Annotated in this window: 102 protein-coding genes and 1 pseudogene (1 of these 103 cut by a window edge); 58 read left to right on the plus strand and 45 right to left on the minus strand. The window is 64.2% G+C overall.

What is annotated here, in order from left to right:
* Window positions 1-757 (plus strand): glycosyltransferase family 9 protein (locus IVB29_RS34865; protein WP_276576878.1); only part of this gene is annotated, 757 nt, incomplete at its 5' end.
* Here the strand turns inward: IVB29_RS34865 and IVB29_RS34870 are convergent.
* Both IVB29_RS34870 and IVB29_RS34875 read right to left on the minus strand, forming a co-directional pair.
* Window positions 754-1986 carry an FAD-binding oxidoreductase gene (locus IVB29_RS34870; protein ID WP_247507952.1) on the minus strand — a complete coding sequence of 411 codons (1233 nt, stop codon included), beginning with the start codon at window positions 1984-1986 and terminating at the stop codon, window positions 754-756. The genes IVB29_RS34865 and IVB29_RS34870 overlap by 4 nt on opposite strands.
* 54 nt (window positions 1987-2040) lie before the next feature.
* Window positions 2041-3537 carry an amidase family protein gene (locus IVB29_RS34875; RefSeq protein WP_247507953.1) on the minus strand — a complete coding sequence of 499 codons (1497 nt, stop codon included), beginning with the start codon at window positions 3535-3537 and terminating at the stop codon, window positions 2041-2043.
* A 206-nt stretch (window positions 3538-3743) separates the two neighbouring features.
* Here IVB29_RS34875 and IVB29_RS34880 point away from each other — a divergent pair, with 206 nt between their 5' ends.
* A complete protein-coding gene (locus IVB29_RS34880) occupies window positions 3744-4424 on the plus strand; it encodes an XRE family transcriptional regulator (protein ID WP_247507954.1) in 681 nt (226 codons plus the stop codon).
* A gap of 67 nt (window positions 4425-4491) precedes the next feature.
* Here the strand turns inward: IVB29_RS34880 and IVB29_RS34885 are convergent, their stop codons facing one another.
* Window positions 4492-7557, minus strand: a complete 3066-nt coding sequence (locus IVB29_RS34885) for a ribonuclease E/G (protein WP_247507955.1) — start codon at window positions 7555-7557, stop codon at window positions 4492-4494.
* 701 nt (window positions 7558-8258) lie between these two features.
* Between IVB29_RS34885 and IVB29_RS34890 the strand changes: the two genes are divergently transcribed.
* From IVB29_RS34890 to IVB29_RS34920, 7 genes are all read left to right on the plus strand, one after another.
* Entirely contained in the window at window positions 8259-9554 is a 1296-nt protein-coding gene (locus IVB29_RS34890) for an N-acetylmuramoyl-L-alanine amidase (RefSeq protein ID WP_247507956.1), read from the plus strand.
* Window positions 9555-9800: 246 nt separating this feature from the next.
* On the plus strand, window positions 9801-12311 hold the full coding sequence (locus IVB29_RS34895; RefSeq protein ID WP_247507957.1) for a penicillin-binding protein 1A: 2511 nt from the start codon (window positions 9801-9803) through the stop codon (window positions 12309-12311).
* A gap of 109 nt (window positions 12312-12420) precedes the next feature.
* Window positions 12421-13552 (plus strand): peptide chain release factor 2 gene (prfB, locus tag IVB29_RS34900; protein ID WP_247507958.1). Its coding sequence is split into 2 segments (ribosomal slippage): window positions 12421-12489 and window positions 12491-13552, totalling 1131 coding nucleotides; the frame shifts between segments, so codons are not numbered across the junction.
* Window positions 13552-14433, plus strand: a complete 882-nt coding sequence (locus IVB29_RS34905) for an NAD(P)-dependent oxidoreductase (protein WP_247507959.1) — start codon at window positions 13552-13554, stop codon at window positions 14431-14433. Before prfB ends, IVB29_RS34905 begins: the two co-directional genes overlap by 1 nt.
* A 15-nt stretch (window positions 14434-14448) precedes the next feature.
* The gene (locus IVB29_RS34910) at window positions 14449-15324 is read left to right on the plus strand and encodes a DMT family transporter (RefSeq protein ID WP_247507960.1); all 876 of its coding nucleotides are present in this window, start codon (window positions 14449-14451) and stop codon (window positions 15322-15324) included.
* 79 nt (window positions 15325-15403) lie between these two features.
* Window positions 15404-16315, plus strand: a complete 912-nt coding sequence (locus IVB29_RS34915) for a DMT family transporter (RefSeq protein WP_247507961.1) — start codon at window positions 15404-15406, stop codon at window positions 16313-16315.
* A 107-nt stretch (window positions 16316-16422) separates the two neighbouring features.
* Complete coding sequence (locus tag IVB29_RS34920; RefSeq protein WP_247507962.1) at window positions 16423-17658, plus strand: ABC transporter substrate-binding protein; 1236 nt, start codon at window positions 16423-16425, stop codon at window positions 17656-17658.
* A gap of 77 nt (window positions 17659-17735) precedes the next feature.
* Here the strand turns inward: IVB29_RS34920 and IVB29_RS34925 are convergent, their stop codons facing one another.
* From IVB29_RS34925 to IVB29_RS34945, 5 genes are read right to left on the minus strand one after another with little or no spacing between them, the layout of a single operon-like run.
* On the minus strand, window positions 17736-19040 hold the full coding sequence (locus IVB29_RS34925; RefSeq protein WP_247507963.1) for an O-antigen ligase family protein: 1305 nt from the start codon (window positions 19038-19040) through the stop codon (window positions 17736-17738).
* Window positions 19041-19050: 10 nt separating this feature from the next.
* The gene (locus IVB29_RS34930; RefSeq protein ID WP_247507964.1) at window positions 19051-20430 is read right to left on the minus strand and encodes a glycosyltransferase family 1 protein; all 1380 of its coding nucleotides are present in this window, start codon (window positions 20428-20430) and stop codon (window positions 19051-19053) included.
* A complete protein-coding gene (locus IVB29_RS34935; protein ID WP_247507965.1) occupies window positions 20427-21167 on the minus strand; it encodes an ABC transporter ATP-binding protein in 741 nt (246 codons plus the stop codon). The genes IVB29_RS34930 and IVB29_RS34935 overlap by 4 nt, the downstream gene beginning before the upstream one ends.
* 3 nt (window positions 21168-21170) lie before the next feature.
* The gene (locus IVB29_RS34940) at window positions 21171-23099 is read right to left on the minus strand and encodes a glycosyltransferase (protein WP_346731327.1); all 1929 of its coding nucleotides are present in this window, start codon (window positions 23097-23099) and stop codon (window positions 21171-21173) included.
* 8 nt (window positions 23100-23107) lie between these two features.
* Window positions 23108-23269 (minus strand): hypothetical protein, encoded by a 162-nt coding sequence (locus tag IVB29_RS34945; RefSeq protein WP_247507967.1) that lies wholly within the window; start codon window positions 23267-23269, stop codon window positions 23108-23110.
* A gap of 126 nt (window positions 23270-23395) precedes the next feature.
* On the opposite strand from IVB29_RS34945, the gene IVB29_RS34950 reads away from it, so the two are divergent.
* A complete protein-coding gene (locus IVB29_RS34950) occupies window positions 23396-24298 on the plus strand; it encodes a DUF6502 family protein (RefSeq protein WP_247507968.1) in 903 nt (300 codons plus the stop codon).
* Window positions 24295-25491 carry a DUF5666 domain-containing protein gene (locus IVB29_RS34955; RefSeq protein ID WP_247507969.1) on the plus strand — a complete coding sequence of 399 codons (1197 nt, stop codon included), beginning with the start codon at window positions 24295-24297 and terminating at the stop codon, window positions 25489-25491. Before IVB29_RS34950 ends, IVB29_RS34955 begins: the two co-directional genes overlap by 4 nt.
* 45 nt (window positions 25492-25536) lie before the next feature.
* Here the strand turns inward: IVB29_RS34955 and IVB29_RS34960 are convergent, their stop codons facing one another.
* Genes IVB29_RS34960 through IVB29_RS34970 form a run of 3 tightly spaced genes read right to left on the minus strand, consistent with a single transcriptional unit; the run spans window position 25537 to window position 31407 of the window.
* Entirely contained in the window at window positions 25537-28647 is a 3111-nt protein-coding gene (locus IVB29_RS34960; protein ID WP_247507970.1) for an efflux RND transporter permease subunit, read from the minus strand.
* A gap of 10 nt (window positions 28648-28657) precedes the next feature.
* Entirely contained in the window at window positions 28658-29782 is a 1125-nt protein-coding gene (locus tag IVB29_RS34965) for an efflux RND transporter periplasmic adaptor subunit (RefSeq protein WP_247507971.1), read from the minus strand.
* 17 nt (window positions 29783-29799) lie between these two features.
* Complete coding sequence (locus IVB29_RS34970; protein ID WP_346731324.1) at window positions 29800-31407, minus strand: efflux transporter outer membrane subunit; 1608 nt, start codon at window positions 31405-31407, stop codon at window positions 29800-29802.
* A 156-nt stretch (window positions 31408-31563) separates the two neighbouring features.
* Between IVB29_RS34970 and IVB29_RS34975 the strand changes: the two genes are divergently transcribed.
* The gene (locus tag IVB29_RS34975) at window positions 31564-32208 is read left to right on the plus strand and encodes a TetR/AcrR family transcriptional regulator (protein ID WP_247507973.1); all 645 of its coding nucleotides are present in this window, start codon (window positions 31564-31566) and stop codon (window positions 32206-32208) included.
* Here IVB29_RS34975 and IVB29_RS34980 read toward each other — a convergent pair.
* Together IVB29_RS34980 and IVB29_RS34985 are read right to left on the minus strand one after the other, a co-directional pair.
* A complete protein-coding gene (locus tag IVB29_RS34980; RefSeq protein ID WP_247507974.1) occupies window positions 32205-33569 on the minus strand; it encodes a M23 family metallopeptidase in 1365 nt (454 codons plus the stop codon). The two genes, IVB29_RS34975 and IVB29_RS34980, sit on opposite strands and share 4 nt — an antisense overlap.
* A 111-nt stretch (window positions 33570-33680) precedes the next feature.
* On the minus strand, window positions 33681-34361 hold the full coding sequence (locus tag IVB29_RS34985) for a peroxiredoxin (RefSeq protein WP_247507975.1): 681 nt from the start codon (window positions 34359-34361) through the stop codon (window positions 33681-33683).
* Between the two features lie 195 nt (window positions 34362-34556).
* On the opposite strand from IVB29_RS34985, the gene IVB29_RS34990 reads away from it, so the two are divergent.
* Window positions 34557-38366, plus strand: a complete 3810-nt coding sequence (locus IVB29_RS34990; RefSeq protein ID WP_247507976.1) for a DUF3971 domain-containing protein — start codon at window positions 34557-34559, stop codon at window positions 38364-38366.
* Between the two features lie 77 nt (window positions 38367-38443).
* Here IVB29_RS34990 and IVB29_RS34995 read toward each other — a convergent pair whose 3' ends face one another.
* From IVB29_RS34995 to tyrS, 4 genes are all read right to left on the minus strand, one after another.
* Complete coding sequence (locus IVB29_RS34995) at window positions 38444-40135, minus strand: methyl-accepting chemotaxis protein (protein ID WP_247507977.1); 1692 nt, start codon at window positions 40133-40135, stop codon at window positions 38444-38446.
* A gap of 381 nt (window positions 40136-40516) precedes the next feature.
* Complete coding sequence (locus tag IVB29_RS35000; RefSeq protein WP_247507978.1) at window positions 40517-40921, minus strand: DoxX family protein; 405 nt, start codon at window positions 40919-40921, stop codon at window positions 40517-40519.
* Window positions 40922-41140: 219 nt separating this feature from the next.
* On the minus strand, window positions 41141-42400 hold the full coding sequence (locus IVB29_RS35005; RefSeq protein ID WP_247507979.1) for an MFS transporter: 1260 nt from the start codon (window positions 42398-42400) through the stop codon (window positions 41141-41143).
* Window positions 42401-42456: 56 nt separating this feature from the next.
* Window positions 42457-43710, minus strand: coding sequence for a tyrosine--tRNA ligase (gene tyrS, locus IVB29_RS35010; RefSeq protein ID WP_247507980.1), 1254 nt, complete (start codon window positions 43708-43710; stop codon window positions 42457-42459).
* A gap of 163 nt (window positions 43711-43873) precedes the next feature.
* Between tyrS and IVB29_RS35015 the strand changes: the two genes are divergently transcribed.
* The 3 genes from IVB29_RS35015 to IVB29_RS35025 all read left to right on the plus strand — a co-directional run bounded on the left by IVB29_RS35015 (window position 43874) and on the right by IVB29_RS35025 (window position 46097).
* The gene (locus IVB29_RS35015; protein WP_247507981.1) at window positions 43874-44977 is read left to right on the plus strand and encodes an anhydro-N-acetylmuramic acid kinase; all 1104 of its coding nucleotides are present in this window, start codon (window positions 43874-43876) and stop codon (window positions 44975-44977) included.
* Between the two features lie 110 nt (window positions 44978-45087).
* Window positions 45088-45765: a glutathione S-transferase family protein gene (locus IVB29_RS35020; protein ID WP_247507982.1), complete on the plus strand. Its 678-nt coding sequence runs from the start codon at window positions 45088-45090 to the stop codon at window positions 45763-45765.
* A gap of 8 nt (window positions 45766-45773) precedes the next feature.
* Entirely contained in the window at window positions 45774-46097 is a 324-nt protein-coding gene (locus IVB29_RS35025) for a multidrug efflux SMR transporter (RefSeq protein ID WP_247507983.1), read from the plus strand.
* Between the two features lie 11 nt (window positions 46098-46108).
* Here IVB29_RS35025 and IVB29_RS35030 read toward each other — a convergent pair whose 3' ends face one another.
* Window positions 46109-46756 carry an alpha/beta hydrolase gene (locus tag IVB29_RS35030; protein WP_007591562.1) on the minus strand — a complete coding sequence of 216 codons (648 nt, stop codon included), beginning with the start codon at window positions 46754-46756 and terminating at the stop codon, window positions 46109-46111.
* A gap of 348 nt (window positions 46757-47104) precedes the next feature.
* On the opposite strand from IVB29_RS35030, the gene IVB29_RS35035 reads away from it, so the two are divergent.
* The 8 genes from IVB29_RS35035 (at window position 47105) to IVB29_RS35070 (ending at window position 54719) form a co-directional block, all read left to right on the plus strand.
* Window positions 47105-48244: a cysteine desulfurase family protein gene (locus tag IVB29_RS35035; protein ID WP_247507984.1), complete on the plus strand. Its 1140-nt coding sequence runs from the start codon at window positions 47105-47107 to the stop codon at window positions 48242-48244.
* 113 nt (window positions 48245-48357) lie between these two features.
* Window positions 48358-49854 carry a Fe-S cluster assembly protein SufB gene (gene sufB / locus IVB29_RS35040; protein ID WP_247507985.1) on the plus strand — a complete coding sequence of 499 codons (1497 nt, stop codon included), beginning with the start codon at window positions 48358-48360 and terminating at the stop codon, window positions 49852-49854.
* Between the two features lie 132 nt (window positions 49855-49986).
* Window positions 49987-50739, plus strand: coding sequence for a Fe-S cluster assembly ATPase SufC (sufC, locus tag IVB29_RS35045; RefSeq protein ID WP_247507986.1), 753 nt, complete (start codon window positions 49987-49989; stop codon window positions 50737-50739).
* A 12-nt stretch (window positions 50740-50751) separates the two neighbouring features.
* Entirely contained in the window at window positions 50752-52056 is a 1305-nt protein-coding gene (gene sufD / locus IVB29_RS35050) for a Fe-S cluster assembly protein SufD (protein ID WP_247507987.1), read from the plus strand.
* Window positions 52053-53300 carry a cysteine desulfurase gene (locus IVB29_RS35055; RefSeq protein ID WP_247507988.1) on the plus strand — a complete coding sequence of 416 codons (1248 nt, stop codon included), beginning with the start codon at window positions 52053-52055 and terminating at the stop codon, window positions 53298-53300. Before sufD ends, IVB29_RS35055 begins: the two co-directional genes overlap by 4 nt.
* Window positions 53297-53668: an SUF system Fe-S cluster assembly protein gene (locus IVB29_RS35060; RefSeq protein ID WP_092034420.1), complete on the plus strand. Its 372-nt coding sequence runs from the start codon at window positions 53297-53299 to the stop codon at window positions 53666-53668. The genes IVB29_RS35055 and IVB29_RS35060 overlap by 4 nt, the downstream gene beginning before the upstream one ends.
* A 48-nt stretch (window positions 53669-53716) precedes the next feature.
* The gene (locus IVB29_RS35065) at window positions 53717-54127 is read left to right on the plus strand and encodes an iron-sulfur cluster assembly accessory protein (RefSeq protein ID WP_247507989.1); all 411 of its coding nucleotides are present in this window, start codon (window positions 53717-53719) and stop codon (window positions 54125-54127) included.
* A gap of 136 nt (window positions 54128-54263) precedes the next feature.
* Window positions 54264-54719: a TfoX/Sxy family protein gene (locus tag IVB29_RS35070; RefSeq protein WP_247507990.1), complete on the plus strand. Its 456-nt coding sequence runs from the start codon at window positions 54264-54266 to the stop codon at window positions 54717-54719.
* A gap of 63 nt (window positions 54720-54782) precedes the next feature.
* Here the strand turns inward: IVB29_RS35070 and fabA are convergent, their stop codons facing one another.
* The 3 genes from fabA to IVB29_RS35085 all read right to left on the minus strand — a co-directional run bounded on the left by fabA (window position 54783) and on the right by IVB29_RS35085 (window position 57201).
* Window positions 54783-55313, minus strand: coding sequence for a bifunctional 3-hydroxydecanoyl-ACP dehydratase/trans-2-decenoyl-ACP isomerase (gene fabA / locus IVB29_RS35075; RefSeq protein WP_247507991.1), 531 nt, complete (start codon window positions 55311-55313; stop codon window positions 54783-54785).
* 118 nt (window positions 55314-55431) lie between these two features.
* Window positions 55432-56640 (minus strand): hypothetical protein, encoded by a 1209-nt coding sequence (locus IVB29_RS35080; protein ID WP_247507992.1) that lies wholly within the window; start codon window positions 56638-56640, stop codon window positions 55432-55434.
* Between the two features lie 36 nt (window positions 56641-56676).
* A complete protein-coding gene (locus IVB29_RS35085; protein ID WP_247507993.1) occupies window positions 56677-57201 on the minus strand; it encodes a helix-turn-helix domain-containing protein in 525 nt (174 codons plus the stop codon).
* Window positions 57202-57328: 127 nt separating this feature from the next.
* Between IVB29_RS35085 and IVB29_RS35090 the strand changes: the two genes are divergently transcribed.
* Entirely contained in the window at window positions 57329-58249 is a 921-nt protein-coding gene (locus IVB29_RS35090; protein WP_247507994.1) for an alpha/beta fold hydrolase, read from the plus strand.
* 91 nt (window positions 58250-58340) lie between these two features.
* On the opposite strand, the gene IVB29_RS35095 is transcribed toward IVB29_RS35090, so the two are convergent.
* The 3 genes from IVB29_RS35095 to IVB29_RS35105 form a co-directional block, all read right to left on the minus strand.
* Complete coding sequence (locus IVB29_RS35095; protein WP_247507995.1) at window positions 58341-59408, minus strand: GGDEF domain-containing protein; 1068 nt, start codon at window positions 59406-59408, stop codon at window positions 58341-58343.
* 177 nt (window positions 59409-59585) lie between these two features.
* Window positions 59586-61139, minus strand: coding sequence for a DEAD/DEAH box helicase (locus IVB29_RS35100; RefSeq protein WP_247507996.1), 1554 nt, complete (start codon window positions 61137-61139; stop codon window positions 59586-59588).
* A 300-nt stretch (window positions 61140-61439) separates the two neighbouring features.
* The gene (locus IVB29_RS35105; protein WP_247507997.1) at window positions 61440-62405 is read right to left on the minus strand and encodes an AraC family transcriptional regulator; all 966 of its coding nucleotides are present in this window, start codon (window positions 62403-62405) and stop codon (window positions 61440-61442) included.
* A 201-nt stretch (window positions 62406-62606) separates the two neighbouring features.
* Between IVB29_RS35105 and IVB29_RS35110 the strand changes: the two genes are divergently transcribed.
* The 4 genes from IVB29_RS35110 to IVB29_RS35125 all read left to right on the plus strand — a co-directional run bounded on the left by IVB29_RS35110 (window position 62607) and on the right by IVB29_RS35125 (window position 67040).
* Complete coding sequence (locus tag IVB29_RS35110; RefSeq protein ID WP_247507998.1) at window positions 62607-64130, plus strand: caspase family protein; 1524 nt, start codon at window positions 62607-62609, stop codon at window positions 64128-64130.
* Window positions 64131-64243: 113 nt separating this feature from the next.
* The gene (locus tag IVB29_RS35115) at window positions 64244-64438 is read left to right on the plus strand and encodes a hypothetical protein (protein ID WP_247507999.1); all 195 of its coding nucleotides are present in this window, start codon (window positions 64244-64246) and stop codon (window positions 64436-64438) included.
* Window positions 64439-64845: 407 nt separating this feature from the next.
* On the plus strand, window positions 64846-66093 hold the full coding sequence (locus IVB29_RS35120) for an FAD-dependent oxidoreductase (protein ID WP_247508000.1): 1248 nt from the start codon (window positions 64846-64848) through the stop codon (window positions 66091-66093).
* A gap of 179 nt (window positions 66094-66272) precedes the next feature.
* Complete coding sequence (locus tag IVB29_RS35125; protein WP_247508001.1) at window positions 66273-67040, plus strand: outer membrane beta-barrel protein; 768 nt, start codon at window positions 66273-66275, stop codon at window positions 67038-67040.
* Window positions 67041-67217: 177 nt separating this feature from the next.
* Here IVB29_RS35125 and IVB29_RS35130 read toward each other — a convergent pair whose 3' ends face one another.
* The 5 genes from IVB29_RS35130 to parE form a co-directional block, all read right to left on the minus strand.
* On the minus strand, window positions 67218-68066 hold the full coding sequence (locus IVB29_RS35130) for an outer membrane beta-barrel protein (protein ID WP_247508002.1): 849 nt from the start codon (window positions 68064-68066) through the stop codon (window positions 67218-67220).
* A 182-nt stretch (window positions 68067-68248) separates the two neighbouring features.
* Window positions 68249-69019, minus strand: coding sequence for a glucose 1-dehydrogenase (locus tag IVB29_RS35135; RefSeq protein ID WP_247508003.1), 771 nt, complete (start codon window positions 69017-69019; stop codon window positions 68249-68251).
* A gap of 21 nt (window positions 69020-69040) precedes the next feature.
* Window positions 69041-69226 (minus strand): hypothetical protein, encoded by a 186-nt coding sequence (locus IVB29_RS35140; protein WP_247508004.1) that lies wholly within the window; start codon window positions 69224-69226, stop codon window positions 69041-69043.
* 377 nt (window positions 69227-69603) lie between these two features.
* Window positions 69604-70386, minus strand: a complete 783-nt coding sequence (locus IVB29_RS35145; RefSeq protein ID WP_247508005.1) for a porin family protein — start codon at window positions 70384-70386, stop codon at window positions 69604-69606.
* A 385-nt stretch (window positions 70387-70771) separates the two neighbouring features.
* On the minus strand, window positions 70772-72811 hold the full coding sequence (gene parE / locus IVB29_RS35150) for a DNA topoisomerase IV subunit B (RefSeq protein ID WP_247508006.1): 2040 nt from the start codon (window positions 72809-72811) through the stop codon (window positions 70772-70774).
* A gap of 273 nt (window positions 72812-73084) precedes the next feature.
* On the opposite strand from parE, the gene IVB29_RS35155 reads away from it, so the two are divergent.
* From IVB29_RS35155 to argC (IVB29_RS35170), 4 genes are all read left to right on the plus strand, one after another.
* The gene (locus tag IVB29_RS35155) at window positions 73085-73615 is read left to right on the plus strand and encodes a DedA family protein (protein ID WP_247508007.1); all 531 of its coding nucleotides are present in this window, start codon (window positions 73085-73087) and stop codon (window positions 73613-73615) included.
* 225 nt (window positions 73616-73840) lie between these two features.
* Window positions 73841-74524, plus strand: a complete 684-nt coding sequence (locus tag IVB29_RS35160) for an FMN-binding negative transcriptional regulator (RefSeq protein ID WP_247508008.1) — start codon at window positions 73841-73843, stop codon at window positions 74522-74524.
* Window positions 74524-75573, plus strand: a complete 1050-nt coding sequence (gene argC, locus IVB29_RS35165) for an N-acetyl-gamma-glutamyl-phosphate reductase (RefSeq protein WP_247508009.1) — start codon at window positions 74524-74526, stop codon at window positions 75571-75573. Before IVB29_RS35160 ends, argC (IVB29_RS35165) begins: the two co-directional genes overlap by 1 nt.
* A 46-nt stretch (window positions 75574-75619) precedes the next feature.
* Window positions 75620-76618, plus strand: a complete 999-nt coding sequence (argC, locus tag IVB29_RS35170) for an N-acetyl-gamma-glutamyl-phosphate reductase (protein WP_247508010.1) — start codon at window positions 75620-75622, stop codon at window positions 76616-76618.
* Window positions 76619-76716: 98 nt separating this feature from the next.
* Here the strand turns inward: argC (IVB29_RS35170) and IVB29_RS35175 are convergent, their stop codons facing one another.
* Window positions 76717-77484: an outer membrane beta-barrel protein gene (locus IVB29_RS35175; RefSeq protein WP_247508011.1), complete on the minus strand. Its 768-nt coding sequence runs from the start codon at window positions 77482-77484 to the stop codon at window positions 76717-76719.
* A 185-nt stretch (window positions 77485-77669) separates the two neighbouring features.
* Here IVB29_RS35175 and IVB29_RS35180 point away from each other — a divergent pair, with 185 nt between their 5' ends.
* Window positions 77670-78257: a class I SAM-dependent methyltransferase gene (locus IVB29_RS35180; protein WP_247508012.1), complete on the plus strand. Its 588-nt coding sequence runs from the start codon at window positions 77670-77672 to the stop codon at window positions 78255-78257.
* Window positions 78258-78269: 12 nt separating this feature from the next.
* On the opposite strand, the gene IVB29_RS35185 is transcribed toward IVB29_RS35180, so the two are convergent.
* From IVB29_RS35185 to phaC, 3 genes are read right to left on the minus strand one after another with little or no spacing between them, the layout of a single operon-like run.
* Window positions 78270-79136 carry an ornithine carbamoyltransferase gene (locus IVB29_RS35185; protein ID WP_247508013.1) on the minus strand — a complete coding sequence of 289 codons (867 nt, stop codon included), beginning with the start codon at window positions 79134-79136 and terminating at the stop codon, window positions 78270-78272.
* 23 nt (window positions 79137-79159) lie between these two features.
* On the minus strand, window positions 79160-79558 hold the full coding sequence (locus tag IVB29_RS35190; protein ID WP_247508014.1) for an MAPEG family protein: 399 nt from the start codon (window positions 79556-79558) through the stop codon (window positions 79160-79162).
* A gap of 58 nt (window positions 79559-79616) precedes the next feature.
* A complete protein-coding gene (gene phaC, locus IVB29_RS35195) occupies window positions 79617-81425 on the minus strand; it encodes a class I poly(R)-hydroxyalkanoic acid synthase (RefSeq protein WP_247508015.1) in 1809 nt (602 codons plus the stop codon).
* A 252-nt stretch (window positions 81426-81677) separates the two neighbouring features.
* On the opposite strand from phaC, the gene IVB29_RS35200 reads away from it, so the two are divergent.
* The 5 genes from IVB29_RS35200 to IVB29_RS35220 all read left to right on the plus strand — a co-directional run bounded on the left by IVB29_RS35200 (window position 81678) and on the right by IVB29_RS35220 (window position 86634).
* Entirely contained in the window at window positions 81678-81953 is a 276-nt protein-coding gene (locus IVB29_RS35200; RefSeq protein WP_247508016.1) for a hypothetical protein, read from the plus strand.
* Between the two features lie 215 nt (window positions 81954-82168).
* Window positions 82169-83389 (plus strand): LL-diaminopimelate aminotransferase, encoded by a 1221-nt coding sequence (locus tag IVB29_RS35205; protein WP_247508017.1) that lies wholly within the window; start codon window positions 82169-82171, stop codon window positions 83387-83389.
* Between the two features lie 28 nt (window positions 83390-83417).
* Entirely contained in the window at window positions 83418-84734 is a 1317-nt protein-coding gene (locus tag IVB29_RS35210; RefSeq protein ID WP_247508018.1) for a homoserine dehydrogenase, read from the plus strand.
* Window positions 84735-84826: 92 nt separating this feature from the next.
* Window positions 84827-85828 carry a class II fructose-bisphosphatase gene (gene glpX / locus IVB29_RS35215; protein WP_247508019.1) on the plus strand — a complete coding sequence of 334 codons (1002 nt, stop codon included), beginning with the start codon at window positions 84827-84829 and terminating at the stop codon, window positions 85826-85828.
* A gap of 86 nt (window positions 85829-85914) precedes the next feature.
* A complete protein-coding gene (locus tag IVB29_RS35220) occupies window positions 85915-86634 on the plus strand; it encodes a haloacid dehalogenase type II (protein ID WP_247508020.1) in 720 nt (239 codons plus the stop codon).
* A gap of 21 nt (window positions 86635-86655) precedes the next feature.
* On the opposite strand, the gene IVB29_RS35225 is transcribed toward IVB29_RS35220, so the two are convergent.
* Complete coding sequence (locus tag IVB29_RS35225; protein ID WP_247508021.1) at window positions 86656-87531, minus strand: ABC transporter substrate-binding protein; 876 nt, start codon at window positions 87529-87531, stop codon at window positions 86656-86658.
* Window positions 87532-87627: 96 nt separating this feature from the next.
* Here IVB29_RS35225 and IVB29_RS35230 point away from each other — a divergent pair, with 96 nt between their 5' ends.
* Complete coding sequence (locus IVB29_RS35230) at window positions 87628-88554, plus strand: LysR family transcriptional regulator (protein ID WP_247508022.1); 927 nt, start codon at window positions 87628-87630, stop codon at window positions 88552-88554.
* A gap of 311 nt (window positions 88555-88865) precedes the next feature.
* Window positions 88866-89135 (plus strand): annotated as a pseudogene (locus IVB29_RS35235) (sulfite exporter TauE/SafE family protein); the annotation flags it as partial.
* A gap of 50 nt (window positions 89136-89185) precedes the next feature.
* Here the strand turns inward: IVB29_RS35235 and IVB29_RS35240 are convergent.
* The 3 genes from IVB29_RS35240 to IVB29_RS35250 all read right to left on the minus strand — a co-directional run bounded on the left by IVB29_RS35240 (window position 89186) and on the right by IVB29_RS35250 (window position 91610).
* Window positions 89186-90169, minus strand: a complete 984-nt coding sequence (locus tag IVB29_RS35240; protein ID WP_247508023.1) for an MBL fold metallo-hydrolase — start codon at window positions 90167-90169, stop codon at window positions 89186-89188.
* Window positions 90170-90464: 295 nt separating this feature from the next.
* Window positions 90465-90944: a VOC family protein gene (locus IVB29_RS35245; protein ID WP_247508024.1), complete on the minus strand. Its 480-nt coding sequence runs from the start codon at window positions 90942-90944 to the stop codon at window positions 90465-90467.
* A complete protein-coding gene (locus tag IVB29_RS35250; RefSeq protein WP_247508025.1) occupies window positions 90945-91610 on the minus strand; it encodes a GntR family transcriptional regulator in 666 nt (221 codons plus the stop codon).
* A gap of 117 nt (window positions 91611-91727) precedes the next feature.
* Between IVB29_RS35250 and IVB29_RS35255 the strand changes: the two genes are divergently transcribed.
* The 7 genes from IVB29_RS35255 (at window position 91728) to IVB29_RS35285 (ending at window position 99326) form a co-directional block, all read left to right on the plus strand.
* The gene (locus IVB29_RS35255; protein ID WP_247508026.1) at window positions 91728-92522 is read left to right on the plus strand and encodes an enoyl-CoA hydratase/isomerase family protein; all 795 of its coding nucleotides are present in this window, start codon (window positions 91728-91730) and stop codon (window positions 92520-92522) included.
* A gap of 10 nt (window positions 92523-92532) precedes the next feature.
* Complete coding sequence (locus tag IVB29_RS35260; RefSeq protein WP_247508027.1) at window positions 92533-93792, plus strand: CoA transferase; 1260 nt, start codon at window positions 92533-92535, stop codon at window positions 93790-93792.
* A 50-nt stretch (window positions 93793-93842) separates the two neighbouring features.
* Window positions 93843-94835, plus strand: coding sequence for a tripartite tricarboxylate transporter substrate-binding protein (locus IVB29_RS35265; RefSeq protein ID WP_247508028.1), 993 nt, complete (start codon window positions 93843-93845; stop codon window positions 94833-94835).
* 280 nt (window positions 94836-95115) lie between these two features.
* Complete coding sequence (locus tag IVB29_RS35270; RefSeq protein ID WP_247508029.1) at window positions 95116-95598, plus strand: tripartite tricarboxylate transporter TctB family protein; 483 nt, start codon at window positions 95116-95118, stop codon at window positions 95596-95598.
* A gap of 11 nt (window positions 95599-95609) precedes the next feature.
* The gene (locus IVB29_RS35275; RefSeq protein WP_247508030.1) at window positions 95610-97148 is read left to right on the plus strand and encodes a tripartite tricarboxylate transporter permease; all 1539 of its coding nucleotides are present in this window, start codon (window positions 95610-95612) and stop codon (window positions 97146-97148) included.
* Window positions 97145-98149 (plus strand): 4-hydroxythreonine-4-phosphate dehydrogenase PdxA, encoded by a 1005-nt coding sequence (locus IVB29_RS35280; protein WP_247508031.1) that lies wholly within the window; start codon window positions 97145-97147, stop codon window positions 98147-98149. The genes IVB29_RS35275 and IVB29_RS35280 overlap by 4 nt, the downstream gene beginning before the upstream one ends.
* Before the next feature lie 115 nt (window positions 98150-98264).
* Window positions 98265-99326 (plus strand): L,D-transpeptidase family protein, encoded by a 1062-nt coding sequence (locus IVB29_RS35285; RefSeq protein ID WP_247508032.1) that lies wholly within the window; start codon window positions 98265-98267, stop codon window positions 99324-99326.
* A 17-nt stretch (window positions 99327-99343) separates the two neighbouring features.
* Here IVB29_RS35285 and IVB29_RS35290 read toward each other — a convergent pair whose 3' ends face one another.
* From IVB29_RS35290 to IVB29_RS35300, 3 genes are all read right to left on the minus strand, one after another.
* A complete protein-coding gene (locus tag IVB29_RS35290; RefSeq protein ID WP_247508033.1) occupies window positions 99344-99757 on the minus strand; it encodes a cupin domain-containing protein in 414 nt (137 codons plus the stop codon).
* A gap of 12 nt (window positions 99758-99769) precedes the next feature.
* The gene (locus IVB29_RS35295) at window positions 99770-100513 is read right to left on the minus strand and encodes an SDR family oxidoreductase (RefSeq protein WP_247508034.1); all 744 of its coding nucleotides are present in this window, start codon (window positions 100511-100513) and stop codon (window positions 99770-99772) included.
* Window positions 100514-100934: 421 nt separating this feature from the next.
* The gene (locus tag IVB29_RS35300) at window positions 100935-102011 is read right to left on the minus strand and encodes a methyl-accepting chemotaxis protein (protein WP_247508035.1); all 1077 of its coding nucleotides are present in this window, start codon (window positions 102009-102011) and stop codon (window positions 100935-100937) included.
* Between the two features lie 281 nt (window positions 102012-102292).
* On the opposite strand from IVB29_RS35300, the gene recJ reads away from it, so the two are divergent.
* The 3 genes from recJ to IVB29_RS35315 all read left to right on the plus strand — a co-directional run bounded on the left by recJ (window position 102293) and on the right by IVB29_RS35315 (window position 105892).
* A complete protein-coding gene (gene recJ / locus IVB29_RS35305) occupies window positions 102293-104134 on the plus strand; it encodes a single-stranded-DNA-specific exonuclease RecJ (RefSeq protein ID WP_247508036.1) in 1842 nt (613 codons plus the stop codon).
* A 49-nt stretch (window positions 104135-104183) separates the two neighbouring features.
* Complete coding sequence (locus IVB29_RS35310; RefSeq protein WP_247508037.1) at window positions 104184-104993, plus strand: glucose 1-dehydrogenase; 810 nt, start codon at window positions 104184-104186, stop codon at window positions 104991-104993.
* A 92-nt stretch (window positions 104994-105085) separates the two neighbouring features.
* Window positions 105086-105892 carry an aldolase gene (locus tag IVB29_RS35315; protein ID WP_247508038.1) on the plus strand — a complete coding sequence of 269 codons (807 nt, stop codon included), beginning with the start codon at window positions 105086-105088 and terminating at the stop codon, window positions 105890-105892.
* Window positions 105893-105945: 53 nt separating this feature from the next.
* On the opposite strand, the gene IVB29_RS35320 is transcribed toward IVB29_RS35315, so the two are convergent.
* Window positions 105946-107175, minus strand: a complete 1230-nt coding sequence (locus tag IVB29_RS35320; protein ID WP_247508039.1) for a lytic murein transglycosylase — start codon at window positions 107173-107175, stop codon at window positions 105946-105948.
* A gap of 122 nt (window positions 107176-107297) precedes the next feature.
* Here IVB29_RS35320 and IVB29_RS35325 point away from each other — a divergent pair, with 122 nt between their 5' ends.
* The 3 genes from IVB29_RS35325 (at window position 107298) to IVB29_RS35335 (ending at window position 108172) form a co-directional block, all read left to right on the plus strand.
* Entirely contained in the window at window positions 107298-107558 is a 261-nt protein-coding gene (locus IVB29_RS35325) for a hypothetical protein (RefSeq protein ID WP_247508040.1), read from the plus strand.
* Window positions 107559-107631: 73 nt separating this feature from the next.
* Window positions 107632-107883, plus strand: a complete 252-nt coding sequence (locus tag IVB29_RS35330; RefSeq protein WP_247508041.1) for a hypothetical protein — start codon at window positions 107632-107634, stop codon at window positions 107881-107883.
* 97 nt (window positions 107884-107980) lie between these two features.
* The gene (locus IVB29_RS35335; protein ID WP_247508042.1) at window positions 107981-108172 is read left to right on the plus strand and encodes a hypothetical protein; all 192 of its coding nucleotides are present in this window, start codon (window positions 107981-107983) and stop codon (window positions 108170-108172) included.
* On the opposite strand, the gene IVB29_RS35340 is transcribed toward IVB29_RS35335, so the two are convergent.
* Entirely contained in the window at window positions 108169-108699 is a 531-nt protein-coding gene (locus IVB29_RS35340) for a MarR family winged helix-turn-helix transcriptional regulator (protein ID WP_247508043.1), read from the minus strand. The genes IVB29_RS35335 and IVB29_RS35340 overlap by 4 nt on opposite strands.
* A gap of 54 nt (window positions 108700-108753) precedes the next feature.
* On the opposite strand from IVB29_RS35340, the gene IVB29_RS35345 reads away from it, so the two are divergent.
* Window positions 108754-109233, plus strand: coding sequence for a carboxymuconolactone decarboxylase family protein (locus tag IVB29_RS35345; RefSeq protein WP_247508044.1), 480 nt, complete (start codon window positions 108754-108756; stop codon window positions 109231-109233).
* Between the two features lie 21 nt (window positions 109234-109254).
* Window positions 109255-109758 carry a cupin domain-containing protein gene (locus IVB29_RS35350; protein ID WP_247508045.1) on the plus strand — a complete coding sequence of 168 codons (504 nt, stop codon included), beginning with the start codon at window positions 109255-109257 and terminating at the stop codon, window positions 109756-109758.
* 52 nt (window positions 109759-109810) lie between these two features.
* On the opposite strand, the gene IVB29_RS35355 is transcribed toward IVB29_RS35350, so the two are convergent.
* The 3 genes from IVB29_RS35355 to efp form a co-directional block, all read right to left on the minus strand.
* Entirely contained in the window at window positions 109811-110719 is a 909-nt protein-coding gene (locus IVB29_RS35355; RefSeq protein ID WP_247508046.1) for an amino acid ABC transporter substrate-binding protein, read from the minus strand.
* A gap of 160 nt (window positions 110720-110879) precedes the next feature.
* Entirely contained in the window at window positions 110880-112502 is a 1623-nt protein-coding gene (locus IVB29_RS35360) for a M23 family peptidase (RefSeq protein WP_247508047.1), read from the minus strand.
* A gap of 17 nt (window positions 112503-112519) precedes the next feature.
* On the minus strand, window positions 112520-113086 hold the full coding sequence (gene efp, locus IVB29_RS35365; protein WP_247508048.1) for an elongation factor P: 567 nt from the start codon (window positions 113084-113086) through the stop codon (window positions 112520-112522).
* A gap of 162 nt (window positions 113087-113248) precedes the next feature.
* Here efp and epmA point away from each other — a divergent pair, with 162 nt between their 5' ends.
* Together epmA and IVB29_RS35375 are read left to right on the plus strand one after the other, a co-directional pair.
* Window positions 113249-114313, plus strand: coding sequence for an EF-P lysine aminoacylase EpmA (gene epmA, locus IVB29_RS35370; protein ID WP_247508049.1), 1065 nt, complete (start codon window positions 113249-113251; stop codon window positions 114311-114313).
* A protein-coding gene (locus IVB29_RS35375) for a lysine-2,3-aminomutase-like protein (RefSeq protein ID WP_247508050.1) crosses the window boundary here: on the plus strand, window positions 114310-115343 show its 5' portion. Its footprint extends 61 nt past the window's final position; the window shows 1034 of its 1095 coding nt (coding positions 1-1034); it begins with the start codon at window positions 114310-114312; its stop codon lies off the right edge, out of view. Before epmA ends, IVB29_RS35375 begins: the two co-directional genes overlap by 4 nt.

Genomic DNA, 115343 nt, shown 5'->3' on the forward strand with positions numbered 1-115343 from the left:
CGATGCCCTGCATTTCGTGCGCTATCTGCCGATGGTGACCGCGAAGGGCGGCAGGATCATCTTGCAGGTTCAGCCCGCGCTCGCTGCACTGCTGCGGCAGCTCCCCGACGTCACCGTGATTCCCCGCGGCGAACCGTTGCCGCCGTTCGATCTGCAACTGCCGCTGATGAGCCTGCCGCGTGTGTTCGGCACCACGCTCGATACCATTCCGGCCGATATCCCTTATCTGCATCCCGTTCCTGCAAAGCTAGCCCGATGGCGCGCGGCGCTAGCGGATGTGACGGCGCTGAAGGTCGGCGTGGTCTGGGCCGGCAATGCCCGACACAAGGGCGACCGGCAGCGCTCGCTGTCGGCCGCTTCAGTGCTGCCGCGTCTCGCGATGCCCGGCGTGCAGCTCTACTCCTTGCAAAAGGAGCCGCGCTCCGAAGATGACGAGGTGCTGGCGTCGCTTGGCAACGACATCATCGATCTGGCACCAGCGCTCGGTGATTTCGGCGACACGGCCGCAGCGGTCGCGGCGCTCGATCTCGTCATCGCCGTCGACACGTCAGTTGCGCATCTTGCCGGCGCGCTCGGCCGTCCGGTGTGGATGCTGACGCCTTACGCGCTCGACTGGCGCTGGCTGCGCGATCGCGAGGACAGCCCCTGGTATCCGACCATGCGGCTGTTCCGCCAGCGCGCCCCGCGTGAATGGGACGATCCGTTGCTGCGGATTTCGGCTGCGCTCGCGGTGCTTGCCGCAAACGCGGAGGGTTAGAACCGCTCAGGCCGATAAGGCGTCGGATCGATCGACGGCGTCTCGCCGTTCATCATTTCCGCGAGCAACCGTCCCGTCGCGGGGCCGAGCGTAAATCCCTGGTGGCCGTGGCCGAAGTTCATCCAAAGACCAGGGTGGCGCGGGGCGCGGCCGAGCACCGGCAGCATATCGGGCGTGCAGGGCCTCGTGCCGAACCACGGGTCGGGCTCGGCGCGCTTGCCGAGATCGATCAGCTCGCGTGCGGAGGCCTCCGCGCTGGCGAGCTGCAGGGGCGTTGCGAGCGCGTCCGGCCCGGTCAGCTCGGCGCCGGTGGTGATGCGGATGCCCTTGGCCATCGGACCCATGGCGTAGCCGCCGCCCTTGTCGACGAGCGGCAGATCGAGCGATGCACCGCCGCTGTAATGCATGTGATAGCCGCGCTTGCGCACCAGCGGGATGCGATAGCCGAATTTGTACAGCAGATCAGGCGACCATGGCCCGAGCGTGACGACGGCGTGCGCGGCGTCGATGCGACCCTGGTCGGTGTTAGCAGACCAGCCGGTTGCGGTCTGTTGCAGCGACTGTGCATCGCCGAGCACAATGGTGCCGCCGAGGCGCTGGAACAGCTCGGCATAGGCGGTCACCAGCGCGCCCGGATCGGACACGGTCCAGGTGTCGAGCCAATGGATCGCGCCGGGAAGATCGTCGCGCAGGATCGGCTCGGCCTTGGTGAGCTCGCTGCCCGACAGCACACGAAATTTCACGCCGAATTCGCGCTGGTCTTCCTCCGCGGCCTTGATCGAGGCATCCAGTGAAGCGGCGTCGCGATACAGCGCCCGATAGCCGGCGCGGCGGATCAGATTGTCGGCGTGGGCTTCGCGAATGAGGATGTCGTGCTCCGGCGTGGCGTAGGCGATCAGCCGCGCCCAGCCGACGATCGCTTCACGATGCCGCTTCGGCGCCGAATGCCACCAGTAGCGGAGCAGCGGCTCGATATGGCGATGAAGCGACGACAGGCTGTAGCGCACGTCATTGGTGCGGCCGGCCGCGATCTTCAGGAGCGAGGCGAGGTCGCGCGGCATCGGATAGGGGCGCACCGCTTCGGCCTGGATCATCCCGGCATTGCCGTAGCTGGTCTCGCGGCCGGGCTCCCTGCGGTCCACGAGCGTGACCGACCAGCCGCGTTGCTGCAAATGCAGCGCCGCACCCACACCGACCATGCCACCGCCGAGGATGATTGCGCTTTGCATCGGTAGAAATCTCCTGTCAGGCGGCCTTCGGCGCGAGCCTTGGCTGGTGTCGGTTCATTCCCAGGTGAGGAAGCCGGGTGTGGCCGACAGTGGCGACGCAGCCGCAAGCCGTGCCATGTCAGGCACCGGCCGGCACAATTGCGCATCGTTCGCGAACGCAGCCTCGATGCTCGCTGCGACCGAGAGCACGATGGCGTCGCCGCCGCGCGGGCCGACGATCTGGAGGCCGAACGGCAGACCGGCTTCATCGCGGCCGAGCGGAATGCTGATCGCGGGATGGCCGGGAAGCGTCACGGCGTAAGCGAGCGCGAGCCAGTGGAAATAGGATCTGGTCGGCACGCCGTCGATCTCGGCGGGATAGGCTTCCGACCAGGGGCGCGGGCTGAGCGTGATGGTCGGACTGATCAGCACGTCGCAGTTTGCGAAGAAGGTCTGCCAGGCGCGATAGATCCGCGTCTGGATCGTGGTCGCGCGCGCGTGGTCTTGAAGCGAATAACCGAGGCCTTCCTCGACATTGGCGCGAACGTTGGGACCGAGCATCTCGGGACGTTCTTTGAAGTTCTTGCCATGCGTCGCCAGGAACATGCCCGCGCGCAACACGGCGAAGGCATCGTCGGCGCCGGAGCAGTCAGGCGTCGCCTCGCGGCAATCGGCGAACAGCGGCGCGAGCCTGTTCACGCGCGCGCGGAACACGCGGCGGATCGCCTGCTCGGTCGGTGCGAAGCCGAAATCTTCGGTGAAAGCGAGACGCAGTTTGCCAAGGTCCGCAGGATGCGGCGCGGCCCAGCGGTCGGCGCGCGCACGTACGGGCTCGCCGGGCAGGGTGTAGGCGAGCGGATCGCGGGCGTCGTCGCTCGCCATCACCGACAGCATCAGCGCGGCATCCGTGACATTGCGCGCCATCGGCCCGTCGGTCGACAGATTGGACCAACCGAACACGCGCTTTTCGCTTGGCACGAGGCCGTAGGAGGGACGCATGCCGACGATGCCGGAGAAGCCGGCGGGATTGCGCAGGGAGCCGCCGGTGTCGGAGCCCGAGGCGAGCGGGGCCATGCCGCAGGCGAGCGCGACCGCCGAGCCGCCGGAGGAACCTGCTGCCGAGCGCGAGGGATCGAAGGGATTGCCGGTGGCGCCGAAGACGGGATTGCGGGTGTTGGCGCCGGCCGCCCATTCCGGCGTGTTGGTCTTGCCGAAGATGATGGCGCCGGCGGCGCGTAAGCGCGCAACCGAGCCCTGGTCGGCAGCCGGGACGTTGTCGCGCAGCAGCGGGCTGCCATAGGTGGAGCGCATCCCCGCGGTGTCCTGGGTATCCTTGATCAGGACGGGAAGCCCGTGCAGCGCGCCGCGATCCTCGCCGCGCAGGATGGCCGTTTCGGCCTCCTTCGCAGCGGCGCGTGCGCCCGGCTCATCCAGCGTCACGACGGCGTTGACGGCAGGATTGACGGTGGCGATGCGCGACAGGCAGGCGTCGAGCAGCTCGACAGGCGAGATCGCCTTGGTGGACAGCAGGCGGCGCAGCTCAACGGCGCTGGAATCGCACAGTTCGGACAACACCAATCCCTTTCAGATTATGAAAACGATTTAGCATATCGGAAAGTAGGGATGGCGCACCAATAATCGTCAAACCGGGGCATTTCATGCGCAATGCTGGTATGGCTGCCCAGCGGGTGGCCAAGTCGGTTCCACCGAACGGTTTCAGTCGAAAAGATTAGACGGACAGGTCAACAATTTTTCAGACGCCGTGGTAGCATTTCTGCATGAGCGAAATCACGACGCCCGAAGCGGCCAGTTCGCAGCTCGGCCAATGCCTCAAGGCCGCCCGCCAGGCCCGCGGCCTGACGCTCAAGCAGGTGGCGGAGCGGACCGGCATGGCGCTCTCGACCCTGTCCAAGGTCGAGAACGGCCTGATGTCGCTGACCTACGACAAGCTGCTCCAGCTCACCTCGGGCCTGAAGATGGAGATTGCCGAACTGTTCAATCCGGTGGTCGCAGCGCCTGCGCCGGGCCGGCCGGTCACCGCGCGGCGGAGCATCAGCCGGGCCGGGCTGGGCCAGGTCATCACCACGAAATTCTACACTTACACCTATCAATGCACCGACCTGATCGGCAAACGCATGGTGCCGATCGTGGCCGAAGTCCGCGCGCGGTCGCTGGAGGAATTTGGCCCGCTGCTGCGCCATGGCGGCGAAGAGTATTTTCTGGTGACGAGCGGACGCGTTGCCGTGCACACCGAGTTCTATGCGCCGGAGATCCTGGGGGAGGGCGACGGCATCTATCTCGACAGCACCATGGGCCACGCCTACCTCAACGCCGGCGAGGCGCCGTCCGCAACGGGCGTTTGCCTCTGTACCAGCGAGGCGCCGGATCTCTACGACCAGCTTCGCCAGATTGCCTCGCGCGAGGTGGCGCCGCTCGGCGATGACGAATTGCCGCCGTAGCGCTTTGGCGAGTCTTGAAACGAAAAACGCCCGGCTTGGCCGGGCGTTTTTTTATGGGGTGTCCGGCTTACTCGCCGCCGCCGAAGCGGCGCGACCACCAGCCGGCGCGACGCGGAGCGCCCGGAGTCTCGCTTGCTTCTTCCGGCGCGGGCTCAGGTGCCGGTGCGGGCGGAGCGACCGGTTCGGCCGCCTGCGCAACCGGCGCTGCCGGCTCGCTCGCGCTGCTCGACAGGAAACTCACCTTTTCGCGGACCGTGGAGCGACGTCGCGAGGCCTTGTCGTCGGCGGGCTCTTCTTCCGCAGCAACGGCAGCGGGAGCCGGCTCCGGCCGGGCCGGCGCCTCGGTCCGCACTTCGGCGCGCGGTTCAGGCTGAGTGAACTGCGGCACGGCGGTGGGTTCGGCCTGCGCGATCGAGGGCGCAGCCTCGTCGCCGGCGCCATCGAAATCGGCAACCGCGTCGGTTGCTTCCGGCGGTGCATTGGCCGCGAGCTCGTCACTGATGGAACCGGCAAGACCTTCCTCGCCGCTACCACGCCGACGACGTCCGCCCCTGCGACCACGCCGGCGCCTGCGATCGCCAGCGCCTTCCTGTTCGCCGCGACCCGGACCTGCCTGGTCGTTGGCTTCTTCTCCATCCTGCTCGGACTCGGCTTCCTCTTCGGCTTCGCCGGCGGCCACGGCCGCTTCGGAAGACGCGGGAGCGCCATCCTCGCGAGGCTCACCGTCGCGCTGGCCACCACGGCCGCGGCGGCGACGACGACGCTTACCGCGGCGCGCGCCGTCCTGCTCGGAAGCGGCATCGCCTGAAGCCTGCTCCTCGGCGAGACCTTCGGTTTCCTCGGTTTCGACTTCGGATTCGGTTTCCGGATCGAACTCCTCGTCGTCATAGGCTTCTTCAGCCAGCGGCGGCGGGCTCGCGGCGGCCTGGGCCACCAGCAGCGCCTTGGCAGCTTCGAGCGTGTGCACCTGTTCGCCGCGGTCGATGAGATAGGCCTGCGGTCCGCTGACGCTGGGGTCGGCGATGACCGACAGCGTGACCTTGAAGCCGTTTTCGAGGTCGCGCAGATGTCCGCGCTTGTGGTTCAGCACATAGAGCGCGACGTCGGTGCGGGTGCGGACCACGAGATTGTGGGTCGCGCCCTTCATCAGGATCTCTTCAAGCCCGCGCAGCAGCTGGAGCGCCACCGAGGCCACCGAGCGCAGATGGCCGGTGCCACCGCAATGCGGGCAGGGATCGGTCGAGGATTCCAGCACGCTGGCGCGGATACGCTGGCGCGACATCTCGAGCAGGCCGAAATGCGAGATGCGTCCAACCTGGATGCGGGCGCGGTCCTGCCGGAGGCAATCGGACAGCTTGCGTTCGACCGCGCGATTGTTGCGCTTCTCGTCCATATCGATGAAGTCGATGACGATCAGGCCGGCGAGATCGCGCAGCCGAAGCTGACGCGCGACCTCTTCGGAGGCCTCGAGATTGGTCTTGAGCGCGGTGTCCTCGATATGATGCTCGCGCGTCGAGCGTCCGGAGTTGACGTCGATCGAGACCAGCGCCTCGGTCTGGTTGATCACGATGTAGCCGCCCGAGCGTAGCTGCACGGTCGGCGAGAACATCGCGTCGAGCTGGCTCTCGACGCCCATGCGCGAGAACAGCGGCTGGCCGTCGCGATACTGCTTCACCGCGCTGACATTGGCGGGCATCAGCATCTTCATGAAGTCGCGCGCTTCGCGATAGCCGGATTCGCCGGCGACCTGGATCTCGTCGATCTCCTTGTTGTAGAGGTCGCGCAGCGAGCGCTTGATCAGCGAGCCTTCCTCGTAGACGAGGGTCGGAGCCTGCGACTGCAGCGTCAGGTCGCGCACCGTCTCCCACATCCGGATCAGATATTCGAAGTCGCGCTTGATCTCGGGCTTGGTGCGGGCAGCGCCCGCGGTGCGCAGGATGATGCCCATGCCCTCGGGCACGTCGAGATCCTGCACCACTTCCTTCAGGCGCGAACGGTCCTGGGCCGAGGTGATCTTGCGGCTGATGCCGCCGCCACGCGCGGTGTTCGGCATCAACACGGCATAGCGGCCGGCGAGCGAGAGATAGGTCGTCAGCGCCGCGCCCTTGTTGCCGCGCTCTTCCTTGACGACCTGCACCAGCATGACCTGGCGGCGCTTGATGACTTCCTGGATCTTGTACTGGCGGCGCGGGCGGAAGGTGCGCTCCGGCACTTCTTCCAGAACGTCGTCACCTCCGACGGATTCGACGATTTCCTCTTCGGCTTCCTCGTCGTCCTCGTCCTCATCCTCGTCGTCTTCATCGGCGGCTTCCGCATGCGGCGCCTCGGCGCTCTCGCCGTACACGGCGTCGGCCGGTTCAGCGGCTGCGATCACGGCTTCAGAGAGAGCCTCGGCGTGAGTTTCGAAAGCGGCAGATTCCTGCGGTTCGGCAACGGTCGCGGCTACGGGCTCGGCGCCAAAGGCTGCGACAGGTGAGGGCGTCTCGGCGTGCTCATGATGATCGTGCTCGCCGTCATGATGATGATCATCATCGTGATGGTGATCGTCATCATGGGCATGATGATGGTCGTCGTGACCGTGATCATGGTCGCCATGACCGTGGTCGTGATGATCGTGGCCTTCGTGCTCGCCGTGATGCTCGGCATCGGCGTGCAGATGCTCGCCCTCGTGCGAAGCGCCCTCGGCGTGAAGGGCCTCGCCCTCGATGGGCTGGGCGGCGGAATCGGCACCTTCGACGACGTCGCTACGGACGCGCTCGCCCTGACTGCGGCGGCGGGAATTGCGGTGGCGCGAGCGGCGGCGGCCGTGGGAGCGGTTCTCGCTCTCCTCCTCGGCTTCGCGGTGGGCCTGTTCCTCGGCCTCGATCAGGGCCTGCCGGTCGGCGACCGGGATCTGGTAGTAGTCGGGATGGATTTCGCTGAAGGCGAGGAAGCCGTGGCGGTTGCCGCCATATTCAACGAAGGCGGCCTGGAGCGAGGGTTCGACCCGCGTGACCTTGGCGAGGTAGATATTCCCGCGCAGTTGCTTGCGTTGCGCGGTCTCGAAATCAAACTCTTCGACGCGATTGCCGCGGACCACGACGACCCGGGTCTCTTCCGGGTGGGTGGCATCGATCAACATCTTGTTGGGCATGTCTTAACTCTTGGCGGCGGCGGGCGCGATCGACCGTGGGCGCGAAAAGCGCTGCCGGGTGACGCGACGGTCCACCTGATTCGGGGGTGAGGGGAAGGCCGAAACGCCGTCTCTCGCGCCACGCCGAATCGAAAGCTTCAGGACCGAAGCGGCGCGCGGGATTATCACTCCGCAGCGTCGCGAATGGTCCTTCAGAATTCGTCGGCACAGTCTGGCGCATCAAGCGTCGGCCCGTATGAAACATTGGGCGGCGGGGCCGCCCCTCAATCAGTTGCTGCCGGCCAGGCATGGCGCGAGCGCGCTCGCCTTGGGGATCACGAACCGCCCCCTTGGGATCAAGGGACCGGGTAATGGGTTATGCCGCTGTCTGAACCGTCCCGGACACGTGGTACCCGGGAACCGTCCGCCGCCGGGGCTTAACCCGTCCCACCTCGCTGCCGCGCACCGCGCTGGTCTTTGAGGGAAACGGAAAACGCTGGAATCCCCAAATCTTGGGAGTTCCGGCGCTGCACCGGGAGGCTGAATGCGACACAACCGGAAATATCGGCCGTCAGCATTCCGTACATACGTGGAATGAGCCAACCGTGCAAGGGAGCGTCGCACGGCGGTCACAGTCAGCGAGTTTCGCGCGTCTGTCATTAAGCATCGATTAACCCTGTGGTTCTATTGCGTTAAAGAGGCTGCTCGGAGGCACGGAATCGGTGGCGAGCCGCACAAATCAAAGGGTTTTGCTGGGATGCGCACTGCTGTGCGCCGCAGTCCTGCCGTGTGCTGATTCCTCGCGCCTCAGCGCGGCCGAAAGCCAGCCGCAACCCTCTGTTGCGGTAGCGAATTTTCCGATCGCCTCGGCCGCCCGGCTGGCCGGCGATGGCAAGCAGACCCGCTTCATTCTCGACATCGACCAGACCGTCAGCTTCCGCGCCGTGACGCTCGCCGACCCCTATCGGGTCGTGGTGGACGTCCCCCAGATCAATTTTCAGCTGCCCAATGGCGCCGGGTCCGGCGGGCGGGGGCTGGTCAAGGCCTTCCGCTACGGGCTCGTCATGCCCGGCGGCTCGCGAATCGTGTTCGACCTGACGGGCCCGGCCAAGATCGCCAATTCCTACGTGCTGGAGGCGGCCAACGGCCAGCCGGCCCGGCTGGTGCTCGAGCTGGAGGAGGTCGACCGCACCGCCTTCGTGCAATCGCTCGCCCCGGAAAATCGCCCCGAATTGCGGCCCGCGATCGCGGACGCACCGCCGGCAACGGTTCCCGCGGCGGCGGGCCGTGAGGTACCACAGCAGAGGGTTGATGGACGCCCGGTGGTCGTGATCGATCCCGGTCACGGCGGCATCGACAATGGCACGCAGTCCAGCGGCGAGAGCGAGAAGAACCTTGTGCTGGCCTTTGGCCTGGCATTGCGCGACCGGCTGGAAAAGTCTGGCAAATACCGGGTGGTGATGACGCGGGATGACGACACCTTCGTTCCGCTCAACGACCGGACCAAGATCGCGCGCAACCTGAAGGCCGCGCTGTTCGTCTCTATTCATGCCGATGCGCTGCCGCGTGCCGAGGGGGATGCGCAGGGCGCCACCATTTACACGCTGTCCGACAAGGCGTCCGACGCCGAGGCCCAGCGCCTGGCGGACGCCGAAAACCGCGCGGACGCGATCGCCGGCTTCAATCTGGCGGAAGAGCCGACCGACGTCGCCGACATCCTGATCGATCTGACGCAGCGGGAAACCCGCACGTTTTCAAACCGTTTTGCGCATTTGCTGATGGGCGAAATGAAGTCGAACGTGCGGATGCACAAGCACCCCCTGAAATCGGCCGGTTTCCGGGTGCTGAAGGCCCCCGACGTGCCCTCGGTGCTGGTCGAAATCGGCTATGTCTCCAACAAGGGCGATCTCGAGCACCTGGTCTCGGAGGGCTGGCGATCCAAGGCCGTCGGCTCGATGGCCCAGGCCGTTGACGCGTTCCTGGCCAAACGGCTGGCGACGGCGGGGGCGGGGAATTGAAGAAGGGTTTTTCCGTCCCGCCGCAAAGGCCCTAGTTTGGCCACAGCGGGCGCTTTATAAAAATGCCGCAGGGGGTTCCGGAATCGGAGAGAATCCCGCTCGGCAAGCGTCTTTAGGCCGGCCTTGATGTGATTGCGTAGGCCGGTGAATTCGCGACGTGAGGTTGGCACCAGTTTTGGGTGCCAGTTTTTAGGTCCCATGGGGCTGATACTGGGCTGATCCAGAGTTTGAACGGATAGACACATAATGCGCTTGCTTGTGCGGTTCATGGGCTTCCTGTTCGCCGCGGGAACAGTGTTGTTCCTGGTCGGTGTCGGGGCCGTGGCAGGCCTGATCTGGCATTTCTCCAAGGACTTGCCGGACTACTCTCAGCTTCAGGATTACGAGCCGCCGGTGATGACCCGCGTCCACGCGGTCGACGGTTCGCTGCTGGGCGAATACGCCAAGGAGCGGCGGCTGTACCTGCCGATCCAGGCCGTACCGAAGCTCGTGATCAACGCCTTCCTCGCAGCCGAGGACAAGAATTTCTACGAGCATGGCGGCATCGACTACACCGGCATGGCGCGCGCGGGCGTGCTGTATCTCCAGAACTTCGGCTCCAACCGCCGCCCGCAGGGTGCCTCCACGATCACCCAGCAGGTCGCCAAGAATTTCCTTCTGACCAACGAGGTCTCCTTCGCTCGCAAGATCAAGGAAGCCTTGCTGGCGATGCGGATCGAGAAGACCTATTCGAAGGACAAGATCCTCGAGCTGTATCTGAACGAGATCTATCTCGGCCTCGGCGCCTACGGCATCGCGGCCGCCTCGCTGGTGTATTTCGACAAATCGGTGAACGAGCTGACGGTGGCGGAAGCTTCCTATCTGGCGGCGCTGCCGAAGATGCCCGCGACCCTGCATCCGGTGCGTAACCGCGACCGCGCCATCGAGCGCCGCAACTACGTGATCGATCGTCTGGTCGAGAACGGCTGGATCAAGCAGGCCGACGCCGAGAAGGCCCGCAAGGAGACGCTGGCCGTCACCAACCGTTCCAACGGTGCCCACACCTTCGCCGGCGAATATTTTGCCGAGGAAGTCCGCCGCGACATCTTCGAGCGCTATGGCGAGAAGAAGCTGTACGAGGGCGGTCTCTCCGTGCGCACCACGCTCGATCCGAAGATCCAGGTCATGGCACGCAAGACCATGGTCTCGGGCCTCGTGAACTATGACGAGCAGCAGGGCTATCGCGGCGCCATGAGCAAGCTCGATATCTCCGGTGACTGGGGCGTGAAGCTCGCCGAGATCAAGTCGCTATCCGACATCTCGCCGTGGCGCATGGCGGTGGTGCTGGAGACCAGCGACCAGTCCGCGCGCATCGGCTTCCAGCCGAGCCGCGAACTCGGCGGTGCCCTCAGCAAGCAGCGCGAGACAGGCCTGATCACGCTCGATGGCATCAAATGGGCAAGGGCGGCCTCGGGAGCTGCCAAGGGCAGGGCGGCGACCGCGGTGTCGCAGGTGCTGCAGCCCGGCGACGTGATCTACGCCGATCCGCTCTACAGCAAGGAAGGACAGCCGGTCGAAGGCCAGTACCGGCTGCGCCAGATTCCCGAAGTGTCGGGCGCGATGGTGGTGATGGATCCCTGGACCGGCCGCGTGCTCGCGATGGTCGGCGGCTTCTCGTTCGACCAGAGCCAGTTCAACCGTGCCACGCAGGCCTACCGGCAGCCGGGTTCGTCGTTCAAGCCGATCGTCTATTCGGCCGCGCTCGACAACGGCTATACGCCGTCGACCGTCGTGCTCGACGCGCCCATCGAAATCGACCAGGGCCAGGGCGCCGGCGTGTGGCGGCCGGAAAATTTCTCCTCGGGCAAGTTCCAGGGGCCGGTGACGCTGCGCAATGCGCTGCGCCAATCGCTCAACACGGTGACCGTGCGCCTCGCGCAGGACATCGGCATGCCCTTGATCGGCGAATATGCGCGCCGCTTCGGCGTCTATGACGAGCTGCCCAACTATCTGTCCTACGCGCTCGGCGCCGGCGAGACCACGGCGATGCGCATGGTCACGGCCTATTCGATGCTCGCCAATGGCGGGCGGCGGGTGAAGCCGACCTTGATCGACCGCATCCAGGACCGCTACGGCCACACCATCTTCAAACACGACCAGCGCGAATGCCGCGGCTGCGACGCACCCGGCGGCTGGAAGAACCAGAACGAGCCGCAGCTGATCGATCGCCGCGAGCAGGTGCTGGATTCCATGACCGCCTATCAGATCACCGAACTGATGGAAGGCGTGGTTCAGGCCGGTACCGCGACCGTGGTCAGGGAGGTCGGCAAGCCGATCGCCGGCAAGACCGGTACCACCAACGAGGCCAAGGACGCCTGGTTCGTCGGCTTCTCGCCCGATGTCGCCGTCGCGATCTATATGGGCTACGACAAGCCCCGTGCGCTCGGTAAGGGCAATGCCGCGACCGGTGGCCATCTGGCTGCTCCCATCGCGCGCGACTTCCTGAAGCTCGCGCTCGCCGACAAGCCCGCCGTTCCGTTCAAGGTGCCGGCCGGCATCAAGCTCGTCCGCGTCGTCGCCAAGACCGGCATGCGCGCCGGCCCCGGCGAGACCGGCGGAACGATTTTGGAAGCCTTCAAGCCGGGCACGGCGCCGCCGGATAACTACTCCGTCATCGGTGTTGCCGATGCCGACGGCCGCGGCGGCGTGCCGGCCTCGCAACAGCAGCAGCCGGATTCCGGCTTCTTCATGCGGCCGGGCACCGGCGGGCTGTACTAAGGCTTAGGACAAGACAGACGATCGCGGTTCCGGCGGTTGCGCTTTGCAGCCGCCGCCGCTACATCCCAATCTCAATTGCACGCGGGATTCCGCGAGACCAGAGAACGACATGCGCGCCGAAATCGAACGGTTGGTAGAAGAGATCAAGCAGTCAGTCGGGCTGCTGAGGAGGCATCTTTGACGTCGATAAATCGACGGCGCGCCTCGCTGAGCTGAACAAGCTCGCAGAAGATCCCAATCTCTGGAACGATTCCCAGAAGGCCCAGAAGCTGATGCAGGAGCGGACCTCGCTGGAGGATTCGCTCTCGGGTATCGGCAAGGTCGAGCAGCAGCTTGAAGACGACATCGGCATGATCGAGCTCGGCGAGGCCGAGGGTGATGCGGGTGTCGTCGCTGAAGCCGAAGCCGCACTGAAGACCCTCAAGAAGGAAGTCGCGCGGCGCGAGCTCGAGGCGCTGCTGTCGGGCGAAGCCGACGGCTTCGATTCCTATCTCGAAGTCCATGCCGGCGCCGGCGGCACCGAGAGCCAGGACTGGGCGCAGATGCTGCTGCGCATGTACACGCGCTGGGCCGAGACGCACGGCTTCAAGGTCGAATTCCTCGAAGAGTCCGAGGGCGAAGAGGCCGGCATCAAGTCCGCGACGATCCAGGTCTCCGGTCACAACGCCTATGGCTGGTTGAAGACGGAGGCCGGCGTGCACCGGTTGGTGCGCATCTCGCCGTTCGATTCCAACGCACGGCGGCATACGTCTTTCTCGAGTGTGCAGGTGTTTCCGGTCATCGACGACAGCATCAAGATCGACATCAAGGAATCCGATGTCCGCGTCGACACCATGCGTTCGGGCGGCGCCGGCGGCCAGCACGTCAACAAGACCGAATCCGCGGTGCGCCTGACGCATATCCCGACCGGCGTCGCGGTGGTCTGTCAGGCCGGCCGCTCCCAGCACAAGAACAAGGCGCAAGCCTGGGACATGCTGCGCGCGCGGCTCTACCAGATGGAGCTGAAGAGGCGCGAGGAGAAAGCCGCCGCCGACCAGGCCGCCAAGACCGATATCGGCTGGGGCCACCAGATCCGCTCCTACGTGCTGCAGCCCTACCAGATGGTGAAGGATCTGCGCACGGGCGTGCAGACCTCCGACACCTCGGGCGTGCTCAACGGCGAGCTCGACGACTTCATGGCCGCGACCTTGGCGCAGCGCGCCTTCGGCACCACCGGCGCTGACATCGAGGACGTCGACTGATGACCCGCGTCGCCTTCATCGGGCTTGGACGGATGGGCCATGGCATGGCCGGCCGCTATCTCGATGCCGGTTTTACGGTGACGCTGTGGAATCGCAGCAAATCAAAAGCGGAAGACCTGATCGCGCGCGGCGCGCTTTGGGCGACTTCGCCCGAGGATGCCGCGATCGACGCCGACGCTGTCGTGACTATGGTTGCCGATGACGAAGCCTCGCGCGCGGTCTGGCTCGGGCCTGAAGGCGCGGCCAAGACGGCGAAATCAGGCACCATCGGGATCGAATGCTCCACCGTCTCCTATGACCACGCCTGCGAGATGGGCCGCGAGCTCAACGCGCGCGGGCTGATCTATATCGACTGCCCCGTGACGGGATTGCCGGATGCAGCCGCGAGCGGAAAGCTGACGCTTTTGGCCGGTGCCGATGCCGCCGACCTCGAACGCGCCCGCCCGTTCCTCGAACCGATCGGCTCGACCATCCGCCATTTCGGCGCGGTCGGCTCCGGCACGGTCTACAAGCTCATCAACAATCTGATGGGCGCGATCCAGATCGCCGGCCTCGCTGAAGGTCTCGCGATCGCCGAGCAGGCCGGGCTCGACATGAATCTCGTGCTGGAATCGATCCAGGCAGGCGTTGCCGCCAGCCCCCAGGTGCAGCGCCATTCCAAACGCATGGTCGCCCGCGATTTCAGCGGCGCGACGTTCACGGCAGCGCTCCGGCACAAGGACGCCGCCTATGCCGTCAAGCTTGCGGAGAGCCTGCTGGCCGACAAGCCGCTGGTCTCGCGCGCCGCCGTCGAGTCCTACGCGCAGGCGAAGGCCGCGATGCCGGACGACGACGAAGGCAAGATGATCGAGCTGGTGTCGCGCCCGAAGAAGCCGTCTTAAGCCGGACACATCGACATGGGGCAGCCTCGTTCTGAACGCGGTCTCGGCATTGCCCTCGTCATCGCCGCCGCGGTCGCATGGAGCACCGCGCCGTTCTTCACCCGGCTGCTGCCGTTCGATCCCTGGACGATTTTGTTCTGGCGCGGTCTGTTCGCGGGCGGCCTGATCAGCGTGTTTCTCGTGGTGATGCAGGGCCGCGGCGCGCTGCGGCAATTGGTTGTGCCCGGACGCGGCGGCTTGCTCGTCGCCTCGTTGTCCACCATCGGCATGGTCTCGTTCATCCCCGCGCTTCAGATGACCAACGTCATGAACGTGGCAGTGCTGATCGCCACGCAGCCCTTCGTCGCCGCTGCGCTGGCGTGGTTATGGCTCGGCGAGACCGCAACGTGGCGCACGCTGATCGCAAGCCTGATGGCCTTTGCCGGCGTGGTGATCACGGTTGGCGGCGTCGCGGCCGGCGCCGATCTCGGCGGCGTGGCCCTGAGCTGCCTGATGGTATCAGCCATCTCTGCCATGACGGTGGTGGTCCGGCGCCACCGCGAGACGTCGATGGTGGCGGCGGCTGCGCTGTCGAACTTCCTGGGAAGTCTCATCAGCCTTCCGTTTGCGCACGACATCGCCCATGTCGGCGGCAACGGCCTCGCGATCCTCGCGATGTTCGGCTGCCTCCAGGTCGCGCTCGGCCTGACCTTCTACATGCTCGGCTCGCGCTTGCTGCCGTCAGGGCAGGCTTCGCTGATCGCGACGCTGGAAACCCCGCTGATGCCGTTCTGGATCTGGGTCGCCTTCCGGGAATTGCCCGCCGTCCACGCGCTCATTGGCGGAGCCCTGGTGATCGGAGCAGTCGTTGCCGACATCGCGGGGGATGCGCGGTCACGCCGATCCTCTTGATCGGCGTCTTGTCGGAAATCGGGTGGCCTTGTTCCTCGCCGTGTCCTAGGCGGCAGGCTCGGCCGCCGAGGTGAGACCCATGCCCCCGAACGACAACCGGATCGACGCGCGAGACTGGTCGCGGCTCGCTGTGCTCTCGATCCTCTGGGGTGGCTCGTTCTTCTTCAATGGCGCGGCGTTGCGGGAATTGCCGCCGCTGACGCTGGTGTTTTTGCGCGTCGCGCTTGGTGCGGCCATTCTCCTGCCGCTGCTTCGTATGCAGGGCATCAGTCTTCCCAAGGGCATGACGGGCTGGAAGCCGTTCGTCGCGATCGGACTGCTCAACAACGTCATCCCGTTCTCGCTGATCGTGATCGGCCAGACCTTCATTCCGAGCGGACTGGCGTCGATCCTGAACGCGACCACGCCGCTGTTTGCGGTGATGGTGATGGCGGCCGCGCGAGAAGAAGCCTTGCAGATGCGCCGCGTGGCCGGCGTGGCGCTGGGGCTTCTCGGCGTGATCATTCTGCGCGGATGGGGCATCGAGACGAGAGCGGAGCAGGGGTTAGGCATCCTGCTCTGCCTCGGCGGCGCCCTCAGTTATGGCTTTGCCGCGCTCGCCGCGCGCCGGCTGTTGAAGGACTCGCCCCCGCTTGGGACGGCGACGTTTCAGTTGATGGCGTCGACCGTGATGATGGCGATCGTCGCCGGCGCGGTGGAGCAGCCCTGGCATCTGCCGATGCCGGGCCTGACGACATGGCTCGCGGTGCTGGGCCTTGCCGCCCTGTCGACTGCGCTCGCCTATATCGTCTTCTTTCAGATCTTGCGGCGTTCGGGCGCGACCAATGTGATGCTGGTGACGCTGCTCATTCCCGTCACCGCCATCCTGCTGGGATGGCTGGTGCTGGGTGAACCGATCTCCGTGCGCGAGATTGCGGGCGCCGTCGTCATCGGCAGCGCGTTGCTCGTGATCGACGGGCGCATTCTGAAGCTGTTGTGGCGCACCATGTAAGTTCCGCATCCGCCGTTTCACGTCGCGGAAAATCCTGGCGCTTGCCAGCTGCACGCTGCCTTGCGACACTCTCCACAAAACAAGACTACGAAATAGGGGAGAGAACGATGCCGGGTCGTCGCAACAGGCTTGCTGCCCTCGCCATGCTTGCTGCCGGAGTGCTCGTCGCAGCACCGGCCATGGCGCAGAAGAAATACGATCCCGGAGCCACCGATACCGAAGTCAAGATCGGCAACATCATGCCCTATAGCGGGCCGGCGTCGTCCTATGGCGTGATCGGCAAGACCGAGGCCGCCTTTTTCAAGATGATCAACGACCAGGGCGGAATCAACGGGCGCAAGATCGACTTCATCAGTTACGACGATGCCTATTCGCCGCCAAAGGCGATCGAGCAGGCGCGCAAGCTGGTCGAGAGTGACGAGGTGTTGCTGATCTTCCAGCCGCTCGGCACGCCCTCGAACTCCGCGATCATGAAATACATGAACGCCAAGAAAGTGCCGCAGCTCTTCGTCGCCTCCGGTGGCACCAAGTTCGGTGATCCCAAGAACTTCCCCTGGACCATGGGATTTCAGCCGAACTACCAGAGCGAGGGGCGAATCTACGCAAGATACATCCGCGACAAATTTCCGAACAGCAAGATCGCGGTGTTCTGGCAGAACGACGACGCCGGCAAAGACCAGTTCAAGGGCCTGAAAGATGGGCTCGGCGACAAGGCCAGCATGGTCATCGCCGACAAATCCTACGAGGTGAGCGATCCCTCGATCGACTCCCAGATCGTGGCACTTCACGATTCCGGTGCGGATATCTTCTTCTCGTGGGCCGCGCCGAAGGGTTCGGCGCAGGCGATCCGGAAAGTCGGCGAACTCGGCTGGAAGCCAAAATTCTTCCTCGCCAACACCGCGACTTCGGTCGCCTCGGTGCTCAAGCCCGCCGGGCTCGACTATTCCAAGGACATCATCTCGACCGTCTATCTGAAGGACCCGACCGATCCGACCTGGGACAAGGACCCGGCCGTGGTGAAATGGCGGGAATTCATGGACAAATATTACCCTGATGGCGACAAGGCCAATGCCAACAACGTCTATGGCTACGTGCAGGCCGAGGCGATGGCCCAGGTCCTGAAGCAGTGCGGCGACAATCTCACGCGCGACAACGTCATGAAGCAGGCCGCGAACCTGAAGGACTTCCACACCGACCTGATGCTGCCAGGCATTATGGTCAACACGTCAGCGGACGATTATTTCCCGATCGAGCAGATGCAGCTGATGCGCTTCAACGGCCAGGCCTGGGAGCTGTTCGGCGACGTCATCACCGGGGAGGTCGGCCACGAGCGCGGCCAGTAGGTCAGGACCGGCTGGCAGAGCGTTTTCGAGCGAAGTGGACACCGGTTCGCGTCAAGAAAGCGCGCTAAAATAAAAGACTAGAGCTTCCTTTCCGATTCTATCGGAACGGAAGCTCTAGCTTGCGCCTTCAGCGCCATGCCGCCGGCGACCCCGACACCGAGCACATACATCCAGCCCTCGTGGAAATCGAACAAATGCGAGTTCAGCAGCGAGCTCGCGATGTTCTGCACGACGACCACGAGGCCGATCCAGGCGGCAAGGCCTTCGCCGGGGAACAGGCGAAGCTGCGCGATCCACATCGCGTAGAGCAGGATGACGCCCAGCACGCCCCACTGCACCGCGACGTTGAGGGTCTGGTTGTGCGGATTGCTGACGATTTCCGCATCGAGGCTGCTCTTGCCAGTGGCGGCGCGCTCGAATTGCCGTTTGATCGCGCCGGTGCCGTGGCCGATCAGAGGGGCCTCGGCAAAGGCATGCAGCGCCTTGCGCCAATAGGTCAGCCGCTGCGCGGTCGATGCGCGGCTGATGTCCTCATGGCCATGGCGGTATTCGATGGCGACGTCGGTGACGCGCTGGCGCAGATAGGGCGATGTCGTCCAGGCGAGCGCGCTTGCGGCGACCGTGCCTGCGAGCAGGACCACCGTCGCCCGCCGGCCGAGATGTTTCCAGGCAAGCAAGGCCAGCAGCACCGGGATGCAGAGCAGGGCCGTGCGGCTTGACGCCACGAACACCATGTTGGTGGCGAACAGCAGCATCAGCGCCAGGCAAGCGGCTGTTGCGGCCATGCTTCCACCGCGCCAGAAAGTCAGCGCGGGCAGCGCAAGCGCAAAGGCGCACAGCGTGAACTCCTGGCTCTGGTCGATGTAGTTTTTGACGGGAACGCCTGATGATGCCGTCGCGGTGATCTTCCAGGCGGGATCGAACAGCACGATCCAGGAGTAGAGCGCAAGCAGCGCACATGAGGCGAGAAAGGCGAGACACACCTGGAAGCCGCGCTCGGATCGGTCAAAATGATAGAGCAGCGGTGGAATCAGCACGAGCTTTGCAACCGGCTTGATCGCGTGCAGCCGGTCCGGCCAGTCGCCGTCCGACCACAGCGTGCCCACGAGCGCGAGCAGCAGGAAAGCAAAGGGCAGGGCCAACGCCGGCCGTGTCAGCTCGCGCGCATAGTCGCGCCAGTCGATGCTCGGCGTCACCGCGAGCAGCCAGAGCCCGACGAAGATCGAAGGCGCCGTGGTCGACCAGGGCAGCGATGCCGCGATCAGCATGACCAGCACATCAGCCGCCCGGACCAGCGCGGCCGAATGGCCCAAAGCCTGCCATCGGCGACGCAGGTCGCCCGGACCGGCCGGACCGGACAATACGGCAGGTTCAGCGATCATCTGGATGCGCTTACCGTGCCGCGACCAGCCGTTCCCTCGGCCTCTCATGGCCGAGGAAATCGCGGGCCTGGGTCTCGAAGCCGAACCGCTCGGCAAGCTCGTGGCGCCTCGCACGGATCTTGCCGCGGTATTCCTCCTGCCGCGTCAGCACGCGGGTGATCGAGGCCGCAATGGAGTCGGTCGAGAACGGGTCGAAATAGTCGGCGAGCTCGCCCGCGACCTCGCGGAACACCGCGATATCCGAGCACAGCACCGGCGTGTTCGCGGCCAGCGCCTCGATGATCGGCACGCCAAAGCCTTCGGCAAAGCTCGGCATGATGAGGCCGTGCGCCTCCGCGATCAGGGCAGCCTTCTCATGCTCGTCGACATAGCCCGCAAAACGGACGTTCGGCGGGAGATTGCGCATCCGGCTGATCTCGCCGGCATAGCCGATCACGACGAGATCGGCCTGCGGCACGCCACGGAAGGCGCGGATGACGGTGGCGACGTTCTTGCGCGGCTCGTTCGAGACAATCACGACAAAGCTCGGCCGCCCCGGACGCCCCGACGGGGCTGGCAGGTGCAGGACATCCGGGGCGTCGAACCGGGTGCGGGGATACACGACCCGCGCCGGCAGGTGCGCAAATTGCGGCAACAGTTCCCTGAACCGCATCATGCTATAGTTTGAAACGAAGGCGAGCTCGTCGGCCTGCCGCAGGCTGGTGAGGAGCCGCGGCAGGAACAGCCGCGTGGCGACGTCGCTGAGTTTGAGGTCGGTGAGCGGCAGCAAGTCGTGGACCACGCAGATCACCTTGGCATCCGGCTTGCGCCGGATCGCCACCCGCGTCGGGGTGTCGACAACGATGACGTCGTAGTCGCGCGCATCGACCTGCGGCGGCGGCAGCAGGAAGAAGGCCGAGGAATCCTGATAGCTGTAGAAGCCGGGCTCGAGCTGGAACTCGCGAAACAATTCGAGATGGCGCAGGTCCGGCGGGACGTATTCGAGAGCGGCGGTTTTGTTCTCGATCACCCGGGCGTGCAGGCCACGCAGGCCGATGGCGCGCAGGAAGCACAGCACATAGTCCCACGACACCGACATGGTGGCCTTGTGGCGGAGCCAGTCGAGCGTACGCCGCAAGCCGTTGCGCGTCACCGGCTCGCTCATGTTGATCTCGTCGAGGAAACGATACAGCGCGAGCAGCTCGATGTTGCGCGATTGCGCCGGAAACAGTTTTGTGCGCCGCTCACGCTGGCGCAGCTTGCGATAACGCCTGTTGGTCTCCACCAGTAGCGTCAGCTCGTGACCCTCAGCCGCGAGCGAGCGCATCAATTCGCGCGTGAAGTGAAAGATTCCGCGCTTGTGGTTAGGCTCGCCCAGCGCTTCTGAGACGACGAGGATGTTCTGTTTCATGCGCGTTTCTCGTGGAGCTCAAAGGCGTGAGGGGCGGGCGGCTCGACCGCGACGGTCGAAGCGATGCGGCCGTGATCGAGATTGATGATGCTGGAGCAGGTGCGGCGCAGCAGCGGCTGGTCGTGCGAGGCGATGATCACGATCGCGGCCTGCGACACCAGGTTCAACAGCCGCCCCTCGGCCTTCTCGGCAAAGTGCTCGTCGACCACGCTGAGCCATTCGTCGAGCAGGAGGATGTCGGCCGGAAAGGCGGTGGCGGTCGCGAACAGCACCCGCATCAGCATTCCCGAGGAGAACATCCGCAGCGGCAGCCGCTGCATGCGCGTTTCGAGCTCGGTGAAGGCCCAGATCTCGTCGATGACGCTGCGGGTCGGCTTGCGCCCGCTGATCCGCAGCAGCAGCGCGATGTTGTCCTCGGCGACGAAATCCAGGTTGACGCCGGCGTTCAGGCCGAGCAGGGGCATGACGTTGCCCTGCACCGCGATGCTGCCGCTGCTTGGCGGGTAGACGCCGGCGATCAGCCGCAACAGTGTCGATTTGCCGGAGCCGTTGGGACCGGCAAGCCCGATGCGGGCGCCGGCTTCGGCCTCGATCGTGACGTTGTCGACGGCGCGGATGATTCGCATCTCGCCCGGCTCACGGATGAGATGACCGAGCAGCCGCCGCTTCAGCGAGAAGTCGTAGGCGCCGTAGAGCGGGTAGTCGAGACAGATGTTGCGGAGGCTGATCGAGACCATGCGTCAGATCCAGAATGCGGCTTTGCGCAGGTTGACCAGCGTCAGGACGCTCGCACAGATCAGGAGCGCGAGTGCGACCAGCACATAGATGATGCTGACGGGATCGACATGGCCGCCCGCCAGCGGCTCGCGCCACACCGCGAACAGATGCGTCAGCGGGTTGAGCCGCATCACCGTCGAACGGTGGTTGATCATGTCGGACGACCAGATCACGGGCGAGGCGAGAAAGGCCAGCATCAGCGTGGATTCGATGATCGGCTTGAGGTCGCGATAGCGTGTCGCCAAGGCGCCGAGGACGAGGCTCAGGGCAAAGGTGCAGGCGATGAAGAGAAGCAGGCCGGGCAGTGCCGCCAGCGCATGAGAGAGGTCGTGTGGCGAGATGACGAGCCAGAGCAGCAGCGGCACGCAGGCGTTATGCAGCGCGAACAGCGCCTGGCGGAACGTGCATTGCAGGAGGAAGATGACCGGCGGCAGCGCACGGTCGCGGATCAGGCTTGCCGAGTTTTGCAACGCTGTGGTCGCATCGAGCACCACGCTGTTGAGGAAGGTCCAGGCCGTCATCGACAGCGCCAGCATCGGCAGACGCACCAGCATGCTGGCGTTCGACATTTGGCCGATCACCGAGCCCAGCACCGCGACCACGATCGCCATCTGGAGCGACATCCAGAACGGGCCGAGCAGCGAGCGGACGTAGCGGTGCCGCATGTCGGACCAAGCCAGCGCTGCTGCGATCCGCACCGTGTCCAGCCAGCCGGTCGCCGGCACCGGCGCACAAGTCGCCGATCGCTCCTCGCAGGATGCAGTGACGGCGTTGCGGTAGACGGTCTCCATGCCCTCCCTGAAGGCCGTGGCCGAATAACGGGTGAAGGCGCGCGTGCGTGCCGAAAGTCCCATCCGGCGGCGCCGCTCGGGATCGCGGATCAGGGTGTCGATGGCCTCACCCAGCTTCTCCGCGTCGCCGGGCGGCACGGTAATCGCCTCCATGCCATGGCGGGCGACGTGCGGCACCGCCGTGTCGAGCGCCGTGTTGACGACCGGTCGGCCGGCGGCCATGGCTTCGAGCTGGACCAGCCCGAAGGTCTCGGCATTGGTCACCGACGGCATCACGAAGACGTCGGACAGGCACATCAGCTTGATGCGCTCGCTGTCGCTCACCGAGCCGAGCAGGCGGACGCGCTCACCGAGGCCGAGTTCCTGGATCAGTTGCTCGAGCCGCGGCCGCTCGGCGCCCTCGCCGATGATCCAGGTCTCGAAATTGTGCGCAGCCGCCGCGCGGATCAGGACGTCAAAACCCTTGTAGGGCACGAGCCGGCCGCAGGCGAGCACGAGCCGGCCGCGATCGTTGACGTGGTGCGGCTCGATCTTCGAGCAGTCATAGAAGCTGGTGTCGATGCCGAACGGCACGACGTGGCACTTGTCCTCGAATTCACGCAATAGCGCCGTGTTGTCGACCAGCACGTGGTCCGAGACGATGATCGCCTTGGCGCGGCGCAGCGTCCGCCGCATCAAGGGTTCGATGAACCAGCGCAGGCCGGCATGGGTGACGATGTCGGCGTGCCAGTGCACCACCAGCGGCCGCCTGGCGCCGAATCCGAAGGCGAAGACGAGATCGGCGAGCGGGAAGGGAGCGTGGAGGGCGAGCAGATCGTGCTCGGCGATCTTGCGCCACAGACGCCAGGGATAAGCGGGGGCGGCGGGCAGCGACAGCACATTGCCGAACGAGCGCACGCGCTCGACCGGCACGTCGTTGACGACGATCTCGCGCCGTTCAGCCGATTGCGAACAGACCAGCACGGCAGAGGCGAAAGCGTCCTTCAGGCTGGTGCAGATGTCGCGGATCACCGTGAGCGTGCCGCCGAACAGGTCGGGATAGTAGATCTTGAAGATGTGCAGCACCGACGGGCGGCGCGGGGTTTCGTTGATGTGATGCATCATGTTGGTCAGCCTGCGAGAAGCGCGGCAACGAACGGCGCGGCCAGCACCGAGATGAAGATGACTCCGCGCAGCAGCGCCGGCAGCATCGGCTCGATCGCGCCGCGCGCCCGGGCGGGAACCTGCAAAGCATGCAGCGAGCTGGAATTGCGGACCAAGCGGTCTGCCATGGTTGTGAGTCCCTTTACGTCGCGCCCCTCAGTGGCGTCTCATATATGTGGGAAAATTTACCACGTCAATCTAGAACTGGGAAAAGTGGGATTGTGTCCCACGCGCGGCATCGGTACAATTCAGACATGAATGCCAAGTCCGGGTCCAAAGCAGCGGCGCCACAGCCGAACGCTGCCGAGAAGCTGCACGCGCCGCTGGCGCGGCTGCTGCGCCCGCTCGTGCGGCTGTGCATCCGCAGTGGCATGACCTTTCCGGCGCTGGCCCAATTGCTTCGCGAGCTTTTCGTCAACGTCGCCGAGCACGATTTCCCGCTGGAAGGAAAGGAGCAGACCGACAGCCGCGTCAGCCTGCTCACCGGCATCCACCGCAAGGAGGTGGCGCGGTTGCGCGGCGCGGGCGCGCCCGTGAACGAGACGCCCGCGGCGGTGTCGCTGACCAGCGCCGTGATCGCGCGCTGGCTCGCCGCGCCTGAGTTCACCGACGCGAAGGGCGAGCCGGTGGCACTGCCGCGCACGGCGGAGGGCGATTCGCCGTCATTCGAGCAGCTGGTCGCTTCTGTCACCAAAGACGTGCGCCCGCGCGCGGTGCTCGATGAATGGGTCGACCGCAAGCTCGTGAACATCAATGAGAATGACGAGATCGAGCTGGTCGAAGCGGCTTTCGTCCCGAGCGGCGGGGACGACAGCAAATGGCACTATCTCGGCCGCAATCTGCACGACCATATCGCAGCGGCCGAACAGAACGTCTCAGGCGCAGCGCCGCGCTTCCTCGAACGCGCGGTGCACTACAACAACATCTCGCCGAAGCTGGCGCGGCGCCTCGAGGCGCGCTCGCGCGAGCTTGCCATGGACGCGCTGAAGACCGCCAACCGCGAAGCCAACCGCGCGCTTGCCAAGGACAAGGGGGGTGACGCCCGCTGGAATTTCGGCATCTACATCTATAGCGAGGACGCCGACGAAGAGGGCGAGGCCAAAGAAGGCAGCAAGGAAAGCAGCAAAGAGAGCGGCAAGGAGGGCGGTTCCTCATGAGCCGGCCGCCGCTCATCTCCCGCCGTCTGCTGCTGACGGGGTTCTGGCTCGCCGGCACGGCGATCGCCCGCGCGCAGGTCAAGCGCGGCACCGATCAGGGCATCGGCGGCACCGGCATCACGCGCGGCGATGATCACGGTATCGGCGGCACCGGCATCGTCGGCGTGATCCAGCGTTTCGGCAGCATCTACGTCAACGGCGAGCGCGTCACCTATGCGAGCGACGTGCCTGTCAGGATCGACGGCGAGGCGGCGAGCCCCAAGGCGCTGCGCATCGGCCAACTCGCCCGTGTGGTCGCAACCCGTCAGGCCGACGGCACCCTCGTCACGCGCAACATCACGATCGCAAGCGAGGTCTCGGGGCCGATCGAGCAGGTGAAGGGCAACGAGTTGACGGTGCTCGGCCAGAAGATCGTCGCGAGCGGCAAGGAGAGCAAGCTTCGTGCGGGCACGCAGGTGGCCGTCTACGGCTTGCGCCGCACCGACGGCGTCATCGTCGCAAGCCTGGTCGAGCCCCGGCGCGAGGCGACCGAGCGTGTCACCGGTCTGGTCGTGCGCGGGCCCGATGGCTTGCGCATTGGCGGGCTGAAGCTCAGCGGCGTCGATCCGTTGCTGGTCGGCCAGCGCGTCCAGATCGAAGGTAGTGCGAGCCAGGGCGCGATGCAGGCCGCGCGCACGCGGATCGACGATTTCTCGGATCTCGTCGGCGCGAGCCGCCTCTCGATCGAAGCCTATGTGCAGCGTGCGGGCGCGAACCTCCGGCTTGGCTCCGGGCTCGTTGCCCGTGACGGCTCACGGTTCGGTCCCGCGGCCGGTGAAGCGCGCATGGTGCTGAACGGCGTGTTCGACCGCTCGCGCGGCCTCCAGCTCGATTCCGCGCAAGCCATAGGCAACGGGACGGGAGCGCCGACGCAGGGGCCTGGGGGGACCGGCAATCCCGGCCGGTCGCCTGGCGGCGGCTCGATCCTGCATCCGAACAGCGGTACGACCAATTCGGGCGGTGGCCAGCCCGGTGCACCCGGTGCGCCTGCGCCGGGAGCAAGTCCGACGCCGGGCTCCGCGCCGACAGGGCCAAGCGGCCCGTCGGGTCCCGGCGGTCTTGGCTCGCCCGGCGGGTCGATGGGACCTGGCGGCGGAATGGGTGGGGGTGGCTTCGGTGGTCCCGGAGGCGGGATGGGCGGCGGCCGGCGCTGAGGGAACCCAGGTCGGTCGCATTGCGTGGTGCCCCGTGTGTGGTCATCACTGGGCTGCCCGCGGCTCGCCGTTCGTGCCGAGTCCGATCGCGTCGACCATGACCGCGTCATCGCCTGTTGCCGCGGAATGGTCGGCCGCAAGCAGAATGTAGAACGCCGGCACCACGAACAGGGTGAACAACGTTCCAATCGAAAGTCCGGAGGCGATTACCAGCCCCATGTTGAAGCGCGAGGCTGCGCCCGCGCCGGACGCGGTGATCAATGGCATCACGCCGATCACCATGGCCGCTGTGGTCATCAGGATCGGGCGCAGCCGGATCGCTGTCGCTTCGATGACCGCATCGCGCTTGGAGCGGCCGGCATGCTGCAGTTCGTTGGCGAACTCGACGATGAGAATGCCGTGCTTGCTGATCAGCCCCATCAGGGTGACGAGGCCGACCTCCGTATAGATGTTGAGGCTCGCGCCCTTGATGCCCAGCATGATGAAGATCAGGGCGCCCGCGATCGACATCGGCACCGAGACCAGGATGATCAGCGGATCACGGAAACTTTCGAACTGCGCCGACAGCGCCAGGAAGATGATGATCAGGGCAAATCCGAAGGTGACCGCGAAACCGGATGATTCCTGAATGAACTGCCGCGACTGTCCGCCATAGTCGATGGTGTAGCCCTTGGGCAGGGTCCGGTCCGCGATCTCCTTCAGCGTCGCGAGCGCTTCGCCGGTGATCACACCGGGCATGGCCACGCCGGAGATAGTGGCGGCATTGACCTGCTGGAAATGGTTCAACGATTGCGGAACCGTGGTCGTTTTCAACGACGCCACCGTCGACAGCGGAACGGACGTGCCGTCGGAGGTCTTGATGTAATAGTTCAGCACCTGATCGGCGTTCAGCCGCTCGCGCTGCGCGACCTGGGGAATGACCTTGTAGGAACGGCCGTCCAGGCCGAAATAATTGACATACCCGCCGCCCAGCATGGCGCCGAGCGCACCGCCGACATCGCTGAGCTTCAGTCCGAGCTGCGCGGTCTTTTCGCGGTCGATCAGCACCGAAGTCTGCGGCTGGTCCACCTTCAGGTCATTGTCGAGGAAGATGAACTTGCCGCTTTTCAACGCCTCGGCGGTGAATGCTTTCGCAATTCCATCCAGCCGATCGAACGGGTCGGTGGTCTGGACCACGAACTGGATCGGAAGCCCGCTCGCCCCCGGCAGTGGCGGCAGCTGGAACGCGACAATCTTGGCTCCGGCCACCCCCGCCATCTCCTGCTGGAGCGCTGGCTGCAACGCGGCTGCGGTCTTGTCGCGCTTGTCCCAGGGCTTGAGCACCCAGCCCGCAATCGAGCTCCCGACGAGATCGAGCTGGAACACCGCCGCGGTTTCAGCATGGGCTGAAATGCGCCGGTATACCTCGGCGGAATACAACAGCTTCTGCTGAAGTGTGGCGTTCGGAGCGAGCGTGGATTGCATCAGGATCGCGCCCTGATCTTCCTCCGGCGCCAGCTCATTCTTGGAATTCGTGTAGAGCCAATAGATGCTGCTCAAGATCAAGGCTGCGAACACGACCGTGACCGGGATCGTCGTCAGGCTCGATTCGAGCAACCGCCGGTAGCGGTGTTGCAACCACTCCATGCGGGCGTCGATGAACCCGACAATTCGATCGTTCAGCGTCGGCTTGCCGGTGTTCGGCGGCTTGAGAATGAACGCGCAGCACATCGGCGTGAGCGTCAACGCGATGATGGCCGATACGGCGACTGCGCCGGCGAGTGTGAAAGCGAACTCGGTGAAGAGCGCGCCGGTCAAGCCGCCCTGGAATCCGATCGGCACGTAGACCGCGATCAGCACGACCGTCATGGCCAGAATCGGCCCCGATAGTTCCCGCGCGGCCATGATCGCTGCCTGCAACGGCTTCGTGCCCTCGGCCAGATGCCGGTTGACGTTCTCGACGACGATGATGGCGTCATCGACCACGAGACCGATCGCCAGCACCAAGGCCAGCAGCGTCAGCAGGTTGATCGAGAAGCCGAGGGCCAGCAGCAGGGTGAAGGTGCCGATCAGCGACAGCGGAATCGCGATCACGGGGATGAGCACCGACCGCCACGAGCCGAGGAACAGGAAGACCACCACGGTGACGATCAGAAGCGCTTCGATCAGGGTATGGATCACCTCGTCGATCGAGCTGTTCACGAAGTCGGTGGAGTCGTAGATGATCTCGGAATTCATTCCCTCAGGCTGCTGCGCCTTGAGGTCGGGGTAGACGGCGCGGACGCCTTTGATGACGTCGAGCAGGTTGGCGTTTGGCGCAACCTGGATGCCGATGTAGACCGCGCGCTTTCCGTTGAATCCGACCGAGGAGTCGTAATCCTCCGAGCCCAGAGTGACGTTCGCCACGTCGGACAATTTGACGTTGGAGGAGCCCGCCTGTTTGACGACGAGGTCGCGAAATTCCCGAAGCGATTTCAGGTTCGTGGCGGCGGTCAGGTTGACCTGCACCATCTGGCCTTTGGTGGTGCCGAGCCCGGCAATGTAGTCGTTGCTCGACAGCGCGCTCGATACGTCGGAGGCGGTCAGCCCGTAGGCCGCAAGCTTGATCGGATCGAGCCAGGCACGCAGCGCGAAGGTCTTGTTGCCGAGCAGTTCCGCGGTCTGCACGCCCGTCACGGCCTGCAGCTTGGGCTGCACCACCCGGATCAGATAGTCGGTGATCTGGTTCGGCGCCAGCACGTCGCTGCTGAAGCCGAGATACATGGCATCGATGGTCTGGCCGACCTTGACGGTCAGGACTGGCTGCTGGACGCCGCTCGGAAGCTGGTTGAGGACCGAATTGACCTTGGTGTTGATCTCGGTGAGCGCCTTGCCGGAATCGAAATTCAGTCTGAGGTTGACGGTGATGGTCGATGTGCCGGACTGGCTGGTCGACGTCATGTAGTCAATGCCATTGGCCTGAGCGATGGCGTTTTCCAGCGGCGTGGTGATGAAGCCGGCGACGATCGCAGAATCCGCGCCGTAATACGTCGTCGTCACCGTGACGATCGCGTTCTGTGTGCGCGGATATTGCAGGATCGGCAGCGAAGTCATCGACTTCAGACCCAGCACCAGGATCATCAGGCTGACGACGATCGCAAGCACCGGCCGACGAATGAAGATGTCGGTAAAGGACACGTTTTCTATCTCACTGATCGACGGGTGACGGATTTGGATCGTTCGGCAAGGTGACGGAATTATCGACCTTCAGCAGGGTGCCGTTCCGCAGCTTGATCTGGCCCGCCGTGACGACGGTTGCGTTCTGATCGAGGCCCGAGACCACCGCCACCTGATCGCCGCGGCTGGCGCCGGTCTTGATGAAGGTCTGGCGGGCGATCAATCCCTCCTTGCCCGGCGCATCGCTCTTGACCGCGAGAAAGACGGACTCACCGTACGTGTTGTAGACGATCGCGGTCTGCGGCAGCGTGAGGTAGCTGGTGGGACGCCCGACCCGCACGTCGATTCGCGCGAACATGCCGGGCAGGAGCTTGCGGTCCGCATTGTCGAAAATCGCGCGGACCTGAACGTTGCGGCTGGTTTGATCGACCTTGGAATTGAACGCCTGCACGGTGCCCTTGAAACTGCGGTCCGGAAACGCATCGACGCGCGCCAGAACCTGTTGCCCGACGGTGACCTGATCGATTGCCTGCTGGGGCAACGTGAAGTCGACGAAGAGACGGTCGAGAGCCTGCAGCGTGACGATGGTGGTGCCGGCCGTCAGATATTGGCCGACGTCGACCTGACGCACACCGAGGCGTCCCGCAAACGGCGCCCGCAGCGTCTTTTGATCGACCAGCGCTCGCTGCTGGGCCACCAATGCGAGAGCGTTGCGCTCGTTGACGGCACCGCTGTCGACCGTCGCCTGGCTGACTGCATTGATCTTCAGCTGCCCCTGATCGCGCCGCAACGTGATGCCGTAGCCATCGGCGGTGGCCTGCAACGACTGTAGCTTGGCGACATCGTCCTCTTTGCGCAGATCGAGCAGCACGTCGCCTGCGGCGACTTCCTTGCCGGATTCGAAATGAATTCCGTCGACGATGCCGGGCTGCTGCAGCGAGAGATCCGCGCCGTTCACGGCGCGGAAGGTGCCGATCGCCGTCAGCGTGGATTGCCAGTCGCTCGACTGCGCCGTGGTCGTCGACACCGTCTGCGGAGGATCCGCCAGCGAGGCCATTGCCTGCTTGATCATGCCGGCGCGGAAGTTGACGAACCAGGCAAGGGCGGCAAATACCGCTCCGATGACACACAACATGATGATCATGCGTTTGAACATGGCGTCGGGCTTTCGCTTTAGTTGGCTGACGGAGCCGGCTGCGGCGGCAATGCGCCCGCGGGTACGAATATCGCGGCAACGCCGGCGGGCTTCACCTCGGCGGCGGGAGTTTCGTCGATGCGGTTCCACCAGCCGCCACCGAGCGCCTGGTACAGCGCAACGGTGTCCGCGTAGCGCGAAGCTTGCGCCTTGACGCGATTGATCCGCGCCGTCAGCAGCGTCTGTTCGGCGTTGATGACGGAGATGAACGTGGTCGAACCGGCCTTGAACTGGGCCTGGGACATCTTGAGGCTTTCGGCCGCGGTTTTTTCCGCCTCGACCTGGGCTTTCAGGAGATCGGCATCCGATTGAATCGCGCGGAGTGCGTCGGCGACATTCTGGAATGCCGTGATGACCGTCGAACGATATTTCGCGCCGGACTGCTCCAATGCCGCGACTTTGGATTCCTTGGTGTGAAACAGGCTTCCGGCATCGAAAATCGGTCCGGTGACGCTGGCGGCCACGCTCCAGGCCGCCGATTGCGGGCCGTAAAGACCCGACAGTGCGAGTGCGGAGCTGCCACCGGAGGCCGACAGCGTGACGTTCGGAAGCATGTTGGCAACGGCCACTCCGACGTTTGCGCTGGCCTGGTGCACCTGGCTTTCGGCGGCCTGGATATCCGGACGCTGACGCACCAGCAAGGATGGGACGCTGATCGGCAGGTCGCGCGGCAGGCGCAAGTTCGACAGCGGGACCGCTTCGCCCCGATCCTGGCTCGGCAGCCGGCCGAGATAGGCCATCAACTGGTTGCGATTCTGCGCGCGCGATTTCTGCAATGGCGGCAAGGTCGCGACCGTCTGCGCAAGCTGGGCCTTCTGGGTCAGAACGTCGGCGTTTGAAACGGCACCGAGTGCGAACTGCTGTTCGAGCAACGCGACCAGCTGGCGCTGGCCTTCGATCTGTTCCTCGGTGACCCGAATCTGATCGGCGTAGGAGGCGTCACTGATCGCAGTCGTCACGACATTCGCCGTCAAGGTCAGATAGGTCGCCTCGAGCTGGAAGCGCTGGTAGTCGGCATAGGCAAGATCGGCCTCGATCCCGCGCGCCTTGCCGCCGAAGATGTCGGGCGTGAAAGAGATGGGGACGGACGTCTTGTAGAGAGTGAACAAGGACGACGGTCCGGTCCGGCCGGATTCCGCCAGGGGTGTCTGACTGCGGGTTACGCTGTCGCTTCCGGACACGGACGGTAGCAGCGCGCTCATGTCGGCCGCGGCCACTTCGCGGGCCTGGCGCAGCGCCGCCTGCGCTGCCGTGATGTCGGGGTGGTTATCGATCGCTTCCCGGACGAAGGCTTCGATCCGTCGCGAGCGAAACACCTTCCACCAGATTCCCGGCACATCGGTGCCTGCGACGAATTTTTGCGCAGTGCCGCCGGGCCCATCCGCGCCAGTTGCCCCGGACAATCGGCCCGCGGTGTACCCGCTAACCCCAGGTGCGTCCGCAGGAACGAAATCGGGACCGACCGCGCAACCTCCGAGGGCAAGGGCATGCGCAAGGGGCAATAAAACACCGCTTTTGAACCATCTTCGATAAATCATCGTCGCCCGCTTGGAACTGAACGGTCCAGTACTTGACGGGAACAGCATGGATTGTCAATAGTACTGAACTGTTCAGTTTTTTGTTATCCAAAAAAAGAGAGATGATTCTCACCGCCGCCATCTGTTCTTTTGTTTCAGTTGATGACAGTGCGAGACGTTGTGGGTTTCCCTGGGAAGCGCGCTGTGAGGCAAGGAGATCCGCCTTTGATTGAAACCACCGAGAACCCAGCTCGTGAAAAAGAGGGCTCTCACGCGGGCCGCAAGGTCGACCTCGTCAGCCGTGCGGCGTGGGAGCTCTTCCTCGACCAGGGATTTTCTGCAACCAGCATGGACGCCATCGCGAAGGCCGCCGGCGTTTCCAAGGCCACGCTCTACGCCTATTTCCCGAGCAAGGAGGCCCTGTTTGCGTCCTTGATCGTTGCGGAGTGCGAGAGCCTGCAAGACGATTTGCCGGTCCCGAAACTGTCCGCCGGACTGCCCGAGGCGCTGCGGGAGTTTGCCAAGCAATACCTCAACAGCTTCATCCATCGAAAAGATGTCGCTTTCGTCCGTATCATCGCCAACGAGAGTGGACGGTTTCCCGTGCTCGCCCGACTTTTCTATGAGAGCGGACCCGAGGCCACGACCCGGCGCCTTTCCATATTTCTCGACGAAGCCAAGGCCAAAAAACTGTTGGAATTTGACGATCCAGTGGAGGCTGCCGGGCAGTTTCTGTCACTGGTGCGCGGTGAACTGCCGCTGCGAATCGTGTTGGGCCTCAGCGATATCACCGAGCACGAGATTGAACGGGAAATCGAGGCCGGCCTTAAATTCTTCCTGAAAGCCTGCAGGGCACGGTCTGAGGTTTAGCCCGCGCTGAGCCGCACGCCCGCGCGCAAAAATTTCTGCGGGTCGACGGCTTCGCCGTCGATGCGGGTTTCGTAATGAAGATGGGGGCCGGTCGAGCGGCCCGTGGATCCGACGAGGCCGACGACCTGGCCGAGCTTGACGATCTCGCCGACCTTGACGTTGATCTCGGAGAGATGGCCGTAGCGCGTCGACAGACCGTTGCCGTGGTCGACCTCGACCATGCGGCCGTAACCACCGGACCAGCCGGCCGAGACCACCTTGCCGCTGGCGGTGACGCGTGCGGGATCGCCGGTGGCGGCGCGGAAGTCTAGGCCGGTGTGCATCGCGGGCCGTCCGAGAAACGGATCGCTGCGCACGCCGAAACCGGATGTGAACTCGACCTCGCCGATGACGGGCTTGCGATAGGGCACCAGCGCCAGCGTGCGATTGAGACGATCCATCTCGGCGCGGGCGACGTTGATGCGATTGAGCTGCTTCTCGAACGGTCCGGCATTGGCCGTCAGCTTGACGGGAACGAACGGACCGCCCATCGCGGTCCGCGGCACCGCGGCTTCGAGATTGGCGATGTTCAAACCGAGATCGCTGACGACGCCGCGCATCCGGCGCATGCGCGAATCCATGCCTTCCTCGACGGCGCTGAGCGATGCCATCTGGCGGCGCTCGACCTGATCGAGAGAGGACGTGAGCCGGACCAGGACATTGTCAAAGCCCTGGTTCTTGGCGAATTGATGGGTCGGCGGGGCGATGACGGCCGGCGCGCGCGACTCAAGCCGCGCTTCGCGATCCGGCGGCGCCACGAAGATCACGGTGTCGCTGATCGGCGAGGGCTTTGGCGTGCCCTGTGTCGCACCCTGGCTCGTATCGCCACGCTGCGGCGTCGCGCGAGGGATCGATCCGGTCACGTCGGGCATGGCCCCGAGCGCCGTGGCCCGGGACTCCAGCGCCGTCTGACGCTTCATGATCTGGTCGAGCTTCTGGTCGAACTGCTCCTGATCGAGCAGCTGCCGGCTGGTGGTGCGGTCGACCTTGGCGCGCAGCTCGGTGATGCGGTCCTCATAGGCGTATTGCATCTCGGCCTGGCGGGCGATCAGCCGGGTCAGGACGTCGTCACGGAACGCGAAATAGGTGGCGGTCGCGGCCGACCAGAGGCCGAGCAGGACGACCGTGCCGACCACGATCCAGAACACCACGGGCCCCAGGCGAACCTGCTTGCCGTGATGCACGATGGTGTAGGCGTCGTCAGCGTCGGGAAGGGGAATCGCAGCGGCCGCTGCTGCGGCGGGACGGCGATGGAAGGCCCGTCCGTGGTCGTGGGGGTGATGCTGGGGGTACTGCGAGAATTGGGCAGAACTTTTCGACATCGGCACTCCCGCGCCGGTCGGATGGGTTCCTTGCGGCCTAATTGCCGCAGCAATCTGGGCCGGTCATGGTTAATTTTCCGGAAACGGAACCGCTTGAACTTAACGAACTGGTTAAAGACTTCTTGCCGCTTCCAGCACCTGATCGGCATGGCCGTCGACCCGGACATTGCGCCAGATCCTGGCCACCTTGCCGTCGCTCCCAACCAGCACCGTGGTGCGAAGAATCCCGAGGAAGCTCTTGCCATACATGGACTTTTCGCCCCAGGCGCCATACGCCTCCAGCATCTCGTGTTTCTCGTCCGAGATCAGGGGGACGCCGAGGCTTTGCTTGTCGCGGAACTTCTCCTGGGCCTTTAACGAATCGGCGGAGACGCCGAGCACGGCGGTGCCGGCCGCGGTGAAGGCCCCCGCAAGGCGCGTGAAGTCGATGGCCTCCCGGGTGCAGCCGGGCGTGTCGGCGCGGGGATAGAAGAACAGGACGAGTTTCCGGCCGGCATAGTCCGATAGACTGGCCACGCCACCACCGTCGCGGGGCAGGCGGAATGCGGGGGCCTTCTGGCCTTCGGTCAGGGCGGCCTTCGCCGCGGCTGCCGATTTGGAGGAATTTAACTGTTTCGATGCGGCCCCATGCGATGCTGTCTTTGCTAAGGTCGCGGTTGATTTGCTGGCCGGTGTCCGCTGGGTTTTCGTGGACTTTGTTTGAGCAGACGCCCGCGTTTTCAGGGCCTTCTTTTTAGACGTCGGACTGCCGGAGGGCGTTTTGGACGATTTCTTTCGGGATGTCTTGGACATACGCCTTCCTTTCGTCGCTTTCGGCGGGTCAACCAAAGCGGTATTGCAGCTCTCGTCCGGTGTGCCGGAATCGCGCCCTCGGCTGGGCGAGTCTGGCGACGCCGGAGTATGGTTACAAGGAATTCCACGCACTACCCCACTGCTCGTTGAACGCGCTCCCGGGGCGAAATGACGAACAGCAGGAATATTCGAGGTATGGCGGCAGTGCCGGCGCAGGGAGCTTCGCTTCCCGCCGACGGCTGCGGTCCCGGCGGCGCTCAATCCTACGACGGGCGCCTGTATCGAGAGGCAATGGCAAGGAATACGTCGCCCCAGGATTACAATCGGGATCTCGATCGGCGCGGCGGCCAACCAGAGCCGCAGGAATGGGACGACGCCGACTGGGATCCGGATCAGGAAGCGGCGGCGGGCCATCGGGCGCGCCGGCTGCTGTCGCGTTCCAATTCGGGCTTCCATCGCTTTGGTGACGGGTTCGGGTCGGTGCGGCGTTGGCTGGGCGGTGGCCGCTGGCTGAAGCGGCTGGTCATCGTGGTCGGGGCTCTCGCCGTCATCTTCGTCGGCTGTTTCGGTGCGCTGTGGTGGCGGCTTGGCGCCGGTCCCATCAATCTGGATATCGCAACGCCCTGGCTGGCGGCGGCGATCGAGGACAATATCGGTCACGGCAATACGGTCGAGGTCGGCGGCACCCAGATCGAGCGGGCCGGACGGGTGCGCATCGCCGTCCGCATCCGCGACATCGTCGTGCGCGACCACGACCATGCCATCGTCGCCACCGCGCCGAAGGCCGAGGTCAAGCTGTCGGGGGCGGGTCTCCTGATGGGGCACCTGCGCGCCGAAAGCCTCAACCTCGTCGATGCCGAGCTTGCGATCCGGATCGCCCCTGACGGGACCGTCACGGTGTCCGCCGGCGACACGGCCAAGCCGCTCGCGACCGGCGTCGCGTCGAAGAAGGAAGCGGGCCTGCCGCCGACATTCCCGCGCAACGGGGTGCCGCCGCCGCCATTCGGGACGGCGCCCGCAACGCCCGACGCGTCGCAAGCCGCCCCGCAGGCAGCCGCGCAGAGCGGCATTCTTCAGGGCCTCGACTGGCTCGACAGTCTGAGCATGACCGGCCTCGACGGTCAGAACCTCAACGAGATCGGTCTGAAGAACGGCAATCTGATCGTCGACGATCAGCAGCGCGGCAGCAAATGGTCGTTCGAGAACATCACGCTCAGCCTGCGCCGGCCGAGCCATGGCGGCGTCACGCTCAGTCTCGGCGAGGAGGGCGTGCGCCCGTGGATGCTGCGCGCCACGATCGGCCCCGTCGAGAACGGCGTGCGCTCGGTCGACATCCGCGCCGACAAGCTCTCGACCGCCAACCTCCTGCTGGCGCTGCGGGTGAAGGATCTCACCTATACCGCCGATCTGCCGCTGACCGGCGAGCTCAAGGGCGAGCTGGGCCGCGACGGCGTGCCGACGTTCTTCCGCGGCAAGATCACGACCGGCGCGGGCAAGATCATCGATACCGATACGCCCGACTATCCGATGGCGATCGACTCCGCCGAGATCAATGTCGAGTGGGACGCCAACCGGCGCGTGCTGGTCGCGCCGTTCAAGATTCTCTCGGGCGCCAACCGTCTGACGCTTCTGGCGCATCTCGAACCGCCGAATGGCAGCATCAACGACTGGCAGCTCGGCTTCAGCGGTGGATCGATCCTCCTCGGCGGTATCGACAACGAGCCGCCACTCGTCTTCAACCGTATTGCGATCGGCTTCCGCTTCGACACCGACCACAAGCGCCTGCTGCTGACGCAGGCCGATATCAGCAATGGCGAGATCGGCGTCGCCGGCACCGGCGCCATCGACTATTCCGGCGAGCCGCGGCTGACGCTGGGTTTTGCAGGAACGCCGATGTCGGCCTCCGCGCTGAAGCGGATGTGGCCGACGCTCGTCGTTCCGGAGTTGCGCGAATGGGTGATCGAGCGGATCGAGCGCGGTACGCTCCAGCGCATCGAGATCGGTATCAATTCGCCGACGAAGAATCTTCCGCGCAAGGGCCCGCCGATCCCCGATGACGGTCTGTCGGTCAACATCGTGGCGAGCGGCGTCGCGGTCCGCCCGGTGGATGGCATGCCTGTCGTGCACGACGCCGATTTGAAGGCGCGCGTGACCGGGCGTACTGCGACCGTGACGATCGGGCAGGGCATTGCCGAGACCCCGGCGGGCCGCAAGATCACGATCTCCGACTTCACCTTCGAGGTGCCTGATATGGCGCCCAAACCATCGCCGTCACGTGTCAGGTTCCGCGTCGACGGGCCGGTGCCGGCGGCGGCCGAGATGCTCTCCAACGATCGCCTGAGCGATCTGTCGTCGACCGCTATCGACCCCAACACCAGCAAGGGGACGTTCTCGGCGAACATCCAGCTCGCCATGCCGGTGACGGGTGGATTGACCAAGGCGGACACGGTCTACGCCGTCACCGCCGACCTCAACGGTTTTGCCGCGGACAAGCTGGTGATGAACCAGAAGCTCGAGGCCAACAACCTCAAGATCGCCGCGAACAACCAGGGCTATCAGGTCAAGGGTGACGTCAAGATCAACGGGCAGGCCGCCTCGCTCGACTATCGCAAGCCGGCCGAGGGCGATGCGGACGTCAAGCTGCAGACGACGCTGGACGATGCCGCTCGCGCACGTCTCGGCTTCGACCTCAGCCCCGCCGTGAGCGGATCGCTGCCGATCAAGGTGTCCGGCAAGATCGCCGGCGGTCCCGACGCGACGACCAAGCTCGGCATCGAGGCCGACCTGACCTCGGTCAGGCTCGACAATATCCTCCCGGGTTGGGTCAAGCTGCCAGGCAAGTCGGGCAAAGCCAGCTTCAAGGTGGTGCCGACAGCGCAATCGACGCGGCTCGAGGACATCGTCATCGAAGGCGGCGGCGCCTCGATCAAGGGCTCGCTCGAGGTCGATCCGAACGGCGACCTCATCAATGCGAACTTCCCGACCTATTCGCCGTCCGACGGTGACAAGGCTTCGCTGAAGGTCGAGCGCGGCCAGGACGGCGTGGTCAAGGGCACGATGCGCGGCGACGTGTTCGACGGTCGCGGCTTCCTGAAATCGGCGATCTCGGGCAATTCCAAGGACGATTCCAAGAACAAGATGAAGAACGTCGATTTCGACATCGACGTGAAGCTCGGCGCGGTCGCCGGCTTCAACGGCGAAGCGATGCGCAGCGTCGATGCCAAGATGTCGCGGCGGAGCGGGGCCATCAAGGCCTTCACGCTGAACGGCAAGATAGGCAAGGACACGCCGGTTGCCGCCGATTTGCGCGGCGGCCGCGCCCAGGGCAACCGCGAGGTAATCTATCTCCAGACCAACGACGCCGGTGCGCTGCTGCGCTTCACCGACACCTACACCAAGGCGATCGGTGGCCAGATGGTCGTGGCGATGGAGCCGCCGTCGTCGGAACCAAGCGCCTCGCGCGAGGGCCTCATCAACGTGCGCGACTTCACGGTGAAGGGTGAGGCTCAGCTTGAGCGCGTCGCGGCAGGCGCACCCAACGGCACCGGGAACGGGGTTTCCTTCAGCGCGTTGCGTGCGGAGTTTACCCGTCAGAACGGTGCGCTCACCGTTCGCGATGGCGTGGTCAAAGGGCCGATGGTCGGCGCCACCATCGAGGGCTCGATCGACTATCCCGGCAACCAGGTCTGCATGAGCGGCACCTTCGTGCCGATGTACGGGTTGAACAACATGTTCGGACAGATTCCGGTACTCGGGTTGTTCCTTGGTGGGGGCGATAAAGAGGGACTGATCGGCGTGACCTACGAGGTCGTCGGCACGCCGGCCGCGCCCGTGATGCGCGTCAATCCGATCTCGGCGATATTTCCCGGCGTGACTCGGAAGATCATGGAATTCAACACCGGCAAGCAGAACACGCCGTTCGAGGAATTCCCCTCGCAGTCGAACGACGGTTCGACCGGATCGACGCGCCAGCTTTCGAGCGGCTGCAGTCTCGCGCGGCGGTAGCAGCGGATGCTCCCGACGTCGTCATGCCCGGGCTCGTCCCGGGCATGACGACGTGGAGGTTTGAGCGCTCGTAAGCCTTACGCCGCGCGCACGCCCGCGAGGAACGTGCCGACTTCGCCGGAGAGCTGCTCTGCCTGCTTGGAGAGGTTGCTGGCCGCCGTGAGCACCATGCCGGCGGCGTTGCCGGTCTCGTTCGCCGCGGTGCTGACGACGCCGATATTGGTGGTGACTTCCTTGGTGGCTTCCGCCGTCTGTGAGACGCTGCGGGCGATCTCGGCGGTGGCGGCACCTTGCTCCTCGATGGCTGCGCCGATCGACGTGGCGATGCGGCTGACCTCCTCGATGGTGGCGGTGATGCCGCCGATGGCGTCGACGGCCTCCTTGGTCGCGCCCTGGATCTGCGCGATCTTGTCGCCGATCTCCCGCGTCGCTTCCGCGGTCTGGCTCGCCAGCGACTTCACTTCGGATGCGACGACGGCAAAGCCACGACCGGCTTCACCGGCGCGGGCGGCCTCGATGGTGGCGTTGAGCGCGAGCAAATTGGTCTGTGCTGCGATGCTGGAGATCAACTCCGCGACGTGTTCGATCTGCTGGGCGCCGTCGGAGAGGGCGCGCACGATGGTGTCGGTGCGGCGCGCGCTGTCGACGGCGCGTCCCGTGACTTCGGCGGACTGCGCAACCTGACGGCTGATCTCGGTGATGGAGGAGGAGAGCTCCTCGGCGGCGGCCGCAACCGTCTGGACGCGCTGGCTGGCTTCGGTGGCAGCGGATCCGACCACGGCGGCGCGACGGTTGGTGCCCTCGGCGGTGGACGACATCGATTTGGCGGTGGTCTCCAGCTCACCCGAGCCGGAGGCCATCAAGCCGACGAGCTGGCCGACGGAGGCATCAAAACGGTCGGCGAGCGAGATCAGGGCGTCGCGCTTCTCCTGCTCGTTGCGGGTCTTGGCTGCGACTTGCTCGGCCTCCAGGTTGCGCGCCGTCAGCGCGGTTTGCCTGAGCACTTCGAGCGTCTCGGCCATGCGGCCGATCTCGTCGCCACGATCGGTTTCCGCGACCGGCTGGTCGATGGCGCCTTCGGAAATCTCCTGCATGCGGGTCTTCTGACGGTCGAGCGCGCCGAGCACGTCACGGGCGATCAGCCAGGACAGCGTCGCCATCAGCAGCATCAGGCCGAGGCCGACCGCGGCGAGCTCCAGCGTCAGCGCGCGGACGTCCGCGTCGATGTCGTCGACATAGAGGCCGTAGCTGATGGTCGCGTTCCAGGGCGCGAATTTGCGCGCGAACACGGTCTTGCGCACCGCTTCAGTCTGACCGGGACGAGGATAAAGATAGGAGGCCACGCCGCCGCCATTTTGATCGCCGGCCTTGAGGATCGCATCAGCGATGAGAACGCCATTGGCGTCGATCGCGCCGGTGATCTTGCCTTCGAGCTGCTGGTTCGCGCCGTTGACGAGGAGGGAGGTGTCGGCGTTGTAGACCACCGGATAGCCCTGGCCGCCGTTGAAGCTCATGCGCCGTCCGCGCATGTGGAACTGGGCCTTGGCTTCGGCCTGCGTCAGCTTGCCGGCGGTGACGTCGTCCTGCACCGACTGGGCCAGGTTGTAGAGCATGTCGACCGCGGTCTTCATCTGCTGGACCCGGTCCTCCATCATGCGGCTCTTGCTGAGGAAGGCTGATACCGCGATGATGGCCGTAACTGTGAGAGCCGCAAGGCAGACCATGCTGGTGAGCTTGGTGCGGATCTTCATGTGGCTCAGCAGCTTCATCGCAGCCTCTACGGAATGGTTATTATTGCCCGCATCGGTAGCATGAAGTTCTTACCAATCATGAACATAGCCATGCGGCGGCCCGTCGCGCAGCACAGCGTTCGCAGCCTTATGCGCAATCTTGCAGGCGAACGGGCATGTTCCGGCACGCGCCAGCGCGCAGGCCGGCGAAGATCGATCTCGGACTTTTGTGGTCATCGAGCTCTGCCGGAGCGGCCATGAACCGATTCGTTCACCGCCTCATCATGTCCGTGCTGCTCGCAGCGGCCCTCGTCCTGATCTGGAACGTGCTTGGCTCGCGGTAGTCGGCACCGGCAAGGCTGCCGGCACCATCCGTTACTTGTGCGTTAATTGCGTGCGAATGCGCCGCTGGTCGAATCGCTAGTCCTTGCCCATCGCCGCATCGGCGCTGACCGAGCCGCCGCCGGCCGCCGAAAGATAGAGGCAGGCGAAGCAGAACAGGATCGCGGCGGTGCCGCCATTGAGCAGCGGCAGGAATACCGGCGTCTCGCCCTTGAGCATGTGGCCCATGAAGTAGGCGAAGGCCATTTCACCGGAGAGGATGAAAGCGGCGAGGCGCGTGAACAGGCCGATCATCAGGAGTGCGCCGAGCACGAGCTCCAGCGTGCCGGCCGCATAAATCAGCGGCGGGATGTTCGCGAAGTAGGGGAGCACCGGAAACTTGAACAGCTTCGCGACGCCGTACTGGAACAGCAAGAGGCCGGTGACGAAGCGAAACAGGCTCAAGAGAACCGGTTGAAAGCGAACGAGATAGGGAAAGTTCATTGGTTTGTGCCCTCCATCCAATGCGCGACTTGGACCGTATTCAGTTCCGCCCCGCAAGCCACCCCGAACCAATCCGCGCTGACATTTTTGTCATGTAGGACAAAACACCGCAGTTCGTCCCTTCAATCCGATTGCGTCGAATTTTTTCGCACGCCGCGTCCGGTGCGCCGTCCGTAATTTCCCAGTGACACCGAGGGATGCAGGTTACGTCGGGGAGACTTACTCCCGCAAGGCGGGGACGATCAGGAATGGAATCATTCCGAGGATCACGCTCGCAAGTGCGAAGACGAGCAGGAGATTGTAGCCGTGGGTGACGTCGTGGATGAGGCCGCCGCTCCATGAGCCGAAGGCCGAGCCCAATCCGCTGCCGATCGAGATGGTGCCGAAGATCGTACCGACCCGCTTGCCGCGAAATATCTTCATTGCGGTCGCGGTGATCAGCGGGCCGCGCGAGCCCATCATGCTGCCGAAGCAGACGACGAAGCCGGTCAGCAGGATGATGTTCGGATAATACTGCAGCAGCCAGAGCAGGAAGATGCCGAGGATCGAGATCGCGTAGCTGAGCAGCACCGACGGCCGGCGCCCGATCAGCCCGTCGAGCGCGGAGACCCCCAACATGCCGAACACCAGCACGACGCCCGAAAAGCCCCAGGCGGTGGCGGCCTGGAGCGGCGGAAAGCCGGCATCGATGAGATAGGCCACGATCTGGGCTGCGATCGCATACATGCCGACGGCGGTGAAAAAGAAGGTCGAGAACAGCGCCCAGAAAGCATGGTGGCGCATTGCACTCACCAGCGTCCAGCCGTTGTCGATGAAATCCGGATCGGTCTTCTTGGCGACATGCGGCGAACCCGAAGCGAACAAGCGCCACGGCAACAGCATCAGCGGCACCAGAAGGCCCAATGTGGCCAAGCCGAACAGCTGGTAGGTCTCGCGCCAGCCGAGATGATCGATCAGGAGCTGCGAGGCCGGCAGCAGCGCCAGCACGCCGCCGCCCATCGCTGAATACACCACCGCCATCGCGGTCGGCAGCTTCGGTCCGAACCAGCGGCCGAGCAGGATCGAGTTTGGGACATTGCCGATGAAGGCGACGCCGATGCCGACGCAGATGCCGATCGAAAGCTGGAATTGCCAGAGCGCTTGTGCATGGGCGGCGATCAGGAAGGCCGAGCCGAGCAGCAGCAGGCCAAGCGCATACACGATACGTGGGCCGGAATGATCGAACAGGCGCCCGACCAGCGGCGCGGTCAGCCCGCTGATGAGCCAGGTCAGCGAATAGATCGACACGACTTGCGCGCGATCCCAGCCGAAATTCTCGGAGATCGGCTTGAGGAAGACCGTGAAGCTCTCGCTCAGACCGCGCCCGAGAACCGCGAGCGTGAAGCACAGCGCGAGTACGACGAGCGCGGTTCGCACGGCGCCTTGCTGCGCGGCAGCCGCACGTTCAGCGCCATTTTCCCTGGCCGTGTTCTGATCCATTGCGTGTCAGGGAGCGCGCTTCGGCGCGCCCTGACAAGCATCAAAAGCTCATACGCCTATGCAGGCCTGATGAGGACGTGCTTCTTCTTGCCGAACGACAGCTTGATCACGCCCTCCGGCGTCAGGCTGGCCGCCGAGAGCGCCATCTTCTCGTCGGTGACGGGCTCGTCGTTGACGCGCAGGCCGCCGCCCTTGATCTGGCGCCGCGCCTCGCCATTGGAGGCAACGAGGCCCGCCTTGACGAAGGCGTTGAGTACGCCGAGGCCGGCATCCAGTTCGCCGCGCGGAATTTCCACGGTCGGGAGAGTCTCCGCCAGTGCGCCTTCCTCAAACGTGCGGCGCGCGGTTTCGGCCGCTTCGTTCGCGGCGTCGCGGCCGTGCAGCAGTGCGGTCGCCTCAGTGGCGAGCACCTTCTTGGCCTCGTTGATCTCGGAGCCGCCAAGCGCCTCGAGCTTCCTGATCTCGCTCATCGGCATCGTCGTGAACAGTTTCAGGAACTTGCCGACGTCGGCGTCCTCGGTGTTGCGCCAGTACTGCCAGAAATCATAAGGCGAGAACTGGTCGGCGTTGAGCCAGACCGCGCCTTGCGCGGTCTTGCCCATCTTGGCGCCCGAGGCCGTCGTCAGCAGCGGCGTCGTCAGCGCGAACAACTGATGCGTGCCCATGCGGCGGCCGAGATCGACGCCCATGATGATGTTGCCCCACTGGTCCGAACCGCCCATCTGAAGCTGGCAGCCGGTGCGCTTCGCGAGCTCGACGAAGTCATAGGCCTGGCAGACCATGTAGTTGAACTCGATGAAGCTCATCTCGTGCTCGCGCTCGAGGCGCAGGCGCACGGAGTCCATGGTCAGCATGCGGTTGACCGAGAAATGCCGGCCGACGTCGCGCAGCATCTCGATCCAGTTCAGCTTGGTCAGCCACTCGGCATTGTCGAGCATGATGGCGTCGCTCTTGCCATCGCCATAGCGCAGCACCTTCGCGAACACACCGCGGATCGATTCCTTGTTAGACTCGATCTCGGCAACGGTGCGGATCGCGCGCGTCTCGTCCTTGCCGGAGGGATCGCCGACCATGGTGGTGCCGCCACCCATCAGCGTGATCGGCTTGTTGCCGGACTCCTGGAGCCAGTGCAGCATCATCATGGTCAGATAGTTGCCGATATGCAGCGAGCGGGCGGTGCAATCGTAGCCGACATAGGCGGTCACTTCGCCCTTGGCGGCGAGCGCGTCCAGCCCCTCGAAATCGGAGCATTGGTGGATGAAACCACGTTCCTGCAGGGTGTTGAGGAAATCCGATTTAAATGCAGTCATCTGTCGGCATGCCTGACAATTCTTGGTTTACTGTTTTGGGCGCACTTTAAGGATCTCACGTGGGAACTCGATTGCTGCCCGCCACTTTGGCCTGTGGCATTATAAGATGTGTCCCTCTGGCACAAGATCGGCATGCCAGAGGGTCTCTTGAGGACGCTGATCCATGATGTTGACGGCGCTGGGTTTGATGAGCGGCACCTCGCTGGACGGGGTGGATATCGCGCTGATTGAAACCGACGGAAAGCAGGTCAAGGCGTTCGGGCCCTCCGGATACCGGCCCTACAGCCCGGCCGAGCGCAATCTGCTGCGCCAGGCGCTGAGCGAGGCCGTGCACCTGCCGCAGCGTGATGCCCGGCCGGGGATTCTGGCCGAGGCCGAGCGCGCGGTGACGCTGGCCCATGCCGAGGCGGTCGCTGCCTTCGTCGCCCAGAACCGCATGAAGCCGGAGGATATCGACATCGTCGGCTTCCACGGCCAGACCGTGCTGCACCGGCCCGAGCGGCGGCTGACGGTCCAGATCGGCGACGCGCCGGCGCTGGCGAGGGCGATCCATATCCCCGTGATGCACGATTTCCGCGCCGCCGACGTCGAGGCCGGCGGGCAGGGCGCGCCGTTCGTCCCGGTCTACCACCGGGCGCTCGCCAACTCGCTGGAGCGCCAGGGGCCGATCGTCGTGGTCAATATCGGCGGCGTCTCGAACGTCACCTATATCGACGGCAACGATACGCTGATTGCCTGCGATACCGGCCCCGGCAACGCGCTGCTGGACGATTTCATGTACCGCACCATGAACCAAGCGTTCGATGCGGAGGGCAAGTTCGCAGCGCTCGGAAAGGCCGATGAGGCCTGGATTGCGCGCGCGCTGGAGCTGCCGTTCTTCGCGGCGCCGCCGCCGAAATCGCTCGATCGCAACGACTTTGCCGCACTCAGGCTCGGCGATGTCGCGCCGGCCGACGGCGCAGCGACGCTGACCGCCTTCACCGCGGCGGCGATCGCTCTCATCATTCCGCTGCTGCCGCGGCGGCCGCGTAGCTGGATCGTCTGCGGCGGCGGCGCCCGCAACCTCACCATGCTGCGGATGCTCAGGGAGCAGGTCGGATCGGCCACTGTCGAAGCCGCCGAGACGCTCGGCTGGGCCTCCGACGCCATCGAGGCGCAAGCCTTCGGCTTCCTCGCCGCCCGCGGCCTGAAGGGCCTGCCGCTGTCCTATCCGGCCACCACGGGGGTGCCGATGCCGATGACAGGTGGGGTCATCGCGCGGCCCTGAGGTCCAGGTCTTTGATCAAGGTCGGTTAATGCATTTGCATGGACCTTGACGAGTCCATGCAAGTGCATCTATCTTGGTGGTGATTGCATCAACCCGCCGGGATCGCCGCCATGACCGCCTCGCTCAAATTGATCAGCCACAAGCTTTGTCCCTACGTGCAGCGTGCGGTGATCGCGCTGAAAGAGAAGGGCGTACCGTTCGAGCGGATCGACATCGATCTCGCCAACAAGCCCGACTGGTTCCTAAAACTGTCGCCGCTCTGCAAGGTGCCGGTGCTGGTGGTTGCGACCGACAAGGGCGAGGTCGCGCTGTTCGAGAGCAACGTGATCTGCGAATACATCGAGGAGACGCAAGGTGGTGCGAAGCTGCATCCGGTGGATGCGCTGAAGCGTGCAGAGCACCGCGCCTGGATGGAGTTCGGTTCGGCGATCCTCGGCGATCTCTGGGGGCTGGAGACCACGACCGATCCGGCGACCTTCGAAAGCAAGCGGCAGGCGCTCGTCGCAAAGTTCACGCGCGTGGAAGCGGCGCTAAGTGCGGGCCCATTCTTCGCGGGTAACGCGTTCAGCCTGATCGACGCGGTATTCGCGCCGATCTTCCGCTATTTCGACCTGTTCGACGAGCTGACTGAGCACGGCATCTTCAGGGATGTGCCGAAGGTGCGGGCGTGGCGAAGCGAGCTGGCGAAGCGCCCGAGTGTGCATTCGGCGGTCGACTCGAATTATCCGGAATTGCTCCGCGCCTTCCTGGTTCGTCACGACGCGCATCTCCTCAAGCTCGCGGCCTGAGCGCGCCGATGTCGCAATCCATGGCCTGGCTGATGCTGCTGATCGCAGGCGCGCTTGATGTCGGCTGGGCGATCTCGATGAAATATGCGGAAGGCTACACGCGCTTGGGCTGGAGCATCATCTCGCTCGTGCTGCTCGCGGCCTTCGTTGTCCTGCTCGGGCGGGCCTTGAAGGTGCTCGAGGTCGGCGTCGCCTATTCGGTGTGGACTGGCATTGGTGCTGCCGGCACTTTCGTCATGGGCGTCGTGCTGTTCGGCGAGACCTTGAGCGCGATGAAGCTTGCGGGCATCGCGCTCGTCTTGATGGGGATTGTCGCGCTCAAGCTGGCTTGAGCGGCACCCCCTCAGCGCACGTTGGCGAGACGCATGTCGAGGTACGCCGTGATGGTTTCCATCAGCGGCTCGAGCTTGGCGTCGAAGAAGTGGTTGGCGCCGGGGATGACCTGCTGGTCGATCACGATGCCCTTCTGCGTCTTCAGCTTCTCGACCAGCGTGTTGACGTCCTTGGGCGGCACTACCGCGTCCTTCTCGCCATGCACGATCAGGCCCGAGGACGGGCAGGGCGCGAGGAACGAGAAGTCATAGAGATTGGCCGGCGGCGCGATCGAAATAAAACCTTCGACCTCGGGACGGCGCATCAGCAGCTGCATGCCGATCCAGGCGCCGAAGGAGAAGCCGGCGACCCAGCAGGCGCGCGCTTCGGGATTGATGGTCTGCGCCCAGTCGAGCGCTGCCGCCGCATCCGACAATTCGCCGGTGCCGTGGTCGAACGAGCCCTGGCTGCGGCCGACGCCGCGGAAATTGAAGCGCAGCACCGAGAAGCCGCGATGCGCGAACGCGTAGTAGCACTGGTAGATGATCTGATGATTCATCGTGCCGTGAAACTGCGGATGCGGATGCAGGACCATCGCGATCGGCGCGTTCTTCTGCTTGGCCGGGTGATAGCGGCCTTCGAGACGGCCGGCGGGGCCGGTGAAAATAACTTCAGGCATCGATGATCTCTTGATTGATCCTGGAGAGATGATCCGCAGCAATCAACCGATTGTAGCCTCATCGGCAACGATGCCGACGGAAGCGCGAATGGAAGGATGGAGCGGGGCGCCCTCGGATGATGCGCGAGCGGCGCGCGGTGAACTGACGCGCGCGTTCTAACATGAGGCGTGGGTCAAAAAGCAAGCATCTTGAACATCCCGCAATGGGGTCAAGGTGTTAGCGCGTCACCGCCGTGTCATGGCCAAACCTGGATATGGAATCGCGGTTGCCAAGCGTCCGTCAGGGGCCCATGTCGGGGGCAGCGGCGGGCGGAGCACGTCCCGCGCGCAGGGTAACATATTACTTTCATGCCGAGCCGCGTCTATCTCGACTGGAATGCAACCACGCCGCTCCGCGCTGAAGCGCGGAACGCGATGCTTGCCGCCTGGGAGCTGATCGGCAACCCGTCCTCGGTCCATGCCGAGGGGCGGGAGGCGCGGCGGCTGGTCGAGGACGCGCGTGCGGCGCTTGCGGCGGCGGTCGGTGCGTTGCCACGCAACGTCGTCTTCACCTCGGCTGGGACGGAGGCCAATGCGCTGGCTTTGTCGCCCGGCTTGCGAGGTCCGTCCGGCGGCCCTGTCGAGCGCCTCCTGGTCTCGGCCATCGAGCATGCGTCGGTGCTGGCGGGCGGCCGGTTCCCGGCGGACAAGGTCGGTCATATCAGGGTGACGCGCGCCGGCGTGGTCGATCTGGATCATCTGAAGGCGCTGCTCAAGGACAGCCCACCGGCTCTGGTCTCGATCATGGCGGCCAACAACGAGACGGGCGCGCTCCAGCCGATCGCCCAAGCCGCAGGGATCGTCCACGAAGCCGGAGGCCTCCTTCACGTCGACGCGATCCAGGTGCTGGGCAAAATTACGTTCAATATTAACGCGGTAGGCGCCGACCTTGCGACCTTTTCTGCGCACAAGATCGGCGGTCCCAAGGGCGTCGGCGCGCTGGTGGTGGCGGAGGGCCTTGCCGGATTGGAGCCGGTGCTGCGGGGCGGCGGACAGGAGCTCAACCGCCGCGCCGGAACCGAGAATGTCGCCGGTATCGCCGGTTTTGGCGTGGCCGTGAAGGCTGCCCTTCAGGCTCTGCCGGAGGATGCGGAGCGGATGGCAACCCTCAGAAATCACTTGGAAAATGGCATCCGTGCCGTCGCCGGCGCAACGATCTTTTCCGATGACGCCGAGCGGTTGCCTAATACCATCCTGTTCACGGCACCCGGCCTGAAGGCCGAAACGGCCGTAATCGGATTCGATCTCGAAGGCATCGCCGTGTCCTCAGGTTCGGCCTGCTCCTCCGGCAGGGTCCAGCCGTCCCATGTGCTCTCGGCGATGGGGTTCGAGCCCACTGTGGCCCAGGGAGCGGTGCGCCTCAGTCTGGGCTGGTCTACGGAGCCTGATGATATCAATAGGGCGTTAGAGGCTTGGCGAAAGCTCGGTAATACCCTACTTAGAGACTAAGCGACGAAACACGGCTTGAACGGTTCTAAGCCCGTGCTTTCGGCCAAAAAACATCGTAATACTCGTTCGAGTTTGATCCACCGCGGTCCTTGAAACCGCGAGCGGAGGATAGAATGCCAGCCGTGCAAGAGACGGTCGAGCGCGTGAAGCGCATCGACGTCGATCAGTATCGTTATGGGTTTGAGACCCTGATCGAGTCCGAGAAGGCCCCCAGGGGACTGTCGGAAGAAACCGTCAAGTTCATCTCCGAGAAGAAGAACGAACCCGCCTGGATGCTCCAGTGGCGGCTCGAAGCCTATCGGCGCTGGCTGACCATGACCGAGCCGACCTGGGCCCGCGTCGACTATCCCAAGATCGACTTCCAGGACCTCTATTACTACGCGGCGCCGAAGCCGAAGAAGACGATCAACTCGCTCGACGAGATCGATCCGGAGATCCTGAAGACCTACGAGAAGCTCGGCATCCCCTTGCGGGAAGTCGCCATGCTCGAAGGCGTGGAACCGAAGCCCGGCGAGGAAGATCCTAACAGGCGCAAGATCGCGGTCGATGCTGTCTTCGATTCGGTCTCGGTTGCGACCACCTTCAAGGCCGAGTTGATGAAGGCCGGCGTGATCTTCATGCCGATCTCGGAAGCCATTCGCGAACATCCCGAACTGGTACAGAAATATCTCGGCTCGGTCGTGCCGACCTCGGACAATTTCTACGCGACGCTGAACTCGGCGGTGTTTTCCGACGGCTCGTTCGTCTACGTGCCGCCGGGCGTGCGCTGTCCGATGGAGCTGTCGACCTATTTCCGCATCAACGAGCGCAACACCGGCCAGTTCGAGCGCACGCTGATCATCGCGGACAAGGGCTCCTACGTCTCCTATCTCGAAGGCTGCACCGCGCCGCAGCGCGACGAGAACCAGTTGCACGCCGCCGTGGTCGAGCTCGTCGCGCATGACGATGCCGAGATCAAATATTCGACGGTGCAGAACTGGTATCCCGGCAATTCGGAAGGCAAGGGCGGCATCTACAATTTCGTCACCAAGCGTGGTGACTGCCGCGGCGACCGCTCCAAGATTTCCTGGACCCAGGTCGAGACCGGCTCCGCCATCACCTGGAAATATCCGAGCTGCATCCTGCGCGGCGACAATTCCAGCGGCGAGTTCTATTCGATCGCGATCTCGAACGGCTATCAGCAGGTCGACTCGGGCACCAAGATGATTCACCTCGGCAAGAACACGTCGAGCCGCATCATCTCCAAGGGCATCGCCGCCGGCAAGTCGCAGAACACCTATCGCGGTCTCGTCACCGCGCACCGGAAAGCGACCGGCGCGCGCAACTTCACCGCCTGCGATTCCTTGTTGATCGGCGACAAATGCGGTGCGCACACCGTGCCGTACATCGAAGCCAAGAACTCGTCGGCCACATTCGAGCACGAGGCAACGACCTCAAAGATCTCCGAGGACGTGCTGTTCTACTGCATCCAGCGCGGCCTTTCGCAGGAAGAAGCCGTCGGCCTCGTCGTCAACGGCTTTGTAAAGGACGTGCTTCAGCAGCTCCCGATGGAGTTTGCGGTTGAAGCGCAGAAGCTGATCTCGATCTCGCTTGAAGGGTCGGTCGGCTAGCCCCGGCCTCATCCTGAGGAGGCCGCGTAAGCGGCCGTCTCGAAGGATGGATACCGGAAAGATTGTTGGCCTCATTCCTTCGAGACGCGCCTTCGGCGCTCCTCAGGATGAGGAGATAGATGGAAAAACATAATGGCTTTGCTTGAAGTGAAAGACCTCAAGGTTCGTGTCGAGGAGCGTGAGATCCTCCACGGGCTGACGCTGACTGTGAATGAAGGCGAGATCCACGCGATCATGGGGCCGAACGGCTCCGGCAAGTCGACGCTCTCCCACGTCATCGCCGGCAAGCCCGGCTATGAAGTCACCGACGGCCAGATCCTGTTCAAGGGCGAGGACCTGCTGGAGATGGCTCCAGAGGAGCGAGCCGCCAAGGGCGTGTTCCTGGCGTTCCAGTATCCGGTCGAGATTCCCGGTGTCACCACCATGAATTTCCTCCGTACTGCGCTGAATGCCCAGCGCAAGGCGCGCGGCGAGACCGAGTTGATGGTGCCGGACTTCCTGAAGAAGGTCCGCGAAGTCTCGAAGTCGCTGAACATCCCGCAGGACATGCTCAAGCGCGGCGTCAATGTCGGCTTCTCCGGCGGCGAGAAGAAGCGCAACGAGGTGCTGCAGATGGCGCTGTTCGAGCCGAGCCTGTGCATCCTCGACGAGATGGATTCCGGCCTCGACATCGACGCGCTGCGCATCGCGGCCGACGGCGTCAACGCGCTGCATTCGCCGAAGCGCGCGATGGTCGTCATCACCCATTATCAGCGGCTCCTCAACTACATCGTGCCCGACATCGTGCACGTGATGTCGAAGGGCCGTGTCGTGAAGAGCGGCGGCAAGGAACTGGCGCTGGAGCTGGAAGCGTCCGGCTACGCCCAGTTCGAGGACGCTGCGTAAGGATTGTTTGAGATGAACGTTGCTGTGGCAAAGACCGGAAACGGCCGCGCGGTGAGCGATCTCTTCGCCAGCGCTGAAGGCCGCTTGCCGGGTTCTCCGGCGGTGGTCGCGGTGCGCCGCGAAGCCTTCGAGACCTATGAGCGGCTCGGCCTGCCGCACCGCCGGATCGAGGAATGGAAATACACTGACCTCCGCGCGCTGGTCGGCGAGGTGCTGCCGCTGGCAGCCAGCCCCGATGCGGCCGCGCTGAAGCGCGCTGCGGATGCCGTGAAGGCGCATGCGATCTCGGGCGCCCGCAAGCTGGTGCTGGTCGACGGTGTGTTCGTGGCCGATCTGTCCGACGTCAAGGCGGTGGCCTCTGAAGCAGGCTTCAGGACGTTGCGGGAGACGCTGGAGAAGGATGCGGGTCTGCTGAAGACTGCGTCCACCGACGCTGTGATCTCGCTCAACGCTGCCATGGCGACCGACGGCGTCGTGCTGTCGATTGCCGACGGTGCGCAGCTGTCCGCACCGATCCAGATCCTCCATATTGCGACCGCTGCTTCGGCGTCGGCCTTCACGCGCTCGCAGGTCGCGATCGGCAAGGGCGCGCGCGCCACCATCATCGAGAGCTTTGTCGCCGCCGGTGCTGAGGCATACCAGGTCAACGACGCCGTGATCGTGAAGGTCGGCGACAATTCCGACGTCGCGCATATCCGCCTGATGGACGATGCGCCTGACGCGGTGAACATCACCTCGCAGTTCGTCACCATCGGCGCCAATGTGAAGTTCAACGTCTTCAACATGACCACGGGCGCGGCCGTCAGCCGTCTTCAGGGCTTCTTCACGCTGGCGGGCGAGGGCAGCGAGCTCTCGGTCAACGGCGTCAACCTGTTGCAGAAGACCGAGCATGGCGACACCACGCTGGTCGTCGACCATGCCGTGCCGAACTGCGTCAGCCGTGAAGTCTTCCGCGCCGTGATCGACGACCGTGCGCACTCGGTGTTCCAGGGCCGCATCATCGTCCGTCCCGACGCGCAGAAGACCGACGGCAAGATGATGATCCGGGCGCTGCTGCTCTCGGACGAAGCCGAAGCCGACAACAAGCCCGAGCTGGAAATCTTCGCCGACGACGTCTCCTGCGGGCACGGCGCCACCGCCGGCGCGCTCGACGACAGCTTGCTGTTCTATCTGAAGGCGCGCGGCCTGCCGGAGAAGCAGGCCCAGGCCTTGCTGATCCAGGCTTTCGTCGGCGAGGCGATCGAGCAGATCGCCGATGATGATCTGCGCGAGCACGTGATCGGCATTGCCGAGCGCTGGCTGGAGCGCCGCCAATGAGCACGCATCCCGCAGTCAAGAACGGCGCCTATGACGTTGCGCGTGTGCGCCAGGACTTTCCGGCGCTCGCGATGCAGGTCTACGGCAAGCCGCTGGTGTATCTGGACAACGCGGCTTCCGCGCAGAAGCCGAGCGCCGTGCTCGACCGCATGACGCAGGCCTATACGAGCGAATACGCCAACGTCCATCGCGGCCTGCATTACCTCGCCAATGCCGCGACCGAAGCCTATGAGGGCGGCCGTACCAAGGTCGCGCAGTTCATCAACGCTGCGCGGACCGAGGAAGTGATCTTCACCCGCAACGCGACCGAGGCGATCAATCTGGTTGCATCGTCCTGGGGCGGGCCGAATATCAAGGACGGCGACGAGATCGTCATCTCGATCATGGAGCACCACTCCAACATCGTGCCGTGGCATTTCCTCAGGGAACGCCAGGGCGCCGTGATCAAATGGGCGCCGGTCGACGACGAGGGCAATTTCCTCATCGACGAGTTCGAGAGGCTGCTGACGTCGAAGACCAAGCTGGTCGCGATCACGCAGATGTCGAATGCGCTCGGCACCATCGTGCCGATCAAGGATGTCGTGAAGATCGCGCACGCCCGCGGCATTCCCGTGCTGGTCGACGGCAGCCAGGGCGCGGTGCATCTGCCCGTCGACGTCCAGGACCTCGGCTGCGACTTCTACGTCTTCACCGGCCACAAGGTGTACGGGCCGACCGGAATCGGCATTCTCTGGGCCAAGTACGACCACCTCGTCGCGATGCGCCCCTATAATGGCGGCGGCGAGATGATCCGCGAGGTCTCGCGCGAGGTCGTCACCTATGGCGATCCCCCGCACAAATTCGAGGCGGGCACGCCCGCGATCGTCGAGGCGGTCGGCCTCGGCGCCGCCATCGACTACGTCAATTCGATCGGCAAAGAGCGCATCGCCGCCCACGAGGCCGATCTCGTCACCTATGCTCAGGAGCGCCTGCGCGAGATCAACTCGCTGCGGCTGATCGGAACGGCCCGGGGCAAGGGCCCGGTGATCTCCTTCGAGATGAAGGGCGCACACGCCCATGACGTCGCGACCGTGATCGACCGCCAGGGCATCGCGGTCCGCGCCGGCACCCATTGCGTGATGCCGCTTTTAGAGCGGTTCAACGTCACGGCCACCTGCCGGGCCTCGTTCGGCATGTATAATACGCGGGAAGAAGTCGATCATCTGGTACAGGCGCTGTTGAAGGCGCGGGATTTGTTCGCATGAGTGACACGGCCGAAGCCAAAGCCAATCCGATGGAAACCCAGTCGGCGTTGCCGCCGGAGGAGACCGAGCGTCTCACCACCGAGATCATCGCGGGCCTCAAGACCGTGTTCGATCCGGAAATCCCGGCCGACATCTACGAGCTCGGCCTGATCTACAAGGTCGAGATCAAGGACGACCGCTCGGTCGACGTCCAGATGACGCTGACGACGCCGAACTGCCCGGCTGCCGGCGAACTGCCGACCATGGTCGAGAACGCGGTCGCCAGCGTCCCCGGCGTCGGCGTGGTCGACGTCAAGGTGATCTGGGAGCCGGCCTGGACTCCGGAACGCATGAGCGACGAGGCCCGCCTCGTCCTCAACATGTGGTGACGCCACCACTGCCATTGAACTTGCTCCGCAACGGACCACATGAGTGACATGACCCAAATTTCTTCAGGCTCATCACCGGCGTCCACTCCCAAGCCAAAGCGGCCCCGGCCGCAGGTCATGCGGCTGACCGATGCTGCCGCGCAGCGCATCAACGAGCTGACCCAGCGCGCAGACTCCGAGATCGTAGGCCTGCGCGTCGGCGTCAAGAATGGTGGCTGTGCCGGCCAGTCCTACGTTGTCGAATACGCCCACGATGTCCGTCCGACCGACGAGATCGTCGAGGACAAGGGCGTCAAGATCCTGGTCGATCCCAAGGCCGTGCTGTTCCTGCTCGGCACCGAGATGGACTACAAGGCCGACAAGATGCAGGCCCAGTTCGTCTTCAACAACCCCAACCAGATCTCAGCCTGCGGCTGCGGCGAGTCGGTCGAGCTGCGTCCCGCCAAGATCGACGGGTAGTTTTTCACGTCATTGCGAGAAGCGAAGCGACGAAGCAATCCAGAATCCCTCCGCGGAGACACTCTGGATTGCTTCGCTTCGCTCGCAATGACGGCGGTGCTATGAAGGCTGGCATTCTCGCCCGGGGACGCCATTCATGGACCGCGAATTCCTGATCGACCTGTTCGCCGATTTCGGCCCCGTTACCATCCGAAAAATGTTCTCGGGCCACGGCATCTCCGTCGATGGCGTCAACTTTGCGCTGTCTCTGCGTGCCGGCCTGTTCTTCCGCGCCGACGAGGTGACCATCCCGGACTTTGAAGCCGAGGGGTCAAAGCCGTTCCAGTACTCGACCCGCGCCAAGACCGTGCTGGTGAACTCCTACTGGGAGTTGCCGGCGCGCCTGTTCGACGATTCCGCGGAGCTTGCGCAATGGGCGAGGGCCGCACTCGCCGCCGCCCAGCGCGCCAAGGTGAAGACGCGGCCGAAGGCGAAGAAGGCGGTGAAGAAGCAGGCGGTGGCGAAGAAGGCAGTGAAGAAAACGGCGGTGAAGAAACGACCAGCCAAGAAGGCGGTTCGTAGGGTGCGCAAAGCGAAGCGTGCCCACCATTGAGGTCGTTCGTGTAGGAAGATGGTGGGCACGGCGCTTGCGCGCCTTTGCGCACCCTACAAGACTTCAGTCCACGGCCTTGGTCAGGCCAACCCGCATGTCCTTCGCCGTAAAAACGCTGACGCCATCTGCAAGCACCCGACCATCGGCAATTCCGAGCACCAGCTTGCCGCGTCGGACCATGCGCATCGCGACTTCGTAGCGCACGCGCTGCGCGTTTGCTGTGATTTCGCCCGTGCACTCGACTTCGCCGACGCCGATGGCGCGGCCCTTGCCGGGGGAGCCCGACCAGCCGAGCCAGTAGCCGACCATTTGCCACATCGCATCCAGGCCAAGACTGCCCGGCATCATTTCGTCGCCGCGATAGTGGCAACCGAAGAACCAGTGGCCCGGTACAATATCGAGCTCGCCGACAATGTGGCCCTTGCGGAATTCGCCGCCGTCGAGGCTGATCTCGGTGATGCGGTCCATCATGAGCATGGGTGGGGCCGGCAATTGCGCGTTGCCCGGACCGAAATAGCCGCCTTCGCCCGATCTCAACAGCTCGTCTCTGCCGTAAGACGGTTGCGGCGTGTGGAAGTCATGGGGATTGGGCAAGACGACGTTATCTCAGTGATCTGACTGGGGAAGCGGTACGGCCACGGCTCAAGATGTTGGTCGCCCCGGATGATGTCAACCAAGCTGTCTCGCGGGTGGAAAAAGCGGGGGCGCGCGGCTAGTCGGCGTATTCCCGGCTGGGCACGCTGCTTGCTGCCACTTTCTCCAAACTCTCCGTGCTGGTGTTGGCTTGCGGCGCGGGCGCCCGCCGCGGCGCTCTTGCGATCCGGGGGGCATAGCCCAAAGATGCGGAGGAGATCAGGCCGTTTGCGCTCGGCCGTCGTAGCCAAGAGGTCTGGGCTGCTGGAGCGGGCGAGTTGCCTTGTGGCGGGCCCTTGGGCCACTGGATCAGACTGTCAGTGCAGGCCTTGTAGGCGACTGATCCCTTGTCCTTCTCCGCAGGTGGCGGCGTGATGAGACCGCACAGGTGGGTGATGAGGCCGGCCAGTTCGTAGATGAATTTCTCGTCCGGGATGGGTTCGTAGCCCGCGGCTCGGAGCGCTCCCATCTCCGCGACCCATGCATTCATGTTGTCGTTGCCGCGATCGTAGATCGCCCTCAAGTTCTGGACGGTCGCGTCAGTGACACGGAATTTTTCCGGAATCTTGGCCGTCAACTCCTTCGATGCAGCGGGAGAGCTCAACCAGGCCTGAACCTCAAGCTCAACCGTATCGCGGTAGATGCCGCCGATCACCCGCCCGTACTTCAATGCCTCCTGCGCCAGCCCCACGAGCGCGCTGAGCACGTCGAGTGCGGCAACCGGCCCGGTGATACCGCCCACGACAATGTTCAGCAGCTTCTGCGTATCCTCGATCGGGAACGACACCATCGCGAGATCGAACAGGGAGGTCGTGTAATCGACCATCAGGCTGTCGAAGTAGAAGCAAGGATCGATGCTGGCTGAAACTTTTGTTACGGGGTTGACGCCGAAGCCGCAAGCGATGACGTTTTCGACTCTCGCGGTCGCGTCACCTATCCGGATTGCGATCAGGTCACGATCGGGACCATTCTTCGGCGACACCGAGGCGATTCTCGCGAGCGATGCCTGGAGCGCGAATGCGCGAAGCGCGCGCATGCGCTTTGAATCGGCCTTGAACCAATGATCGTCCAGTACCTTGTCGAGATAGCCGCCCCGATTGTGCAGCTCGGCGTCGAAGACCGCACAGCCGCTGTTGAGAAGACACACGAATACCAAGACGATCGAAACAAATCTCTTCATGAAAGCGCCCCGCCCAATATGGGCAAAACAAGGCACGCTAATCTTTCCGGTGCAATCGGTTCTTTCTACAACCTGAATTATCAACAGGTTGTCCAGAGCCTTATCCACATCGCGAGGCTGTAGGACGGTTGCGGCGTGTGGACGTCAAGCGCGTGGCTTGCGGCGTGCATCGCTCGTGCGTCTCGGCCGCGGGGCCCGACCTTGTCGACTGGCCGTCTCGACCGCGGCCGTGCGCTGCACGGCCGTGTCGGTGGGACCAAGGATGCGTCCATCCCGCGCACGTAGCTCGAGCCTGCGCACGGGAAGGCTGGATTTCCTGTCGACCAGCAGCACGTGCGCCTCTTCAGGCGCGAAGAAAAAATCTTCGCCCCACTGCCTGAGCGCTGCCAGAACCAGGAACAGTCCGCGTCCCTTCTCGGTCAGCTCGTATTCCTGATATGGCCCGCCGTCTGTCGCGGGCACCGTGTCCATGATGCCGTGCGCCACGAGGTTGCGCAGTCGGGCCGACAGGATGTTCTTGGCGAGGCCGAGACTCTTCTGAAACTCCCCGAACCGGCGCGAGCCGTCGAAGGCGTCGCGCACGATCAGAAGCGACCACCAGTCGCCGATCGCATCCAGCGGACGCGCGACGCCGCACAGCGAATCCTTATGGCTAATTCTCTTGCCCATCGTGACCGGTCCGCCGCGCGCCGCCGATCGAGCGCGGCCTTCGCATTTATAGTGGTTGCAAACTAAAACCACAAGCGATAATGCGGTTGTCGGTTTCAAACTAAAACCACGCCAAACGAGGAGCCCCATGATCCAGCCTGAAGCTACGTTCGGTGGCAGCTTTGCCTTTGCACCGCATTTCACGGATGCCCCGGCCTTCCGAATGCATTTCGTCGATGAAGGACCGCGTCAGGGCGAAGTCGTCCTGTGCCTGCATGGCGAGCCGACCTGGGGCTATCTGTTCCGTCACATGATCCCGGTCTTGAGCGCGACACATCGGGTCATCGTCCCGGACCATATGGGATTTGGAAAGAGCGAGACGCCGGCCGCTCGCAGCTATTGGCTGCAGGACCATGTCGACAATCTGGAAAAATTCGTCCTGGCGTTGGGTCTGACCGACATCACGCTCGTGATGCATGATTTCGGCGGTCCGGTCGGGATGGGACTCGCCGCACGACATCCGCACCGCATCCGCCGGCTCATCTCGGCCAATGGTCCGACCCCGTTCGGTCAAGCCGATCTGGTCGAGCGCGTCACGGCCAACGCCGCTGTTTCGCCCTGGTTTCGCTGGATTGCCCGGGCCGAAGCGGACGGCCATCTCGAAACGGTGCTCGGTCAGCTCGGCTTCAACATCCTGAGCACGCTGAAGCTGAATGGCTTCGAGAACAACGCGATCATTACCGATGACTGGCTAGCGGCCTACGGCGCGCCCTTCGCCAATCCGGCCGAATGCCTCGGGGCGATCGGCTGGGCGAAAGGTTTTGCGACCGGCGCGCATCGCTTCGAGACGCCCGATGCCGCGGCAGATCGCGCCATCCGCAGCAGGCCGGCACTGGCGATCTGGGGCGAAGAGGACCGTACGCTTCACGCGGCGCATTTTTTGCCGCTCTTCCAATCGATTTTCCCCGACGCGAGCGTCCATCGTCTCGCGGGAGCCGGCCATTATTGCCTCGAGGATGCGCCCGAGGCCGTCAATCATCTGATCGCGGAATTCATCAGCCAGACCTGATGTCGCCGGGAAACCCGGGCCGGGGAGGCCTCGCCCGGGCCCCGGTCTCCCGAGGTTTCAATTCGAAACTGATTCTGCTGGGTGGCGCCGCTCATGCCACCCGGCTGTGCGACTCGATCGCGAATTCCGGATCGGCTTCGCAGATCACGCGATTGCGGCCGTTGCGCTTGGCGGCGTAGAGGCAGGCATCGGCGCGTTCGATCAGCGCGTCGGTGTCGTCGCCCTGCTTGAGCATGGAGACGCCGACGGAAATGGTGACGCGGCCGAGGATCTCGCCGGTGGATTTCTTCTTCAATTCCTTCGCCATCACGGCGCGGCGGATGTGATCGGCCACTGTGAGGGCCTGGCGCAGCGCCGTGTTGGGCAGCACCACCGCGAACTCCTCGCCGCCATACCGCGCGGTGATGTCCTGGCCCTTGATGGTCTGCTTCAGCGAAAGGCCGACGAGCCGCAGCACCTGGTCGCCGGTGAGATGGCCGTAGGAATCGTTGAACGACTTGAAGTGATCGATGTCGAACAGCAGCAGCGACAGCGGTTCGCCCGAGGCGAGCGCACTCTGCACCGTCACGCCGATCATGCGGTCGAAATATTTGCGGTTGCCGAGGCCGGTGAGCGGATCGGTCAGGCTCTCGGCGCGGATCGCTTCCAGGCTCTGCTGGAGGTTGCTGATCTCGTTCTTCGACAGCGTCAGCCGGTCTTCCAGTGCCTTGTTGGTCTCGCGCATCTCGCTGGTCGAACGCAGCAGCGTCTCGACGATCGACTTGATCTGCTCGCGGTTCTTGGCCGATGACAGTTTTTCGGTCGCGCCCGACAGGCTGGCATCGTAGGAGCCGGTCATCCCGAGCGCTTCGCTGAGCACCGTCATGACGTCGTCGATCTCGCCGATGACGCGCGCGCCGACCTTGTCGATGCGGTCGGTGGTCTTGATGTGGGATAGATAGGTCTCGTAGATCTGCTCGAGATCGCCTTCGGTCAGCTTGCCGTGGCGGGCCAGCGTCTCGTTGATGATCTTGTTGAGCGGGGCGTTGTAGCCGGTGGCGTAGACGTACCAGATCTCGTAATTTCGGGGAATTGCAGTCTGTCGAAGCGATCGGATTTGACCGAGCGCGACTTCGGCGAACGCCATCGTGCGTTCGTGTTCGTCGAGAACCTTGACCACAGAACATACCCCACGACGGTCGATGCGCCGTCGACCGCAGCAATGCTTAAATTATGTTCGTAGGCTAACGGACGATCGTGAACGGCCAGTAAATATACGGTGGCCAATGCATCATAAAAAGTGTGAAGCGCCTCGGTTCAACCGAACCAGAGGCGCCTTGTTACGTCCCTTGCGGCGTCAGGCGCCGGCGGGAGAGCGCACGGGGCGGAGCAGGAACGCCGGCAGGTGCGAATGATCGCCGGGCTCGGTGTCGGCCTCGCGCTGGCGGCGCGGCTCGGGACGGCCGATCGACGGCACGTGCGAAGGATCGGCCTTCTGGCGCGAGCCCTGACGCGGCTCGGATGATTGCCTGGCTTCGCGCGGAGGCCTTGCCTCGCGTGCGGGCTTCGCCTCGGGAGCGGGCCGAGATTCGGCTGCAGGCCTCGTTTCAGAAGCGTGTCTCGTTTCAGAAGTGTGCCTTGCCTCGCCACGCGGTTCGCGGGGCTCGTGGCTGCGCTCACGGTCGCGACCGCCGCGTTGCGGCTTGCCCCGTCCTCCGCGCGAACGCTCGCGGCCGCGCTGCTCGCGTGGACGCTCACCGGCATCGCCGGCTTCCGCGTTGACTGCGTAGTCGCCTTCGGCGCGCGGAATGCTCTGGCCGATCAGCTTTTCGATCGCAACCATCGACTTCTGGTCGAGCGGGGTAACGAGCGAGATCGCCATGCCGGACCGGCCTGCGCGACCGGTACGGCCGACACGGTGAACATAGTCGTCGGGATGGTGGGGGACGTCGAAATTGAAGACGTGGCTGACCTCGGGGATGTCGAGGCCACGGGCAGCGACGTCGGAGGCGACCAGCAGTGGCAGCTCGCCCTTGCGGAACTGTTCAAGCGCCGCCGTGCGGGCCGACTGGTCCATATCGCCGTGCAGGGCACCGACGCTGAAGCCGTGCTTTTGCAGCGATTTGTGAACGACGGCGACCTCGCGCTTGCGATTGCAAAAGATGATCGCGTTCTGGAGATCCTTGGCTTCGCGCAACAGGCGGCGAAGCAGCTCGCGCTTCTCATGCGCCTCGCGCCCGGCCGGGACCTGACACTGCGTGACGGTGACGGCGGTGGTGGCGGGTTTGGAAACTTCCACCTTCTGCGGATTGTGCAGGAAGGTCTCGGTGATGCGCCGGATTTCCGGCGGCATGGTCGCGGTGAAGAACAGGGTCTGCCGCGTGAAGGGAACGAGCTTGCAGACGCGCTCGATGTCGGGAATGAAGCCCATGTCCAGCATGCGGTCGGCTTCGTCGATGACGAGCAGCTCGACGCCGGTGAGCAGCAAGCCGCCACGCTCGGTATGGTCGAGCAGCCGGCCGGGAGTTGCGATCAGCACGTCAACGCCGCGCGTCAGCTTGGCGTCCTGGTCACCGAACGAGACACCGCCGATCAGCAGGGCGACGTTGAGTTTCTGGCCCGCGCCGTAGCGGTCGAAGTTTTCCTTCACCTGCGCCGCGAGCTCGCGGGTCGGCTCGAGGATCAACGTCCGCGGCATGCGTGCCCGGGCGCGACCCTTCTCAAGGATGGTGAGCATCGGCAGCACGAAGGCCGCGGTCTTGCCGGTGCCGGTCTGGGCGATACCGAGGACGTCCTTGCGTGCGAGGACGTGGGGGATCGCCTGTTCCTGGATCGGGGTGGGGGTGGTGTAACCGGTGGCCGCCACTGCGGCGAGGACTTTTTCGGAAAGTCCGAGATCTGAAAAGGACATTGAGCCTCTGGTCGAAACCGCCGTTCGGAATCGAGGGTGATTAAGGCTGTCGCGTTCCACCCCGAAACGGCGCGCTCTCAAAGAAGCTGGGGGTGCTGACTCACGCGAACAAAGCGCCAGGCTCAGGAATCGCTCTTCGATCTGAGCCGCGTCGCCACGGAACATAGGCGGGAATCGGCCAAAGTCAATGGAGCAGGCGCGGGAAGGCCCTAAAAACCCTGAGGTTTTGCCCAAATCACGGGCGCGGCTCACGTTTTCCGCCTCGGCCATTGGCGCGGGCGGCCGCCGTCATGGGAGGCCCTAATGCCCTTCGGCACCCTGGGCCCGGAAGTCGCCGGGGGCCATGCCATAGGCGGCGTTGAAGACCCGGTAATAGGTCGCGAGACTCTCGAAGCCGCAGGAGGTCGCGATGTCGGCGATCAGCCGCTCCGGCGCCTCGCGCATCAGGCGACGGCTTTGTTTCAGGCGTTCGTCTGTCACGGTCTGCGAGAAGCTCTTCTCGGCGGCCTCGAACAGCATGTGCAGGTGACGCACGGAGACAGCGAGCAGGTCGGCGACCACCGCCGGCGCAAGGTCCGGGTTCTGGAGGTGGCCTGCGATCAGGCGCCGTGCCTGCGAGAGGCGGGCGGTCCGCAGCGCAGCCAGTCCGAGGCGGCTGCCGGGCCGCACGATGCCGCGCTCGATCAGCGCCAGCTGGCCCAGAGCCTGGACGAGGGAGGTCGCGTCGGCCACCCCGTCATCGTCCGAGGCGGCCTCGCCGAGATCGGCAAAGCAGGCTGCGAGCAGCGGCGCCAGGGTGGGATCGTCGAATGTCCGCGGCATCAGCTCACGGACCCGCTTGTCCTGCGTGGGGAGGGCGCTGACGGGGATCTTCAGGATCCGCAAATGGAAGCCGCCGGCGCCGAGCGGCGTGGTGCGATAGGGCAGGTCGGTATGGCTGGTGGCGAAGCTGCCATTGGCGATCGCGAAGTCGCTGCCGCGCATGCCGCCGAACCAGCCGCCGCTGCCGAGCTGCTGGTAGACGCAAATGCTGTCGCCAGGCGCGTAGGCGATGTCGGAGGTGCTGCGCTCGACCGTGTAATGCGAGGCCTTCAGCTCGACGAGGCCGCCGCCGCCGAGCTGGCGCAGCGAAAATTCGCCGTAGAAGTCCGCGCGCCGTTCGCGCTCGAGTTCGGCCGTGACGCCGAACAGGCCCTTGGACCGGACCTCGCGCCAATAATCGAAGCGGTCATGAGGTTCGACTTCGTCAGTACACCAGCGATACACGGCAGCCCCCCGCTTGCAGCGCAATTGCCCTAGAAAGAGCAGATTCCGGCGGAATCTGCCATAGGCCAGATGATGGAACCGACGGCTGCGAGCGTTGAACCCTCGCTATGGCTGGACCGACTATCATCAACGGCGGAGGGTTCCAATGAACCACTGTTCGAGGGAACCGGCACCAGGCCGATCTGCAACGGGAATTTCGCGATGACGCTTCGGCTTTTTAGAATTCTGGCGGCGCTCGGCCTGGCAACGAGCCTGTGTGGCTTCGCGCTTCCCGCTCATGCCGCAAAGCGCGTCGCGCTCGTGGTCGGCAACAACGATTACAGGAACGTCCCAAAACTGCTCAAGGCCGTCAACGACGCGCGCACCATGGGCGATACGTTGAAGCAGCTCGGCTTCTCGGTGATGGTCGCCGAGAACCAGAGCCGGCAGCAATTTTCCGAGACGCTGCTCGCGTTCGACAGGGCGATCGAGCCCGGCGACACCGCGTTCTTCTTCTATGCCGGCCACGGCTTCGAGATCGCGGGCCAGAACTATCTGCTGCCGACCGACGTGCCGGCTGCGATCGAAGGGCAGGAAGAGCTGGTGCGCGATGCCTCGATCCTCGCCGACCGCATCGTCGAACGTCTTCAGAACAAGAAGGCGCGGACCTCGATCCTGGTGTTCGACGCCTGCCGCAACAATCCGTTCGAACGTTCCGGCACGCGCGCGGTCGCCGGCGGCGGCGGGCTCGCGCCGATGACGCAGCTGCCGGAAGGCGTGTTCTCGGTTTTCTCCGCAGGGCCCCGCCAGACCGCGCTCGATCGCCTCTCCAACGACGATGCCAATCCCAATTCGGTGTTCACGCGCACCTTCGCCAAGGAGCTGCTCCAGCCGGGCGAAAATCTCGTGCAGGTGGCGCAGCGCACCCGCCGTCTCGTCAGCGAGATGGCCGACACCGTCAAGCACAGGCAGGTGCCGGTTTATTTCGACCAGATGGTCGACGACGTCTTCCTCAGCGGCATCGCCAAGGACACGGCCACGGCTGCTGCGCGTCCCGCAGATCCGCCGCCGCAGAAGCTCGCGGCGCTGCCGCCGGTGTCGGTGCCGCGCGTGCCGAAGGAAGAAACCACCAATGCGCCGATCGCCAGCTTCTCGCGGCACAATGGTGGCTGGAGCGTGGTGTTCTCCTTCGCCGATCCGACGATCGGCATTTCCTGGCGCATGGCCGGCAACGGCGATTTCCGCGAAACCGGTTTCATCGATACGCTCGATCCGCGCACGCGCAAGCGGATGCCGAACCCGTCGATCGAATTGCCGCCGGACGCTGTAGCCGGCACCATCGAGGTCCGCTATGTCGACCAGACCGGCGACATGCAGGGGCCGTTCCCGATCAGGTTCGATCCCGAGGCCGCGTTGATCCGCGACCAGCGCAAGATCCTCGACATGACCGCGACGAGCTGGTTGTCATTCCGCGAGTTCAACGGGCTGCTGGTCTACTACACGCACCTCGTGTCCTACCGCTGCGCGATCCGGGAGGTGCGCATCGGCATCGACAGTGCGGTTCCCAACCAGGTGCTGAAGATGCCGGGCTGTGACATGCGCGATCCCAGCGCGATCAGCGCCGGCATGCCGCTCTACATGAAACTCGCCCCGGCTACCCAGTTCGTCTCGGTGGAACTGACCTATCGCGATGGCAGCGTGTCGGAGATCAAGAGTTTCCGCACAATGAACCGCAGCAACAACTGATGTCCGCCATCGTCGGGCGTCTCGCTTTTGCCAAGCTAACGCCCCGTGCTTTCCATGTTGCTGTCGGCTGGCTGCAACATTCCTGCGACATACTTCGTTCTCGGAGGTGATGCATGTCGGATGTAGCTAATCAAGCAAGCCTGAACGCGGACATCGCGACCGGGGAAATCGGCGTCGAGAAGACACCGATCCGCGAGCGTGCCTTTGCCGGCGCCTATCTGACGATTGTCGGCGTCGCAATGATCGGCTGGCTCTATGTCATCACCCGCGCGACGCTCGGCGTCGTCAGCTGGATGATCTCAGGCTGAAGTGCCGCCAGCTAGATTGCTGCCAGCAGTTGGCTGATCTTGATCACCGCGCAGATGATCATACCCCACAGCGCGAAGTTGATCTGCAACGCCTCAGTCATGGCATTCCCCACCTGGTTCCTCTTAGAGACGCGTTCTTTGAGCGACGCGATCTTCTATGGCGATACAACTTTTAATCTCGCCTCTGATTTGAGTCGAATCTTAGGCGAAGCCCGTGGTCTGGAAAATCCCTGTGGCTACATCGCGCGTGCTGCGGGGCCGATGGAACCGGAAGTTCCGCGGCTGCGTCGGATCGGCCGGTTCCCAGTTCCGATAATCCTGGACGCCCCCAGATTCGGACTGCGATCGACCGGAACTGGCGTTAGGATCGTCGGCATGTCCAAGCGACAGGGCGTATTGCAGCGGCAATGACATCCGAACAACGACCGAACGGGACGACAAAGGTCCGCTGCTGCATCGTCGGCGGCGGGCCTGCCGGCATGATGCTCGGCTATCTACTGGGGCGTGCCGGCATCGATGTCGCGGTGTTGGAGAAGCATGCGGATTTCTTCCGCGACTTTCGCGGCGACACCGTGCATCCCTCGACGCTCCAGGTGATGGACGAGCTCGGCCTGATCGAGGGCTTCCTGAAGCTGCCGCATCAGCGCTTGCAGAAGATGGACGGCCTGTTCGGGGGCACGCCGGTGCGAATCGCCGATCTGAGCCGGCTCCACACCAAGTACCCGTTCATCGCCTTCATGCCGCAATGGGATTTTCTGAATTTCCTTCGCGAGGCAGGCCAACGCTTTGCCTCACTCAAGGTGATGATGAACACGGAAGCCGTCGACCTGATCCGCCGCGGCGAAACGATCGCCGGAGTCCGGGCCAAGACGCCGGACGGCATCGTCGACATCGAGGCGGATCTCACCATCGCCTGCGACGGCCGGCATTCGACCGTCCGCGAGCGGGCGGGTCTCGCGGTTGAGGAGATTGGTGCGCCGATGGACGTGCTCTGGTTCCGCGTCGGCCGCAAAGCTGATGAGACCGAGAATTTGTTCGCGCGCGTCGAGCCCGGCAAGATGATGGTCACCTTCGACCGCGGCGACTATTGGCAATGCGCCTATGTCATTGCCAAGGGACAATACGATGCGGTGAAGGCGAGGGGGCTGCAGGCGCTGCGCGACGACGTCGTGCGCATGGCGCCGATCCTTCGATCCGGCATTGCCGACGTGAAGAGCTTTGACGATGCCAAGCTGCTCACCGTCGCGATCAATCGCCTCAAGCGCTGGACGCGGCCGGGCCTGCTTTGCATTGGCGATGCCGCGCATGCGATGTCGCCGGTCGGCGGCGTCGGCGTCAATCTCGCCGTGCAGGATGCGGTCGCGACCGCGAACCTGCTCGCCGACAAGCTTCTGCACGGCTGTCCCTCCGAGGAGGAGCTCGATGCCGTGCGCCGCCGGCGCGAGTTCCCGGTGAAGATGACGCAGGCGATGCAAGTGGTCGTGCAGAACAACATCATCAGCGGCGCCTTGCAGGGCGAAGACCGGCCGCTGAAGGTGCCGCTGGTCGTGCGCCTGATCACCGCGCTGCCTTGGCTCCAGGGCATTCCGGCCCGCCTGCTTGCGCTCGGCGTGCGGCCCGAGCAGGTGCAGTCGAAGGCGGCGCCGGAATCGTGACGCTACAATTCAGTAGGGATAATGCCGCGTTAAATCATGTGCGGTGCGTTGCGCGCGTGCAACAGCGCAAACGGATTCAAGGCGCGCGATCTGCCAATCCGGCGTCTTAACTTTCTTGATTCAAATTTGAGTAAGAACTGCGTGTGAGCGTGCACCCATCAAAGGACACGGGGTGTACCATGCGTAACAAACTGATTGCCGCCTTCGCCTGCACGACCGCTCTGGTTTCGACTGGCGCTGCTTCCGCGGCCGATCTCGGTGCGCGCTACACGAAGGCGCCGGCCTATGCCGAGCCGCTGTTCAACTGGACCGGTTTCTATGTCGGCGGCCATATCGGTGGCGCCTGGACCAACGAGCAGTTCATCAACAACGGGACCGGCGCGCCGTTCGGCGACCTGGTTCCGGGCGAAGGTTTCCGTCAGCGCAAGTCAGGCATCATGGGCGGCGCCCAGATCGGCTACAACTGGCAGGCCAACAACTACGTGTTCGGCATGGAAGGCACCATCTCCGGCCTCGACAACAAGGGCACGGTCGCAAACACCGTGTTCGGCGCCGGTGACGACATATTCACCTGGCGTGCCAATGTGCTCGCGACCGTCGTCGGCCGCGCCGGCTTCGCCGTGCAGAACAATCTGTTCTATATCAAGGGCGGCTACGCTGGCGTGAACAACCGTCTCAACGTCAGCGACACCGTTGCCCCGGCGACGGGCTCGGGCGGTCAGACCCACTGGGCCAACGGCTGGACCGTCGGCGCCGGCTGGGAATACGGCATCACCCGCAACTGGATCGTCGGCCTCGAATACAACTACGCGGCCTTCGGCGGCCAGACCTATCAGCTCGGCGGCACCTCGGGTAACTACACCTTCGATGCCAAGCCGCGTGACATCCAGTGGGCTGTCGTGCGCGCGAGCTACAAGTTCGACGCGCCAGTCATCGCGCGCTACTGAGCAACGAAAGACCAATCGGCAAAAAGACCATCACTGCCAAAATTCAAAAGCCCCGGCTTGGTCCGGGGCTTCTTTTTTGTGCCGCGTGAGAGCGGCTCAGTCCATCGTCCGCAGAGGCTCGATTCCCACGCGCCCAGTCCGAAACTGCAACGGCCTCGGAGGGCGAGCGTGGATGCGTCAGTACTTGGCAACGATCGCCGAGGGACCGAACTTGTAGTTGACCGTCACGCGGGCCATGTCCTCGACAAAGCGCTGACTTGCCGTGATCGTCGTCGCCGTGAAAAAGCCGGTGGTCGAAGTGGCGGTCACAGACGACCGCCCGAGATCGACGTGCAGATACTCGATGCCGACGTTCCATTGGCCAATCGCCTTCGAGACGCCAGCCCCGGCGCTCCAACCAACCTTAGTCTCCGATTGGCTGCCGGCGAAGCCTATGGTCGCCCCAGCGCATCCTACGCCGCCGGGGGTACAGACGAAACCGAGTGTGCTTTTGGCTTCGCCATAAGCAAGACCACCCGTGCCGTAGAACAGCCAGTCGTTGGCTGCAAAGCCGAGCTTGCCGCGGACGGTGCCGAACCAGTTGATTTTCGCCGACAGACTCTCGTCGGCGTTGCAGCAGGTCGAGGCTGGAGTGGAGACGGTCCGGCTGGCCTTGAAATCGGCGGCTTGAATGTCGGCCACAGCGCCGACGACCCAGGTGCCGAACTGCTTGTCGTAACCGATCTGCAGGCCTCCAAATACGCCGGAGGGCTTCAGATTCGGGTAGAGATTACCGCTGGGAAAGCCGGGAAATCCGGTCGTCAAAAAAGCTCCGAGTCCGGACCCGCCATCAATGACCGACATCGCTGGATCGGCGCGTTCGCCCCAACCATAGCCGACATTGCCGCCGACATAGAATCCCGTCCAGTCGTAGACCGCAGCAACCGCAGGTGGCGCTTTGGTGTAGGGGCGGGCCGCCAGATCCGCGGCCTGGGCGCCGGTCAGTCCGAAAATGGTGATAGCTAATGCAGCCAGAAATCTTTTCACTGTGAACATCCTCCCCCTTGCGGCAATACGCGTCGGGCCGACGAAATCTCTGTTGTGGAACCTACGCCGCCTGACCCCTTCCGGCTATGGCGCCACGGACACACCCGAAGAGGGAATGGCCGGGCCGTCCCGGCTCGGCCATTTGTGACAAGGGAATTTGACGCGTCTTTCTCCGAATCAGTTCACGCCATCACCGAGAACCCGCCGTCGACGGGGATCGCGGTGCCGGTGACGAAATTGGACGCGGATGAGGCGAGGAACACCGCGATGCCGGCAAAATCGTCGATGTCACCCCAGCGTCCCGCGGGCGTGCGCGCCAGCACGCGCTCGTGCAATCCCGAGACCTGCTTGCGCGCGCCACGGGTGAGGTCGGTGTCGATCCAGCCCGGCAGGATGGCGTTGACCTGGATGTTGTCGGGCGCCCAGGCATTGGCGCAGGCGCGGGTGTACTGCACGATGCCGCCCTTGCTCGCCGCATAGGCCGTGGCGAAGCTCGCACCGAAGATCGACATCATCGAGCCGATGTTGATCACCTTGCCGTTGCCGGACGCCTTCAGCGCCGGATAGGCCAGCTTCGAGCACAGGAAGGCGCTCGTGAGGTTGGTGTTGATCACCGTGTTCCACTCGTCGAGCTCGAGCTCGTGCGGCGGCTTGCGGATGCTCATCCCGGCATTGTTGATGAGGATGTCGATGCGGCCGAGATCCTTGACGACACGCTCGACCATCGCGGCGATCGCCGCCTTGTCGGTCACGTCTGTGGTGACGGCGATCGCCTTGACGCCGCGCGCTTTGAGATCGGCGACGGCCGCGGCCGATTTGGCTTCGTTGCGTCCGACCACGGCGATATCGGCGCCGGCGTCTGCGAGGCCATGAGCCAGGCCGAGCCCGATGCCGCCATTGCCTCCTGTGACGATCGCGACCTTGCCGCGGAGATCGAACCGGTTGGATGTCATGCTTGTATTCCCTGGTTTCTTCTATTGGTTGCTCTGCCAGATCAGCACCAGCCCGAAGCCTGACATGGCGGCGCCGTAGCCGGCCCATTGCAGCTGGTTGACCATGAAGCTCGATCGCGGCCAGGGGACGGTGCCCGTGCCCTGGCCGATCCAGAGCAGCCCGACGGCGAGAGCAAACAGGCCTGCTACAAGCAGAAATCTGCGCATGCATTCCTCCCCATTGGTCTGCTTCTGTCGCAGCCCACGGCTCGAATGATCGCCGCAGGTCGCGAAAACTTGCGGCTAGACTAGCCGTAGCTGCGGTTCAGATACAATGGCTGGGGATGCAGGACTGGCGGGAGGACTCATGTCCGTGCGCAAGACGACGCGCGGACTTAGAGGCTGCGGTTTGCCAAGTTGAGCGCGAGTAGGTCACAGTTGCTGGTTGGAGCGTAAGCGAAGCCGGTTTGGTGATGCGCGCCGGTCGCAAGATGCAAGCGTCAGCCGTTAAGGCACCGCACAACGAAAAAGCCCCGGACGATGCCGGGGCTTTGACGTCTGAACTTGCGTTCGGATCAGTAGTTTTCAGCTCAGTACTTTGTAGCTCAGTACTTCGCGACGACCGGACCGGTCCAGTTGAAGCGGTAGACCAGCGAGGTGGAGATCGTCTGGTTCCAGCTGTTGGCACGGATGCTGTTGCCGGTCGGAAGGTTGACGCCATCGATCAGCTCGTCCTGCGTCTTGGCGTTGTAGAAGGCCGAACGATACTCGGTCTTCATGAACCAGCCGGGCGAGGAGATGCCGAAGATGTTCAGGCTGTTCTCGACGCCGCCGCCGACGAACCAGCCGTTGCGGTTGTAGCTGCCGAGGTGAGCACCGGCCGGCACGCCAGCCAAGGTCAGGAAGTTGGTCTGGCCGAAGTGAGCGCCAGAGTAACCGCCGTTGACGTAGGAGAGAACGTTCGGGGCGACCAGCCAGCCGAGGCGGACACCAGCGGCCCAGGAGTCTTCCAGCTTCTGATTGCCGGTGATGCCGAAGATCGGATCCTGCACGGTGGCGCGGATGCTGCCGAACTGACCGTCAGCGAACACGCCGGCGACCCAGGTGCTGTTGAACTGCCAGTCGTAGCCGAGACCGACGGTGCCGAACCAGCCCGAGCCACCCTGGCGCTGGGCGATCGTCAGCGGAACCGCGCCGACCGTGGTCTGGACGGACTGGTCGGAGTTCGAGAGGCCGCCGCCGGCGCCACCGAAGATGTAGAAGCCGGTCCAGTTGGCAACCGGAGCAGCCATCGGAGCCTTGACGTAGGGACGGGCTGCGAGGTCGGCCGCCGAGGCCGAACCGGTCATCGCGGCAACCGCGGTCAATGCGAGCAAAATCTTCTTCATGTTAAATCCCCAAGCTTTGGTCGGTCCGGCAGGCGCGAGCGCACTGAAGTCCTAGTGATCTGATGCCCGGACTATAGACGCTTTCCACCGAAATGCTGTTGCAGCGCAGGCACAGTCGCCGGGAAACGCCGTTCGGAGGAGATTTGGGATGCGATCGTGTGAATCGTGAAAACAGACACAAAATCAGTATGTTACAGCGGTCTCTGAGGTCGGCTTCCAGGTAAGGTTTCATTAGCAAATCCGACTTTGTCTGAAACGGAGGCAATCCTGCCTCAGCGTTGGCGCCGGTGAGTCGTTGGCCGACTGGTCCGGAAACGCCGAATCGTCATCACAAATGAAAAAAGCCCCGGACTTGGGCCGGGGCTTTGGACGGAGCGGGGCGGCTTCAGACGTCGAGCAGATCGTCGTTGGCAAATTCGGCCTTGTCCGAGATGAAGGCGAACCGCGCCTCGGCCTTGGTGCCCATCAGCCGCTCGACCGAATCTGCGGTGGTGTCGCGGTCATCCGCTAGCAGCACCACCTTCAGCATGGTCCGCTTGGCCGGATCCATGGTGGTTTCCTTGAGCTGCGCCGGCATCATTTCGCCCAGGCCTTTGAAGCGATTCACCTCGACCTTGGCGTTGGCGTTGAACTCGCTCTTGATCAGCGCTGCCTTGTGCGCGTCGTCGCGGGCGTAGATCGACTTCGTGCCATGCGTCAGCTTGTAGAGCGGCGGCACCGCAAGGAAGAGGTGGCCCTGGTCGATCAGCGGCCGCATCTGCCGGTAGAAGAAGGTGATCAGCAGCGATGCGATGTGCGCGCCGTCGACGTCGGCGTCGGTCATGATGATGATGCGCTGGTAGCGCAGGTCCTCTTCGCGATACTGCGCGAGCATGCCGCAACCGATCGCCTGCACGAGGTCGGCGAGTTGGGCGTTCGCTGTCAGCTTGTCCTTGCCGGCGGAGGCGACGTTGAGGATTTTACCGCGCAGCGGCAGCACCGCTTGCGTCTTGCGGTCGCGCGCCTGCTTGGCGCTGCCGCCGGCCGAGTCACCCTCGACGATAAACAGTTCTGAACCGTCCAAGCCCGCATCGCTGCAGTCGGCGAGCTTGCCGGGCAGGCGCAGCTTCTTGCCGGCGGTCTTGCGCGCGGTCTCCTTTTCCTGGCGGCGGCGCAGCCGCTCTTCGGCACGATCGACCACGAAATCGAGCAGCCTGTTGGCCATGTTCGGATTGCCCGACAGCCAATGGTCGAACGGATCCTTCATCGCCTGTTCGACGATGCGTTGTGCTTCCGCCGTGGCGAGACGGTCCTTGGTCTGGCCCTGGAATTCAGGCTCGCGCACGAATACCGAAAGCATCACGGCTGCGCCCACCATCACGTCTTCCGATGTGATGGACGAGGCGCGCTTGCCCTGGCCGACGCGCTCGGCGTGATCCTTCAGGCCGCGCAGCAGCGCGCTGCGCAGGCCGGATTCGTGCGTGCCGCCATCGGGCGTCGGCACGGTGTTGGTGTAGGACGACAGGAAGCCGTCGGCATCCGCGGTCCAGGCCACGGCCCATTCGCACGCGCCATGCGCGCCGTTGCGGCCCGACTTGCCGGAGAAGATGTCGGGATGCACCAGCGTGTCCGCGTGGATCGCTGCCGCCAGATAATCCTTGAGGCCGCCAGGGAAGTGGAACGTAGCTTCCGCCGGCACGTCCTCGACGCCCTTGAGCAGCTCGGGCGCGCAATTCCAGCGAATCTCGACGCCGCCGAACAGATACGCTTTCGAGCGCGTCATCTTGAACAGGCGCTGCGGCTTGAACGCGGCCTTGGCGCCGAAGATGTCGGTGTCGGGCTTGAAGCGCACGCGTGTGCCGCGGCGGTTGTTGATCTTGCCGAGATCCTCGAGCTTGCCCTTGGGGTGCCCGCGCTCGAACGTCATGCGGTAGAGTTTCTGGCTGCGCGCGACCTCGACCTCGAGCAGCGAGGAGAGGGCGTTCACCACGGAGATGCCGACGCCGTGCAGGCCGCCCGAGGTCTCGTAGACCTTGCTGTCGAACTTGCCGCCCGAATGCAGCGTGCACATGATGACTTCGAGCGCCGACTTCTTCGGGAACTTTGGATGCGGATCGATCGGGATGCCGCGGCCATTGTCGGTGACGGTGAGAAAGCCGTCCGCGCTGAGCTCGACCCCGATGAAGGTCGCGTGTCCCGCCAGCGCTTCGTCCATCGAGTTGTCGATGACTTCGGCGAAGAGGTGATGCAGTGCCTTCTCGTCGGTGCCGCCGATATACATGCCGGGCCGGCGCCGCACCGGTTCCAGGCCTTCGAGCACCTCGATGTCGGCTGCGGTGTAGTCGGCTTCCGCGCCGCCCGCACGCGCCGCCGCCTTGGCGGGCGCACGCGGCTTCGGCTCGTCGGCTGGGAACAGGTCTGCTTTGGTTTTCAATTGCTTGGACATGTATCTTGATGTGCTTTGAAGGCCGCGCATGCGGCGAATCGGTTAAGGCGACTATGCCACTTCTGGACTGGAAAGGTCACCGCACGCCGGCCAAGTGGGTGTGGGTGGGAGCCAATCCCGGCGATTTTACGCCGCAGGCCCACCCATTCCCGGCAATTTGACGTCCCGGCCCGGTCTTACCGGGATTTGTGACTTGATGTCACACAAGCCCTTGGCTTACCAGTCATTTTCATCGAGCAGCACCTAGAGGCAGGGCGGGAAGGCTATTTTTGAATGGAGCAGTATGCGCACGCCCTGGCCGATTTCGTGCGCGCTCACCAGGTCTGGGCCGCTCCGATCGTGTTCCTGCTGGCCTTCGGGGAATCGCTCGCATTCATCTCGCTCCTGATTCCGGCTTGGGGCGCCCTGGTCGCGATCGGCGCCTTGATCGGGGTGAGCGGCATCAGCTTCTATCCGGTCTGGATCGCCGGCGGAATTGGCGCAGCACTCGGCGACTGGGTCTCCTATTGGTTCGGCTATCGCTACAAGGAGCGGGTGGCCCAGATGTGGCCGCTCTCGCGCTATCCGGAACTGCTGCCCAAGGGCGAGGCCTTCGTGCGCAGCTGGGGCGTGCCCAGCATCTTCATCGGCCGCTTCTTCGGCCCCTTGCGCGCCTCGGTGCCGCTCGCTGCCGGCATTTTCGAAATGCCCTATTGGAGTTTTCAGGCCGCCAATTTCGTCTCGGCGCTGGTCTGGTCGGCGGCGCTGCTGCTGTTTGGCGATGTGATCGCCAAGGTCATGGAATGGATCTGGCGGGTGATCTGACGCCTTGAACCTTGACGGGAACCGTATCTCTCTCTATAGCCGCGCGCCATGATCAACGCCGCGACCATTCTGTTCGCCCGTCGCCGCCGCCGCTCTTTAGCGGTTTGGGCGGTCGATCGCGTTTGAGATCATCGTCTTTGCCGCTGGATCCGATCCGCGGCATTCTTTCTCCTGTCAGCGCGATCTGATCCGGCGGCCCCCAAGGAGGCCGAGCAGGAGACCACGATGTACACGCCACCCTTTTTCAAGCCGGACCGCGCCGCGAGCCTGAAATTCGCAGACGAGCGTGGCTTCGGCACCATGTGCGCCTTCGACGGCCGCAAGCCGGTCGCCTCGCCACTGCCGTTCTACCTGACCTACGCCGATGACGGCACGCCGCAGGCCGCCTTTCATGTCGCCCGTCACAATCCGCTGCTAAAGCTTGCAGGCGGGACGAGCTCCTGGCTGCTCGCGGTCAACGGCCCCGACGCCTATGTCTCGCCCGATTGGTACGTCTCGCCGGATCAGGTGCCGACCTGGCTGTACCAGTCGGTGCATCTGACCGGACCGGTGCGGTTGTTGTCGGACGGCGAGCTGGCGGTCCAGATCGACACGCTCAGCGACAAGTTCGAGAACTGGCTGCTGCCCAAGAAGCCGTGGACGTCGGCTAAGATGACGGCGGGCCGGCTTGAGGCGCTGAAGAAGGGGATCGTGGGTCTGGTCATGACGGTCGACGAGGTCGAAGGCAGCTTCAAGCTCAACCAGCACAAGTCCGACGCCGACTATTCGGCGATCGCCAATGCGCTGAGCTCGCAGGCGGATGCGGACTCGCGCACGATCGCAGGCCTGATGCGCGAAGCGAGACCGTTGGCCCTCGCAACGGACACGGTACAAACACAGCAAGCGATTACGCCTGAAGGGGGCGTGTGATGAGCATGAAGAAGAAAATCGGCATTCTTGGCGCGTCCGGCTACACCGGAGCCGACGCGGTGCGCCTGCTGGCGCGGCATCCGAATGCCGAAATCACGGCGCTCACCGCCAACACCCATGCGGGCAAGGCCATGAGCGAGGTGTTTCCGCACTTCTTCATGCTCGACCTGCCAAAACTCGTGGAGTGGGAAAAGGTCGACTGGACCAAGCTCGACGCGGTGCTCTGCGGGCTGCCGCACGGCACCACACAGGAGATCATCGCGGCCGTGCTCAAGGCCAATCCCAAGATCAAGATCCTCGACATGTCCGCGGATTTCCGGCTGCGCAACAAGGACACCTATGCGCAGTGGTATGGCCATGAGCATCGCGCGCTCGAACTGCAAGGCGAGGCTGTCTATGGGTTGACCGAATTCTACCGGGAGAAGATCACTTCCGCGCGGCTGGTCGCCTGTCCCGGCTGTTATCCGACCGCGGCGTTGCTGGCGCTGGTTCCGCTGGCGAAGGCCAGGCTGATCGACGTTGACGACATCATCATCGACGCGAAATCGGGCCTCACCGGCGCCGGCCGCGGGCTGAAGCAGAACACGCTGTTCAGCGAAGCGGGCGAGGGGCTGTCGCCCTATTCGGTCGGCACTCACCGGCACGCGCCTGAAATCGAGCAGGAAATCAGCCTCGCGGCGGGCTCAGCGGTAACGGTGAATTTCACGCCGCATCTGATTCCGATGGCGCGGGGCGAGTTCTGCACCTCCTACGTCAAGCTCAACGGTGCAACGCCCGAAGATCTGCGGGCGGCGCTGCAGAAAGCGTACGCCAACGAGCCGTTCGTGCATGTCGCCCAAAAGGGCGTGCTGCCGCAGACGCAGAACGTACGCGGCTCCAACTATGTTCAGATCGGCGTCGTCGCCGACCGCATCAAGGATCGGGCGATTGTGCTTTCGACGCTCGACAATCTGGTGAAGGGCTCGGCCGGTCAGGCGATCCAGAACATGAACCTGATGTTCGGGTTTCCTGAAACCGCGGGGCTGGAGCAGATCGCGCTGTTTCCATAAGGCGAGGCGCCGGCGCCGACACCAACAAGCTCGAAAGGAGCGTGCCATGAGTCTTTCTGAAACCAGTCTCGTCGACACCAAACAGGCCCCGACCAAGGGCGCCGCGAGCAAGCCCGCCACCGTGTTCGTCGACGGCGGCTCCGGCACCACCGGGCTCGGCATCAACGAGCGGCTCAAGCTCCAGAACGACGTCGTCGTGAAGACGATCGCCGATGACAAGCGCAAGGACCCCGCCGCGAAGAAGGCGCTCATGGCGGAGGTGGATCTCGTCATCCTCTGCCTGCCCGACGATGCCGCAAAGGAAACCGTCGCGCTGGTCGACAGCATGGGCGCTGCGGGCCCTAAGGTGCTCGACGCTTCGACCGCCTATCGGGTCGCGCCGGACTGGGCCTATGGCTTTGCGGAGATGACGCCGGACCAGGCCGGCAAGATCAAGGCCGCGAAAAAGGTCTCCAATCCCGGCTGCTATCCGACCGGCGGCATCGCGCTGCTGCGGCCAATCGTCGACGCCGGTCTTTTGCCGCCCGACTATCCCGTCACCGTCAACGCGGTCAGCGGCTATTCCGGCGGCGGCAAATCGATGATCGCGAGTTTTGAAGACGGCAGCGCGCCGTCCTTCGAGCTTTACGGCCTCGGTTTTGAGCACAAGCATCTGCCGGAGTTGCAACTCTATTCGAACCTGACACGGCGGCCGATCTTCGTCCCGTCGGTCGGCAACTACCGGCAGGGCATGCTGGTCTCTGTGCCGCTCCAGCTCGACACACTGCCGGGCAAGCCTGGCGGAGCCGATCTCCAGGCCGCGCTGGCCAAGCGCTACGCCGGTTCAAAGTACGTCTCGGTGATGCCGCTTCAGAACGAGGCGACCAAGGGTGGCAAGCTCGAGCCGGAAGCGCTCAACGAGACCAACATGCTCGAGCTCTATGTCTTTACCAGCGACAAATACCACCAGGCGGTGCTGGTCGCGCGGCTCGACAATCTCGGCAAGGGCGCCTCGGGTGCGGCCGTGCAGAACATGCGGCTGATGCTGGGCATGGCGGACGAGTAGGGCAGGCGCGTACCCCGGACGCAGCGCGACACGTCTTCAGTGCTGCGCTGCTGAGCCGGGGCCCAAAACCTTAGTATCGAGACCTTGGTATCGAGACCTCAGTACTTCGCGATGATCGGGCCGCCGAACCGGTAGTTGATGCGGGCGGTGATCAGGTCGACGTCCTGACCGATGCGGTCGGTGCGCGAGAACGTGCCGACCGGCGCCAGCACGCCATTGGCCGTGAGCGTGACGTCGCGGCGTCCCATGAACAGGTGGTCGTATTCGAGGCCAACCGACCAGTTCGGCGCAAACCCGTATTCGACGCCGACGCCAATCGCGCCGCCCCAGCGGGTCTCGTCGGCACGATCGAACTCGGCCCCGGCCAGACCGCCCGTACCGATGCCGCGGTAGCGATCGCGGGTGACGGCGGCGCCGCCTTTCGCGTAAAGCAATGCGCTGTTCCAGGCGTAGCCGACCTGGCCGGTGAACAGGCCGAACGCATCGACGTGCGTGCGGTTCGCGACGCCGAACACGTTGCTGGTATTCCGGCCGGAGAGATCGGCCCAGTCGCCCTGGGCTTCGAGGCCGAACACGAAGGCGCTGCTCTGCCAGCGATAGCCGATCTGGCCGCCAGCGACGGCGCCGGTCGCATCGTGGCAACCTTCCGCGATGCCGGGCGCGAAGCCGACGGTCTGATCCCAGCACTTGCGCGAGGTCCCATAGCCGCCGTTGGCGCCGATATAGAAGCCGCTCCAATCGTAGATCGCGGCGATCATCGGCGGCGCCTTGGTGTAGGGACGGGCGGCGAGATCAGCGGCACTGGCCTGGGTCGCGACGGTAGCCAGCGAAATCGCGCCGAGCGCGGAAGCAATCTTCCAATTCATGTCTTCCCCGAATCAAATCAATTGCGATGCAGAAATATACACGTGGATGGACGACAACTTGTATGTGCAAATCGGAACGACGGTTGATTCTGCCGCAGTGTCATCCGTCGGCAACACCTGCGGTTGATGCCGGGCTGCCTTCAGAGTAGGCAATTTCTCGAAAGCTTGCAGACGCGAGTGACGCCATGGACGAGACCACGCTGCAATTCTATCGGGAGAACGCCGAGGCCTACGCCGGGTGGGCCAAGGCGCCTTCGACGCGGCTGCGGGGCTTTCTCGCTCTGCTGCCGTCAGGCGCTTCGATCCTCGAGCTCGGCTGCGGCGCCGGCAATCATTCGGCCGTGATGCTGGCAGAAGGTTTTTCGGTGCGCGCCACCGATGGCTCGCCGGAGATGGCCGAGATCGCGTCGCGACGGCTCGGTCACCCCGTCGAGGCGATGCGGTTCGACGAGCTGGATGCGCGCGACGCCCATGACGGCGTCTGGGCGAGTGCCTGTCTGCTGCATGTTCCACGCGACGAACTCGCCGGCATCCTCCAGCGGATTCATCGCGCGCTCAGGCCGTCAGGCGTGTTCTATGCCAGCTACAAGATGGGCGAGAACGATGGGCGGGACAGCCTGGGGCGGTACTACAGCTACGTATCGCCCGAGTGGCTTGAAGCGACTTACGCCAGCGCGGGGGCGTGGCTCGAGCTGACGTCGGAGACCTCCGTGATCCAGAGTTTCGACGAGACGCCCGCCAACATGCTGAATCTCGTCGTTCGCAAGGCCTGATCTCGAAAATGGCTACGCGACAACCCATTCAAGCAGCGCGTTCTGTGCGTGCAGAAGGAAAGCCTTCGCCGCCGTGCTCTGGCAAATTGCGTGGCTCATCGCATCGGCCGTAACCTCCTGGCCCCTGGTCACAGGCGGGCAAGGGAGGAAGATCGCATCGCGGCGGCATTTGTCGAGGAGCGATGCAGAGATCCGGTAGTCTGCGAGTTGATCGTCATGCGCCCCATTGGGCCAGCAGTCCGTGATGATCACGTCCGCATCGCGCAATACGTCGAGATCAGTGCATGCGGTGAATCCCGGACTTGCGATGTCCCGGATATGCCAGTCTGCCGGATAGGTCTGGATCACCTCGATCGGCAAGGCGATGGACGCTTCGACCCATGACCGGAGGATGTTGGCGTCGGGGGCAACACCGACGACCTTCAGGCCTTCGAGCGTTCCTCTCTTGCCGCTGACGTAAGCGAGATCGCCGAGCGTTTCGCAGGGGTGGTTCGATCGCGTTCTGGCATTGACCACGGGAGCTCTGGCGCGCGACGCGAGATCGCGCAGGGTCGATAATTCCCGTGTACGCACGATCAGAACGTCGAACCAATTGTCGAGATATCCTGCGAGATCAGCCGTCGTTTCGTGGACATTGAACCTGATCGGAGGCTGAACACAGATGCCGCCCATGGCGTTCACGCCGAGATCGAAGGCGGTCGTATTGCGCCAGCCTCCATCGTCGGCGATCACAGCCACACGCTTGCCAGTGAGGCTCTGCGGCATGGTGCGGTCATCCCACGCGGCCGCGAGCTGCTGCGCGCGGCCGATGATGGACAGGATCGTGTCCGCACCGAGGTCGTGGAACTCGACGAAATCCCGGCTGGATTCGCTGCGCATGGCCGAACGTCGAGGACTTGCGCTCAGAGCACCCTGAAGATCGCGACCGCCAGCACGGCTTGTGCTGCGAAGCCAACGGTGAAGGCCAGCGTGCGGAACACCGGGATCCCCAGCGCATAGACGATCAGATGCGCGACGCGCGACCAGAAATAGACGGCGCAGGCGAGCACTGTCCATTTCGAGGAATAGTCGATCGCGTTCAGGATCAGCACCAGCGGTGCGAACAGCACGAGGTTCTCGACCGCGTTGTCATGCGCGAACATCAAACGGTTCGCCCATTCGGCTTGCGGCTTGTCTGCGCGCGAGGGGTTGGCCATCGCGCCGCCGAGACCTCTGATCTGGCAGCGGTTGATGGTGTAGGGAATCCAGAGGACGCCGGTCAGGATCACTGTCAACGTCAGCCAGAACAATTCACGCGTCATAGTCCGGTCCCCTTCCAAATCGATGTCGTGAGCTTATACGAAAGCGCGCGCGATTGCGCTATGCGCGAACCCTGACATAGCTGCCGGGCGCGTCCTCGATCGCGGGCAGGGCCTCGCTGCCGACCACGCGCGCCGGGACTTCCTCCGGATCGAGCATGCCCAGCCATTCGCGCCAGTCCGGCCACCACGAGCCCTTGTGCTCGACCGCGCCCTTCATCCACTCGGCGAGGTTGACGTCCTTCACGTTGTCGTTGGTCCAGTACTGGTACTTGTTCGACGCTGGCGGATTGACCACGCCGGCGATGTGGCCCGAGCCCGACAGCACATATTTTACCGGACCGCCGAAGAATTGCGAGCCGTACAGCACCGACTCGGCCGGTGCGATGTGATCCTCGCGGGTGGCGAGGTTGTAGACGGGCACCATGACTTTGGAGAGGTCGAGCAGGGTGTTGTCGAGCACCATCGTGCCCGTCGACAGCCGGTTCTCCAGATAGCAGTTGCGCAGATAATAGGAATGGTTCGACGCGGTCATCCGCGTCGCGTCCGAATTCCAGTGCAGCAGGTCGAACGCACTCGGCTGCTGGCCCTTCAGATAATTGCTGACGACATAGGACCAGATCAAATCGTTGGAGCGCAGCATGTTGAAGGCCATCGCCATCTTGGAGCCTTCGAGCACGCCGGCCGCCTTCATGTCCTGCTCGAGCGCTGCGATCTGCTCCTCGTCGACGAACACCAACAAATCGCCGGCGTGGGTGAAGTCGACCTGCGCGGCAAAGAACGTCGCCGACGCCACGCGCTGGCGGCGCTTCTCGGCGAGCCAGGCCAGCGTGGTCGCGAGCATGGTGCCGCCGACGCAATAGCCGGCGGTGTGCACCTTCAATTCGCCGGTCGCGCGCTCGATGACGTCCATCGCCGTCAGCACGCCTTCCTTCATGTAGTCTTCCCAGCTTTTGCCGCCGAGACGCTTGTCGGGATTGACCCATGAGATCACGAACACGGTGATGCCCTGGTCGACGCACCATTTGATGTAGGATTTTTCCGGCTTGAGATCGAGGATGTAGAACTTGTTGATCCAGGGCGGGATGATCAGCAGCGGCGTGCGCAGCACGTTCTCCGTGGTCGGAGAATACTGGATCAGCTGCATCATCTCGTTCTGGTAGATCACCTTGCCCCGCGTCGTCGCCATGTTGACGCCGACGACGAGATTGTCCGGGTTGGACTGGCGGATCTTCAGCGTGCCCTTGCCTGCCGCGATGTCCTCGGCCAGCATCTTCAGGCCGCGCGCCAGATTTTCGCCGTTGCTGGCGACTGTCGCGCGCAGCACTTCCGGATTGGTCAGCACAAAGTTCGAGGGCGAGATCGCGTTGGTGAGCTGCTGGACGTAGAACTCGGCCTTGCGGCGGGTCTGCGGGTCGAGCCCCTCGGCATCGCGCACGAGCTCCTGCGCAAATTTGGTCGTGAGCAGATAGAGCTGCATCATGAAATCGAAGAACTGGTTCGACTTCCATTCCGGATCGGCAAAGCGCTTGTCCCGCGGCGAGGGCGCGATCGCGGGTGAGGCGTCCTGGCCGGCCATGCGGCGCGCCGCCGAGCCCCAGAGGTCGAGATAGTCCTTGGCGAGCTTGGTCTGGAGATCCGACGAACGCCTTTGGTCCGACAGCCAGTATTCGGCGACCGAGGTAAAGGTCTTCACGACCTCGGTGAGTTCGGCCGGCGGACGATCCTGCACCTCGCCGCTCTCGCGCGGCTTCAGATACGCGGCGAGCGCCTTGCCGCCGCTCTCCATCGCTTGCGCGACATTCATCGCGAAGGCGTTCGCATCGAACTTCGTCTCGGATTTGGGTGTATCGGTCGTGGCGGTACTCATGAGCAGAACAGTAACGATTCATTCCGTATTCGTCACCGCGAAGCTCGCATCTTTGGCGCTAAACCCGCTGCAAGATGTGCTGCACTGCGACAAAGCCCTTGGTTTTGTCACAATCAGGATGCACGTCTTGGACCAGTGGGCCTTGGAAGTATTCTCGCTCGTACCATTTGTGGGCAGCAATGGTTTGAGCTTGGGCAGGTTGTCGGGTTAGTCTCCGGTGGCTTGCTTTGGGACGAGTAGGGGAATTCCCAAGTGTTGGCGTTGAGGGACCTGCAAAAGTCGCTGCCGATCTGTGGCGCGCTGCTGACAGCGGCGCTCGCATTGGGCGGCTGCTCGAGTCAGCTGGCGGACTACACACCCACGGACGCGCAAGCCCATCCCAGGGAGCCCGGCACCTACCTTCCGGTGCATGATCTGCCGCCCGATCGTGATCAAGCAGTCATCCCGCCGGACCAGCGCGCCAAGATCGAAGCCGAGCTTGCAGCCGCGCGCGACCGCCAGTCCGTCGCTGCCAAGGATGCCAAGTAGCGCGGTGCAAGGTAATCGCTGGCGCCCCCGCCACTCCGTGCTAAAAAGACCTCAGTTCAGCCGAGAGTCAGGGCGAAGGTGTTCAGCCCTTGCCGCCGAAAATTGCTCCAAGTAGTTGATTTTGAGTGATTTTTACGCAAGGGGCGGGTGCCTTTCAGACGGGCGTCGTTGCCCTTCGATTCTGTCCTGACCGGTTGCCCGGAGCCCAGAGAGCCATGGACGATTTTTACCGCATCCGCCGCCTTCCGCCTTACGTGTTCGAGCAGGTCAACCGGGCCAAGGCGGCCGCGCGGAATGCAGGGGCCGACATCATCGACCTCGGCATGGGCAATCCGGACCTGCCGGCGCCGGCGCATGTGCTGGAGAAGCTGAAGGAGACGCTGGGCAAGCCGCGCACCGACCGCTACTCGGCCTCCCGCGGCATCCCGGGCCTGCGCCGGGCCCAGGCCGCCTATTACGAGCGCCGCTTCGGCGTGAAGCTCAATCCCGACACCCAGGTGGTGGCGACGCTCGGCTCCAAGGAGGGCTTTGCCAACGTGGCCCAGGCGATCACCGCGCCGGGCGACGTCATCCTCTGTCCGAACCCGAGCTACCCGATTCATGCCTTCGGCTTTTTGATGGCGGGCGGTGTGATCCGCTCGGTCCCCTCGGAGCCGACGCCGGAATTCTTCGAGGCGGTGGAGCGGGCGATCGTGCATTCGATCCCGAAGCCGCTGGCGATCGTCGTCTGCTATCCCTCGAACCCGACCGCCTATGTCGCGAGCCTCGACTTCTACAAGGACCTCGTCGCCTTCGCGAAGAAGCACGAGATCCTGATCCTGTCCGATCTTGCTTATGCCGAAGTCTATTTCGACGAGAACAACCCGCCGCCCTCGGTGCTCCAGGTGCCGGGCGCGATCGACGTCACCGTCGAGTTCACCTCGATGTCGAAGACCTATTCGATGGCCGGCTGGCGCATGGGCTTTGCGGTCGGCAATGACCGCGTGATCGCGGCGCTCGCCCGCGTCAAATCCTATCTCGACTATGGCGCCTTCACGCCGGTGCAGGTCGCCGCCACCGCCGCCCTGAACGGCCCCGACGATTGCATCAAGGAGATGCGCGACACCTACCGCAAGCGCCGCGACGCGCTGGTCGAATCGTTCGGCCGCGCCGGCTGGGAGATTCCGCCGCCGGAGGCCTCGATGTTCGCTTGGGTGCCGCTGCCGGAGGCCTTCCGCAGCGTCGGCAGCATGCAATTCGCAACCCTGATGGTGGAGAAATCCGGGGTCGCGGTGTCGCCCGGCGTCGGCTTCGGCGAGCATGGTGAAGGATATGTCCGCATCGCCATGGTGGAAAACGAGCAACGGATCAGGCAGGCCGCGCGCGGCGTGCGCCGCTTCCTTGAAAGCGGCATCGAAACGTTGCACAACGTCGTTCCGCTCGCCAACCGGCGCTAATTCTCTTCGACAGGTTCACTAAAGCATCATGGTCGCACCCCTGAAAGTGGGCATAGCGGGGCTCGGCACCGTGGGTGCCGAAGTTGTCCGTCTGATTGAAACGCAAAGCCGCGTGCTCGCCGGCCGTAGCGGCCGGGGCATTCGCGTCGTCGCCGTCACCGCGCGCTCGAAGGCCAAGAAGCGCAGCGTCGATCTGCGCGGCGTCGAATGGGTCAAGGATCCCATGGCGCTGGCCACGCATCCCGAGGTCGACTGCTTCGTCGAGTTGATGGGCGGCGCCGGCGATCCCGCGCTCGCCGCGGTGGAAGCTGCGCTCAATGCCGGCAAGTCGGTCGTCACGGCCAACAAGGCGCTGCTGGCCAAGCACGGTTTGAAGCTTGCAAAGGCCGCCGAAAAGCACGGCGGTGCGCTGAATTACGAGGCAGCGGTCGGCGCCGCGATCCCTGTCATCAAAACGTTACGCGAGGGTCTCGCCGGAACCGGCATCAACCGCGTCTACGGCATCCTCAACGGCACCTGCAATTACATCCTGACCCGGATGGAGCAGGAGGGCCTGTCCTTCGCCGAATGCCTGAAGGATGCGCAGCGGCTCGGCTATGCCGAGGCCAATCCGTCCTTCGACGTCGATGGCCACGATACCGCGCAAAAGCTAGCCATTCTCGCCAGCCTCGCTTTCGGCACGAAAGTTGCTCAAAGCGCGGTGTATGTCGAAGGTATCTCCTCCATCGCGCCGGAAGATCTGCGCGCCGCTGACGATCTCGGTTACCGGCTCAAGCTGCTCGGCGTTGCCGTCCGCACCGCCAAGGGCATCGAGCAGCGCGTGCATCCGACCATGGTTCCAAAATCCTCCTCGATCGCGCAGGTGATGGGTGTCACCAATGCGGTCACGATCGATGGCGAGGGCATTCCGCCGATCACGCTGGTCGGCCCTGGCGCAGGCGGTGCTGCGACCGCATCCGCCGTCGTCGCCGACATCGCAGATGTGGCGCGCGGCATCCGCGCCAATCCGTTCGGCCGGCCGATCTCGCATCTGCGCGACACTAAGAAGGCGCCGATGGAGCGGCACGAGGGCGGCTACTACATCCGCCTTTTGGCGCGCGATTTCCCGGGCACGGCGGCTGCGATCGCGACCCGGCTCGCCGAGCAGAAGATTTCGATCGAGTCGATCGTGCAGCGTCATCCCAATGGCGGCGCTGCGCCGGCAGATGGCAAGGCGGTGCCCGTGCCCGTCATCCTGATCACCTATGCCACCCACGAGGACGCGGTGCGCCGCGCGCTCGCCGCCGTGCAGAAGGACAAGGTGATCAGCGGACGGCCGCAGGTGATCCGGATCGAGAAGAACTGAGCATGCTATGACACGGTTCGAACGAACTGTGGGTGTTACGAGTTGATGCGGGCGGAGATTTCCGTCCCAAACTGTTTCGAAGGAGTTAGCCGATGTCGACCCATATTTCAGTCCCGCCGCAAGCGTTGCTCGAGCGCATTCTCACGCTGGAGATCGTGCGCGTGACAGAGCGGGCGGCGGTGTCCTCGGCGCGGCTGCGCGGGCACGGGCAGGAGAAGCCCGCCGACCAGGCCGCCGTCGACGCCATGCGGCGCGAGCTCAACAAGCTGCCGATCCAGGGCACCATCGTGATCGGCGAAGGCGAGCGCGACGAGGCGCCGATGCTCTTCATTGGCGAGAAGGTTGGCATGAATACCGGCCCGGAGGTCGACATCGCCGTCGACCCGCTCGAAGGCACCACGCTGTGCGCCAAGAACATGCCGGGCTCGATCGCCACCATGGCGATGGCCGACGGCGGCACGCTGCTGCACGCCCCCGACGTCTACATGCAGAAGCTTGCGATTGGCCCCGGTTACGCCAAGGGCGTCGTCGAGCTCGATGCCTCGCCCGCCGAGAACGTCCACCGCCTCGCCAAGGCCAAGGGTGTCAAGGCGGACGGCATCACCGTTCTCGTGCTCGACCGTCCGCGCCACGCCAGCATCATCGAGAGCGTGCGCTCAACGGGAGCCGCCGTGCGTCTGATCACCGACGGCGATGTCGCCGGCGTGATCCACTGCGCCGACCCCGATAACACCGGCGTCGACATGTATCTCGGCACCGGCGGCGCGCCGGAAGGCGTGCTTGCGGCCGTGGCGCTGCGCTGCATCGGCGGCCAGATGCAGTGTCGCCTGATCCTCGATTCCGACGAGAAGCGCGAGCGCGCCGCCAAGATGGGCGTCAACGATCCCAAGATGATCTACGGCATCGAGGACATGGCGCGCGGTGACTGCCTGTTCGCCGCCACCGGCGTCACCACGGGCTCGCTGCTCTCGGGCGTCAAATTCCGCAAGGACGGCGTGATCGAGACCGAGACGGTGGTGATGCGCTCGGTGACCGGCACCGTGCGCTACATCAAGGCCGAGCACCGCGAGCTCGCGAAGTTCCATTTGGACTAAGTCGCGACACGCGACCCTCATTCCGGGCCTGTGCCTTACGGCGCATCCCGGAATGAGCAAGAATAACAACATTCGGGGAAGCGCCCATGTCCGATCTCTCCGCCGTCAAAGCCCTCGTCTTCGACGTGTTCGGCACCGTCGTGGACTGGCGAACCAGCCTGATCACCGACTTCATGTGGTGGGCGAAGGGCCGCGGCATCAGCGCCGACTGGACCGCTTTGGTCGACGGCTGGCGCGGCATGTACATGGCCTCGATGGACGATGTGCGCAAACATCCCGAGCGCGGCTACGTCATGCTCGACGATCTGCACCGCCGCTCGCTGGAAAAGCTGGTCGAAAAGTTCCAGATCAAGGGTCTCACCGAATCCGATCTCGACCATCTCACCAAAGGCTGGCACCGCCTGCATCCGTGGCCCGACAGTGTCGCCGGCCTGACCCGGCTCAAGACGAAGTTCGTGATCTCGCCGCTGTCGAACGGCAACGTCGCGCTGCTCACCAACATGGCGAAGTTCGCAGGGCTGCCCTGGGACCTCATCATGTCGGCCGAACTGTTCGAGCACTACAAGCCCGATCCCGAGACCTATCTCGGCGCCGCGCGGCTTCTGTGTCTCAAGCCGGAAGAGGTGATGATGGTCGCCGCCCACAACGGCGATCTCGCCGCCGCGCAGAAGAACGGGCTGAAGACCGCGTTCGTGGCAAGGCCGACGGAGTACGGTCCGCTGCAGAAGATCGATTTTGAAGCCACCGGCAACTGGGATATCGTCGCCAAGGATTTTGGCGGGGTCGCCGACAAGCTCGGCTGTTAGGGCGCGCGGCCTCGCCGGCGCTCAGATGCTCCCGAACGTGACCGTGGCCTTGTCGTAGGCGCCGTCGCCCATCGTGCCGGCTTCGAATATGCCGTGCTTCTCGATCCAGTCGAACGACTGTTCGTAGATCTCCTGTGAATAAGGTTCGAACACGATCCGCTCGCCGGGCCCCCAGCGCCGCGTATCCATGGCCGCGTGGAAGCGCTCGGGAAATTCATTCTTGAAGTGGCGGGTGTAAAGCTCCGGGCGCAGGTCAATGTCGCGCTGTGCTTTCTTCAGGGCACGGAAATAGCGCTTGATGTCCTCGGGCGCCGGATCGCCATTGATCATGGACGCGATCATGAAAGTCGTGTCGATGATCTTGCGATAGCCGAGCTGCTCGGCGAAATAATAGGGACCGTTGAACAGCGCAGCCGCCTCGCTCTTGCCCTCGAACAGCAGCTCCATCCTGCGAAACAGCATGCCGTCCTCGAAGGTCAGGTTGATCTGATCGGGCGCCAGGTAGGGCTCGAGCGCCTGGATGGTCGAATAGTGGCTGCCTGACTGGAAGCCGACCGAAATCGGAACGCCGGCGAGGTCGGAAGGGGTGCGTATCCCTGAATCGGCTCGAACGAAGATTCCCGAAGGCGCGACGGAATAGATGTCGGCGTAAAGCTTGGCGTGGCCGTTCGAGGCGGCGACGTTGACCGTCCAGTGGCAGGCGCAACTGACGTCGGCCTTGCGGCCCTTCTCGATGCTCTGGAAGGCCCCTTCATTGACCTTGTTGTGGTGCTGACCCTCTGTCGAGCGGATCAACTCGCGGAACTCGTAGTCGAGCCCTTCGTCGCGGAAGTAGCCCTTTTCCTCGGCCACCCATTCCTGAAGGCGGAAATGCGATTCGATCACGAATTTGGTCATGGTTTCCTCCGCATCCGCTGTTTGGCCGTTCAATTGCCTTTGACCCCAGATAGCAAACGGCGATGCTCGATCTATGGCTCAAAGGGAATGTTTCATATGTCTAAAATGGAATCTTCCGGCATCGACTTCCGCGACCTCAGGGTGCTCGACGCGCTGATCCGCGAGGGCAGCATCACGCGTGCTGCCGCAAGTCTCGAAACCACGCAACCGGCTGTCAGCAAGCTGCTGGCGCGCTTGCGTCTGCGCTTCGACGATCCTCTGTTCGTGCGAGATGGCCGGGGCGTGCAGCCGACGGCGCGGGCCGTCGAGATGGCCTCGCAGGTCCGCGCCCTGCTCGAGATGGCCGACACGCTGTGGCAGGAGCGGCTGCCGTTCGATCCGCGCAAATCGGAGAAGACCTTCAGTCTGCTTTTGACCGATGTCGGCATGGTGCGGTTCCTGCCGCCCTTGGTCGCGCGCCTCGCCGAACTCGCGCCGCGCGTTCAGGTGCGCGCCATTCCGCTCGATTCCCGGCACTTTGCGCTCAAGCTGGAGTCAGGCGAAGCGGACCTTGCGCTCGGCGCTCTCCCGCGCGCGGCGGGGCATCTTCGCTCGCAGCGGCTCTATTCCGACGGTTATGCCAGTGTGGTGCGGCGAGGGCATCCGCGGCCGGCGCAGGCGCGAACGCGCCGGGGATTTCTCGATGAGCAGCACATCCTGATCACCGCATCCGAGACCGGGCATGCGGCGCATCTCGAGACGCAGCGTGTGCTGACGCGGGCGATCGCCCGCGCCAATATCCTGTTGCAGGTGCCGAGTTTCATCGCGGGCGCGATCGTGGCATCGCAAACCGATGGGGTCGCAACCTTGCCCGCCAATCTGGCCGCCATCGTCGCCGAGCCACTCGGAATGACCGTGTTCAGGACGCCAGTTGCGCTACCGCGGATCGAGATCGCGCAATATTGGCACGAGCGCTACCATCGTGATCCCGCCCACCGCTGGCTGCGATCGATCACACTCGCTTTATTCGGCAATCGCGCCTAGGCGTCGCCGCCATGGCTGGAGAGGGTCGCCTAAATTGCACCGAGTACAATGTTCTAATTGCTCCGAATATAGTATCGGATCATATTCGGCGCAAAGAGCAAATTGCACCGGGTGGGCTCGGTGGCAACGGAGCGACGACAATGCACCTGAGTTATTTCGATCTGTTTCTGGCGTTCCTCGGATTGAGCTTGGGAGTGCCCTCAGCGCTGCCTAGCTGGTTTTTTCAGAATAAGGATCCGCGGTCGTAAGCGGACCCATGCCGCGATCCGGAAAGGCGTGAACGGATTTGTACGCGACGGAGCTGAAGACGCACCAAGGAGGTCTATGCGGGAGCGACCAGCCTGTTCTTCAGCGTCGGCAATGCGACCAAGGCGGTGCCGTGGCTGCTGCTGGTGCGACCGGCCGGCAACGTCTGGATCGTGATGGCGACGTGCCTCCTCGCCATTCCCTCAGGCGTCTGGCTCGGCTGGCGATTGCATGGAAAGCTCGACCAGCAGCAGATCTACCGGGCCTGCTACGGCTTGCTGGTCGCGACCGCGCTGAAGCTGTTATGGGATGGAGTGTCCGGCTATCTCGCGTGAAGAGATGTCGGCGTCGGCGTTTGTCGGCCGACGCCGTTTGCGCTGACGCCCTACAACGTCATCTGCATCGGTTCGGGATAGTAGTGAAACCCGTCGCCGGCCTTGGCGACATGGCCGTAGCCCGGCCAGGCGAAATGATAGGACATGACAGGCGTCTTGTTGGCCGCAAGCGTGGTGAGCAGTTTCACGCGCGACTCGGCCGCCTGCTTGGGGTCGGTGTCGTAGGAGAATTCCATCCGGGGACGCTCGAGCAGCAGCACGGGATGGTGTGAGAGGTCACCAAGGAAGGCGAACGACTTGCCGGCGGACGAGACCATGAAGATGGAGTGGCCGACGGTGTGGCCCGGCGCCGAGATCGCCTGCACGCCCGGCAGAAATTCCTGGCCGTCCTTGAAGAAGACGATGCGGTCGCGGACCGGCAGCAGGTTCTTGCGGGCGTGAACCACAAAATCCTTGACCGGGCTGCCGAGCTTGCCCTCGTCCGTCCAGAAGTCGAAATCGGTCTGGGAAATGTAGATCTGCGCGTTCGGAAACAGCGGCTTGCCGCCGTCGTCCACGATGCCGCCGATGTGGTCGATATGGGCATGCGAGCAGACCACGGCGTCGATGTCCTCCCGCTTGATGCCGGCTTCCGTCATGCTCTTCTGCTGCCGCCCGGTGGTCGGGCCGAACATCTTGGACGTGCCCATGCCGGTATCGAACAGGATCAGCTTGTCGCCGGTGTTGACGATCGGCGAGTTCTGCTCGAGCACGACATTGTCCGGCGACAGGAAATTGTCCGCCAGCATCTTCTTCACCTCTTCCTTGGGAACGCCGGTGAAGGTGCCGGAGGGATCACCGAGCGGCAGCGGGCCGTCGGACACGATGGTCACTTCGGCATCGCCGAGAACGAAGCGGTGCCAGTAGGGCGTCTGGGTACCGAGCTTGGGCGCGCGTGCGATCGCGCTGCTGCCGAGCAGTGTGCTGGCGCCAAGGCCAACGCCAAGACCAGCGCCGAGCGCGAGCAAGGATCGACGTGAGACATCCCGTGTCATGCGTTTCCTCCATTTTCTGTTTTGATCCGCACGATTTTTCGCGCGTGATGTTCGGCTTGAGGCCTACGCAGCGATGCTGCGCCGGTTCAGACAAGCTAGCAAGTGGAATTGGTTTTCGGATGATCGCGGCTTGCCAGATTTGGCGGCGCAATTCCGGTGCGCGACAAAAGAAAACCGATGCCGACGTTTGCGGTCAGCACGATCCGGTCAAGCCTGCAGCAATGCAATCAATGATTGTGTCGCGATTGTGTCGGCCGGCTGCGCGACGCGGCGAGAGGGCAAGAATCTTTTTAGGTCACGATGGCGTGCGCGTTCCCAGGCGTTCGACGAAGCGCATGAGATAACCATCCGGATCCTGGACGAGGAATTCGCGCTGCCCGAGTTCGAGGTCGCCGACCCGGTACCAGGCTTCGTTCGGTTGCTCGTAGAGCGGCCATTGCGCGTCGCCGAGCGCCTTCAGCATTGGATCGATGCGATCGACGACCATCTGAAAATTGATGCCGCGTCCGAACGGCCGTTGCATCTCGGCCGTTTCCCAGCGGCCGTTCAATTCGCACAGCATCACCTGCAAACGTCCTTTGACGAGATACGCAAATCGCGCCTCGGGGCGGTCATAAGCAATTTCGAATCCGAGCAAGTCCCGCCAGAACGACAGGCTGGCTTGGATGTCGGACACGCTGACTTCAGGGACGAGATCGGCAAAGCCACCCTGCGGCGCGCTGCCGGTGCTGTCGGAGGTCGCGCGCGCGACGGGGTCTGAGAGGGGCTTGTTCATTCATGCGATCCGCAGCGCGAGGTCGTTTGCTTCCGTTTCGGCAAAGCCCGCCTGCAAAACCTCTTCGCGCTTGTGGCGCAGATGCGCACGCAGGATGTGCGAGAGGCCGGCGCCATCGCGCCGCTGCAGCGCGTTCAGGATCGCCTCGTGCTCGCTGACGGCGAACGCCCAGCGCTGCGGCGTCATCGGCGTCACGTAGCGCGCGCGGCGGATGCGCGCGGTCACGGAGGCGTAGAGCCCGGTCAGCGCGGGATTGCCGGCGGCTGCGACGATGCCCTCGTGAATGGCGCGGTTGCCGCGATAATACTGGATCAAATCGCCCTCGCGATAATGCCGAACCATGTCCGCATGCGCGGCTGCGATCGCACCGATCTCGGCGTCGCTGATGCGCTCGCAGGCGAGCTCGCCGGCCAGCGCCTCGAGACCCTGGCAGACCTCGAACAGGTCGCGCATGTCCTTGTCGGTCAGCTTCGCCGCGCGCGAGCCGCGATGGGGCAGCAGCTGCACGAGGCCTTCGGCCGCCAGCACCTTGAGTGCCTCGCGCAGCGGTGTGCGCGAGATTTCGAGCCGCTCGCACAGCTCGCGCTCGGGAATCCGCGCGCCCGGCGGGATTTCGCCGTCGAGCAGGATGATGCGGATGCGGCCGACGACCTCCTCATGAAGCATGGGTCAATCTCTATTTTGCATTCAAAAGCGAATTAATCGGCTAAGGGACAAAGATTATAGCTTGAAAATCCAAATTTTTGCATTCAAAAATGTAAAAAAGCAAAAGGGACGTGGGAAATGGACCAGGCTGCAGGGGCGGAAGACCTCATTTTTGAATGCAGGGACGGCATCGGTTGGATCACTTTCAACCGCCCGCAGGCCCGCAATGCTTTCACGTTCGCCATGTACGAACGGCTCGCTGCCATTTGCGAAGAGGCCAACGACGACCGTTCCATCAAGGTGCTGGTGCTGCGCGGGTCCGGCGACAAGGCTTTTGCCTCGGGCACCGACATCAACCAGTTCCGCGAGTTCAAGACGCCGCAGGACGCCATCGACTACGAGAACCGGATTGATCGCGTGCTCACCACGCTCGAGCAGTGCCGGGTGCCGACGATTGCGGCGATCAACGGGTTCTGCACCGGGGGCGGGGCGGGAATAGCCGCCGCCTGTGACCTGCGCATCGGCACGGCAAGCACGAAGATCGGATTTCCGATTGCGCGGACGCTCGGCAATTGCCTGTCGATGTCCAATGTCAGCCGTCTCACCGCGCTGATTGGCGCCGCGCGCGTCAAGGACCTGATCTTCACCGCGCGTCTCATCGATGCCACGGAAGCCGCCAGTGTCGGGCTGCTCGGCGAGGTCGTCGATGATCTTGCTGCGCTGGACAAGCGCGCCGACGAGCTCGCCCGGCTCCTGGCCAGTCACGCCCCGCTGACATTGACCGCCACCAAGCAAGCGGTCGCCCGCTTGCAAAGGCGGCTGACGCGGGACGAGGGCGAAGACCTCATCCTGATGTGCTACACGAGCCAGGATTTTCGCGAAGGGCTCGATGCTTTCCTCAACAAGCGCGCCCCGCAGTGGCGTGGCCAATAGGACGCCCCCGATGCAAAGCGATCGATCGCAATCCAACTCCCCTCGCAAGGGACCACTCGCGGGCCTCAAGGTCGTCGATCTCACCCATGTCATGGCAGGACCGACCTGCACCCTGATGCTCGCCGACATGGGCGCCGACGTCATCAAGGTCGAAAAATCACCGAACGGGGACGACACCCGCCATTCGGTGCCGCCGAAGATCGGCGACGAGGCAGCCTCCTTCCTGATGATGAACCGCAACAAGCGCGGCATCGTGCTGGACCTCAAGACCGAGGGCGGCAAGCAGGTCCTGCGGCGCCTGATTGCGGACGCCGACGTACTGGTCGAGAATTTTGCGCCGGGCGCCATGGAGCGTCTCGGCTTCGGATATGAGGCGCTGCACAAGCAGCATCCGTCGCTGATCTACTGCTCGCTGTCGGGTTTTGGCCGCACCGGCCCCTACAAGGACCGCAGGGGATTTGACCTGGTCGCGCAGGCCATGAGCGGCATCATGAGCTTTACCGGCGAACGCCCCGATGGTCCGCCCGTGAAATGCGGCCCGCCGCTCTCCGACATCACCGCCGGCCTGCTCGCCAGCATGGGCATTTTGGCCGCCTATACCCATCGCCTCAAGACGGGCGAAGGGCAGTGGGTCGAGACATCGCTCTACGAGGCCGCGCTGGTGCAGACCTACTGGCAATCCACCATCGCGTTGGCCGCGGGCACCGCGCCGCGCGCGATGGGTTCGGCCCATCCGCTCAACGCGCCGTATCAGGCGTTCGAAGCCTTGGACGGCTGGCTGGTGGTCGGCGGCGCCAACAAGAAGCACTGGCTGTTGATGCTGGATGCGCTCGGCGTCAGCGAGCTCGCCGCCGATCCGCGCTTCGTCAACGGCGCTGACCGCATGGCGAACCTGAAGGAGCTCGAGGCGGTTCTGAGCGAGCGCTTCCGCACGAAGTCGCGGGCGCATTGGCTCGCGGTGCTGGACGAGAAAGGCGTGCCGTGCGGCCCCGTCCACGACATGCTGGAGGCGCTCAGCGATCCGCAGACGCTGGCGCGCGAGATGGTCGTCGAGGTCGAGCACTCCACGCTCGGCCCCGTGAAGACGATTGGGCTTCCCGTCAAGTTTTCGGAGACCCCAGGCAAAGTGCGCACGGGCGCGCCGGTCTACGGTGAGCATACGAGCGAGGTGCTGGCCGAGTACGGGTTTGACCAAAAGCAGATCGAAGCGCTCGAAAGAGAAGGCGCAATCGTTCTGGGTGCAGGGAGGCGCGAGGCACGCGTCGCCTGACGGACTGTCGATAGAACACAAAAACAAAACATAAAAAGCTGGAGGAAATCATGGGTGGGACGTCAAAGCTTCTGCTGTCCGCGGCTGTGGCCGTACTCGCCGGGCCGGTGCCGGCGCTCGCGGCCTGGCAGCCGCAAAAGCCGATCGAGTTCATTGCCACCGCGGGCCCGGGCGGCGGCACCGACAATATCGCCCGCGCGGTGCAGAACATCATCACCAAGTACAAGCTGACGGACCAGCCGATCGTCGTCGTCAACAAGGCTGGCGGCAGCGGCGCGGAAGGCTATGTTTACGGCAAGGCGTCCGCCGGTGATCCCTACAAGGTGATCTTCGGCACGTCGAACGCATGGCAGCAACCGCTCGTCTCCAAGGTCGCCTTCAATTACACCGATCTCACTCCGATCGCGGCGATGGCGCAGGATGAATTCCTGCTCTGGGTCAAGCAGGACTCGCCCATCAAGACGGCGGGCGACTATTTGAAGGCCGCTGCCACAGGCGATTTCAAGATGGGCGGGGCACAGTCAAAAGACACCGACGAGGTGCTGACCCGCATGATCGAGAAGGCCGGCAAGGTCAAGTTGACCTACATCCCCTTCAAGAGCGGTGCGGAGACCGCCGTGCAGCTCGCCGGCGGACACCTCGATTCCCACGTCAACAATCCCAGCGAGAGCATTGGGCAATGGCGCGGTGGAACGCAACGCCCGCTCTGCGTCTTCAGCCCCAAGCGCCTGCCGCAGGGCGCCAAGGTCACCGCGACCGAAGGCTGGGGCGACGTGCCCACCTGTGCCGAGCAGGGGCTCGACATCAAGCAATATGAGCAGCCGCGCACGGTGTGGCTGCCCGGCAAGGTCACGCCGGACCAGGCCGCGTTCTACATCGACCTCATGAAGAAGGTGCAGGCGACGCCGGAATGGAAGGACTACATCGAGAAGACCTCCCAGGTCGACACGTTCCTGACCGGCGCCGAGTTCGACAAGTTCATCAAGGAGGACCTCGAGCACCTCAGGCTGGTTGCGGGCGAGCAGGGCTGGCTGGTCAAATGAAGTGGGGCTGTCGCACCAGCTTTGATGTGAGCCGGGCTTCCCGCCGTATCTCCGCCATCGCTTCGCCAACTCCGCTGTCGTCCCTGCGAACGCAGGGACCCATACCGCGTGATCTATCGAAGAGTGCTGGTCGTCGTACCGACGAATATCTAACTTCCAGTCTTCGTCAAATTCCTCCCTGGGGTTATGGGTCCCTGCGTTCGCAGGGACGACATCGAATGCTGGGGAAAGACGCCTGCGCCCTCACGGGCCATTGTCCGACGCCAGAGCGGAGCCTTCGATGATTTCGCGACGCGCCCTCGAATTTGCGACCGCCGTCCTCACGGGCAGTTTTGGTATCGCAGTGGTGGTCCAGAGTCTGGACAACGGCATCGGCTGGTCGAGCGCGGGCGTGGATTCCGGCACGTTCCCGTTCCTGACCGGCATCATCATCGTGCTCGGGAGCCTCTACAATCTGGTGCGGGGTGTGGTGCCAGTTGCGTCATTGGCAAATGTCCCCGTCGCAATCACCCCGATCGAGCTGCGACGGATTGCCGGCCTGTTCGTACCGGCCGCGATCTTCGTGGCCGCGATCCCCCTGATCGGGATGTATCTCGCCTCGGCCGGTTACATCTTCGCGGTGCTGGCGATCCCCCGGCATCAATCCGTTCCGCGTGCGCTTGCGATGGCGCTTGCGACGGCAATCGGGCTGTACGTCGTGTTCGAGCGCATGTTCCAGGTGAGCCTGCCGCACGGCGCGCTCGCCACAGCGCTCGGCTTCTGACGGAGGGGCCGATGGACAATCTCGGGGAACTCCTGCACGGCTTCGCCATCGCGGTCACCGTGCCGCATCTGGCGCTGATGGTGGTCGGCGTGCTGCTCGGCATTCTCGTGGGCGTGCTGCCGGGGTTGGGCGCGCCGAACGGGGTGTCGCTGCTGCTGCCGCTGACCTTCGGCATGCAGCCGGTCTCGGCCATCATCCTGCTCTCCAGCATGTATTGGGGCGCGCTGTTCGGGGGCTCCGTGACGTCGATCCTGTTCAACATTCCCGGCGAGCCGTCGTCCGTCGCAACCACCTTCGACGGTTATCCCATGGCGCGCGACGGAAGGCCGACGACGGCGCTGGCGACCGCCTTCGGCTCGGCGGCGTTCGGTGCGCTGATCGGCGTCATCCTGATCACCTTCCTCGCATCCTGGGTGGCGCAGGTCGCGCTCGCCTTCGGGCCGGCTGAATATTTCGCGGTCTATTTCCTGGCCTTTGCCAGCTTCGTCGGCATGGGCGGCGCGGCGCCGATCAAGACCGTCGTGGCGCTGGCCATCGGCTTTGCGATTGCCGCCATCGGCATCGACACAGTGTCCGGCAGCGTCCGTCTCACCATGGGCGTCGACGAGCTGGTCAAGGGCGTGAACTTCGTCGTCGCGGTGATGGGCCTGTTTGGCATCGGTGAACTGTTGGTGGCCGTCGAAGAAGAGTTTCACGCCCGCGCGGTCTCCTCGAAGATCGATTGGCGCGAGGTGTTCCGCGCGGTCGGCCGCCTGCCGCGGCACAGCGTTGCATTGCTGCGCAGCGCTGCGATCGGCTGCTGGATGGGGATCACCCCGGGGGGCCCGACCGCGGCGTCCTTCATGAGCTACGGCATCGCCCGCCGCTTCTCGCGCCGGGGCCGCTATTTCGGCACCGGCGAGGTCGAGGGCATCATCTCGCCGGAGACCGCCGATCATGCCGCCGGCACCAGCGCGCTGCTGCCGATGCTCTCGCTCGGCATTCCCGGCTCAGCGACCGCGGCCGTGATGATGGGCGGGCTGATGATCTGGGGCCTCAATCCCGGGCCGATGCTGTTTGTCGACCAGAAGGATTTTGTCTGGGGGCTGATCGCCTCGATGTATGTCGGCAACATCGTCGCCGTCGTGCTGGTGCTGCTGACCGTCCCCGTCTTCGCCGCCCTGATGCGGATTCCCTTTGTGATCATCGCGCCGCTGATCGTGATCATCTGCGTCGTCGGCGCCTATTCGGTCTCGAACTCCTATCTCGACGTGGTCATGATGCTCGGCTTCGGGGTCGTCGGCTATCTCTTCAAAAAACTGTTCTACCCGCTGGCGCCGCTGGTGCTCGCGATCGTCATCGGCGACAAGGCCGAGGATGCGTTCCGGCAGTCGATGCTGATGTCGAAGGGATCGCTGGGCATCTTCTTCGCAAACAAGCTGGTGACGTGCCTGATCGTAGGCGGCATCGCGTTGCTGCTGCTTCCGCTTGTGCTGCAGCTTGCGCGCCTCTTTCGCAAGCCTGCGCCGCCCACCAACGAGACGATTGCTCAGGAGAAGGTAATCATATGACCGCAAAGCCGCTCATTGCACTGGCGATGGGAGATCCCGCCGGCATCAGTCCGGAGCTGACGGCGAAGCTCGTGGTGCAGGACGATATCCGCGCGGGCTGCCGGATCGTCGTGATCGGCGACCGCCGCATCTTCGACGAGGGCGCGCGGGTCGCGGGCGTCAAGCCGGAGCTGACTACGGTCGAGCAGGGGGTCGACCTCCGCGCAGCGAAGGGCGATGCGCTGTTTGTCGATCTCGGTCATCTCGGCCCCAAAGAGGTCGAGCCGAAAACTGCGACCCTTGCCGGCGGAAAATTCGCGCTGGCCAATTACCGGCGCGCGCTCGAACTCGGGCGCGACGGCCGCGTCGACGCCGTCTGCTTCACCCCCTTCAACAAGCAGGCGATGCGGCTTGCCCGCGCCGAGTACGACGACGAGATCGCGTTTTCTGCCGAAGTGGTCGGGCTCAAGACTCCCGCGAGCGAATTCAACGTGCTCGACCGGCTCTGGAACGCACGGGTCACCTCGCACATCCCGCTCAAGGACGTCGCTGCGCGATTGTCCAGCGAACGCATCCATCGTGCGCTCAAGCTGACCGATGCTTGCATGCGCAACGCCGGTTTCGCGCGGCCGCGTATTGCGGTCGCGGGCCTCAATCCCCACGCGGGCGATGGCGGCAATTTCGGCCGCGAGGAGATCGACGTCATCGCACCTGTCGTCGAGGCCGGCCAGCGCGACGGCATTGCCGTGGAGGGACCATTTCCCGCCGACACCGTGTTCCTGCGCGCCAAGGGCGGCGCCTTCGATGCGGTGCTGACGATGTATCACGATCAGGGCCAGATCGCGATGAAGCTGATGGGCTTCGATCGCGGCGTGACCCTGCTCGGCGGTTTCCCGTTCCCGATCTGCACGCCCGCGCACGGCACCGCCTACGACATCGCAGGGCAGGGCGTCGCGTCCATCGGTGCGAGCCGCGCTGCGCTGATGCTCGCAGCGGCGATGGCCGCGCGTCGTGTTGCGTGACTGCGCACGGGCGGATGCTCGCTGGTTGTTCGGATGGTATGCGGGAAAAGCTGGAAACTTTCACCGTCGAACCGAGTTGCCAGTGCCATGAACGTCTCCACTTCGGAGCTGGCAGATGGGCGACGGCGGCGCGCGACGGAGGACGGTGAATAGCGGCTGTTCAATCGACCGCGCCCGATCAATTTGTATCGTTCTGATCCTTGCTCTGGCGACAGCGCCTGCGCTCGCGGCCGAGATGAACCCCGCCGCCATCGACACAGCCGAGCCATCGAAGAAGACGTTGTCGAACGAAAAGCCGACCCCGGCCGGAGTCCGGCTCCAGGTCCTCCTCGATAGGGCTCACTTCTCGCCCGGCGAGATCGACGGCAGATTTGGCGAAAACGCGAAGAAGGCGCTGCGGGCCTATGCGGAGGCCCGGCAGTTACCGGGCGCGGACACCATGACCGATGATGTCTGGACAGCGCTGCGGACGGAGGACCGGCCGGTGACGCTGACCTACACCATCACCGAACAGGACGTGGCGGGGCCCTTCCTGCGCAAGCTGCCGTCGAAACTGGAAGACATGAAGGACATCCCGAAGCTGGGCTTCACCAATCCGCGTGAGGCCCTGGCGGAGAAGTTTCACATGAGCGAGCAACTTCTGGCGGCGCTCAACCCCGGGCACCATTTCGATCATGCCGGCGAGACCATCGTCGTGGTGGACGCTGCCGGCGGGGGCGAGGGGGCGTCCGCCAAGGCTGACAGGGTCGAGGTCGATAAGGTCAGGCAGACCGTAAAACTGTTCGACAAGTCGAATGCGCTGATCGGATTTTATCCGGCGACCGTCGGCAGCGAAGACAAGCCGTCGCCCTCGGGTACGCTGAAGGTCACGGAGATCAGCCGAAATCCGTACTACCGCTACAATCCCGACTATCACTTCAAGGGCGTTCATTCCCGCAAGCCCTTCACCATCAAGCCGGGTCCGAATAATCCGGTCGGCACCGTGTGGATCAACCTTTCGGCTGAAGGCTATGGCATTCACGGCACGCCTTCGCCGGGAAAGATCTCAAAGGCAGAGTCGCACGGCTGCGTACGTCTCACCAATTGGGATGCGGAACGTGTTGCAGGCAGTGTATCGAAAGGCACGCCGGTCGCGTTCGTCGACGCCCCCGCCGATGCCAGTGCTTCGGCGCGGTAGCGTCAGCTCATCCGCCGTTACTTCGTGATCGGCGTCACCAGCTCCTTGTCGGCTGTATCCACCACGAATACCGCCAGCAGTTTTGCGGGCTCGGTCTCGCTGGCATTGGCGCTGACGGCATGGCGATCACCGGGGCGTTCGAAGAAGTTCTCTCCCTTGTGATAGACCTTGGCCGGTTCATCGTTGACCTGACTGCGGATCGCGCCTTCCAGGATGGTGGCGTAGATGAATGCGGAGCGCGGGTGCATGTGAGCCGGCGAGGAGCCTCCCGGACCATACTCGACCAGCACGCCCTTCATGCTCTTGCCCGGAACGTTCGGCAGGGCTTGGTCGAACACGACCGACACTTTTGCCATTGGCGCGGGCTCGGCCGCGTGGGCCGTCAGGACAGATGCGGCATAAACCGCGGCTGCGATCAGTAATCTGCACATGGGATATCCTTCTCAGAGGCTCGCGAGCCACGTCGCCAGTGGAATTTTCCCGAGCCGCGCTTCGCCTAGCGGATTCAGCGACGTGTCGTCGATGGGGGCGCCGTAATAGGACGCCTTCGGATCTCCGATCACGGGTCGGGCGTCGCCAGATGCCTTCAGGCGGCGTGCAATGAATTCATTGAAGGGGGCTTTTTCGGGCCCTGCGATATCGATGGTGCCGTTCAGCGGCTTGCCTGTTGCGACCTCCGCGAGGCGATCAGCCACGTCCTCGGCCGCGATCGGTTGAAACTGGGCCGAGGGAACGACGATCTTGCCGTCAATCACCCCCATTTCGCCAATGGCGCCGAGGAATTCGAAGAACTGGGTGGCGCGCACGATCGAGTAGGGGATCGAGGCGGCTTTGATGATGGTCTCCTGGGCGAGCTTGGCACGGAAATAGGCGATGTCGGGCGACCGTTCGGTCCCCACAATCGACAGCGCCACGTGATGCTTCACGCCCGCCGCAGCCTCCGCCGCGACGAGATTTTTGCTCGAGCGCTGGAAGAAATCGAGCACGGCGGCGGGCTCCCAGGACGGCGCGTTGGCGACGTCGACGACGACATCGGCGCCCGCGAGCGCCGCAGCGAGGCCTTCGCCGGTCACGGCATTCACGCCCGATTTCGGCGAAGCTGCCACGGCGTCGTGGCCCTGCTGCTTCAGCTTCGAAACGAGCTTCGATCCGATCAAACCGGTGCCGCCGATCACGACGATCTTCATGGCCTGTCTCCTCGGCATGTTGTGAGTGCGGGATCATCAAAGCCGGATGGTGCCGCGCTCGTCTGACGTGAGCCGCGTTCTACAGGAGCAATGGGGCAGGCTCTTGCCTGGAACGGGCTTGGGTTGCCCAAAAATGCTCAAGACATTGCGCCGCGACGCGACGGCAATTGGTCAGGCATCATTCCGCATTTCGCGCGGTCGATTGCGCGCTACGGATTATGCTTCGGATTTCGGTTTGAGGGAGGAAGGTCGTCAGCGCTCAGGCCAGGCCAATTGGCAAGGCCTGATGAACTTTGCGATGGTGACAGCCAGTGTTTTGCCCGACGAGTCAGATCATCGGGCTGCGCAAAAAGCGTTGTGTCTTCAATCCCATCGCTACTGTGCATGGGGTTGTTTTTCACTTTTTGATGGACGTGAGGCTTTACGCCCCGCAGACGATCACGCCGTACCAGCCGAGCCCGCGATAGGTCTCGTAGCCCGGCGTGGCATGGAAGGCGACCATTGTGCCGGAGCGGTCCTGATAGAAGCCGGAGCGCTGGCCGTTGAGCGAGAGCGAGATGCGCTCGCCCAGAATGCCATGGCCGTCGGAGGCTGCGATCACGCGAAAATTCGAGTCGACCAGCAGCACGCGGGCCTTGTCGTTGTCCCCGACGCGGACGCCTTGCACGATCGCGCGGGCCTGCGGCTCCCAGTCGAAATGGATGGCGAGCACGCCGATCGGCGCGCCGTTGGCCTGGCCGCCGGCCCGGACGCTGGCACAATAGGTTGCGACCTGCGCATCGCCGAGCAGAGACTGGCTCTCGACGTCGCCGGCGACATAGTCGTCGCCGGAGCGCAAGGTCTTCGCCTCGCGAAACCATTTTGTATGGGCGACGTTCTGGCCGACGACGCGAAAACGATCCGCGCGGCCGTTGGCGATGACGTTGCCGTCGAGGTCGCAGAGCCAGAGGTCGAGGTAGACGGTGTAGGCACCGAGGATGACGCCGAGGCGCTGCGAGGCATAGGTGATCGCTGCCGGCGCAGGCGAGGCCGCGCAATCGACCAAGGCGGAGTCAGTCGCCCACCAGCGCACGTCGCAAGTGCGCTCATAGAGGTTGCGGTCGATCAGTTCGACGGCGTTCAGCGAGAGGTCGACCATGCGCTCGCCGCGCGAGCGCTGGCTCATGCGGTCGATCGAGGAGACGAGATCGCCGGTGCGCTTGGTCAGCTGGGATTCGAGCTCACGCGCGATGGTCTCGACCTGCTGGCCGACGCCGCGCACTTCCTGCGCCACCACCGCGAAGCCGGCGCCCTGTGCACCGGCGCGCGAGCTCTCGATCAGTGCGTTAAGCGCCAGCATCTTCATCTGGTTGGTGATCTGCTGGATCGACTTGGTCTTGTCGACCGCGATCTGGTTGACCTCTGCGGTCAGGCGGTTGATCAGCGCGGAGATGTCGGAATCATCGTCAGCGGGTTCGGTGGCGATCGGCTTGGCTTTGAGACCCAGCGCAGCAGACATCGGGAACTTCCCTTGGCAATGAGGCCTGATCTGCAATGAACCCGGAACAATCACGTACAGATCGAATACGAGTCTTTTTCTAGGATTCAACCTAACGCCTGCTTAATTTGCTGTTTTGCGGAATGCCCAAATAGTAGTCAGTCCGGCCTGCTGGACGGCCATCCACCGCTTTGTGCGCCCCGGCCGTTGCAAATCTCCGGTGTTTCCCGGCCAATCGGTCAGTGACTAGACGGCTCGTGCGATCGCCCGGGCCTGGAGTTCCCAACAGCCAGTCCCGATTCATGACGCCACCAGCTACCGCATTTCCCGTCGAGGCGCCCCAGGCGTTCCTGGGGGTGGCGCGCTCGCTCACCGACAAGCTCTGGCGCGACCGGCTGGACGCGCGGGGGGCGGCCAAGGCGCTCGCCATCGTGCAGCAGCACCAATTGCCGGAGCTGCTGGCCCGGGTGCTGGCGGGCCGCGGGGTCGATAGCGACGCCGTTGCCGACTTCCTCGATCCGACCATCCGGAAGCTCATGCCGGACCCGTACACGGTGACGGAGATGGAGGCTGCCGCGAAGCGCATCGCGGACGCGGCAGCGAAGGGTGAGACGGTCGCGATCTTCGGCGACTACGATGTCGACGGCGCGACCTCGGCGGCGCTGCTGGCCTGGCACCTGCGTCATTGCGGGCTCGATCCGCTGATCCACATTCCAGACCGCATTTTTGAAGGCTATGGCCCGAACGTCGATGCCGTTCGCGGGCTGGCGGCGAAGGGCGCCACGCTGCTCGTCACCGTCGATTGCGGCACCACCAGCATCGAGCCGCTGGCCGAAGCCAAGCGGCTCGGCATGTCCGTCGTCGTGATCGATCATCACCAGGCCGGCACGGAGTTGCCGGAGGTCGATGCACTGGTCAATCCGAACCGGCTCGACGATCTCTCCGGCCTCGGCCATCTCGCGGCCGTCGGCCTCGTACTGGTGACGCTGGTCGCGGTCAACCGCGAGCTGCGCCAGCGCGGCTTCTGGAATGCGGAGATGCCCGAGCCCGATCTGCTCGGGATGCTGCATCATGTCGCCCTCGGCACCGTCGCCGACGTCGCGCCACTGATCGGTCTCAACCGCGCGTTCGTCGCCAAAGGGCTGATCGCGATGCGGCGGCGCGACCATGTCGGCCATACCGCGCTGATGGACGTGGCGCGGCTCAACAGCCCGCCGGAGGCCTGGCATCTCGGCTTCATGCTGGGCCCGCGCGTCAACGCCGGCGGCCGCATCGGTCGCGCCGATCTCGGCGTGCGGCTGCTGCTCGAAGGCGACAGTGTCGAGGCCGCGCGGATTGCCGCCGAGCTTGACCGTCTCAACAGCGAGCGCCGCGTCATCGAGCAGGCTGCGGAAGCGCAGGCCGAAGCGGAAGCGCTGGCCTCGATCGGGCTGGAGGACAAGCTCAATGTGATCGTGACGGCCTCCGAAGGCTGGCATCCCGGCGTGGTTGGTCTCGTGGCCTCGCGCCTGAAGGAGAAATTCTCGCGGCCCGCCTTTGCGATCGCACTTGAGCCTGGCGGCATCGGCACCGGCTCGGGCCGCTCGATCGCCGGCGTCGACATCGGCAAGGCGGTGCGGCAGGCAGTCACCGACGGCATCTTGCTGAAGGGCGGCGGCCACGCGATGGCCGCAGGCGTCACGCTGCGGAAAGAGAAGCTCGCCGAATTCCGCGCCTATCTCGAAAATGCGCTCGCGCGTGACGTCGCCGCGGCGCGCCACGTCAATGAGCTCTATATCGACGGCGCGGTCTCCGCCCGTGCGGTGACAACGGAGCTTGCGACCACCCTCAACCGCGCCGGTCCCTTCGGCAGCGGCAATCCGGAAGCCGTGCTGGCGCTGCCGGCGCATCAGCTCGTCTATGCCGACGAGGTCGGCCAAGCCCATTTGAGGCTTCGCTTCAAGTCGGGCGACGGCGCCGTCGTCAACGGCATCGCATTCCGTTCGGTCGGCCAGAAGCTTGGCAATGCGCTTGTCGCCAATCGCGGCCAGCAATTGCATGTCGCGGGATCATTGTCGGTCGACCGCTATCAGGGCGCCGAGCGCGTGCAATTCCGCGTCGTCGACGTTGCGCTACCGGACCAGGGGCCATCCGTGATTAGATAAGATCATGCGAGGAAGATAACTCGCTCAAACAACAAAAAAGGGAGTGAACATGGCAGGGCAGGTTGAGGGCAAGGTCGCGCTGGTGACGGGCGGCGCGTCCGGCATTGGCGAGGCCATCGTCGAGCTGTTCGCGCGCGAGGGTGCGACCGTCATTGCAACCGACATCGACGAGCTGCGCGGCCCCGAGCTTGCAAACCGCATCACAGAAGCCGGCGGCAAGGCAATCTTCCTGGAACAGGACGTCACCAGCGAGGAGCGCTGGATCGAGATCGTCGCCGAGATCGCAAAGCGCTACGGCCGGCTCGACATCATGGTCTCCAATGCCGGCATCGGCATCGCCGTACCCTCGATCGTCGATATGACGCTGGGAGACTGGCGCAAGCAGAACGCGATCAATCTCGACGGCGTGTTTCTCTCGGTCAAGCACTGCCTGCCGTTGATGCGCAGGAACGGCGGCGGCTCGATTGTCATGATGTCCTCGCTCGCGGGCCTGCGCGGCTCGCCCGGCCTGTCGGCCTATTCGGCGACCAAGGGCGGCGTGCGGTTGTTCGCCAAATCGATCGCGATGGAGTGCGCGGCGGCGGGCGACGGCATCCGCGTCAACTCCGTGCATCCCGGCATCATCGACACGCCGATCTGGGGCAAGATCCCGACCGGTGCGACCGGCGCGGGCCAGAACGCGCCGATCGATCCGGAGGAGCGTGCGCGCGTCGTCACGCCGCTCGGCCGCTCTGGCCAGGCCGCGGAGATCGCCTCCGGCGTGCTGTATCTGGCGTCGGATGCCTCGCGCTACGTCACCGGCAGCGAGCTCGTCATCGACGGCGGCATGAACGCCGGCGGCGTGCCGCGGCGGGCGTAGTCGACGCAGGGCAGGGCGGCGCGACGAGGGGCTGACGCTTGCGCGTCGCCCCTGTACAACGCCAGGAGCCGATCAAACGAGGTTTCCCTGCCATGGCGCACAGCCTGTCCCACGCCGCTTCATCTGCGTCCGCAACCGCCTCAGTGGGGTCAAACCGGCCCGACCTCGCCACCGACTCCATTCGCACTGCGCGCGAAGACCTTGCCGCCTGCTTCCGCATGGCCGCGCGCAACGGTTTTGAGGAGGGCATCTGCAACCATTTCTCGGCCGTGGTGCCGGGCCATGACGATCTTTTCCTCGTCAATCCCTACGGCTACGCCTTCCGCGAGATCACCGCGTCAAAACTCCTGATCTGCGACTTCCACGGCAACGTGCTCGACGGCGAGGGCGTGCCCGAGGCGACCGCCTTCTACATCCACGCCGAGATGCACAAGCGCCTGCCGCGCGCCAAGGTCGCCTTCCACACCCACATGCCCTATGCGACCGCGCTGTCGATGACCGAGGGAGATCCCCTGATCTGGGCCGGCCAGACCGCGCTGAAATTCTACGGCCGCACGGCGGTGGACCGCGACTATAACGGTCTCGCGCTCGACAACCGTGAAGGCGCGCGCATCGCGTCCGCCGTCGGCAATGCCGACATCGTCTTCATGAAGCATCACGGCGTGATGGTGCTGGCGCCGACCATCGCGGAGGCCTGGGACGATCTCTATTATCTCGAACGCGCGGCCGAGGTGCAGGTGCTGGCGATGTCGACGGGGCGGAAAGTGCTGCCGGTCGATGCCGCCATCGCCGCCGAGACCTACAAGCAGATGCGCGATGGCGATTCCGAATCCGCGCGGCTGCATCTCGCCGCGGTCCGCCGGCAGCTCGATGCGGAAGAGCCGCAGTATAGACACTGAGGCAGGCTGTCATTCCGGGGCGGGCCACTTCGCGCGCCCCGGAATGACGGCTGCTACGACCCCTGCCGCAGCTTCGCCAACACCTTCAGCCCGCCATAGCCATCCGCAGGCGCAATCCCCGCGCGCTGCTGGAAATCCTTGATCGCCTTCATGGTGTCGTTGCCGACGCGGCCGTCGGTGCCGCCGGTATCGAAACCGGCCTTGGTCAGCCGCGTCTGCATCTCCTGCACCTCGGCGAGCGTCAGCGCGCGCTCGGAGCCAGGGAAGGGCTGGATGAAAGGTGGCGCACCGAGGCAGCGGTCGCCGAGATGGCAGATCGCGAGCGCATAGTTCATCGAGGGATTGTAACTCTTCACCGCGTTAAAATTCGGTCCCAGCAGGAACGTTGGTCCACCTGCGACTGGCGTCCATATCTGCGCGGATGCGTTTGGCTGCGGAAACGGCTGGCCGTCGGCGCGGGTGACGCCCGCTGAAGCCCACGCCGCATAGGTCCGGGCGCCGCTCGCCTCGCCGGACGCGCGCACCTCGTAGCCCCAGTGCTCGCCGCGGTGCCACTTGCCGCGATTGACGAGATATTTTGCCGTCGATCCCAGCGCATCATCCGGCTTGCCGAACGGTGACACTTTGCCGTCGCCGTCATAGTCGATGCCGACATTGAGCCAGACCTCAGGCATCCATTGCGAATGGCCCATCGCGCCGGCCCAGGAGCCCTGCATCTGCTCCGGCGTGCTCCAGCCCATGTCGACGATGCGTAGCGCGTTGATCAGCTCGGTCTCCCAATAGGCTTTTCGGCGCGGCTCGTTCCAGGCGAGCGCCGCAAGCGAGGGAAACACCGGCGTCATGTGGTTCTGCTGCACCAGGGGATCGCCATAGGCGGACTCCACGCCCCATAGCGCCAGCAGCGTGCCGCGCTCGACGCCGAAATCGCGCTCGATGCGCGCCAGCAGCGCCTCGTTGTTCTTCAGCGCGATCTTGCCGTTGATGATGCGCCAGTCGGAGACGCGGCGGTTGATGTATTGCCAGACCTGCTCGTGGAATTCGGGTTGGTTGCGCATCTGCTTGAACACGCTCATGTCGGGTTCGACCCGCGCCATCGCGCGCTGCCATGTCGCCGCCGAGATGCCTTTCGCCATGGCGCGTGCGCGAAAACCCTCGCGCCATTCGTCAAAGCCAGGAGGGGCTGCGAGGACGCGCGCAGGTGACGCGAGCAGGGCGGCAGCGCCGAGCGCGGAGTTCAGCAGGGCGCGACGGGTGTGATGGGCCGAGGAATCAGCTTGTTTCATGAAGCCATTCTAGCGGGAAAAACGGCGTCTGTGAGCAGGTTCCGGGAACACAGGAACTTGGTATCCTCCGGAACAAAGTGTCGCACTGGGCATTCCCTCCGCACACACTGGAGGATGAGAAAATGCGGAAATATTTGTTTGCCGCTGCCATGGTCACCGCCATCGCGGCGCCTGCGTTCGCTGACGAAGTCGGTGTTCATGTCGGCCCGGTCGGTGCTGGCGTGACAGTCGGTCAGTCCCCCGAGTATCGCGAGCGGGACCGCGATCGCGACCGCACCACGGTCATCAAGGAGCGTGCGCCTGCCGACCGCACCACCGTGATCAAGAAGGAAGATGAATACGGCAATCGCAGCAAGACTGTGATTCATCACGACAACGACTGACGGAGCAGGGCCCCGGCCGATCGTCGGGGCCCGTCTTCCGCACGCAGTCTGTTCATCGAGCATTCGGGGTGGAATGAAGATACGCGCGCATGCGGAAAGCCATGTCGTCGAACTCGACGACGGATCGCAATGGCAGATTTTCGCCGGTGATCTCGCGACCACGCTGGGCTGGAAGCCTGAAACCGATTTGCACCTGGAGCCGAGCCGTGACCGGGTGAGTTCGCATGTGCTGGTGAATGGCACCGACCAGAGCCGCGTGCGGGTGATCGTGGCGGGCGAAACCTGGCCCGACGGCGAGGTTAAGAAAGCGTTGAAGGGCGGGTAGGTCACCGGTTCGCAGGTGCCAATCCCCGGGCTTTTTGCGTCGAGTTTTTTGTCAGCCGTTTTACGGTCGATTCGTTCTTGTCGCGCAGAATGCGCGCATGCGGGAGCTGTTCGACATCATCCGTACCAACCCCTGGCCGTTCGGCGCGGGGCTGTTCGTCGTTATCCTGATGATCATCGCCGAGAACGTTGGTCGTGGTATCCATGGGGACGGCGCCTCGGGCGGCGACTTCTTGGATGCCGATGGTAGTGACGGCGGCTGCGGTGGTGACGGAGGCGGCGGCGACTAGGTCTGGTCGTCCTGCAGTTCGGTTGCGACGTTAGCGAGCCACCGGCGAATACTCGCCTCGGCCTTGGCATCGAGGCCGCCAGCAAGCCGCTTCTCCAGCGCGACGACGCGCTCCCTGCATGCTTTCAGCAGCGTCGCGCCGCGCGCCGTCAGCGTCCATTGCTGGATGCGGCCGTGGACGGGATGGGGCGTCATCACAATCGCACCGTCGCGTTCAAGGTTGCGGATGATGACCCCGACCGTCTGCGGGGTGAGGAAGGTGAGCCGGGCGACGTCGGCGCCTGATAGTCCCGGATAGGCGTTGAGCATCGTCAGCACCGCGAATTGCGGCGATGTCACGCCGAGATCGGCCAGCGTCCGTTCCATCGTCAGGCGGACTGCGGCATGGGCCTGGCGCAAGAGATAACCGAGATAGCCTTGTTCGCCGCGCTTGCCTTCGCCGGGCGCGGGCACGCGAACGGCGCCGTTGTCGGCAGGGGGCTTACGCGAGGTTTTCGATCTTGTGACGTCAGCGGTCTTGCGTGTCATGTAAGTGCTCTTATAAGATATAAGCACTGTTACAATAGCACGAGGTCAACGGCAATGTCACACGCCCGCAGCGAATACGAGGATTTCAAGCGGATCGCGCCCGATGCGTACGATCTGGTACTGGCGCTGGGCCAGGTTGCGGCCGAGGCCGGCCTCGACAAGCAGCTTCTCGAGCTGGTCAAGTTGCGGGCGTCGCAAATCAATGGCTGCGCCTTCTGCGTCCAGCATCACATTCTCCTCTCTGAACGGCTTGGCGTGCCCCTGGACAAACTTCACCTGGTCGCGGTCTGGCGCGAGGCGCCGATGTTCTCGGCGCGGGAGCGTGCGGCGCTGGCCTGGGCCGAGGCGTTGACCCTGCTGCCCGATGGCTTCGGCGACGAGGTCTATGCCGAGGTGCAGCGCGAATTCTCCGAGACCGAGTTGATGTACCTGACGTCGGCAATTGCTTCGATCAACGTCTGGAACCGGTTCGGCGCAGCCTTTCGGTGGACGCCGGCGGAGCGGCCGGTCTCTGCGAATGCCTCGGCATCCTGATCAGAACAAGGGGAGGTGGTCATGACAGCAATGAGTTTGAACACCGCGCAGCGGCTGGTGCCGCGGCGCTCGACGGCGCTGGCCGTTGTCGGCGGGCTCGCCTGCGCGCTGGCGATCGGCAGGGCGTTGCCAGTAACGATGGACACCGTCTCCGGAGCGCTGGCGCCGCTCTGCGCCACTGCTGCCGAGAGCTCACCGCTCGACAAGGTCGAGCCGATCGGGTCCTACGCGCTGCCGAACGTGCCGGGCAAGCGCGTGACCATCGTGCGTGTCTTCTATGGTCCCGGGGGATTTTCGCGGCCGCATCATCACGCAGGCTCGGTGACGGCTTACATCACGAAGGGCGAGATCCGCTCGCAGCTCGGCGGCGGGCCGGTGGAGACGTTTGGCGTCGGCCAGTCGTTCTTTGAGCCGCCAGGCGCGACGCATCTGGTGTCGGCGAACGCCAGCGCCACCGAGCCGGCGGAATTGATCGCGGTGTTCGTGGCGGACGAGGGGGCGCAGCTGACGACATATCTGGATTAGTTCGTAGCCCGGATGGTGCGAAGCGCGATCCGGGCTACGCCTCCAATTGCCATCAACCTCCGTACGAAGCCGGATCTGGATTGTCCGACGGGTGCTCGAACGACTTCTTCATCGAGACCGGCATGGGTACGTGGAAGTTCAGGCCGCGCGGCGGCACCGGCTCCATGAACCATTTGTTGTAGATCTTTTCGATCTCTGGGCTCTTGTAGAGCTTTGCAGTCGCACGATCGACCACGGCCTTGAACGCCGCGTCGTCCTTGCGCAGCATGATGCCGTAAGGCTCGGGATCGGAAAACGCGCCGGTGCTGATCGCGTAGAGCGATGGATCTTTCGAGGAGGCGATCATGGCCGCAAGCTGGATATCGTCCATGACGAAGGCCTCGGCGCGGTCAGTCTCGACCATCAGGAACGCCTCGGGGACGTCCTTGGCGTTCATGACGTTGATGCCGAGCGAGCGCGCAGCATTGGCCTTGTTGAGCTGAGTGATATTGGTCGTGCCCGAGACCGAGACGACGGCCTTGCCCTTGAGATCTTCGACCTGATCGAGCTTCGAGGCCTTCTTGGAGACGAAGCGGCTCGCCGTGAGGAAATGCGTGTTGGTGAACCACACCTGTTTCTGGCGATCGGCGTTGTTGGTCGTCGAGCCGCATTCGAGATCGACGGTGCCGTTTGCCATCAGCGGAATGCGGTTGGACGAGGTGACCAGGTTCTCATTGACCGCGAGCTTGTCCAGCTTCAGCTCGGCCTTGATCTCCTCGACGATCTTCATGCAGATGTCGATGGCGTAGCCGACCGTCTTCTGCTTCTCGTCGATATAGCTGAAGGGCACCGCACTGTCGCGCACCCCGAGCGTGATCGCACCGGTCTCCTTGATCTTCTTCAGCGTGCCGGTCAGCTCCTGCGCATGAACCGGCATGGCGAACGCGATGGCCAGAACAGCCGCCGTGGTGAGACTACGCATGTGCTTCCCTTCCTTCAGTGAGCCTGTGGGAAGCAAAGCAATTCCGGGGCCAGAGGAGGCTGGGGCGGTTGACTTGGAAGCCGGCCTTATCAGGCCGTGCGCGGTGGAGCTGTCATCGGATTGTCATCGAGCCGCGCCGAGCGATGAGGCGCGAACTGCCTCAATTCTCCTCGCCGCTCGATCCCTCGCGCAAATCCGGCTTGATCACATCCTCGGGGAGCGCATGCGCCACCGGCTGCGGGCCGCCCGCGATCTCCGGGCCGATCTCGCGGCCGCGGGCGTGGATCAGGCGTTCATAAGCGGAGACCAGCGTGACGTAGGGACTGACCCAGATCCAGCCGTCTCGGGTGAACACCTGGACATCGAAATGCAGGTGCATCGAGGTGCCGGCGGGATGGTCGAGGTAGTTCGAGACCAGGCCGATCTTCTCGCCTTCGATGACGAGACGGCCGTTGAGCAGGCCGTCGGCGTTCATCGCCTGCGGGTTCATGTGCATGTAGCGGAAGCGGATGTGCTCGGTGCGGCTGTTGATCTCGAGCGTCGCGGCCTGGTCCTTGGCGGCACGGATCACGATGGCGTCGCGCGCCGCGATGACGGCGCGCTGCTTGGGATCACAGGGTTCGCGGCCTTCGCCTGATGGCGGGCAGTCGGCGGCGCGGATGTCCTCGCCCTGGTGACCGTAACCACCGCCGCATTGCCAGACCTCGAAGCTGCGGGACTCGCAGAAATTGTCGCGCCAGGAATAGGCGGTCGGCCCGTCGCTCTTGTCGCGCTTGCCATAGGACTGCGAGCGTACGAAAGCGGGCGCTTTCTCCAGCGGAAAGCGGATCTGGGCATAGGCCATCACATCGGGATGGCCGCTCCTATTGCGGTAACCGGTGTTCGGGATGATGTCGCCGCTCGGCCGGTAGCTGAAATCCGCTGAACGCACCGTGGGACGATCGATGATGCTGGAGGCCAGGTCCGCGAGCGGCCGCATGCGCTGGCCGCCGGCGACGTGAAGCGCCTTCAGGAAGCGCTCGGCAACCGGATAGGCTTCCTTGCAGGCGAGCCGGCGCGGTTTCGCGACGCTATCGAGGCACTGGACCGATACCACATAGGCAACACCGAAACGCGTGAAGGCGTAGCGGACATAACCTTCCCTGATGAACCTGCGCAGGTCCGGATAGGTTGCCGCAAGCGGCTTGACAGGTTCGCCCTTGCCGCCGGCGGGATCGGCGATGTCGTAGATCAGCGCCGAGCCCGTGATCTGCACCTCGACGGGCCTGGCGTAGACCCGGCTCGGCATGCCGTCACCGGCGCCGGGCTCGAACGAGAACGTCGCGCTGTAGCCTGCGGGGCCGGCGTCGAACATGTCGGCGGGATTGAAATCGGCCTGGTAGCGCGACAGCGCGAGGGTTGCTGGCGCGCCGCTGCGCTGACCCTCGAGATACGCGGCGGCGTCGAACGGCAGCAGCACCGGTACGGAGCTGCGGGCGATGCCGGTGAAGAATTGCGAGGAGACCGCGTTGAGCTGCACCAGCGCAGGCATCGCGCGCGGATCGTAGCGCGGCACGGAGCGGCGCGGCACGAAGATGAAATCGCCCGCGATCTGGGGGCGGCTGTTGATTTCGGTGCGGAGCTGGTCGAGCGCTGCGCGCCAATCGACGCGCAGGGCCGTGAGTGACGGGCTGCGGATCTCATCCGCAGCGAGCGGGGTGGCCGTGAGGAGCGATAGCGACGCCAGCAGAAGCGAGACGAAGCGGAAACTGTTCCCAACCACTGTCTCGCCCCCCGGCGGCACCTGCCCTGATCCCTCGCTTAGTCCTTGGCGCGCTCGGAGTAGGAGCCGTCCTCGGTCATCACCACGATGCGGGTGCCGACAGCGATGTGCGGCGGCACGGTGGTGCGCACGCCGTTGGAGAGAATCGCCGGCTTGTACGAGGAGGAGGCGGTCTGGCCCTTGGTCACGGGCTCGGTCTCGACCACTTCCAGCGTCACGCGCTGCGGCAGCGCGAGCGAGACCACGTTGACGTCGTGGGTCGACAGCTTAACGGTCATTTCCGGTTGAAGATAGGCGGCGGCATCGCCGACGACGTCCTTGGGCACCTGGACCTGATCATAGCTCTCAGGGTTCATGAAGTGGTAGCCGTCACCATCTTCGTACAGGAAGGTGAAGTTGCGCTCTTCGATGGTGGCCTTCTCGACCTGGTCGGTGGTCTTGTAGCGCTCGGAGATCTTTACCCCGTCCGAGATTCGGCGCATTTCGATCTGGCTGACCGGAGTGCCCTTGCCGGGATGGATGTTCTCGGCACTCACGACGACATAAAGCTTGCCGTCTTGCTCGATCACGTTGCCCTTGCGAATAGAACTGGCGATGACTCTCAAAGCTGTATTTCCTGCTTGCTTGGCCCGGCACCGGCCAGGACGTGGTCAAATTGATGGGGGACCTGGGGCCTCAAATCAGACCTCGGCGCCCGTTTCGGGCCGCAACATACGCATTTTGTCGTTGAATGCCAGCATTTTGCTGGTCTGCAGGGTGGCCGGCTGATGGCTGGGGACAAGCCGATTTCGCCGTTCTGGTCGCCCGCGCGGCACCTCGACCGGCGGCCGTTCCTAACGGCGAGAGGGCTCATTACCGGGGCTCTACGGGGCTTTTTCGCCGAACAGGGCTTTGTCGAGGTCGAAACCTCCGTGCTCCAGGTCTCCCCGGGCAACGAGACCCATCTGCACGCCCCCCGAACCGAAATCATGCGACCGGATGGCAGCCGGGCCAGCCGTTACTTGCGGACATCGCCGGAATTCGCCTGCAAGAAGCTCCTGGCGGCCGGCGAAGAGCGGATTTTCGAGTTCGCCCGGGTGTTCCGGGACCGCGAGCGGGGCGACCTGCATCTGCCTGAATTCACCATGCTGGAATGGTACCGGGCCGGCGCCCCCTATGACGCCATCATCGCCGACACCGTCGTCGTGATCGCCCGCGCGGCGCAGGCGACCGGGATCGGAACGTTCTCGTTCGGCGGCCGGACCGCTGATCCCTTCGCCGAGCCGGAGCTGCTGACGGTCGCGGGCGCCTTTGAGCGCTTCGCCGGCATCGACCTGCTGTCGACAATCTCCGGCAACGAGGGTAACCGTGCCGCGCTCGCCCAGGCTGCCGCCGGCAAGGTTCGTCTGGCCGAGGATGACACCTGGTCGGACGTCTTCAGCAAGGTCCTGGTCGAGCATGTCGAGCCGCATCTGGGGCAGGGGCGTTTGACCATCCTGTTCGAATACCCATCTCCGGAGGCGGCGCTGGCGCGCGTGAAGGCTAGCGATCCCAGGGTCGCGGAACGGTTCGAGGTCTATGCTTGCGGCGTCGAGCTCGCCAACGGCTTTGGCGAACTGACCGACGCCGAGGAGCAGCGCAAGCGCTTCACGGAATCGATGGCGGAGAAGCAGCGCCGGTATGGCGAGGCCTACCCGCTGGACGAGGATTTTCTGGCCGCGGTCGCCGCCATGCCGGAGGCAAGCGGCGTCGCGCTCGGCTTCGACCGGCTGGTGATGCTGGCCAGCGGCGCCGCGCGGGTCGATCAGGTAGTGTGGACGCCGCCTGCAAATGAAACGTTAAGTGAGAGATGACGAAGACCAATCTTGCACGGACATTGCGCGAGCCGGCCGAACTCGTGGCCGCGGACCTCGTGCCTGCCACCGCGCTGCCTGCGCTGGAGCGCGTCGTCGCGCGCTACGCGGTGGCGATCACACCGGCGCTGGTCGAACTCATCGACAAGTCCGATCCCGACGATCCCATCGCGCGGCAATTCGTTCCGACGGAAGCAGAGCTCGAGATGCAGCCGGGCGAGAACGCCGATCCGATTGGCGATCACCCGCATTCGCCTGTTACCGGCATCGTGCATCGCTATCCCGATCGCGTGCTGTTCAAGCTCGTTCACGTCTGCGCAGTCTACTGCCGCTTCTGCTTCCGCCGCGAGATGGTCGGCCCCGGCAAGGAGAATGCGCTGCCGGAGACCGCCTATCGCGCGGCAATCGATTACATCCGCGCGCACAGCGAGATCTGGGAGGTGATCCTGACCGGCGGCGATCCCCTGATGCTGTCGCCGCGACGGATGAGCGAGATCATGGCCGATCTTGCCGGCATCGATCACGTCAAGATCATCCGCCTCCACACCCGCGTGCCCGTGGCCGATCCTGCGCGGATCAGCGACCAAATGGTCGCCGCGCTGAAGGTCGAAGGCGCGACCACCTGGGTCGCCGTGCATGCCAATCATGCGCGGGAGCTGACGGGTCCGGCGCGCGCCGCCTGTGCGCGGCTGGTCAATGCCGGAATTCCCCTGGTGAGCCAGTCCGTGCTTTTGCGCGGCGTCAATGACAACATCGCGGCTTTGTCGGATTTGATGCGAGCTTTCGTCGAGTGCCGGATCAAGCCCTATTATCTGCATCACGGTGATCTCGCGCCGGGCACCGTGCATTTGCGAACGACGCTGGCGGAAGGCCAGGATTTAATGCGGCAGTTGCGCGGGCGTGTGTCAGGGTTGTGCCAACCTGACTATGTCATCGACATTCCCGGCGGCGCTGGCAAGTCGCCGGTCGGACCAAATTATGTGTTGGCGGTACAAAATACCGCAGCGGATGCGCGTGAAGCGGAAAGCGA

It is taken from the genome of Bradyrhizobium sp. 1 (genome assembly GCF_023073315.1).
In the GTDB taxonomy this organism is placed as follows: domain Bacteria; phylum Pseudomonadota; class Alphaproteobacteria; order Rhizobiales; family Xanthobacteraceae; genus Bradyrhizobium.

Coding starts and splice junctions, on each gene's coding strand:
- IVB29_RS34870 (WP_247507952.1), bottom strand. CDS start 1,986: ATGCAAAGCGCAATCATCCTCGGCGGTGGCATGGTCGGTGTGGGTGCG.
- IVB29_RS34880 (WP_247507954.1), top strand. CDS start 3,744: ATGAGCGAAATCACGACGCCCGAAGCGGCCAGTTCGCAGCTCGGCCAA.
- IVB29_RS34885 (WP_247507955.1), bottom strand. CDS start 7,557: ATGCCCAACAAGATGTTGATCGATGCCACCCACCCGGAAGAGACCCGG.
- IVB29_RS34895 (WP_247507957.1), top strand. CDS start 9,801: ATGCGCTTGCTTGTGCGGTTCATGGGCTTCCTGTTCGCCGCGGGAACA.
- IVB29_RS34905 (WP_247507959.1), top strand. CDS start 13,552: ATGACCCGCGTCGCCTTCATCGGGCTTGGACGGATGGGCCATGGCATG.
- IVB29_RS34910 (WP_247507960.1), top strand. CDS start 14,449: ATGGGGCAGCCTCGTTCTGAACGCGGTCTCGGCATTGCCCTCGTCATC.
- IVB29_RS34915 (WP_247507961.1), top strand. CDS start 15,404: ATGCCCCCGAACGACAACCGGATCGACGCGCGAGACTGGTCGCGGCTC.
- IVB29_RS34920 (WP_247507962.1), top strand. CDS start 16,423: ATGCCGGGTCGTCGCAACAGGCTTGCTGCCCTCGCCATGCTTGCTGCC.
- IVB29_RS34925 (WP_247507963.1), bottom strand. CDS start 19,040: ATGATCGCTGAACCTGCCGTATTGTCCGGTCCGGCCGGTCCGGGCGAC.
- IVB29_RS34930 (WP_247507964.1), bottom strand. CDS start 20,430: ATGAAACAGAACATCCTCGTCGTCTCAGAAGCGCTGGGCGAGCCTAAC.
- IVB29_RS34935 (WP_247507965.1), bottom strand. CDS start 21,167: ATGGTCTCGATCAGCCTCCGCAACATCTGTCTCGACTACCCGCTCTAC.
- IVB29_RS34940 (WP_346731327.1), bottom strand. CDS start 23,099: ATGCATCACATCAACGAAACCCCGCGCCGCCCGTCGGTGCTGCACATC.
- IVB29_RS34945 (WP_247507967.1), bottom strand. CDS start 23,269: ATGGCAGACCGCTTGGTCCGCAATTCCAGCTCGCTGCATGCTTTGCAG.
- IVB29_RS34950 (WP_247507968.1), top strand. CDS start 23,396: ATGAATGCCAAGTCCGGGTCCAAAGCAGCGGCGCCACAGCCGAACGCT.
- IVB29_RS34955 (WP_247507969.1), top strand. CDS start 24,295: ATGAGCCGGCCGCCGCTCATCTCCCGCCGTCTGCTGCTGACGGGGTTC.
- IVB29_RS34965 (WP_247507971.1), bottom strand. CDS start 29,782: ATGTTCAAACGCATGATCATCATGTTGTGTGTCATCGGAGCGGTATTT.
- IVB29_RS34970 (WP_346731324.1), bottom strand. CDS start 31,407: ATGCTGTTCCCGTCAAGTACTGGACCGTTCAGTTCCAAGCGGGCGACG.
- IVB29_RS34980 (WP_247507974.1), bottom strand. CDS start 33,569: ATGTCGAAAAGTTCTGCCCAATTCTCGCAGTACCCCCAGCATCACCCC.
- IVB29_RS34985 (WP_247507975.1), bottom strand. CDS start 34,361: ATGTCCAAGACATCCCGAAAGAAATCGTCCAAAACGCCCTCCGGCAGT.
- IVB29_RS34990 (WP_247507976.1), top strand. CDS start 34,557: ATGGCGGCAGTGCCGGCGCAGGGAGCTTCGCTTCCCGCCGACGGCTGC.
- IVB29_RS34995 (WP_247507977.1), bottom strand. CDS start 40,135: ATGAAGCTGCTGAGCCACATGAAGATCCGCACCAAGCTCACCAGCATG.
- IVB29_RS35000 (WP_247507978.1), bottom strand. CDS start 40,921: ATGAACTTTCCCTATCTCGTTCGCTTTCAACCGGTTCTCTTGAGCCTG.
- IVB29_RS35005 (WP_247507979.1), bottom strand. CDS start 42,400: ATGGATCAGAACACGGCCAGGGAAAATGGCGCTGAACGTGCGGCTGCC.
- tyrS (WP_247507980.1), bottom strand. CDS start 43,710: ATGACTGCATTTAAATCGGATTTCCTCAACACCCTGCAGGAACGTGGT.
- IVB29_RS35015 (WP_247507981.1), top strand. CDS start 43,874: ATGATGTTGACGGCGCTGGGTTTGATGAGCGGCACCTCGCTGGACGGG.
- IVB29_RS35020 (WP_247507982.1), top strand. CDS start 45,088: ATGACCGCCTCGCTCAAATTGATCAGCCACAAGCTTTGTCCCTACGTG.
- IVB29_RS35025 (WP_247507983.1), top strand. CDS start 45,774: ATGTCGCAATCCATGGCCTGGCTGATGCTGCTGATCGCAGGCGCGCTT.
- IVB29_RS35030 (WP_007591562.1), bottom strand. CDS start 46,756: ATGCCTGAAGTTATTTTCACCGGCCCCGCCGGCCGTCTCGAAGGCCGC.
- IVB29_RS35035 (WP_247507984.1), top strand. CDS start 47,105: ATGCCGAGCCGCGTCTATCTCGACTGGAATGCAACCACGCCGCTCCGC.
- sufB (WP_247507985.1), top strand. CDS start 48,358: ATGCCAGCCGTGCAAGAGACGGTCGAGCGCGTGAAGCGCATCGACGTC.
- sufC (WP_247507986.1), top strand. CDS start 49,987: ATGGCTTTGCTTGAAGTGAAAGACCTCAAGGTTCGTGTCGAGGAGCGT.
- sufD (WP_247507987.1), top strand. CDS start 50,752: ATGAACGTTGCTGTGGCAAAGACCGGAAACGGCCGCGCGGTGAGCGAT.
- IVB29_RS35055 (WP_247507988.1), top strand. CDS start 52,053: ATGAGCACGCATCCCGCAGTCAAGAACGGCGCCTATGACGTTGCGCGT.
- IVB29_RS35060 (WP_092034420.1), top strand. CDS start 53,297: ATGAGTGACACGGCCGAAGCCAAAGCCAATCCGATGGAAACCCAGTCG.
- IVB29_RS35065 (WP_247507989.1), top strand. CDS start 53,717: ATGACCCAAATTTCTTCAGGCTCATCACCGGCGTCCACTCCCAAGCCA.
- IVB29_RS35070 (WP_247507990.1), top strand. CDS start 54,264: ATGGACCGCGAATTCCTGATCGACCTGTTCGCCGATTTCGGCCCCGTT.
- IVB29_RS35085 (WP_247507993.1), bottom strand. CDS start 57,201: ATGGGCAAGAGAATTAGCCATAAGGATTCGCTGTGCGGCGTCGCGCGT.
- IVB29_RS35090 (WP_247507994.1), top strand. CDS start 57,329: ATGATCCAGCCTGAAGCTACGTTCGGTGGCAGCTTTGCCTTTGCACCG.
- IVB29_RS35100 (WP_247507996.1), bottom strand. CDS start 61,139: ATGTCCTTTTCAGATCTCGGACTTTCCGAAAAAGTCCTCGCCGCAGTG.
- IVB29_RS35110 (WP_247507998.1), top strand. CDS start 62,607: ATGACGCTTCGGCTTTTTAGAATTCTGGCGGCGCTCGGCCTGGCAACG.
- IVB29_RS35115 (WP_247507999.1), top strand. CDS start 64,244: ATGTCGGATGTAGCTAATCAAGCAAGCCTGAACGCGGACATCGCGACC.
- IVB29_RS35120 (WP_247508000.1), top strand. CDS start 64,846: ATGACATCCGAACAACGACCGAACGGGACGACAAAGGTCCGCTGCTGC.
- IVB29_RS35125 (WP_247508001.1), top strand. CDS start 66,273: ATGCGTAACAAACTGATTGCCGCCTTCGCCTGCACGACCGCTCTGGTT.
- IVB29_RS35135 (WP_247508003.1), bottom strand. CDS start 69,019: ATGACATCCAACCGGTTCGATCTCCGCGGCAAGGTCGCGATCGTCACA.
- IVB29_RS35140 (WP_247508004.1), bottom strand. CDS start 69,226: ATGCGCAGATTTCTGCTTGTAGCAGGCCTGTTTGCTCTCGCCGTCGGG.
- IVB29_RS35145 (WP_247508005.1), bottom strand. CDS start 70,386: ATGAAGAAGATTTTGCTCGCATTGACCGCGGTTGCCGCGATGACCGGT.
- parE (WP_247508006.1), bottom strand. CDS start 72,811: ATGTCCAAGCAATTGAAAACCAAAGCAGACCTGTTCCCAGCCGACGAG.
- IVB29_RS35155 (WP_247508007.1), top strand. CDS start 73,085: ATGGAGCAGTATGCGCACGCCCTGGCCGATTTCGTGCGCGCTCACCAG.
- IVB29_RS35160 (WP_247508008.1), top strand. CDS start 73,841: ATGTACACGCCACCCTTTTTCAAGCCGGACCGCGCCGCGAGCCTGAAA.
- argC (WP_247508009.1), top strand. CDS start 74,524: ATGAGCATGAAGAAGAAAATCGGCATTCTTGGCGCGTCCGGCTACACC.
- argC (WP_247508010.1), top strand. CDS start 75,620: ATGAGTCTTTCTGAAACCAGTCTCGTCGACACCAAACAGGCCCCGACC.
- IVB29_RS35175 (WP_247508011.1), bottom strand. CDS start 77,484: ATGAATTGGAAGATTGCTTCCGCGCTCGGCGCGATTTCGCTGGCTACC.
- IVB29_RS35180 (WP_247508012.1), top strand. CDS start 77,670: ATGGACGAGACCACGCTGCAATTCTATCGGGAGAACGCCGAGGCCTAC.
- IVB29_RS35185 (WP_247508013.1), bottom strand. CDS start 79,136: ATGCGCAGCGAATCCAGCCGGGATTTCGTCGAGTTCCACGACCTCGGT.
- IVB29_RS35190 (WP_247508014.1), bottom strand. CDS start 79,558: ATGACGCGTGAATTGTTCTGGCTGACGTTGACAGTGATCCTGACCGGC.
- phaC (WP_247508015.1), bottom strand. CDS start 81,425: ATGAGTACCGCCACGACCGATACACCCAAATCCGAGACGAAGTTCGAT.
- IVB29_RS35205 (WP_247508017.1), top strand. CDS start 82,169: ATGGACGATTTTTACCGCATCCGCCGCCTTCCGCCTTACGTGTTCGAG.
- IVB29_RS35210 (WP_247508018.1), top strand. CDS start 83,418: ATGGTCGCACCCCTGAAAGTGGGCATAGCGGGGCTCGGCACCGTGGGT.
- glpX (WP_247508019.1), top strand. CDS start 84,827: ATGTCGACCCATATTTCAGTCCCGCCGCAAGCGTTGCTCGAGCGCATT.
- IVB29_RS35220 (WP_247508020.1), top strand. CDS start 85,915: ATGTCCGATCTCTCCGCCGTCAAAGCCCTCGTCTTCGACGTGTTCGGC.
- IVB29_RS35225 (WP_247508021.1), bottom strand. CDS start 87,531: ATGACCAAATTCGTGATCGAATCGCATTTCCGCCTTCAGGAATGGGTG.
- IVB29_RS35230 (WP_247508022.1), top strand. CDS start 87,628: ATGTCTAAAATGGAATCTTCCGGCATCGACTTCCGCGACCTCAGGGTG.
- IVB29_RS35240 (WP_247508023.1), bottom strand. CDS start 90,169: ATGACACGGGATGTCTCACGTCGATCCTTGCTCGCGCTCGGCGCTGGT.
- IVB29_RS35245 (WP_247508024.1), bottom strand. CDS start 90,944: ATGAACAAGCCCCTCTCAGACCCCGTCGCGCGCGCGACCTCCGACAGC.
- IVB29_RS35250 (WP_247508025.1), bottom strand. CDS start 91,610: ATGCTTCATGAGGAGGTCGTCGGCCGCATCCGCATCATCCTGCTCGAC.
- IVB29_RS35255 (WP_247508026.1), top strand. CDS start 91,728: ATGGACCAGGCTGCAGGGGCGGAAGACCTCATTTTTGAATGCAGGGAC.
- IVB29_RS35260 (WP_247508027.1), top strand. CDS start 92,533: ATGCAAAGCGATCGATCGCAATCCAACTCCCCTCGCAAGGGACCACTC.
- IVB29_RS35265 (WP_247508028.1), top strand. CDS start 93,843: ATGGGTGGGACGTCAAAGCTTCTGCTGTCCGCGGCTGTGGCCGTACTC.
- IVB29_RS35270 (WP_247508029.1), top strand. CDS start 95,116: ATGATTTCGCGACGCGCCCTCGAATTTGCGACCGCCGTCCTCACGGGC.
- IVB29_RS35275 (WP_247508030.1), top strand. CDS start 95,610: ATGGACAATCTCGGGGAACTCCTGCACGGCTTCGCCATCGCGGTCACC.
- IVB29_RS35280 (WP_247508031.1), top strand. CDS start 97,145: ATGACCGCAAAGCCGCTCATTGCACTGGCGATGGGAGATCCCGCCGGC.
- IVB29_RS35285 (WP_247508032.1), top strand. CDS start 98,265: ATGGGCGACGGCGGCGCGCGACGGAGGACGGTGAATAGCGGCTGTTCA.
- IVB29_RS35290 (WP_247508033.1), bottom strand. CDS start 99,757: ATGTGCAGATTACTGATCGCAGCCGCGGTTTATGCCGCATCTGTCCTG.
- IVB29_RS35295 (WP_247508034.1), bottom strand. CDS start 100,513: ATGAAGATCGTCGTGATCGGCGGCACCGGTTTGATCGGATCGAAGCTC.
- IVB29_RS35300 (WP_247508035.1), bottom strand. CDS start 102,011: ATGTCTGCTGCGCTGGGTCTCAAAGCCAAGCCGATCGCCACCGAACCC.
- recJ (WP_247508036.1), top strand. CDS start 102,293: ATGACGCCACCAGCTACCGCATTTCCCGTCGAGGCGCCCCAGGCGTTC.
- IVB29_RS35310 (WP_247508037.1), top strand. CDS start 104,184: ATGGCAGGGCAGGTTGAGGGCAAGGTCGCGCTGGTGACGGGCGGCGCG.
- IVB29_RS35315 (WP_247508038.1), top strand. CDS start 105,086: ATGGCGCACAGCCTGTCCCACGCCGCTTCATCTGCGTCCGCAACCGCC.
- IVB29_RS35320 (WP_247508039.1), bottom strand. CDS start 107,175: ATGAAACAAGCTGATTCCTCGGCCCATCACACCCGTCGCGCCCTGCTG.
- IVB29_RS35325 (WP_247508040.1), top strand. CDS start 107,298: ATGCGGAAATATTTGTTTGCCGCTGCCATGGTCACCGCCATCGCGGCG.
- IVB29_RS35330 (WP_247508041.1), top strand. CDS start 107,632: ATGAAGATACGCGCGCATGCGGAAAGCCATGTCGTCGAACTCGACGAC.
- IVB29_RS35335 (WP_247508042.1), top strand. CDS start 107,981: ATGCGGGAGCTGTTCGACATCATCCGTACCAACCCCTGGCCGTTCGGC.
- IVB29_RS35340 (WP_247508043.1), bottom strand. CDS start 108,699: ATGACACGCAAGACCGCTGACGTCACAAGATCGAAAACCTCGCGTAAG.
- IVB29_RS35345 (WP_247508044.1), top strand. CDS start 108,754: ATGTCACACGCCCGCAGCGAATACGAGGATTTCAAGCGGATCGCGCCC.
- IVB29_RS35350 (WP_247508045.1), top strand. CDS start 109,255: ATGACAGCAATGAGTTTGAACACCGCGCAGCGGCTGGTGCCGCGGCGC.
- IVB29_RS35355 (WP_247508046.1), bottom strand. CDS start 110,719: ATGCGTAGTCTCACCACGGCGGCTGTTCTGGCCATCGCGTTCGCCATG.
- epmA (WP_247508049.1), top strand. CDS start 113,249: ATGGCTGGGGACAAGCCGATTTCGCCGTTCTGGTCGCCCGCGCGGCAC.